The organism is Microvirga sp. 2YAF29 (assembly GCF_052114605.1).
Taxonomy (GTDB): Bacteria; Pseudomonadota; Alphaproteobacteria; order Rhizobiales; family Beijerinckiaceae; genus Microvirga.
This window is the reverse complement of sequence record NZ_JBFRFB010000001.1, coordinates 114431-229773: the sequence shown is the minus strand read 5'-3', so window position 1 is coordinate 229773 and position 115343 is coordinate 114431. Positions and strand designations below refer to the sequence as shown.

Below are 115343 nucleotides of genomic sequence, written 5' to 3'. Positions count from 1 at the left end.
CGCTCTTGTTACTTTGCTACATCAGCCGGCTTCCGGCTCCCCTTCGGGTAGGAATAGGCTTCGGCTCTTGGAGCTTATTTAGGGCGCTCCCCTTGGAGCCAAGCTGACGAATACAGCGGAAAAATACTTTTAAGCGGTTTTAAAGAAGAAATTTTCCCTCATTTCCCAAAGCCCTAAGCTGTCTTTTAGAATGCCTCTGATTTTACCCTAAGGCCTTGATTCACCTGCATTCTTTCAGATAATTCCTGAGCGTCGCCGCTTGGGTGCTCCATTGCATGGGCGACTGATCGAACCTGCCGATGACTTCCGCGACAGGCGTCTCTTTTCAAACGCGACGAGCCTGCACAGCTTGCCGCGCAACGTCGACGCTTGTCTGCATAAGGAGAACGAGTTCATGCGCTTGGACAAGCAGATTGCTGCCTGGACCCTGATGGGAGGCGCCACCATTCTGGCAGCCCTTACGAGCCCTGCCCTCGCCCAGGAGCATCCGCAATCCGTTGCACCTGTGCGCATCGAGCTGAACAAGGTTGAGGCTGCGGGCGAAAACTGCCGGACCTATTTTCTCATCGACAACAAGAGCGCCGAGGCCTGGCGCTCCCTGAAACTCGATCTCTTTGCCCTGGACACCGATGGTGTCGCTGCCAAGCGTCTTGCCGTCGAAGTCGGTCCGGTTCCCGGACGCAAGACCCTCATCAAGCTGTTCGACTTTCCTGGCCTGAGCTGCCAGCGCATCGGTCGTGTTCTCCTCAACGATGTCGTGTCCTGCGAGGGCGCGGCCTCATCCCGTGAGGAATGCCTGTCGGCTATCGAGACCGCCTCCAAGGCCGAGTCTGTGCCTTTCGCGAAGTGAGAATGGAACGATGAACGAAGTTGCCGCCGCTGCCCCACATCATGATCTTTCCTTCCTCAGCCTGTTCCTTCAGGCGGATCCCATCGTCAAGGGCGTGATGATCATGCTCGTCCTCGCCTCCCTCGGCTGCTGGACGATAATCTTCGACAAGCTCGTTCGCATCATGGCCCTGCGCAAACAGGCCCGTGGTTTCGAAGCTGCCGCCCGCGCCGGAGACAGGCTCACCCCGCAGATGCCCGGCTCCGCGGGCCACATCGTTGCCGCCGGCCATGAGGCCTGGCGCGACCAGGATGCCTCGGAGAGCCGCGCCGAGCGGCGCGAGCGCATCGAGCGCGCCATGCGCGGAGCGCTGTCCGCCGATATGCGCCGTCTTCAGGTCGGCCTCGCGTTCCTTGCCACCACCGGCTCGGCGGCTCCTTTCATCGGTTTGTTCGGTACGGTGTGGGGAATCATGAACTCCTTCTCCGCGATTGCGGCAAGCCAGGACACCAGCCTCTCGGTCGTCGCTCCAGGCATCGCGGAAGCCCTGTTCGCAACCGCCATCGGCCTCGTGGCGGCCATTCCGGCGGTGGTCGCCTACAACAAGCTCACCACCGATCTCGGCAGGCTCCAACAATCCTTCATCGCAGGCATTGCCTCGCTGGGTGATCGCCTCGCCCGCGACCGCAAGCTCCATGTTCGGTCGGAGGCCGCCGAATAATGGGTATGGGATCGTTCCGCTCGCAGGACTCAGATGACGATTTCGGCGCAGCTCCTCTCTCCGAGATCAACGTCACACCGCTTGTCGACGTGATGCTGGTGCTGCTCATCATCTTTATGGTCGCAGCGCCGCTCATGACCGTCGGCGTGCCCGTGCAGCTGCCGAAAACGGCGGCGCCGAAAGTGTCGCAACCCAAGCAGCCTGTCGTCGTGACCATCGATGAGCGGGGCCAGCCCTTCCTCGACAAGGAGCCGCTCGCTCCCGAGGCCGTGATGCCGCGCCTTCGCGGACTCGCAAGCGCCAACCCGGCGCAGGTCGTCCTCGTGCGCGGCGACCGCGCTGTGCCTTACGGACGCATCATTGAGGTGATGGGCCAGATCAACGCCGCAGGCTTCAGCAAGGTATCCCTCGTCACGCAGGCCCCGAGCGGGCCGACACCATAAAGCGCCCGCAATCCCTATGTCCGTTCAGAGCATCAGATCAGCGCAGGAACCAGGCCGCATCGGAGCGGCCTTTCTCGTTGCGCTCGCTCTCCATGCCGTTGGCCTGCTGGCCTTGGCTTATTGGCAGTCGCAGGACGACATTAGCCCGGGTGAGCAGGAGATCACTATCGATCTGGCTCCGGCTATGCTGAACGTCGAGTCGGTCGCGCCGGCGGAAGTCTCCGCTCCCGACGTGCCTCCGACCGAGGTCGAGGCTACACCCCTAGAACCGCTCGAAGAGACCGCTGCTGTCGAGGAAGAGGTGGAAGCAGTCGAGCCGCAGATGATCGAGGCCCTCTCCATCGAAGCGTCGCCGGTTGAAAACGTCGTGACTGAAGACGCAGTAGTCATCCCGCCGCAGGAAACTGTCACGGCCCAGACCGTACCGGAGAAACCTGCTCCCAAGCCCGTGAAGCCGCCTCCGCCGAAGCCGGTGGAACGCAAGCCGAACCCCACGCCTCGCCGTGAACCCCGAGAGCAGCAACCGCCTGCCGCGGATGCACGTCAAGGACAAGCATCCGCATCGCGCGAAAATCTAGGCGGCGCGGCAGCGTCGGGCGATCCCAACTTGATGAGCCGGTACAGAGCTGCCGTTGGAGCAGCCGTACGCCGACGCCTTCGATTCCCTAGCGGAGCAGGGAGCCTAGGCACTTCAGGAATTGCGAAAGTTCGGTTCAGCATTGACCCCTCAGGCACGATTATCAGCGTGACTCTGATTCAAAGCGCTGGACATCCCGCTCTCGACGCGGCTGCGCTTGCAGCGACACGCGCAGGCTCGTCGGTGCCACCTATACCGGCTGGCCTTCCATCGCGGCTGCCTCCCTTCGAGATTCCGCTGAACTTCAACTTCACACGCTGAGAGGGACCGCACGCTCGCAAAAGGCTTGGCATGCCGAGGCAACAGCACACGGAGAGTTCAAATCTCTCCACATAATGCAGCAACGGGCGGGGCCTTTAACCTCTCCGGTCAGGATAAGAAATGACAAAAATTCAGGTAACAGGCAGCTCGCTCCGGCGGGTTGGGCTTAAGGGGCTCCTTGCAACGACGGCACTCGGCGGCCTCGTTTTCGCGGCGCAGGTCGGGCATGCACAAACTGCTGCGCAACCTTCTGGCGTAATCCAGCTCGAGACCGTCACGGTGACGGGACAGGGCGAAAGCGGCACCGGTCCGGTCAACGGCTATGTCGCCACGCGCACCACGAGCGGCAGCAAGACCGACACACCGATCATCGAGACGCCACAGGCTATTTCGGTTATCGGTCGCGAGCAGATCGTCGATCAAGGCGCGCAGACGGTGGTGGAAGCCACACGCTATTCTCCAGGCATCCGCTCCGAGAGCTTCGGCGGCGATCCGCGTAACGACTGGTTCCTGATCCGTGGCTTCGCTGCGCAGGACACCGGCTATTATCTCGACTCCCTGCAGCTGTTCTCGACCGCATTCGCGACCTTCAAGCTCGAGCCTTACGGCCTAGAGCGCATCGAGGTTCTGCGTGGTCCCACTTCGGTCCTCTACGGCGGCAACAATCCTGGCGGCATGCTCAACGCCATCAGCAAAAAGCCTCCGATGACCCCGTCCCGCGAGGTTACCTTCGGTATTAATAATTACGGCAACGCCTATGGCGCATTCGACCTCGGTGGCCCTGTCGCGCTTGATGGCAACTCCAACGGCAACCAGTTCTATTACCGCATTGTCGGCCTCGGCCGCATCGGTGACACGCAGGTCGACTACACGGACGATGATCGTGCCTTCATCGCTCCGAGCCTGACCTGGAAGCCCAACGACGATACGACGCTGACCATTCTCGGCTCGTATCAGCGCGACAAGACGAATGGCCAGAACTTCCTTCCCTATGTGGGAACCGTGGTTCCGGCTCCGTATGGCCGCATTTCCACCAAGCTGTTCACCAGCAACCCCGGATACGACTCGTTCGAACGCGAGCAGGCGATGATCGGCTATCAGTTCGAGCATCGGTTCAACGATTCTTGGACCGTCCGCCAGAACCTTCGCTACAATCACCTGACGATCGACTTCCAGACTCTCTACGGTCTTGGCTATGCGGCACCGCCGACAGCAACCGAAGCTCTCCTGTCCCGAGGCAACTTCATCACGACGCCGCGCGTCGATCTGTTCACCGTCGATAATCAGGCCGAGACGAAGTTCGTCACCGGCCCGCTCGCACATACCCTGCTGTTCGGCCTGGACTACAAGCGCTACAGCATCGACGACAACCAGGGCTTCGAGATGGGCCCGTCGCTCAACATGCTGAACCCGGTCTATACTCCGGTTTCCGCCCCTACCTCGCGTTACACGCTGAACAACATCGTGCAGTCGCAGGTCGGTGCCTATGTTCAGGACCAGATCAAGATCGACCGCTTCACCCTCGTGCTCAGCGGGCGCCATGACTGGGTGAACACGGATACGACGAACTACCTGTTCCCGGGCGCCAGCACGGATGGCGACGATCACAAGTTCAGCGGCCGCGCCGGTCTTATCTACAACACCGACTTCGGCATTGCGCCGTATCTGACCTACTCGCGCTCCTTCAACCCGCTGATCGGCACCAACAGCGCGACCCAACGTCCGCTGGATCCGGAAACCGGCGAGCAGATTGAAGTCGGCGTGAAATATCAGCCGGTCGGCATGAACAGCTTCGTGGGTGTCTCGCTCTTCGATATCAAGCGCCAGAACGTGCTCACCACCGATCCTGACAACATCCTAAACCAGGTGCAGACCGGTGAAGTGCGGTCGCGGGGTGTGGAGTTCGAGGTGAATGCCAATCTCATGGAAGGCCTCAACCTCATCGGCGCCTACACCTTCTATGACCTGGAGACGACGAGGGATCTCAACCCGGCAAATGTCGGCCTCGTTCCGGTCGGTGTACCGGAGACCTTCGGCTCCCTGTGGCTCGACTACACTGTGCAGTCAGGCACATTCCAGGGCTTCGGCGTCGGCGCGGGCGTTCGCTTTGTCGGCGAATCCTATGCGGATCAGGCTAACACCCTGAAGGTACCGAGCTACACGGTGGCCGATGCCGCCATTCACTACGAGAAGGACAACTGGCGCGTTGCCCTCAACGTCTCCAATCTGTTCGACGACGTGTATGTCGGCTCCTGCTCCTCGGAGAATGCCTGCTTCTACGGCGACCGCCGCCGGGCCACTTTGAGCGCGAGCTACAAGTGGTAATTCAGGCCGTGCTTCGGCAGAACGAAACTGCAGCCAGCTCCGATCTCTCGGGGCTGGCAGATCCCGTTTTCACGATGGAGAGCGCGACGCTTTCCATCGATGGGCACACATTGCTTGCGCCGACATCTCTGTCCCTCGAGCGCGGTCGTGTCTACGGGATCATCGGCCATAATGGATCGGGCAAGTCCACGCTGATGAAGCTGCTCGCCCGCCAGATGCAGCCGAGCGGCGGCAGGATCGTCTATGCCGGAACGCCTATCGACAAATTCGGCGCGCGAGCCTTCGCGCGTCATGTTGCCTACCTCCCTCAGCAGGCCCCGATGAGTACAGGCCTCACCGTGCGCGAGATCGTGCGGTTCGGTCGTTATCCCTGGCATGGCCCGCTCGGACGCGTGACGCCGGAGGATCACTTGCGGGTGGCGGAGGCCCTTGAGCTGACGCAGCTGAACGATTTTGCCGACCGCCTCATCGACACCCTGTCCGGCGGCGAGCGTCAGCGGGCGTGGATCGCCATGCTGGTGGCGCAGGACAGCGGCTTCATCCTTCTCGACGAGCCTACCTCCGCCCTCGACCTTGCCCATCAGATCGAGGTGCTGCGCCTTCTCAACAGCCTCAGTCGCAGCCGAAATCTCGGCGTGGTGGCGATCCTCCACGACATCAATTTGGCCGCCCGCTTCTGCGACGAGCTGATCGCGCTCCAGAAGGGCAGAACCCTGACACAGGGAACGCCGCAGGAACTTATGCAGGCCGATGTCCTGGAGAAGGTCTACGGCGTACCCATGGAGGTCATCCGGCATCCCGCCTTCGACACGCCTGTGGGTTTCGCGCGATGATGAAGGGCGTCAGCAGACGTGAATGCCTTGCTGCTCTGCTCCTCGCCCCGCAGATGACGCCCGCATGGGCGCAAGTCTCGTCGCCTCGTGTCGCCATTCTCGACTGGGGCCTGACGACCTCGGTCCTCTCGCTCGGAATCGTGCCCGCAGGCATTGCCGAAATCGAATTGTATCGTCGCTGGGCCAATGACTTTCCGATTCCCGCCGTCGTTCAGGATGTGGGCCTGCGCACGGAACCCAATCTCGAAGTTCTCGCAACGCTCAAGCCAGATGTGATCCTCACCACGCCATTCAGCGAAGGCGTGCGCCCGATGATCGAGCGCATCGCGCCGACCCGCTCCTATGCGACTTACACCCCAGAAGGGCAGCCGCTTAACCGCTCCATTCAGGTTCTGCGAGAGGTCGCAGCTGTTCTAAAGGCAGAGAAGCAGGCGGAGGACGTCATTACGCGTGCGGAGGAAACCTTCGCCTCTTTGCGCCGCGCGCTGGATGGCCGGCCCGTAGCACCTCTCCTGCTCGCGGGATTCATGGACAGCCGCCACACGCGCATCTATGGGCAGGAAAGCCTGTTCGGAAATGTGCTGGACCGCCTCGGTTTACAGAACGCCTGGAAGAGCCCCACGAATTTCTGGGGCTTTTCCCTCGTCGGCACTCATGAATTGGCGCCCTTCACCGACGCGCAGCTCTTCGCCATCGAACCCGTTCCAGCCGATGCACCCTTGACCCGTTCCGGCTCCGGTCTATGGCAAAGCCTGCCCTTCGTTCGCGCCGGCCGTGTTGCAACGCTCCCGACCTGCTGGGCCTTCGGCGATGTTTCGACAGCTGTGCGCTTCGCCCGAAGCCTGACGAAAGCTATTCTGGGCCCTGAGGGCAGTCATGCAAGCTAGCCATCCTCAACGCGCCGTGCTCCTCGGCACCGGGCTCATGGTGCTTGCTCTCGCCTGGGCTCTATTGCGCTTGGGCAACCAGTTGCCGCTCGCGCTCTGGTTCGATGCTGCATTGCAGCCTTCCATCCAAGATACGCGCCAGCTCCTGTTCCACTATGCCGCTCTGCCGCGTCTCGTGACGGCGACGCTCTGCGGTGCAGCGCTCGGGCTTGCAGGCGTCATCTTCCAGCATGTGCTGCGCAACCCGCTTGCCTCGCCGACGACGCTTGGTGTGGAGACCGGAGCGCAGCTCGCGCTCGTGATCGCGACGATCTGGGCTCCGTTCCTCCTCGGCGTGGGCCGTGAGTTCGTTGCCGTATTCGGCGCGCTGACCGTCACGGCTGTGATCTTCGCCGTCTCCTCGGCACGCGGTTTCTCTGCCCTCACCCTCATTCTGACCGGGCTTGTCACAAGCCTGTTCTGCGGCTCCCTGATCGTCGCCCTGAAGCTCCTGAACCATGAATATATCTCGGCCCTGTTCATCTGGGGCGCCGGCTCCGTCATCCAGCAGGATTGGTCCGTCGTCACCTATCTCCTGCCGCGCTTTATCGTCTGCGCCGTTCTGACGGCGTTGCTCGCCCGCCCTTTGATCGTCCTGACGCTTGACGACGAGAGCGCCAATGCGCTCGGCGTTTCCCTTCGTCTTCTTCGATTAGCGGCTTTGCTCGTCGCCGTTCTGCTGACGTCTTTTGTGACCTCGGCAGTGGGGATCATCGGCTTCATCGGCCTTGCCTCTCCTCACATCGCCCGGTTTGCGGGCGCGCGCCGTCTTCAGGAGCGCCTCCTTCTTGCGCCGCTCATCGGTGCGGGCCTTTTGGTTTTTGTCGATCAGGCGGTTCAGACATTCAGCGGCAGCTTCTCGGATTTTCTGCCCACGGGCGCGGTGACCGCGCTCTTCGGCGCTCCCCTCCTGCTGTGGCTTCTGCCGCAACTCTGCACAACGGGCAACGATCTGTCAGCGAGTGTTGCCCTGCAAAGCAAGAACTACGATCCCGCACGACTTTTCCCGATCCTCATCGCCGCGCTCGTCGGGATGACTGTCGTCGCGATCTTCCTGGGCCGGACGGCGAGCGGCTGGTCGATTGCGAATGGCGCCACTCTTGCCGCCCTGTCGGAATGGCGGGTGCCGCGCATCGGCGTCGCTCTCCTGGCGGGTGGGATGCTCGGGATGGCGGGCGTTCTGTTACAGCGATTGACGCGCAACTCCATCGCGAGCCCGGAAGTTCTCGGCATCGGAACCGGCGTCGCCATCGGCGTGCTGATCAGCATGATCGTGAGCACCGCGCCGGGCCGCGGCATGCAGACAGCCTTCAGCTTCGCGGGTGCGCTTGCCGTTCTCGCCATCCTGCTCTGGCGCGGCGCGAAATCGCGCATGGCGCCCGATCAGCTCCTGCTCACCGGTATCGCGCTCAGCGCCTTCCTCGATGCCATCATCATTAGCTTTCTCGCATGGGGCGACCCACGGGCATCGCAACTCCTCTCGTGGCTCGCCGGCTCGACTTACAAGGCCGATTACGCAACCCTGTGGACCACCTTGGCCGTCGCCGTGATGCTGCTGCCGATGGCTCCCCTTGTCTCCCGCTGGCTCGACATTCTCCCTCTGGGCGAGGAAACCTCGCGGGAATTAGGCATCGGCCTCGGGCGGGCACGTCTCACGATCATGGTTCTCGCATCCCTGCTGACGGCCGCATCCGTGCTCGCTATCGGCCCCCTCACCTTTGCCGGGCTTGTCGGTCCTCATCTGGCACGCGCCCTCGGCTTGCGGCGCGTGCTGGAGCAGGTGATCGGCGCGGTTTTGATCGGGGCACTCATCATGGTAACGGCCGACTGGCTCGGTCGCATCGTCATCTTCCCATTCCAATTGCCTGCCGGTCTCGTGGCAGGCCTGATCGGGGTTCCGTACCTGATCTGGCATCTCACGAGGCGCGAAGGATGAGCATTCTCACCATAGGATCGACCACATGTCGGCATTGACCAAGGCTGTGCCCCGCGACGAGCCGAAGCTGCAGCTCTGCATGCTTCATGTCGTGCGCGCCTATGACCTGACGCCTCTCATGCGACGGATCGTTCTGGGCGGGAAGGATCTCGAAACCTTCGACGTGCCGAGCAATGCGTTGGGTCCCTATATCAAGCTGCTCATCCCGCCGCAGGGCGTGGAGCCGGAATGGCCCACCTTGTCGCCTGAAGGTCGTCTGGTATGGCCACCGGTCGAAAGGCGGCCCGTCATGCGCACCTACAGCGTCCGGCGGTTCGATAAGACGGCAGGGGAGATGCATGTCGATTTCGTCATGCATGGAGACCGCGGCATCGCGTCGGCCTGGGCCGCGCGGGCACAAGCCGGCGATACTGTGGGCTTGTGGGGACCGGGCTGCCCGACCAGCCAGAACATCGACTGGTATCTTCTGGCAGGCGACCATACCGCCCTGCCCGCCATAGCCTTCATTTTGGAAAATCTGCCCGAGACAGCCAAGGGGCAGGCCATCATCGAGATCCCGGATGAATCCGAGATGCAGGTGTTCACCAAGCCCTCGGGCGTGGATGTCCGCTGGCTCTGCGGGACGCACAGATCGGAGACACTACAGGACGCCGTCAAGGCCACCGCATGGCCCTCCGACAGCCGCGTTTTGGTATGGGCGGGTGCCGAGAGCGTATGCGCGCGCTCGATCCGAAACTACATGAAAACAAAGCCCGGGCTCGACCGCGACAGGATCCACGTGCTGAACCACTGGAAGCGCGGCCTTGCTGAAGGCGGGTTCGCGTATCTGGACTGAACCTCACTGGCGCCTGTGCCACCGATCGAATTTCGGTATCCAGCGCTGCGGCCAGAAAGCTACGATGGCGACAAACAGCGTGAGAAGCCCGATTGCGAGGGGCGTTTGCACGACCCCGTATAAGGGAGCATCCTTCGCCATGAAGATGGCTGTGATAACACCGGCACCGATCATCAAGCCTCGAACGATCCAGCCCAACATGGCGACCTCCTGTCCTCCGAGCGAGTATAAGGTCGGCTGCGTGGCAATTGCTTGATCGTCATCAATCCGGCAAATGCAGGCCATAGGCCTCCCTGGCATAGGCCTGCATCATGCGGCGTGTGTTGAAGACCGGACCGATCTGCCCGATGGCCTGCTTCATCATCCAGATCCAGCGGGGCCGATCATGCGCAAAGAGAGGCAGCACGACGCCTTCCAGCTTTTCGTACAGAGCCCGGGCGTGTTCGTCAGGATTTTCCTGCTGGCCGATGCCCCAGCCCGTCACCGCCTCCTCGCAGCCTTCCAGCCACCAGCCGTCGAGAGTGCTCAGGTTGAGAACGCCGTTGACGGCAGCCTTCATGCCGCTGGTGCCGGAAGCCTCCAAAGGCGGTATGGGATTGTTCAGCCAAACATCGCTGCCTGCGACGAGCGTGCGGGCGATTTCCATCTGGTAATTCGGCACGAATGCCACCGGAATGCGGGCATCCTGTGCCTGACTCGTGATCTCGCGGATCATGGCCTTGCCGCCTTCATCGCGCGGGTGTGCTTTTCCTGAGAACACGATCTGAAACGGAAAGCGGCGGTGAATGTCGAGAAGGCGCGCCCAATCGCTGAAGATCAGGCTTGGACGCTTGTAGCTCGTCATGCGGCGCGCGAAGCTGACGATCGGTATAGTCGGATCGAGCGTCGCGCCTGTTCTCTCGCGCACGAGATCGACAAGCTCACGCTTGGCGCTTTCGTGCGCGCCCCAAATCTCTTCATCTCCGATCTGTTCGATATCGGACAAGACTTCCGGCCTGTCCTCCCAATCCGCCGCGATCTTACTGAACAACCGTGCGAAAAGCGGATGCGTCCACTGTCCGAGATGCACGCCGTTGGTGATCCCGTGAATGCGGTGACCGGGAAACATATGCCGCGTCACCTCCGCGTGACGAAGAGAGACACCGTTCACGTATCCGCTCAGACTCAGCGCCAATGTCGTCATGTTGAGATTTTCGTGCCCACCCAGCGCCTTCAGGTGATCGAGGGGAACGAAGTCGCCGAGAACGCGCGTGGCATCGCCGTACCCGAACCGGTCATGTCCAGCTTCGACCGGCGTGTGGGTGGTGAAGACGCATTGCTTCCTCACCGCCTCCACATCGTAGGGCAGCACTCCGGAAGCAGCGTTCTCGGGGCGTGGATGATGGCGCAGGAGTGCGAGCGGCAGGAGCGCGGCATGCCCCTCGTTGAGGTGATAGGTTTCGATCCGGAAGCCAAGCGCCAGCAGAACGCGTTCCGCCCCGACGCCGAGGATAATCTCCTGCTTGAGGCGATATTCGTTATCGCCGCCATAGAGCCAATCGGTGATGGTGCGGTCCTGCGGATCGTTCTGCTCCACATTCGTGTCGAGGAGCAGGACAGGCACCTTGTTGCCATGGGAGGATGTGAGTTCGTAGAGCCAGGGACGCACCCAGACAGGACGGCCTTCGATCATCGCCGCCTGGACGGGAGACAAGGGCGTGGCCCATTCCGTCACATCCCACGGATCGGAGCGGTCGACCTGCCGTCCATCCTCGTCGATTTCCTGTCGTAGATAGCCCTGGCGGCTCACCAACGTGACGAAGACCATGGGAAGCGCCAGATCCGCCGCAGAGCGCACCGTGTCGCCAGCCAGAACGCCCAGTCCGCCCGAATAGGTGTGCATCTCGGACCGGATCGCGATCTCCATCGAAAGATAGGCAATCCGTGCTTTAGGCAGGTAGGTCTCGATGGATGACACGGCATTCTCCAATCATTAAAAACCTGAACCCGCAATGTGAGACAATGAGCCGGCGATTTTCCAGCCTTTTCAGGTCTCCGGCCTGCCTGCGGCATCACGTTGCCGCAGGCAGGCCGGGCACGAGGAAGGCCAGTGTTGTAAAGGAACACAGGGTGTTGTAAGCGTTTCCCGCGTTTCAGTCGCGCGCTTCTCAGCGCGGAGCGCGGCATCGACCAGAGGGCAGTTCTTGCCATGCTTTTTTCGGCGATGCGGCGCCATTCGGGGCGCCAACCGGATGTCAGAATAGTTTCTAGATTGGATTTGGCGGATGAATGCTCCCGCACCCAAAGTCTCGTTCGTGTCCCTGGGCTGCCCCAAAGCCCTGGTCGATTCTGAGCGCATCATCACCCAGCTTCGCGCCCAAGGTTACCAGCTGACCAAGGAGCATGACGGAGCCGACGTGGTCATCGTCAACACCTGCGGCTTCCTCGACAGCGCCAAGGCCGAGTCCCTGGAAGCTATCGGCGAGGCCATGGCCGAGAACGGCAAGGTCATCGTCACCGGTTGCATGGGCGCCGAGCCCGAGCAGATCCGCGAGCAGTTCCCGAACGTCCTGGCGATCACGGGCCCCCAGGCCTATGAATCTGTGGTCTCGGCCGTTCACAAAGCCGTCCCGCCGGCCCACAATCCGTTCCTCGATCTCGTGCCGCCCCAAGGCGTGAAGCTGACGCCGCGACACTACGCTTACTTAAAGATTTCAGAAGGTTGCAACAATCGCTGCACCTTCTGCATCATCCCCAAGCTGCGCGGCGACCTCGTCAGCCGCCCCATTGGGGATGTGCTGCGCGAGGCCGAGAAGCTTGCGAAAGCCGGCGTCAAGGAAGTCCTGGTCATCTCTCAGGATACCAGCGCCTACGGCCTCGATATCAAGTATCAGCCGAGCATGTGGAAGGACCGGGAGGTCCGTACCCGCTTCTATGAACTCGCCAAAGAGCTGGGCGAGCTCGGCATGTGGGTGCGCATGCACTATGTCTACCCTTATCCGCATGTGGACGAAGTCATCCCGCTCATGGCAGAGGGCAAGATCCTGCCCTACCTCGACATTCCCTTCCAGCATGCTTCGCCGAGCGTGCTCAAGCTCATGCGCCGCCCCGGCAACCAGGAGAAGACCCTGGAGCGCATCAAGAAATGGCGCGAGATCTGCCCGGATCTCGCCATCCGCTCCACCTTCATCGTCGGGTTCCCCGGCGAGACGGAGCAGGATGTGGACCTGCTGATGCAATGGCTGAGGGAAGCCAAGATCGACCGCGCCGGCTGCTTCCAGTACGAGCCGGTCCAGGGCGCTCCCGCCAACGACATCCCCGGCGCCGTGCCGGACGAGGCGAAGGAGGAGCGCTGGCACCGCTTCATGCAAACCCAGCAGGAAGTCAGTGCCGGGCTTCTGAAAGGCCGTGTCGGCAAGACCTTGCCCGTCATCATCGACGAACATGGCGCGACGGTCTCCACGGGCCGCACCAAGTACGACGCGCCTGAGATCGACGGCGTGGTCTATGTGGCTTCGAAGACGCCGCTCAAGCCGGGCGAGATCGTGAATGTGAAGATCGAAAGCTCGGACGAATACGACCTTCACGGGACGATTGTTTAAGGCACGGTGCCTTGTCATTCACCTCGGACGTCATCACCGGCCTCGTGCCGGTGATCCCGATCGATTGAAATGGCGCACTTTTCGGATCGGGATGGCCGGGACAAGCCCGGCCATGACGGCGGTGATCTAGACCTAGATCTGCTCGCTGCGGATGAGCCTCACTCCAGCCGCGCTCAAATCGGCCTTCGCCTTGGCGAGTGAGCCGTCTGCATCGATGGCCCGCGAGGCGTCTTCAATGAGGTAGGTCTCGAACCCTGCCTCGGCCGCATCGAGGGCTGTCCAGGCGACGCAGAAATCGAGCGCAAGGCCGGCGCAGAACACCCGTCGAAAACCACGCTCCTTCAGATACCCCGCCAGCCCGGTCGAGGTCTCGCGGTCGGCCTCTTTGAAACCCGAATAGCTGTCGATCCGCGCATTGTAACCTTTGCGGATGACCATCTGCGCATGCGGAATCTCAAGGTCGCGGGAAATCTCCGCGCCCGTTGTGCCCTGAATGCAGTGATCCGGCCAAAGCACCTGCGTGCCGTAGTGCAGCTCGGTCGTGTCGAAGGGCTGCTTGGCATGGCTGGAGGCGAAGGAGGCATGGCCCTCCGGGTGCCAGTCCTGCGTGAGGACCACATGGCGGAAGGCCTTCGCCACCCGGTTGATGGGCGCGATCACCGCATCGCCATCAGGCACGGCCAGAGCGCCGCCGGGCAGGAAATCGTACTGCACATCGACGACGATCAGGATGTCGTCTTCTCCCGGCCTGATCTTATTCTGCTGCGCCATCGTGCACCTTCCTGAACCTGTCGGTGGAGATAGTCCCCGAAACGAAAAAGGCAGCCGATCGCTCGGCTGCCTTCGTATTCAATCGGAGAAACCGCCTTATTGCGGGATCTTGTCCTCGATGCCCTGCACGTAAAAATTCATGCCGAGCACCTGCTCGTCCGAGAGAGCGCCGCTGCCCTTGCACTCGATCTCCTTGCCGTCCTGGCCGATGATGGGGCACTTGAAGGGGTTGAGCTGGCCTGACTTGATGGCGGCTTCGGTCTCTTCGGCCAGCTTCTTCACGTCGTCGGGCATGTTCTTGTAGGGCGACATGACGACCATGTGGGCATTGATGCCGCCCCAGGTGTCTTCCGACTTCCAGGTGCCATCGAGAACGGCCTTGGCGCGGGCGACGTAATAGTCGGACCAGTTGTCGACGATGGCGGTCAGCTGGGCCTTGGGAGCGAAGCGCTCCATGTCGGAGGCCTGACCGAAGCCGAACTTGCCGCGCGCCTCGGCTGCCTGAATCGGAGCCGGGCTGTCCGTGTGCTGGGCCAGCATGTCTACGCCCTGGTCGAGCAGAGCCTTGGCGGCATCGCCTTCCTTCGCGGGGTCATACCAGGTGTTGGCGAACACGATCTTGATCTTGACGTCCGGGTTCACGGACTTGGCGCCAAGGTAGAAAGCATTGATACCGGCGACCACTTCCGGGATCGGGAAAGCGCCTACATAGCCGATGGTGTTCGACTTGGTCATCTTGCCGGCGATCTTGCCGATGATGTAGCGGCCCTCATGGAACTTCGCCGCATAGGTCGAGAGGTTCGGGTTCCGCTTGAAGCCGGTGGCGTGCTCGAACTTGATGTTCGGATACTTCTTCGCGACCTTGAGAGTCGGCTCCATGAAGCCAAACGAGGTCGTGAAGATCAGGTCGTGGCCGGTACGGGCCAGCTGCTCGATGGCACGCTCGGAATCGGCCTCCGGCACGCTTTCCACGAAGGTGGTGGTCACCTTGCCTGGAAAGGCCTTCTCGATGGCCTGGCGGCCCTGGTCGTGCTGGTAGCTCCAGCCGTGGTCGCCCACCGGACCCACATAAATGAAGCCGACCTTGATCTTGTCCTTCGCCTGCGCGAATGCGCCGGTGGCAGACAGAGCCAGAACCGCAGCCCCCGCAACGGCTCCAAAGACTTTCCCTGAAAACATGCTCGTTCCCTCGAGTTTAGAATTCAACCATTCCGTCGCAGGTCTTAAGGCTTCTGGCAAGAATTCCTCTGCCTGCAATTTGATCAGATTAACACCACTTTGCCTAACGGTCAGGCACGAACGGCGTACCCAGAGAACCAGGCGCTCCAATAGCTCGGCCATGCCGTAGCGACAGGAGCAGCAGGGCGATGATCGTGGCGAGATAAGGCACCGCCGAGAGCAGTTGCGAGGGCACGCCGAACTGCGCCGCCTGGGCATGGAGCTGGAGCACGGTCGCGGCCCCGAAGATATAGGCTCCAACCAGCAGCCAGCCGGGCCGCCAGGCCGCGAAAACCACGAGCGCAAGCGCAATCCAGCCTCGGCCCGCCGTCATGCCGGGCGACCAGAAACGGGTATAGACAAGTGCGAGATAAGCCCCGGCTAAGCCAGCGCAGGCGCCGCCGAACACAATGGCCCAGAAGCGCACCCGCCAGACAGGCAGCCCCAGCGCATTGGCCGAGGTATGGTTCTCGCCAATGGAACGCAGGGTCAGGCCGGATCGTGTCCGGGTGAGATAGATCGCGACCAGGATCGTCAGGGCGAAGGATGCGTAAACGAAAAGATCCTGCTCAAAAAACAGGCGGCCAACGACAGGGATATCGCTCAGGAAGGGAACGTCCACGGGCGATACGGGATCGCGGCGTGCGCCGACGAAGGGAGCGCCGATCAGACCGGATAGGCCGAGCCCGAATATAGTCAGCGCCAAGCCCGAACCGACCTGGTTCGCGGCAAAACCCAGAACGACCAGGGCGAACAGAGCCGCCATGAGGGCTCCGGCGAGCATCCCGACACTAACGCCGAGCAGCGTCGAGTTGAAAGTGACGGCAGCGGCGAAGCTACACGCGGCCCCCATCGCCATCATACCCTCGACGCCGAGGTTCAGAACGCCGGAGCGCTCGGACACGAGTTCCCCGAGAGCGGCAATCAGGAGCGGCGTGGATGCGGTGACGATGGTGAGGAGAATGGCCTCAAAGATGGTCACTTGGCCCCTCCCCGTGTGACGAAACGAATGCGGTAGCTCACCAGGGCGTCTGCCGCGAGCACACAGAGGAGCAGGATGCCCTGGAAGGCCTGCGTCAGGTCGAGCGGCAACTTCAGCATGATCTGCGCGCTCTCGCCGCCGATGAATGTCAGCGCCACGACGAGCGCTGCGATAAGAATACCGATGGGGTTAAGCCTGCCCAGGAATGCGACCGTGATGGCCGTGAACCCGTATCCCGGCGAGATCGAGGGCTGGAGCTGCCCAATCTGGCCCGATACCTCGGCGATGCCGGCAAGACCCGCCAGTCCGCCCGAAATCGCGAAGACCGCCATGGTCGTCGCCTTGGAGCTGAAGCCCGCGAACCGCGCGGCACGGGGCGCATCCCCGGTCAGCTTGAGACGATAACCGAACAGGGTCCGCCCCAGGACTACCGCGGTGACAAGCACTGCGACGAGGGCAAAAACCGTACCGAGATGTACCCGGCTCGCCTCGATCACGGGCGGTAAGGTCGCGGACGGATCAAAGGTGACCGATTGCGGAAAGTTAAATCCCTTCGGATCACGCCAGGGGCCGCGCACGAGGTAGTCGAGGATGAGCTGGGCCACATAAACCAGCATCAGGCTGGTGAGGATTTCATTGACCCCGAACCGGGTCTTCAGGAAAGCCGGGATCAGGCCATAGAGAGCGCCGCCGATGATGCCCAGCAGCAGCATGAGCGGCAGTACCCAGAAGCCCGCATCGGTGCCATGGGTCTTCAGGGCAAGCCAGCTGCCGAGAACGGCGCCGATGACATATTGCCCCTCCGCGCCGATGTTCCAGAGATTGGCACGAAAGCAGTACGACAGGCCGATGGCGATGAGCGCGAGCGGCGTCGCCTTCACGAGCAGTTCCTGCAGCGACCAGGGGTCGCTGAGCGGCTGCAGCACATAGACATCGAAGGCCGCGATAGGCGAGCGGCCCATGAGCCAGATGACGAAACCTGCGATCAGGAAAGCCGTAATGAACGCGGCGACCGGGGCGAGCGCCCGCATCACCGGAGACACGGTGGTCCGGGGCGTCAGCTCAAACCGCATGAGCATCCCCGTGAGTTCGAGCAACGCCTAGCATTTCAAGGCCGACCGCCTCCTTGGTCCATTCACCGATGGGCTTCAACGGGCTTAAAGCGCCCTGGTGGATCACCGCCATCTGGTCCGCGACTTCAAACAATTCATCCAAGTCCTGACTCACGACCACGACGGCGCTGCCATCGCGGGCGAGATCCACAAGCGACTGCCGGATCAGCCGGGCCGCGCCCGCATCCACGCCCCAGGTGGGCTGATCGACGATCAGCAGCTTGGGCTTGCGGATGATCTCGCGGCCGATCACGAATTTCTGCAGGTTGCCGCCGGAGAGTTTTCGCGCCTGCGGATCGCCCTCGGGGGTACGAACGTCAAAGGCCCTAATGATGCTGCTGGCGAGGCGCTTCGCGGCATTGAGCAGAATGAAACCGGTGCTGCTGACTTCCGTCGCCGCGTGCGAGATCAGGGTGTTCTCACTGAGCTTATGCGTGGGTGCTGCTGCGTGCCCTAACCGCTCTTCGGGAACGAAGGCCGCGGCGAGCTTGCGCCGCCCATCGATACCGGTCGCGCCACAGGGCCGGCCTGCAATCGTGATTGCATCGTTTCGTTCGGCGAGGCGCTCGCCGGACAGGGCGGCGAACAGTTCGCTCTGGCCGTTGCCCGCCACACCTGCGATGCCGACGACCTCGCCTGCCCGCGCCACGAGGTTGATGTCCTTCAGGGCTTGCCCGTGCAATCCCGCTGGAGGCATGGAGAGGCGATCCACCGCCAGGACCGAGCCTTGCGGCTTATGCGGCGCATCCGTTCGAACTTCGCCGACCTCGTTGCCGACCATGAGGGCCGCGATCTCGCGCGCGCTGCTGGCACGAGGATCGATGCTCGCCACAACACGCCCCGCCCGCAGGATCGTCGCGCTGCGGCAGAGACGGCGCACTTCCTCGAGCTTATGGGAAATGTAGAGGATGGAGCAGCCATCGGCGGAGAGCTTGTCGAGCGTCACGAACAGATGCTTCGCCTCCTGCGGCGTCAGCACGGAGGTGGGCTCGTCCAGGATGAGCAGGCGCGGGTTCTGCAGGAGGCAACGCACGATCTCGATGCGCTGGCGTTCGCCGGCCGAGAGGGTCCACACCGCGCGGTCGGCATCGAGCGCAAGGCCGTAGGTGCGGCTGATCTCGCTCAAGCGGCTGCGGACCGTAGCGAGGCTCCATTCGTTGGAGAGCGCGACTGCGATGTTCTCAGCGACGGTCATCTCGTCGAAGAGCGAGAAATGCTGGAACACCATGCCGAGGCCCAACGCCCTCGCCTCTACCGGAGAAGCGATGGTGACGGGCTTGCCCTCCCAGCGGATCTCGCCCGCGGTCGGCTCAATGACGCCGTAGAGGATTTTGACCAGCGTGGATTTGCCCGCGCCGTTCTCACCGAGAAGCGCATGGATCTCGCCCGGCTCGATGGCCAGGTCGATGCCATCATTGGCCAGGAGTTCGCCGTAACGCTTGCTGATGCCTTTAAGCTCGACGAGGGGCGTTCGGGGTGGTGATGCGTCTGCCTTCACGCAAGCGTCTCTGACTTAAATGTTGAAGCGGGTTTCGAAGGAACCATTGATCCAGATCATAGGGATGCGGCACATGGATCGGCAATGGCGAATCCATGGTTTATGGTGAGTCGGCAAGCCGTCCACAGGCAGATGGCGGGAGAAGAGCGTGAACGAGACATCCTATAACATTGCTGTCGTGGGCGCGGGAGCGGCTGGTTTGAGCGCCGCAATCGCCTTCGCACAGGATGGATTCAAGACCGTTCTCATCGGTGCCCTGGATACCCGGCGCGATGGCCGCACCGTGGCACTGCTCAACGGCTCGGTCCGGTTTCTGGAGGCGCTGGGCGTCTGGCCTTCTCTCCGACCGGAAGCCGCCCCGCTCGAGACCATGCGTATCATCGACGATACGGGCAGCCTGTTCCGCCCGCCGACGGCCTCGTTCGTCGCAGGCGAAATCGGACTCGATGCCTTCGGCTGGAACATCGAGAACGCAACCCTCGTGGAAAAGATGGCTGAGGCAGCGAAGGCCCATGAAGACCTGACCTTGGTGCCGCATTTCGCGACGGCCTTTCATGCTGGTCCAGAACACGCCTCGATCACACTGGCCGATGGATCGGAGATCCAGGCCAGCCTCGTTGTCGCAGCCGACGGACGTAATTCACGCTTACGCCAGATAGCCGGGATCGAGACACAGACCTGGTCATACCCCCAATCGGCAGTCACGACGATTTTGGCGCATGACCGCGAGCATCGCGAGACCTCGACCGAATTTCACACGCGCCATGGGCCTTTCACGCTCGTCCCTCTGCCCGGTAAACGCTCCAGCCTCGTCTGGGTGACGAGCCAGAAGCAGGCCGAGCAGCTTTCGAAACTGGACGACAAGGCTCTGGCCGCCGAGATCGAGCGGCAGGCCCATTACATTCTCGGTACCATGCGGATCGATGGTCCGCGCGGGCTCGTGCCCATGAGCGGCCTCTCGGTCTCCCGATACGGCGTTCCGCGCCTCGCTTTGGTCGGCGAAGCAGCGCATGTGTTCCCGCCGATTGGCGCGCAGGGTCTCAACCTCGGTTTCAGGGACGTTGCTTCATTGAGGGATGCCGTTCTCGACGCCTTCGAGGAGGGCGAGGAACCCGGCTCCGCAGAGACAATACGGATCTATCAACGCAGCCGCGATCTCGATGTGCGCCTGCGGACAGCTGCTGTCGATGGCCTAAACCGCACTCTCCTCGCCGGCATGATCCCGGCTGACTTTTTGCGCGGCGCAGGCCTGCTGGTGCTGAGCCATATCGGGCCGCTGCGGAGGATCGTCATGCGTGAAGGCGTTCTTCCTCGCGTGGGAGCACCTCGCCTGATGCAGTATGCCTCCGCCGCTTAAGGAAAAAGATCGTAAGGCAGAATGCCGGTTCTCGTGGTGAGGTAGAGCACGGCTGTCAGCGTCACCATAGAAACCAGCGTTCCGATGAGGACGCAGGCCGAGGCGCGTTCGACGCCCACATTGTACTGGGTCGAGATGACGAAGATGTTCAGAGCCGGCGGCAGCGCCGCCATGACAATGGCCGCATAAGTCCAATCCTGCCCGAAATCGCCGATAGCTGAAAGAACGACCCAGACAAGAAGCGGATGAAGCACCAGCTTGATCAGCACGAGGACGGGCACCTCGCCTGGAATTCGCTTCAGCGGCCGCATAGCCACCGTGACGCCGAGCAGGAAGAGTGCGCAGGGCGCGGCCGCTCCCCAGAGCCAAGTCACCATCTGGTCGATAGGACCGGGCAATTTGAGGTGGAGGTAGCTCGCCATGATGCCGGCGGCGGTGGCGATGTTGAACGGATGGGTGACGACCCGCCAAACGATCTTACGGATCGTGGCTCCAAGGGTGAGCTTGTCGATACCGGCCAGCGACATCAGCAGCGGCACGATGGAAAACAGGAAAAGCGTATCGAAGACGAAGATCAGCACGACCGGCGCACTCGCCGATGAGCCGATGGCAGCCAGGATCAACGGCGGCCCCATATAGCCGATATTGGAATAGGAACCGGCGACGCCCTGCATCACCGATTGCGGCAACTCCCGCGTGTAACGCCAGCCCGCGGCGAAGGACAGGGCGAAGGCGCAAGCTGTCGAGAATGTCGTAGCCGCGATGAAGGGCCAGTTCGCCAGTTCATCCAGCGGCTTGTCGGCGATGAGCCGGAAGAACAGGCAGGGCAGCGCCACATAGATCAGGAAGAACTGCATCCAGGCGAGCCCGCCTTCGGGCTGCTTGACCACCTTGCCGCAGAAAAATCCGAGCGCAATCAAGCCGAAAAACGGCGCAAGCAGATTGAAAAGCCCGATCAACTCGGACATCGCGGACTCCTCAGACAACGCAAGGAAAGGACAGTCGGATGGTCACGTCTTCTGGCAAGGTTCCAACCTTGCAGCAATCCCATCTTTCGACAGGCCGTCAGTCCTGAAACGCAAAGCTCGCAAGGGGCGACTTGGGGTTGACCTGCTTCTTGCTATGACTGCTGGGAAGCCTTTGTCCCGCTCTCCTGATTGTGAGAGGGGCGGATTTGGAGATTCCCGCTTGCGTGTCTATATGCAAGATCAAGGAGTTAAGACCCATGCCCATGAAAGCGAGTTCAGCCAAATTCGCGATCGGCCAGGTGGTCAGGCATCGCCTGTTCGATTTCAGAGGACTTATTTTCGACGTCGACCCCGAATTCGACAACACGGAAGAGTGGCTGATGTCGATTCCGGAAGAGGTGCGGCCCCACAAGGACCAGCCCTTCTACCATCTCTTCGCCGAGAACGCGGAAACCGAGTATATCGCCTACGTATCAGAGCAGAACTTGCTGCCGGACCATTCGGTAGAGCCCCTGCGCAACCCGATGATCGAGGAAATGTTCATCCGGGACAAGAACGGGGCCTACAAGGCCAAGCCCATCCTCGCCAACTAAAGCGGGGGTCAGAAATAAAAACGCCGGGCAATTGAGCCCGGCGTTTTTATTTTGTCTTTTGGTCCAAAGCTTACGGCTTGGGAGCGGCCGGCGCACCCGGGGCCGGAGCAGCGGCGCCACCCTGGCTCTGGAGCATCTTCTGACGCATCTCTTCGCTCTTCTTCTGGAGCTCTTCCTGAAGCTTACGCTGCTGCTCTTCGAGTACCTTCGGGTCGATCGGAGCACCATCGAAGGACTTGGCGAAGCCGGCAGCCGGAACGGCGAAGGTGATCTCGCGGCCAGCCTGGTTCTGAACGCTGACGTTGAGGTTCGCGCCCTTCTTGAGGGAAGCGATGAAGTCGTCCTTCACCTGTGCCTCGGCGAAGCAGCCGTTGGGCAGGCACATCACGTAGCGGCCGGCAACAGCCTGGCCCTGATCCACCGTGAAGCGCAGGCCAGGTGCAAGCAGCAGGCCGAGCGGCATCACGAAGCGGACAACCTTCTGGGGCTGCTGGCCCTTGATGTCGTAGACGGCGAGCGCGAGAACCGGCTGGCCCTGGTCGGATACGAAATCACGGGTGGTGTAGCAGATCTCGGTGTTGGTGTTCTGGTCCTTACCGCAGACCTTGGTCCATTCCGGCTGCGAAGGCTCAGCCTTCACCTGGACGACCGTGGGGCCGCTCTGCTGCTGAGCCGGCTGGCCAGCGGCGGGAGCTGCCGGACGGGCAGGCTGCGCGGCGGGAGCTGCCGGGCGCGGCTGCGCCGGGGCGGTCTGAGCAAAAGCGGGTGCGCTCACCAGAAGAGCCAGGGCGGTTGCCAGGCCACGGGTACCCCCCAGGCTCGCGATACGTGCCGCGAATGACATGTCGTTGATCCTCTTCAGTCGAAAGGTCGGCTTTTGAGTGAGCCGTTTGAATTCGGTGTTCTTAAACCTGTAACGGGACGGTGAATCTTTGCCGATTGCGGCGAAGACATGACGTGTGGCGCTCCTTTAACCTTTCATGTGCTAGGTTTCCAGTCACTCGGAACAACTTTCTGTACAATATTGCCCGGGAGCCTTGTCTCGCCCGGCGAAAGCACCATGGCACGAAAGATCATAAGGCTTTTACCGTTGCTTGTGGCCTGCATCTGGGCCGTTCTCACGCTCTTCGGCGCCGCAAGGGCCGAGGAAGCAGTGCGTCATGGTATCGCCATGCATGGCGAGCCCGCCCTCCCGCCAGGTTTCGAGCACTTGCCCTATGCGGATCCGGAAGCCAAGAAAGGCGGACGAATCACGCTTGCCCTCGAAGGCAATTTCGACAGCCTCAATCCCATGATTGTGATCGGCGTAGCGCCGGATGTGGTGCCGCGCTACGTCCTTCAGAGCCTCATGATGCGCTCGGCCGACGAGCCGTTTACAGTCTATGGCCTCGTCGCGCGCTCAGTCGAAATGCCAGAGGACAGATCCTCCGTGACCTTCAACCTGGACCCGAGAGCTCGCTTCTCGGACGGCCATCCACTGACGACAGAGGATGTCCGGTTTACCTTCGAGGTCCTGAAGAAGAATGGGAAGCCCTTCCACCGCTCCAGCTTCGGGCAGGTGAAGGCTGTGGAGATCGTCGATCCGCACCGCATCCGGTTCGATCTCTCGGGCGCCAATGACCGTGAGCTGCCGTTGATCATCGCCACGATGCCGATCTTCGCGGCCCACACCACCAATGCCGATACTTTCGACCGCACCACCCTCACCCCACCCATCGGCTCCGGTCCCTACGAGATCACCGAGGTCCGCCCCGGTGAGCGGGTCACGCTGAAGCGGCGCAAGGATTTCTGGGCGAAGGACCTGCCGCTGCTGCGCGGGCTCTATAACTTCGACGAGATCCGCTACGACTTCTACCGGGACGCCAACACCCTCTTCGAAGCCTTCCGGGCTGGTCTTTATGATTACCGGCTCGAAGGCGAGCCGGGCCGCTGGGCTACGGGCTATGACTTTCCCGGCATCCATAATGGGCGGATCGTGCGGGAACAGGTGCGAATCCAGGTTCCTAAGGGTATGAACGGGCTGGTTTTCAACACCCGTCGCCCAATTTTCAAGGATCCGAAAGTCCGCGAAGCTCTGGGCTATCTCTTTGACTTCGATTGGCTGAACCGCAATCTCTATTACGGCCTTCTGACGAGGGCAGACAGCTACTTCGCCGATTCGGAGTTGTCATCCATCGGGCGGCCCGCCGACGAGCGCGAGCGCGGGCTACTCGCTCCATTCCCTAATGCCGTTCGATCCGACATCATGGAAGGACAATGGGCTCCGCCCTCCTCAGACGGTTCGGGCCGTGACCGCACGGCGGCTCGCCATGCTCTCGCGCTGCTGGAACAAGCTGGCTGGATTTTAAAGAATAATGTGCTGCGCCGGAAGGACACCGGAGAGTCTTTTGTCTTCGAAATGCTGGTCAATTCAAGCGCGCAGGAGCGTCTAGCACTTAACTTCACCCAAGGTCTCCAGCGAGTTGGAATCCGGGCTAACGTGCGCAACGTCGACAATGTACAATACTGGCGCCGCTTGGCCCGATTCGAATTCGATATGGTGCAATGGGTATGGCCGGCCTCGGCCTCTCCCGGTAACGAGCAGCGCAACCGATGGAGCTCATCCGCAGCCGAAAGGGGCGGTTCTCTCAACCACTCCGGATCAGCCTCTCCTGCGATAGACCGCCTAATCGATGCACTACTGGAGGCAAAAAGCCGAGAGGATTTTATTTCGAGTGTGCGAGCCCTCGACCGAGCGCTTCTTTCCGGATTTTATGTCGTGCCCTTATTTTACGTGGGAGAGCAATGGCTTGCTTACGATAGCCGACTAAGGCACCCGAAACATATTCCTTTGACTGGCTTTAACCCTTTATCTGGGGTCAATATCGACAGCTGGTGGCGTGTCCCAGATTGATGGATTTCGAAACAAAACAACACCAACTGTTGAGCTTCCATTCATGCAGCCGATGCAACTAATCTGGGCCCCGGACGTTTATCGGGGTGTTTCCCGTCTCAGCTGTCGCGTCTAAACAGGGTGTTGCCATGAATGGAATGCAGAAGGTTCTCGTCGTGGATAGCGGCGAGCGCGCTCCTGACAGCGCTCTATCGGCAGAACTCGCCGGTATGGGTTACGCCAGCGTCACGGCTCCTTTTGAAGCCGCCGATGACGTGCTTGCGTTGATTCCTAGCCCAGCCGCCGTTGTCGTGCAGATGCCTTATCAGGCTGATTGGTCCGAGCGGAAACGTTTCCTCGAACTCGCTTCTCGCTTGCGCAAAACGTTGTCCGCAAACAGCACGCCCGTAATTATCACAGGTGGCGTTAGCGGTGCCGCGACCATGCTCCAGAACGAGTTGAGGACGCGCGCGGTTGCAGCTGCCGAAATGTAAGCACTGAGTTTTAGAGAAGCTCGAAGGCCCTCGCCTCCGTGGCGGAAGCATCCTCGCCAGAGGTGAACACGGCGCTCGTTCTGCCTGCCTGCACAGCGTCAAGCGATCGATAGACCGCAACCGTACTTCCAGGCCCGCCGCCTGTATGTCCGGCAACAGTTTTTCCCGTCGTCGTCTCGCCCTTCATCATGCCCAGCCCGTAACCCGGCACTTGCCAGGGCCGCCCTTCGATAGGTCCGCCGAGGACATGCGCAGATAGCATCTCTTGCAAAATCCTACGAGGCAGCAACACACCCTTCATGAGCCGATGAAGCAGGAGAGCGGCATCACCAATGCTGCCAACGAGCAGACCATGATACACCCAGCCGGGGTGATAGCCCTGTGCCGATCCCATCATGACATCGTCGAGATCATCCGGCTCTACCGCGACCCTTGCACTATGTATGTCGAGCGGGTCGAACACCAGTTCGCGAAGAGCGACGTCGAGCTTTCGTCCTGTCAGATCCTCGATGATCTGCCGAACGAAGAGATAGCCGATATTTGAATATTCCCAGCCCTCTCCCGTGACATAGCGCAGACGCCCCGCGTCGGTTTCGTCAAGAAGCTTCGAGACGGACCAAGGCTCGTCGTCGCGTGCCACGGCCTCATGATAGGAACGGAACGAGCCGTAATCCGCGAGGCCGGAACGATGCTGGATGAGATGGCGCAGTGTATAGGGCTTTCCGTTCAGTGGCTCATCGAGGCCAATGGAGCCTTTCTCCACGAGCACCAAGGCAGCAGTAGCCAAAACGGTCTTGGTGAAGCTCCACCACGGCACGCGGCGATCCGCGTGATGCGCCTCCACGACCTCGCCATTCTCAACGACAGCCCAGGCTTGGATACTCACCTCAAGCTGCCTTCTTCTCCGCAATGCGGACAAGGCTGCGCAGGATCGTGGTCGAGGCCTTGATACGTTCATCCGGCGTTTCGACATCGCGCACGAACACGACCTTCATATCCGGGCGGACCTTCGCGAAGGAGGCCTGCTCGGTCACGTAGGAAATGAGACCGGCTGGATTGGCGAAGGAATTGTCCCGGAACGAGACGATGATGCCCTTCGGACCGCCATCGACCTTTTCCACATTGGCACGGCGGCACAGAACCTTGATCGCCATGATCTTGAGAAGCTGGTCAACTTCCGACGGCACCGGCCCGAAACGGTCGATGAGTTCGGCGCGGAATGCATCGATCTCGCCATCCGTCTCGAAGGTCGAGAGGCGGCGATAGAGTCCGAGCCGCAGTTGAAGATCGGAAATGTAGCTCTCGGGAATCATCACCGGCGCTCCTACAGCAATCGACGGCGACCATTGATCCTCCGTCGGCTCCTCGATGCCGGCTTTCAGCTGCGCCACGGCTTCCTCCAGCATCTGCTGATACAGCTCGTAGCCGACTTCCTTGATATGGCCCGATTGCTCGTCGCCGAGCAGGTTGCCCGCGCCGCGAATATCGAGATCGTGCGTGGCGAGTTGGAAGCCTGCTCCCAGCGTGTCCAGGCCTTGGAGCACTTTGAGGCGGCGCTCCGCCTGCACCGTCAGCGGTTTGTTGGCGGGCACGGCGAATAGCGCATAGGCACGCGTCTTCGAGCGGCCCACGCGGCCGCGCAACTGATAGAGCTGCGCCAGGCCGAACATATCCGCACGGTGCACGATGAGCGTGTTGGCGGTCGGAATATCGAGGCCCGATTCCACAATCGTGGTGGAGAGCAGAATGTCGTATTTGCCTTCGTAGAAGGCCGTCATGACGTCCTCGAGCTGTCCCGCCGCCATCTGGCCGTGTGCCACTGCCACCTTCGCCTCCGGCACTTCCCGTTCCAGGAAGGCCTTCACCTCGCCGAGATGATCGAGGCGCGGCACGACGTAGAACGCCTGCCCGCCTCTATAGCGCTCGCGTAGAAGCGCCTCGCGGATCAGCAGCGGATCGAAGGGCGTGATGAAAGTTCGCACCGCGAGGCGATCCACCGGCGGGGTCGTGATCAGCGACAATTCACGAACGCCTGTCAGCGCAAGCTGCAAGGTGCGCGGGATCGGCGTCGCCGAGAGCGTCAGCACGTGCACCTCGGCGCGAAGCTCTTTCAAGCGCTCCTTGTGGGTCACGCCGAAATGCTGCTCCTCGTCCACGATGATAAGACCGACATCCTTGAACGCAATCGACTTGCCGAGCAGCGCGTGGGTGCCGATGACGATATCGATGGACCCGTCTTTCAAGCCTTCCTTGGTCTTCTTCATCTCTGCTGCGGGCACAAAGCGGGAAGCCTGCCCGATATTGAGGGGCAGGCCACGGAAGCGCTCGCAGAAGGTCTTGTAATGCTGGCGCGACAGCAGCGTGGTCGGCACGACCACGGCCACCTGCTTGCCGCTCATCGCCGTGACGAAGGCTGCACGCAACGCCACTTCAGTCTTGCCGAACCCGACGTCGCCGCAGACGAGGCGATCCATCGGGCGACCCGATGCCAGATCGTCCAGCACCGCCTCGATGGCGTTGAGCTGATCCTCGGTCTCGTCATAAGGGAAGCGCGCGGCGAACTCGTCGTAGAGCCCGTCCGGCGGGATGAGACGCGGCGCATCCTTGAGGATGCGGGCAGCGGCGATCTTCATGAGCGCGCCCGCCATCTCGCGGATGCGCTGCTTCATGCGGGCCTTACGCGCCTGCCACGCACCGCCACCGAGCTTGTCGAGCTGGACTTCCGTCTCTTCCGAGCCGTAGCGGGTCAGAAGCTCTATATTCTCCACCGGCAGGAACAGGCGGTCGCCACCGGCATAATGCAGCTCAAGGCAATCATGCGGCGCGCCCGCAGCCTCGATGGTTTTCAATCCTTCAAAGCGCCCGATGCCGTGATCCACGTGCACCACGAGATCACCGGGCGTGAGCGCAGCAACCTCCGTGAGGAAATCCTGCGGACGCTTGGACTTACGCTTCTGCCGCACGAGACGGTCGCCGAGAATGTCCTGCTCGCTGATGACGGCAAGGTCCGCCGTCTCGAATCCATGCTCCAGCGGCCAGATGCCGACCGGCACTTCATTACGCGGATAGGCCATCGCCTCAGAGAAGCGCCCGATCGGCTTGGTCTGGCGAAGGTCGTGGTCCTGCAGCACATGGCACAGACGCTCTCGCGAGCCTTCAGTCCATGCGCCAAGAATGACGCGACGCCCATTGGATTGCTGCTCGCGGATATGGCGGATCACAGCCTCGAATACATTTGCGCTCTCGTCGGCCCGCTCCGCGATGAAGTTGCGGCCTTGGCGCGCGCCGCAATCGACCGAGATGCGCGGTGCTCCCGATTCAGGTGCTGCAAACGGCGTCAGGCGTGCAAGAGGCAGTTTGGCGGTGCGCTCGGCCCATTCATCCGGCTTGAAGTAGAGCATGTCCGGCGGCAGCGGCCGGTATGGCGCGACGCCCGGCTGGTTCTGGCCCATGCCTTCGCGGCGGGCGTCATAGTAATCCTTTACCTGGGATAGGCGCTCGCCGGCAGCATCATCGGCCAGGGCATCGAACACGACAGGGATGTCGGGGAGATAATCCAGCAGCGTGTCGAGGCGGTCGTGGAACAGCGGCATCCAGTGCTCAAGGCCAGGGTATCGCCGCCCCTCGCTGATCGCCTCATAAAGCCGGTCGTCACGCGTCGGTGCACCGAAGGCGGCCACATAGGCCTGACGGAAACGCTTGATGCTCTCGGTGGTGAGTTGCACCTCGCTCATGGGCACAAGGTCAAGGGAGCGGAGCGTGCCGACGGTGCGCTGAGTCTCGGGATCGAAGGAGCGGATCGATTCAAGCGCGTCGCCGAAGAAGTCGAGCCGCACGGGATTGGGGAGCCCCGCCGGATAAAGATCGATGATGCCTCCGCGAACCGCGTATTCGCCGGTGTCCCGCACTGTGCCAGTGCGCAGGAAGCCGTTCGCCTCCAGCCAGTTGATGAGCAGGTTCGTATCGACCACGTTGCCGGGGGCGGCGGAAAACGTCTCCGCCGCGATGCGGGCCCTCGGCGGGACGCGCTGGACCAGTGCGTTCACGGTGGTCGAGAGAATGCGCGGCTTCTCTTCAGAAGTTTTGGAGCGAGCGAGCCGCGCCAGCGTCGTCATGCGCTGCGCCGTGATCGCGGCATTGGGCGACACGCGGTCGTAAGGCTGGCAATCCCAGGCCGGGAAGGTGAGAATTTCGATTTCCGGCGCGATGAAGGCGAGGCTGCTGGCGAAGTTCTGCTGCCGCTGTCCATCGCGGGACACGTGCACCAGCACGGCAGGGCCTTCCACGTGGCCCGACAAGCCCCGCGCGAGATCGGCTACGGCGAGCGCATCGAAGCCGTCCGGCACGCTGGACAGCGTCAGGCCTTGGCCTTTTTTCAGGGCATCGAGAGCGCGGGCGAGTGCGGATTTCATGGCGGCTTGTCAGGTCAATGGAAGGAGAATGCGGGCATGAAGGCCCGATTCAGTCGGCTGAAGCGCTCAAAAACGGCTCAGCTATGAATGGGCGATGAATGCGTGTGGAAGGCTTTCAGGCGGCGGAACAGGGGCGTGTCATAGTTGGAGGGTGTTTCCAACTCGCCCGTGACCCAGCCCAGGAGGTCCCTGTCCGTCACCTCGATCAGGCGCTCGAACTCGGTCAAGTCCTCTACCGAGAGGTCGCTGATCTCGGCATCCGCGAACTGGCCCATGATCAGGTCCATCTCCCGCATGCCCCGGTGCCAGGACCGGTAGAGGATCTGCTTGCGGCGGACATCGAGGTCGGCGCTGCTGCGTGTCGTTCCGCTCATGAAATGCTCCGATCGGGTGAAAGATACCGTCGCCTCCGGGCGCCTTGGCCGCTATATAAACATCTCCCTCCGACTTACTACCCGTTTGATGTCCTTGCGTCCTTCGATTCTCGATCCCCTCTTCGCCCCAGCCGCCACCCTCCCCGGCGTCGGTCCGAAGATCGCTCCGCTCCTGGACCGCCTCCTCGGCGAGCCGGGCAAGCCCGCGCGCGTCATGGACCTGCTCTTCCATCTGCCGAACAGCGGCATTTCCCGCGAAATGAAGGGCGCCATCGCCGATGCGCCCGTGGGCGAGCCGGTCACGCTCTCCGTCACCGTTGCAGCCCACCGCGCACCCCTGCCAGGCCGCCGGGGGCCATACCGGATCCTGGTCGAGGACGAGACCGGGGACGTGACGCTGGTCTTCTTTAACGGCAATAAGGGCCGCCTGGAAAAGCTCCTGCCGGTCGGCGAGCAGCGTTATGTGTCGGGCAAGATCGAACTCTGGGAAGGCCGCCGCCAGATGGTCCACCCGGATCGGATCCTGGACGACAAGGGCCTGGAAAGCCTTCCCGCCGTCGAGGCGGTTTACGGCCTGACTGAGGGCCTCTCCTCGCGGATGGTCGGCAAGTATATGGGAGCTGCCATCGAGAAGGTGCCGCTTCTGCCCGAATGGCAGGATGCCGCCTGGCTCGACCGCAACAGCCTGCCCGATTTCCGCACCGCCCTTTTCGCGCTCCACCGCCCCGACAATGCGGCACAGCTTTCCGAGGAGGCACTCGCCAAATCCACGCCCCGCCGACGCTTGGCCTATGACGAGCTGCTGGCCTCCCAGCTGGCGCTAGCCCTCGTCAGAAGCCGGATGCGGCGGCTGCCGGGACGTGTGAATGCAGGCGACGGGCACCTCGTCGAGAAGCTGCGGAACGCCCTGCCCTTCGGGCTCACGAACGCGCAGGCGAAAGCGATGGAGGATATCCGCCACGATCTCGTCTCCGACAAGAAGATGCTGCGCCTGCTCCAGGGCGATGTGGGCTCGGGCAAGACCGTGGTCGGCCTGCTCACCATGGCGAGCGCCATCGAGGCTGGCCGACAGGCCGCCATGATGGCCCCGACTGAAATCCTCGCCCGTCAGCATTACGAACGTTTGGCGCCCATGGCCGAAGAAGCGGGCCTTACCATTGCTCTCCTGACCGGACGTGAGAAAGGCGTTGCCCGCCGGAACGTACTGGAGGGGCTGGCGAATGGCGCGATCCAGATTGCCGTCGGCACTCATGCGCTATTTCAGGAAGGCGTGGTGTTCCACGATCTCGGGGTGGCTGTTGTCGATGAGCAGCATCGCTTCGGTGTGCATCAACGCCTCGCGCTCGGCTCCAAAGGCGAGGCCGTGGACATCCTCGTCATGACGGCGACCCCGATCCCGCGAACCCTGGCCCTCACCTATTTCGGTGACATGGACGTCTCCGTGCTGGACGAGAAGCCTGCTGGCCGCAAGCCCATCGGGACCAAGCTCATTTCCATCGACCGCCTGGATGAGGTGATCGGCGGCATCGGGCGGGCCATCGCCAATGGCGATCAGGTCTATTGGGTCTGCCCGCTAGTCGGTGAATCCGAGTCCATCGACCTCGCAGCCGCCGAGGAGCGCTTCGAGATGCTGCAAGGCTTCTTCGGCGACAAGGTCGGCCTCGTCCACGGCAAGATGGCCGGCAAGGATAAGGATGCCGCCATGGAGCGGTTCTCCAGCGGCGAAACCAAGGTTCTCGTTTCCACCACCGTGATCGAGGTAGGCGTCGATGTGCCCAATGCCACGATCATGGTGATCGAGCATGCCGAGCGCTTCGGCTTGGCGCAGCTTCATCAGCTCCGGGGCCGCATCGGCCGAGGCTCAAAATCCTCCACCTGCCTGCTGGTCTACAAGGGCCCTCTCGGTCAAGTGGCCCAGGCGCGCCTCGAAATGATGCGCCAGACCGAGGACGGCTTCCGGATCGCCGAGGAGGATCTGCGCCTGCGTGGCGAGGGTGAGGTTCTGGGAACGCGCCAGTCGGGAACGCCCGGCTTCAAGCTGGCGAGGCTTGAGGTGGATGGCGATTTGCTGGGTGCGGCCCGGGACGACGCCCGGCTGATCGTGGACAAGGATCCCGAACTGCTCAGTGAGCGCGGGCAAGCCCTGAGGGTGATGCTCTATATGTTCGAGCGGGACTCGGCGATCAAGCTCTTGCGGGCTGGCTAGCCATCGGATCCAAGCACTTCACGTCATGGCCGGGCTTGTCCCGGCCATCCCGATCCGAAAAGCGCTGTGCTTCAAACAGTCGGGATCACCGGCACAAGGCCGGTGATGACGTGGGAGAGTGTCATTCCCGGCCGGAGCGCAGCTAAAGGGAGGGGAATCCATAGCGCTGCGCCTGCGGGTGGATCCTCTTCTCTCGCTCCGCTCGCCGGGGATGAGATCGTATCCTGAGCCTCGTCATGCACTCAACGGCCACCTGCCATGAGATCAAATTCACCTGAATGGGCCCATCTGCGACCGCTTTCCCTTTTTTAGAGCAATTTAAATGTGCTAACCCTCTGCCAGCCGCCGGCGCATCGAAGCCGGTGTCGGATGAGGATTATGTCGAAGCTGTCGCCGTTCCCCCGCCCCTCCGCTCAAGAATCCCAGTCGCAGTCGCTAAATCTGAGCCACCGCCCGCGCCGCAACCGCAAGGCTGAGTGGTCGCGGCGGTTGGTGCGGGAGAACGTCCTGACCACGAACGACCTGATCTGGCCGATCTTCGTCGTGGAAGGCACGAGCGGGCGCGAGGCCGTGGCTTCGATGCCGGGCGTCGAGCGCCTGACCATCGGCGAGGCTGTCCGCGAAGCCGAGCGCGCCGCCGCTCTCGACATTCCCGCCATCGCCCTTTTTCCCTATACGGACCCGGCCCTTCGCGATCCGACCGGCTCCGAGTCCCTGAACAGCCGCAATCTGGTCTGCCGCACTGTACGCGAGATCAAGCGCGCTGTTCCCCATATCGGCATCATCTGCGACGTGGCGCTCGATCCCTATACCAGCCACGGCCATGACGGCGTGATGGATGGTGAGCAGATTCTCAACGACGAGACCGTCGCCCTTCTCGTTCGTCAGGCCATGCTCCAGGCTGAAGCTGGTGCTGATGTCATCGCTCCGTCTGACATGATGGACGGACGTGTAGCCGCCATTCGCGCAGGTCTCGACGAGGCAGGCTTCTTTGATGTGCAGATCATGGCCTATGCGGCGAAATACGCGTCCGCCTTCTACGGACCGTTCCGCGACGCCATCGGCACCTCGGCAACGCTCATCGGCGACAAACGGACCTACCAGATGGACCCGGCCAATACGGACGAGGCCATCCGCGAGGTTGCGCTCGATCTCGAAGAGGGCGCGGACATGATCATGGTCAAGCCGGGCATGCCCTATCTCGATATCGTGCATCGCGTGAAGGAGACCTTCGCGGTTCCAACCTTCGCCTATCAGGTCTCCGGCGAGTATGCGATGATCCAGGCCGCTGCCAATAACGGCTGGATCGATGGTGAACGCGCCATGATGGAAAGTCTCCTCGCCTTCAAACGTGCCGGTGCCGACGGCATCCTCACGTATTTCGCGCCTCGCGTCGCGGAGAAGCTGAAGACCCAGGCCTGACCGTTTTATAGAGTCCCCGCGTGACAAGTTCAGGCCTCCTTCGGGTCGGGCGGTTCGCCGCCTGCCTTCTTGGCCTTTGCTTTCTCGCAGCATGCGGGTTTTCCATCGATGCGGAGCAAGCCCGGGTTTGCCGATCCACTCTTCCGGCGCTCAATTCCGGCTCGACGATCACCGTCGAGCGCATGCAGGCCGGCCCTGTCCCGCGCAGCCTTCGCGTTATCTACCTGGCTCAATATCCCGACCGTCCGCCGCTGGAGCGTTTCGCGATCTGCCAGTTCGCGGCAGAAGGCTTGTCGATCAATAAGGCCGAACTCATTGGACTGGAGACGGAGGAAGGCCCGGTCTCGGGCGCCAGCCTCTACCTGCTGAAGCGCTATTATCTTGAAACTCCAGAAGGCGTGTCCGCCGATCCGGGCAGCCGGCCCGATGTGGACGTGATCGGGGTGCCATCCGCTGTCGCCTATTGGCTGCAGCAGCTCCTCGTCAGCATGCCGCGTACGGCAATCTATGCCCTGCTATCGGTGGCCTATGCCCTGGTTTTCGGCATGAGCGGGCGCATCAATCTCGCATTTGGCGAATTGGCGGCCGTTGGCTCGGCGGCGACGATTGCCGGCGCTTCCATCCTTCTCGCATCAGGTATCACTTCGCCAATTCTCGGCCTCGCCGCCGGATTGGCTGCGGCTCTCTTTGCAGCTGCCCTGCACAGCGCCGTAGGCGGCCACCTTACGATTGGGATGATCACCACCAAAAGCTCACAGCCCAGCCTGATCGCGACTGTCGGACTGTCGCTTGCACTCATGGAATACTTACGCCTCGTGCAGAGCCCCGTCACCGTCTGGCTGCCACCGATCTGGTCTGATGCCTGGGCGCTGGCGAGGTCCGGCGATTTTCTCGTGAGTCTGACACCGATCAGCGCGGTCACCGCGGGAATCGGCCTGGCTGCGGGCCTCGCCCTGCTCTGGATCATGAAATTCACCGGCTTCGGCCGGGCGTGGCGGGCTTATGCCGACGATTCCCGTGCCGCCTCCCTACTGGGCGTGAACGGACCTCGGCTTTTCATCCAAACATTCGCGCTGGCGGGAGCCATGGCTGGGCTCTCCGGTCTTCTGATTGTGGCCCAATATGGCGGATTGGGCTTCGCGGGCGGCTTCCAATATGGCCTCAAGGCTCTCATCGGAGCCATCATCGGCGGAATCGGCTCTATCCCAGGCGCTATGTTAGGAGGTTTCATTGTGGGATTGTTCGAAACCCTCTGGTCGGCTTATCTACCCATTGAAGGACGCGATATAGCCCTCTATGCCGCGCTCGTGGTCTTTCTGATCTTCAGGCCCGGCGGCCTGCTGGGCTTTCAGGATCCAACACCAAGGCCCGTTTAAGGGCTATAATGAACGACGACCGGAGGAAGACCTTGGCCAATTACGCCATCACCGTAGAGGACGTGGAGCGTGCCGCCACCGTGATTCAGGGGCAGGTTCTGCGCACGCCGCTGGTCCCCGCGCCCCGCCTGTCCCAGCTCACCGGCGCGACTGTCTGCGTGAAGCACGAGAATATGCAGCCCACAGGCTCCTTCAAGGAGCGCGGCGCGGTGACGAAGCTGGAGAGCCTGACCGATGAGGAGCGCAAGCGCGGCGTGATCGCCATGTCCGCCGGAAATCATGCTCAGGCCGTCGCCTATCACGCCCGCCGCCTCGGCATTCCGGCCACCATCATCATGCCGGAAAGCGCCCCTCTGGTGAAGGCAGAGAACACCCGATCCTATGGCGCGAAGGTGATCCTGTTCGGCGAAACTCTCTACGAATCCGCCGCGAAGGCCAATGAGATCGCCTCCGCAGAAGGGCTCGTCTTCGTTCATCCTTATGACGACCCCAAGGTCATGGCGGGTCAGGGCACTATCGCGCTTGAAATGCTGGCCGATGCGCCAGATCTCGACCAGATCGTCGTTCCCATCGGCGGCGGCGGGCTGATCTCCGGCATCACGATTGCCGCCAAGGCGATCAAGCCCTCCATCGAGATCATCGGCGTGGAGGCTGCCCTCTACCCGTCGTTCCGCAATGCGATCCGGGGCGAGAACCAGCCCATCGGCGGCGCGACTTTGGCCGAGGGTATCGCCGTAAAGACGGTGGGGCAGCTGCCGCTGCCTATCGTGCGCGATCTGGTGTCCGAGATCATTGCCGTGGACGAGCCTCTGATCGAGCGCGCCGTGAACGCCTATGCCACCCTCCAGCGCACCATGGCGGAAGGCGCCGGCGCGGCAGGTCTCGCCGCCATGCTCGCGCAGCCCGAGCGCTTCGAGGGCAAGCGCGTGGGCCTTGTGCTGTGCGGCGGCAATATCGACGCCCGCATCCTGGCCTCGGTCATGGTGCGAGAGCTGGAACGGGACGACCGCATCGCCTCCTTCCGCATCACCTCCAATGACAGGCCTGGCCTGCTCGGCCGCGTAGCGACCCTGCTCGGAGCCTTGGGCGCCAATATTCTGGAGGTTTCCCACGGGCGGCTCTACCTCGATGTGCCCGCCAAGGGCGTTTCCATCGACATCACTATCGAAACTCGCGACAGACAACATACATTGGAGGTGTTCGAGGCCCTGGCGGCGGAAGGACTCGAGCCTAAGCGGGTCGATTCCCGAGGCCTGTCCGAAGCCGCCTATTGAGGATGAAACGATGGTCAACCAGCCCTACCCGCCCACCATGGGATACCGCCCGTATCCCCTGGATACCCGCGCCACGGAAGGTGTCATCGCACGGCGCTTCTGGGCCTATCTCATCGACCTCCTCGTCATCGCCCTGTGGGTGTCGCTAGTTTGCATCGGGATTCTTCTTCTGGGCTTCGTCACTTTCGGCTTGGGCTGGGGTCTATTCGCTTTCCTCCCCCTCACCGCCCTGGTCTTCATCGTCTACAACGCGGTGACCATCGGCGGCGCCTCGCAGGCGACCGTCGGCATGCGGACCATGGGCCTCAAGGTCATCGATCCGCAGACGGGCCGCGGCGCCTCGATGCTCTCGGCTGCGGTCCATGCGCTCTTCTTCTATGTGGCGATCTCGACCTTCCTACTCTGGGCCTGCGATGTGGTCGTCGGCTTCGTGCGGGACGATAGGCGTTTTATCCGCGATCTTTTGACCGGCATGATGATCGTGCGGGCCTAGAGCATCGTGCGCAAAAGTGGCCCCGGCTTTGCGTGAAAACGATGCTCTGACTCAGAGAAAAGGCATCGGATTGATCCAAAAAGTGCAGATCCACTTTTTGGTCCGATGCTGTAAAGCACAAAGACGCGATGTCCTGTCACTTGCTCTGGACGCGGCGGGCACCAATGTTATCCTTGAGCGTTGATTCAGTGCTCAAGGTTTCTCCACAGGGCTTGCCGGCTTGACGAGTCACTCCCGCGACGCACCGCAATTCTACCTGACCTCGCCGTCCGCCTGCCCGTACCTGCCGGGCAAGGAGGAGCGAAAAGTCTTCACGCATATCGTGGGACGAAGGGGCCGGGAGTTGAACGAGATCCTGACCCAGGGCGGCTTCCGCCGCTCGCAGACCATCGCCTATCGGCCCGCCTGCGATACCTGCCGCGCCTGCGTCTCCGTGCGTGTTCTCGTGAACGAGTTCGAGCCCTCGGGCAATCTGCGTCGGGTCTTGAAGAACAATGCCGATCTCATCGGCAGCGACATTCCCAACCGTCCAACCTCCGATCAATACTCGCTCTTCCGCCGCTATGTGGATTCCCGGCATGCGGATGGCGGCATGGCCGACATGACCGTGCTCGACTATTCCATGATGGTCGAAGACAGCCACGTGGACACCCTGATGATCGAGTATCGCCGCCGCGGGATCGACAGCGGGATCACAGGCAAAGGCGAAGGTGATCTGATTGCTGTCAGCCTCACCGACGTGATGAGCGACGGCCTCTCGATGGTCTATTCCTTCTACGATCCCGAGCACCAGGACCGCAGCCTCGGCACCTTCATGATCCTCGACCACATCCGCCGCGCAAGGGCGATGGGCCTGCCCTATCTCTATCTCGGCTATTGGGTCGAGGGCTCGAAGAAGATGGGCTACAAGGCCCGTTTCACGCCGCAGGAGCGGTTGGCACCGACCGGCTGGGTGCGTTTCGAATAAGGCAGCCGCGTATCGTCCATACGAGCTGTGTTCTTCAATTTCGTCCTATGCCAATCTCCACTCGTAACCTGCCGCGACTCGGCAGCGCTCAGGACAAGGAGCAAAGCATATGCGCCTCATCGGCATGCCCGATTCACCCTTCGTGCGACGCGTCGCGATTTCGATGAAGGTCATGGACCTGCCGTTCAAGCATGAGGCCGTCTCGGTTTTCCGCCATTACGACACGTTCGCCGCGATCAATCCGGTAGTGAAGGCGCCGAGCCTCGTGCTCAATGACGGCACCGTGCTGATGGATTCACAGCTGATCCTTGAATATATCGAGCGTCTGGCGCCGCCCGAACGTCTCTTCACGCCCGGGAACGACAGAGACTATGCTCGACACCAGCGCATCATCGGCCTCGCCCTGGTCGCTGCCGAGAAGACCGTTCACGCTCATTACGAGGACGTCCAGCGACCTGCCGACAAGAAGCACCAGCCCTGGCTCGACCGGATCGAAGGCCAGCTCCGCACAGCCTATGATCTTCTGGAGAACGAGATCGACTCCACGCAGGAATGGATTTTCGGCAGCCGCTTCTCGCAAGCCGACATCACGACGGCCGTCGCATGGCGTTTCACGCAATATGTGCTGAAAGGTTTTTTATCCGCAGAGAATTATCCTGCTCTTACCGCCTTATCGGAGCGCGCCGAGGCGTTGCCCGAATTCATCTCGACGCCGCTTGATTAGCGTCTGCTGACAGGCCCACTCGGAGCAACGGGTAGAACGGAACAAATCCCTTAAAAGGTGTCATCCCGAACAAAATGCAGCGCCGATCTGGGATCTTTATCAGAAAAGAGAGCTGTCATCCGGGGCCGCGCCGTAGGCGTGGAAACCCATAATCACAACGCTGCCAGAAAGAGCGCAACGGAACCCGCTCGTTTCGTTCTGTAACTGCAGTGGGTATGGGTTCCGGGCTCTCGCTATCGCTCGCCCCGGAATGACAGAGGGGTAGCTCCATCCGGCACCCGATCCCGGATCGGCTTACGCCGTCCGGGATGACTGCTTATTGCTGATTACTCGCCGAACTTGTTGGACTTCGGGAAGCCCTTCGGCGGCAGGCGGCCTGCTTCGGTACGGTCGCCCATCCAGTCACGCAGGTCTTCCTTCGCGACGGTCCAGGTGCGGCCAGCCGTGTCCTTCCAAGTCAGGCCTTCCTTCAGCTTGAAGACCTTGGCATCGGAGATACCACCGTCCTTGTAGCGCTGGAGGCGCACGCCCTTGCCTCGGGTCATCTTCGGCACCTGCTTCGCGGGGAAGATCAGGAGTTTGCGGTTCTCCCCGATGATGGCGACGTGATCGCCTTCGGCATCGGCGCAGACGACCATCAACGAGGGCGCGTCGAGATTCAGAATCTGCTTGCCCTTGCGGGTGTTCGCGACGGTCTCGTCGGCAGGCACGATGAAGCCTCGCCCATCGGTGCCTACCACGAGCAGCTTCGTGCCCGCTTTGTACGGGAAGGCGGAGATGAAATCGGCGCCCTCCTCAAGATCGACCATCAGGCGGATCGGATCGCCGAAGCCGCGACCGCCCGGGAGTTTCGACGCGTCGAGCGTGAAGAAGCGGCCATTGTTCGCCGCCACGATGATCTTGGAGGTCGTCTCGGCGAAGAACGAGGTCTTGAGCTTGTCGTCGCCCTTGAATTGCACCGAGGAGATATCCTCCTGATGCCCCTTCATGGCGCGGATCCAGCCTCTCTCGGAGACGATGACCGTGATCGGCTCGCGCTCGATCATGGCCTCCGCGAAGTCGATGTCGGAGGTGTCCGGCGCTTCGGCGAAGGTGGTGCGACGCTTGCCCAGGGCCGTATCCGGTCCGAAGGTCTTGCGCACCTCCTTGATGTCGGCGGCGACGGCCTTCCACTGGATCTTCTCGGAATCGAGAAGCTCTTCGATCTTGGCCTTCTCGTCCTGTAGGGTCTTCTGCTCGCGCTTCAGCTCCATTTCCTCGAGCTTGCGAAGCGAGCGCAGGCGCGTGTCGAGGATGGCGTTGGCCTGGACCTCAGTGAGCTGGAAGAAGCGCATCAGCTCCTGCTTCGGCTCATCCTCTTCGCGGATGATTTTGATCACCCGGTCGAGGTCGAGATAGACGATGAGCAGGCCACCCAGGATTTCCAAGCGCCGGTCGATGGCGGCCAGACGGAACTTAGAGCGGCGGATCAGCACCTCGCGGCGATGATCGATCCATTCGCGCAGGCACTCGCCAAGGCTCAGCACCTTCGGCACCTTGCCGCCGGCGAGCACGTTCACGTTCATGGGGATGCGGCTTTCAAGCTCGGTAAGCTTGAACAGCGATTCCATAAGGATGATCGGATCGACGGTTTTCGCGCGCGGCTCCAGAACCACGCGGATATCTTCCGCCGATTCATCGCGCACGTCGGCGAGCAGCGGCAGTTTCTTTTCCTGCAGAAGCTCCGCGATCTTTTCGATCAGGCGGGACTTCGGCACGGAATACGGAATCTCAGTGACGACGATCTGCCAGTTTCCGCGTCCCAGTTCTTCCTTGTTCCAGCGCGCACGCACGCGGAACGAGCCGCGGCCCGTGTTGTAGGTCTCGATCATCGAGGCCGGCGTATCGACGATGATGCCGCCGGTCGGAAGATCCGGACCCTGCACATATTGCATCAGCTGTTCGGTCGTCGCACTGGGCTTCGTGATGAGATGCAAAGCCGCATCGCACAGCTCCGCCGCATTGTGCGGCGGGATCGAGGTCGCCATACCAACCGCGATGCCCTGGGAACCGTTGGCGAGCAGGTTCGGGAAGGCGGCGGGCAGAACCACCGGCTCTTCGTTGGCCTGATCGTAGGTCTCGCGGAAATCGACGGAATCCTCGTCGATGCCTTCCAGAAGAAGCCGCGCCACTTCCGTCAGCTTCGCCTCGGTGTAGCGCATGGCGGCGGCGTTATCGCCGTCGATATTGCCGAAATTGCCCTGCCCGTCCGCCAGCGGATAGCGCTGGGCGAAATCCTGCGCCATGCGCACGAGCGCGTCATAGATCGATTGGTCGCCGTGCGGGTGGTACTGACCCATCACGTCGCCGACGATGCGGGCGCATTTCTTCGGTGCGGATTTGGGGTCGAGCTTCAAGAGCCGCATAGCATGCAGGATGCGGCGGTGGACGGGCTTCAACCCGTCTCGCGCGTCCGGCAGCGCACGGTGCATGATGGTGGAGAGAGCGTATGCGAGATAGCGCTCTTCCAACGCATCCTTGAGATTGATGTTCTCGATCTCGCCGCCAGACGGTGGATTGACCGGCTTACCCATGAATTGAAATCCTCAACTGCGAATCGCTTCTTTATCACCTGAAATGAGAACATAACAGAAACATTAGGATGTTTGTTGTTAGTTATTGTTTTTGGCTGTTTCGCCGGGTACCCGGCGCCATCCTTAAAAGCCAAAACCTACCAGCCTCTTGCCTCTCCAGCAGTCGCAAGTGCGACGAAACGCGCCCGCTCCTCTGGAGCCCTCTGCCCCTGGGGATCGAACACGTTCTGATGCAGGAAGAAATCGGTGAGCGCAAATCCGGCCCTGATCTCCTCGTCTCCGGGCCGGTTGGACCGGGACTGGCCGATCAGGAAACCCGGAAGCCTGAGAAGACGGTCCTTGTAAGGCTCTCCGGCATCCGCACTCACCGCCCGCCCGCTTTTTGGCGAGACGTAGGTGAGGTCCCGCTCGGTGCCCGTGGCGGCGCAGGAGGACAGGTCCAGCCCGAAGCCAAGCTCGGCAAGCATGGCAAGCTCGAAGCGTACGAAAAGCGCGGGCGCCAGATCAGGATCGTCCAAATGATCCACCAGAACCGTCAGGGTTTCGTAGAGGGCGAAATGCGGGTCTCGCTCAGGCACGTAGCGCAACAGATGGGCCAGGGCGGCAAGGCCATAGAGCGCCATGGACGAGTTCATGAGGCGCGCGGCCCGTGAAGTCGTGCCCTCCACCTGGAATGCTCCAAGGTGCTCGTCGAGCCGCGCCCGCCATGTCGCCTGCACGGTATTCCCAGGCTGTAGGACCGGCTGGAGAGTCTTGGAGCGCCCACCATGGACAAGCCCCGAATGGCGGCCATGCTCGCGCGTCATCAACTCGAGGATGACGCTCGTTTCGCCATGTTTACGGACGCCGAGAACGACGCCTTCATCGGTCCATTGCATGTGCTGAGAATGCTCTCACGGGCGGTTTTCGAATGCTCCCGGAATGTAAGCATTTGAACGGCATTTTTCCATATTTTCCAAGAGCATCAGGCAAATTTCTTAAAGAACCGTCCAACATCGAATTTCCCGAAAATTGGAACCATCGGGACACCTTGGCATTCACGAACATCTTATTCTTCCACGAGTGAAATTGAGGATCATGAAGATTTCCAACCTGTTCCTTGCCAGTACCGCACTTCCTCTCATGCTGCTGACGGCGAATGCCTCCCCGCTTCCGACACAGGCCTCCAATTCCATTCCGGTCGCCCAGGCAGAGCCCGCGGAGCCGGGCCAGCTGCCGCCTCGCGCCCGCCCTGGCCAAGGTGGCGATGACGATTCACGCCCCCAGCGCAGGCAGGGACGCCCTGGCGCGAATGAGGAAGGCGGCCCACGTGGTCAGCGCGGGGGCGGCGGACAGGACGGTGCCCGCGAAGCTCCCCGGGCTCCTCGCGCCACCAGCCCCGAGGATGGCTCGGCCGCGCCACGCCCCAGTCGGGAGCAGAGGCCGCCGGCCGAGCGGCCGGCGACGCCTGAAGCCCCGTCCGAAGCTCCGTCCAAGCCGAGCCCCGCACCCACTGAACGGGCGCAGCCGCCGGCGGATTCTCCTGCCCGGCCTCAGCGTCCCTCCACTCAGGAGCGTGAGCAGGCTCCCCGTGAGCGTCCTCCTGCCGAGCGTCCACGTCCGCAGCAGACGCCGGACACACCGGCTCGCCCGGCGGGGCCTGCCCCTAGTCCGACGGCGCCTCCAGCAGCAACGCAGGAACAGCGCCCCTCGCCGGGCGCGCCGCGTCCTGCAGAGACCGGTCGACCGGGCCGGGACGACCGGCGAACACCCGATCAACAGCGCACCCCGCCGGCACCGCCTGCCGCCACTGAGCCCCCGGCCCCGTCACGCCCGGCTCCTCCGGCACCCGCTGCGCCGCAAACGCAGCCTGGCACGCTGCCCGCACCGACTCCGCCCGCACTTGCCGCACCACAGACACGGCCAGGCGCAGCGGCGCCCACCGCTCCTCAGGCGGCGCCAGGTACGGCACAGCCGCTCGATCCCGCCCGTGTGCGGATCGACGATCTGCGCAACCAGCGCCGGGAACGTCGTGAAGGCGATCGCGTGATCATCGAGGAGCCCGGCAATCGAACCATTATCCGCCAGGGCAATGATGTCATCATCCGCCACGACGAGAGCGAGCGCTTCCGCCGCATTTACGGCGCGGATGATGTCCGCGTGGAGCGTCGCGGAAACAACGAGCAAGTCACCATCGTGCGCCGTCCTGACGGTTCGGAAATCGTCTCGGTGCGTGACGACGACGGCAACCTCATCCGCCGTATCCGCCGCGAACCCGCCGGTCGCGAGGTGGTGCTGATCGAGAACCGCCGCAGCGGTATCGGCGTGCGTCCTGGTTACGGCTATGTCGAGGAAGAGGTTCTTCGCCTGCCACCGCCAACCGTCCGCATTCCGCGTGAAGAGTACATCGTTGAGACCGAGCGTGCCTCCGAGGCCGATATCGTGAGAGCTTTCACCGCGCCGCCGGTGGAGCGTATCGAGCGGGCCTACACCCTCGACGAAGTCCGCCGCAGCGAGCCCTTGCGCGAGCGCATGCGGCGCGTCGATGTGGACACGATCAACTTCGACTTCGGCTCGTGGGAGCTTCCGCGCGATCAGGTGAACTCGCTCGGAGCCATCGCGGAAGGATTACGTCAGGCAATCTCGCGCAATCCGAACGAGATCTTCCTCGTCGAGGGTCATACGGATGCGGTGGGTTCGAACGAGGATAACCTCACGCTTTCCGACCGGCGCGCGGAAACCGTCGCAACGATCCTGTCGCAGCAATTCCAGATTCCGGCGGAAAACCTGACCACACAAGGTTACGGCGAGGAATACCTGAAGGTGAACACGCAAGGTCCGGAGCAAGCGAACCGCCGCGTTACGCTTCGCCGCATCACCCCGCTGCTGCAGGGGCAGAACCAGCAATAAAGACAAAAGCCGCGAGAGGGCGAAACCTCTCGCGGCTTTTCCTTATTCCGGGAGCGGCGCAATCAGCCGCGCGGGAATTCCAGACCCATCTCGCGATAGCGCTCCGGATCGTCGCTCCAGTTTTCGCGCACCTTCACGAAGATGAAGAGGTGCACAGGCGCCTCCGCGACCTCGGAAATTTCTTTACGGGCAGCCTGTCCAATAGCCTTGATCGTCTGGCCGCCCTTGCCGAGGACGATCTTGCGCTGGCTGTCGCGCTCCACGAAAACCGTTTGCTCTATCCGCACGGAGCCATCCGGGCGCTGCTGCCACTGGTCCGTCTCGACGGTGGACTGATAGGGTAGCTCTTCGTGCAGGCGCTCGTAGATTTTCTCGCGGGTGATCTCGGCGGCAAGCATGCGTAGCGGCGCATCCGAAATCTGGTCCTCCGGATAGAGCCAATGGCCTTCAGGCATCAGCTCGGCAAGCTGACGCTTAAGTTTCTCGATGCCGTCGCCTTTGAGCGCCGAGATCATGAAGGTGTGTAGGAACGGTACCTTCTCGTTAAGCTTGGCCGCGATGTCCAAAAGCTTCGAGCGCTCGATCAGGTCGATCTTGTTGAGGATCAGCACCTTAGGTTGCTTCAGATCAGGCAGCTTCTCAAGAATGGCCTCGGCTTCCTCGTCGACGCCTTTGCGGACGTCGAGGAGCAGCGCGATCACATCCGCGTCCCCTGCTCCGCCCCAGGCCGATGTCACCATGGCCCGGTCGAGGCGGCGCTTCGGCTTGAAGATGCCGGGGGTGTCCACGAAGACGATCTGCGCATCGCCTTCGATGGCGATTCCGCGCACCAGGGCGCGGGTGGTCTGAACCTTGCGCGAGACGATGGAGACCTTCGAGCCCACCAGCGAATTCAGCAGGGTCGACTTGCCCGCATTGGGTGCGCCGATGAGGGCAACGAAACCCGCTTTCATGTTGGTGGCTTCAGGCTGCTCCATGCTCTTCTTCCTTCCAGACGCCCTCTCTTAAGAGAAGGCTTCGCGCGGCGGCCTGTTCCGCGATGCGCTTCGATGTGCCGTGGCCGAATGCCGTTTCCGCGCCCTTCACCGCCACCATGATCCGGAATTTCGGTGCGTGGTCCGGCCCGATCTGTTCGGCGATCGTATAGGTCGGCGGGGGCAGCCCCCGTCCTTGCGCCCATTCCTGCAGGACGCTCTTGGGATCGCGCAAGGGGCGCCGGGGCGAGTCCAGCATGTCCTTGAAGGCGCGCTCTACCAAGTCCCTGGCGGCCTCGTAGCCTCCGTCCATGAACACGGCACCGATGATCGCCTCGCAGACATCCGCCAGGATCGTCTGGTTGCGGCGCTCGCCGGAATGCACTTCACCTGCGCCAAGCTTGAGATAGGGGCCGACATCCCAAGTGATGGCGATCTCGGCGCAGCTTTCGCGACGCACCAGCTCGGCGAGGCGGCGGGACATTTCGCCCTCGGGAGCCTTGGGAAAGGTCTTGTACAGGATCTCGGCGATGGCGAGACCAAGGACACGGTCACCGAGAAACTCCAGCCGCTGATAGCTCTTACCGCCGGATTTCGGAGCGCTCACATGGGTGAGCGCTTCCTCCAGGAGTTCATCATTCCGGAATTTGTATTCGAGCTTGTTGACCAGCTCAGCGAGGTTCGATTTGCGACGGGCCACGGGCTACTTAATCCGCTCGAAGATCCTGTTCCAGCGGATCAGCTGGGGCCATTCCCAGGGCCGCCACAGGGATGCGTTCTCGTCGATGGAGAAGAAGATGATCTCGGCGCGGCCCACGAGGTTCTCGGCCGGAACCTGCCCGACGCTCGCCTCGTCACGCGAGTCGGTGGAATTGTCCCGGTTGTCGCCCATCATAAAGTAATGATTGGGCTTCACCGTGTAGACATCGGTATTGTCCCAATAGGCGCGGTCGCCCTTCAGCTCGATGACGAAGTGGCTGGAGCCGTCCGGGAACGTTTCTTTGTAGCGCGGCACGGCCGTCTGGCGGCCGAAATCGTCCACCGTCTGGTAATCCTCCACTCGCTCGCGCTGCACCGGCTGGCCGTTGATGTGCAGCACGCCGCCGAGAACCTGGATCCGGTCGCCCGGCAGGCCCACCACTCGCTTGATGTAGTCGGTGGAGTTGTCCTTCGGCAGCTTAAAGACCGCGATGTCGCCCCGCTTCGGCTCAGAGCCAAAGATGCGGCCTGAGAAGACCGGTGGGCTGAACGGAATCGAGTGCTTCGAATAGCCGTAGGCGTATTTCGAGACGAAGAGATAGTCGCCGATCAGCAGGGTCGGGATCAGCGATCCCGATGGGATGTTGAAGGGCTGGAACAGCACGGTGCGGACGACGACCGCGATCAAGAGAGCCTGGATGATGACCTTGATGGTCTCCCAGAGGCCTTCTTCTTCCTTTTTCTTCACGGTGCTACCCATGGTTTGCTTGACGTTGTCGCTCACTGTGATCGACCCTTGATTGAGGGATGCGATGGCTTGAACCACCGTCTATTGTCACGGCAGCCGAGAGCGGTTTGCACTTCTTGCGCAGGAGTGCAAACCGCTCTCGGAGATGTCGAGCCGCGTGGCTTGGTGCCGGGCAGGCCCGCTCCACGGGCACAGCTCTAGCCTATGGCGGGTCGTGCCGCAACGCAGCCTTCTCCTTTATGGGGAGTGCTTCGATGATCACAAACGCTTGCGCCAGCGGCGGATCGTCCGTCAGTGAGACATGGACCACCGCCTCATGGTCCTCGGGCGTCATGGCGCGCAGGCGCTCCAGCGCACCGCCCGTCAGGCGCATCGTGGGCCGCCCGGTGGGCAGGTTGACCACTTCCATGTCCCGCCAGAACACGCCATGGCTCAAGCCTGTGCCCAAAGCCTTCGAACAGGCCTCCTTGGCGGCGAAGCGCCTCGCATAGGACGGCGCGCGCGCGGCCCGGCGGTCGCTGCGGGCCCGTTCGCCCTCCGTATAGATCCGGTGAGTGAAACGATCCCCGAACCGTTCGAGGGAGCGCTCGATGCGGCGGATGTCGCAGAGGTCGGACCCGATACCCAGAATCATGCACCCACCCGTGCCCGGCCCTCGTCCATGGCGGCGCGCATGGAGCGCACAGCCTCGTCGAGCCCCACGAAAATGGCCTCTCCGATGAGGGAATGGCCGATATTCAGCTCCACGATCTGCGGAATGGCCGCCACGGGCCTAACCGAATCCAGGGCAAGCCCATGGCCGGCATGGATTTCGAGGCCGATGCGGGCACCATGCTCCGCCGCCCGGCGCAGGCGCTCCAGCTCGCGGTCGATCCTGGCCTGATCCCCTTCGACCACAGCCTCGCAATAGGTGCCCGTGTGGAGCTCGACGACGGGAGCACCGAGGTCGCAGGCGGCATCCATCACCGCGACTTCCGGCTCCACGAAGAGGGACACGCGAATGCCCTCGCCTTTCAGCTGCTGAATCATCGGCCGCAGATGGGAAGCGCCGCCGATAATGTCGAGGCCCCCTTCGGTGGTCCGCTCCTCGCGCTTTTCCGGCACGAGACAGCAGGCATGGGGGTGGATGCGCAAGGCGATGCCGATCATCTCCGGCGTCGCTGCCATCTCGAAATTGAGCGGCACGAAAAGCTGCCTTTTCAGGCGCTCCATGTCCTGATCCCGGATATGCCGCCGGTCTTCCCGCAAATGGGCCGTAATGCCGTCGGCCCCGGCCAGCACGGCCATATGGGCCGCCCGGATCGGATCGGGTTGATGCCCGCCGCGGGCGTTCCGGACGGTTGCGACGTGGTCGATATTGACGCCGAGGCGAAGAGGAGGAGCTTTCATACGATTGTTTTAGCCTAGACGGAGTAGTTGACCATAGACCTGTTTCTTGGCTGGCATGGCTATCAACGGTAAAGACAGCCCCTTGCCGTCATGGCGGGCTTGTCCCGGGCATCCCGATTGGAAAAGCACGGCACTTCAAGCCGTCGGGATCACCGGCACGAGTCCGGTAATGACGGGCGGCGGGATGAACTAGGCGTTTGCTCCACGTCAACGCATTTGCATTTTGCAAACAAATCGCCTATAGCCCCCGCTTCGCGTTCGCTCCGGCCGGGGGCTGAACGGACGGTATGGCTTGGCCATGCAGGGTTCTCAAAGACCCGTCGTCCCGTGTCTCCGCCTTCGACAACCGCTCGGGCCTTGCAGGCTCGAAGGGCTTGGCGCCGATCGGACGCGCGAAACCGGCCTGATCGCTTCGATAAGCAGTGCTTAGGCCTAACCTCAAACCTGAGAAAGGCCCACTATGCCTCTCTATGAGCATATCTTCATGGCTCGCCAGGATGTCACCCCGCAGCAGGTCGAAGCAATGGTCGACCAGTACAAGGGCGTCATCGAACAGAATGGCGGCACCATCGACAAGACCGAGATGTGGGGCATCAAGTCCCTGGCCTACCGCATCAAGAAGAACCGCAAGGCGCATTTCACGCTGTTCAACGTCAACGCTCCCGCCCCGGCGGTTGCCGAGATGGAACGCCAGATGCGCATCAACGAAGACATCCTTCGCTTCATGACCATCCGCGTGGAAGAGCTCGAGACCGAGCCGTCCGTGATGATGCAGAAGCGCGACCGCGATGAGCGCAAGGACCGTGAGCGCCGTGAGCGCGACGGCGGCGGCTTTGAAGGCGGCAGCGAAGGCGAGGAGGCTTAATCATGGCATTTGGTGCTACTGGTGGCGCAGCCGGCGGCGGTCGCCGTCCGTTCTTCCGTCGTCGCAAGACCTGCCCGTTCTCCGGCCCGAACGCGCCGAAGATCGACTACAAGGACACGAAGCTCCTGTCCCGCTACATTTCCGAGCGCGGCAAGATCGTTCCTTCCCGCATCACGGCCGTGTCGGCCAAGAAGCAGCGTGAACTCGCCCAGGCGATCAAGCGCGCCCGCTTCCTGGGCCTGCTGCCCTACGTGATCCGCTAAGACTACCGGGCGGGCCGCTACACGCGGCCCGCCTTTCCACCTTTCGCCCAGTGGTGAAAACCCGCCGGGTCAGTTGGGGCAGACGCCCCTAACCCTGCCGATGAGCAGCGGGACAGCGAGAACCATGAACTTTATCGCGACAGGCATAGGCGCGGGCCTCGTATCGGCCCTTTTGACAATGGTGGTCGTCAAAGCGACTCCGCTTGCCTTCATGCTCTATTTTCTCGCGCCCATTCCCGTATTGATCGTCGCCCTTGGCTGGAATCATCGCTCCGGCCTGATTGCCTCCCTGATCGGCGGCATCACAATTGCTATTGTACTTTCTCCGTTGAGCGGTCTCGCTTTCGCACTCGCGACCGGGATCCCCGCGTGGTGGCTATCTTACTTGGCCCTGCTCGGACGGACTGAACCCGATGGCATTACCGAATGGTATCCGCTCGGGCGCCTCATGACTTGGGTTGCTCTCACGGCTGCAATATCGTTTGTCGCGGTGATCTCTCTTGCCGTAAGTGGCGACTTTGACGCCTTTCATCAACTATCCCTCAAGGAAACCAGTCAAACCGTCGGTATGATCGAGACTTGGCGTGTGCAGAACGGCATGGAGCCTTCCGCCGAGAGCGACCTGCAGCGCCAGTCGGTTCGGATGGCTAAACTCCTGCCGTTCGCATTTTCCTCCCTCTATACAATTCTCTTGACGATATATCTGTATTTGGCGGGACGAGTCGTCCTGATGTCAGGCCGACTCGCTCGTCCCTGGCCTAACGTTGCAAGTTTCAGGATGCCCCTCACCGTCGGAATCCTTGGATTTGCGGCTTTCGCTGGGACGCAGATCTTTACCCCCGACACATTGATCGGGGTCTTGACGTATAGCGTCGCAGGAGCCCTCTTCATGGCTTTCGCGCTCCAGGGCCTCGCCGCGATCCACGACCGCACGCAAGGGAGGCCAAGCCGTGGCTTCCTGCTGGCAGGTCTTTATGTGCTGCTGTTTCTGACCCAGGGCATCATGATCTTCGCCCTGTTCCTATTCGGCCTTGCCGATACTGCCTTTGGCCTGCGCCGCCGCATCAGCGGCGACCGGCCGAAACAACCCCCAACCCCTTCAATCTGATATCAAAGGAGAATACCCATGGAAGTGATCCTTCTCGAGCGCGTCGCAAAGCTCGGCCAGATGGGCGAAACCGTGAAGGTTCGCTCGGGCTACGCCCGCAACTTCCTCCTGCCGCGCGGCAAGGCTCTGCGCGCCAACGAGGCCAACAAGAAGCACTTCGAAGCTCAGCGTGCCCAGCTCGAGACCCGCAACCTCGAGCGCCGCAAGGAAGCCGAAGCCGTTGCCGAGAAGCTGAATGGTCAGAGCTTCATCCTTCTGCGCCAGTCCGGCGAGACCGGCGTGCTCTACGGTTCGGTTTCGACTCGCGACCTCGCCGACGTGATGACTGAGGGCGGCTTCACGGTCGACCGCAACCAGATCGTTCTCAACGCCCCGATCAAGACCCTCGGCCTGCACAGCGTGCCGGTCTCCCTCCACCCGGAGGTCGAGGTGACGGTGACGGCGAACATCGCCCGCAGCCCCGAGGAAGCCGAGCGTCAGGCTCGCGGTGAAGCAGTCACCACCCGCGAAGAGACCAACCTCGACGATCTCGGTCTCGAGGTCGGCGCGGCTCTCGCCGAGGCTGGCGACGTCGAGCTCTAAGTTTATCCTAGTGTCGGTTCCGGCCTAAGTCGGGACCGATTGAGAGCTAAGCTGGAACTTGTATCGGTTCTTGCTTTGTTCTAAGATAGGCGCCCTCTGTCGATTCGATGGAGGGCGCCTTTTTCGTTGCCGCTTCCGAGTCTTGCAGAGTCAAGCGGGAAGACTGGGCGAAACATCGGGCGTGTGAGTATTGAGGACAATGAGGACAGCGCTACTCAAGTCTCCATTCTGTGTCCGAGCGGCAACCTTTCGGACACGAGTTGGGGTCTAAAGAACCTTTCCCCTATCCTCGTTTTCGGAGCGCCCGATGGCTACCGCCAATGCCCTGATTGCCCGCCTCGAAAGCGCCGAGCCTCAGTTTCGCATGCCCCCCAGCAACATCGAGGCCGAGCAGGCGCTGCTGGGTGCGATTCTGGTCAACAATGACGCTTATTACCGCGTCTCCGACTTCCTTGAGGCCGAGCATTTCATCGAGGATCTGCACCGCCGCATCTATGAGGTCGCCACGAGCCTCATCAAGGCCGGCAAGGTCGCGACCCCGATCACCATGAAGACCTTCCTCGGCGATCAGGATCTCGGCGGCGTCACGGTCTCGCAATACCTCGCCCGCCTCGCGGCCGAAGCGACCACCGTCATCAATGCCGAGGATTACGGCCGCACCATCCACGATCTCGCCGTCCGCCGCAGCCTGATCAATATCGGCGAGGACCTGGTGAACGTGGCCTTCGACGCGCCAGTCGAGAGCTCGCCCCGCGATCAGATCGAAGAGGCCGAGCGCCGCCTCTACTCCATTGCCGAGACGGGCCGCACCGATGGCGGCTTCCAGCGCTTCTCCGATGCGCTGACCTCTGCCATCGACATGGCGGCTGCTGCCTATAAGCGCGAAGGCGCGCTGTCGGGTGTCTCGACGGGGCTTATCGATCTCGACAAGTCGCTGGGCGGCCTTCAGCCGTCCGATCTGGTCATCCTCGCGGGCCGACCGGCGATGGGTAAGACCTCGCTCGTCACGAACATCGCCTTCAACATCGCCAAGGCCTATCGGGCCGAGAAGCAGCAGGACGGTAACTTAAAGACCGTCAATGGCGGCATTGTCGGCTTCTTCTCTCTCGAAATGTCGGCGGAACAGCTCGCCACCCGTATCATCGCCGAGCAATCGGGCGTGCCCTCCTACAAGATCCGCCGCGGCGATATGCGCGAGGACGATTTCTACAAGATCACGGAAGCCGCCCGTGAAATGCAGTCGATCCCTTTCTATATCGACCAGACCGGCGGCATCTCGATTGCGCAGCTCACGGCCCGCGCGCGGCGCCTCAAGCGCCAGCGCGGCCTCGATGTCCTCATCGTCGACTACCTTCAGCTGCTCTCAGGCTCGTCGAAGAAGGGCGAGAACCGCGTGCAGGAGCTGACCGAGATCACCACCGGCCTCAAGGCGCTCGCCAAGGAACTCTCGGTGCCCTTGATCGCGCTCTCCCAGCTCTCCCGTCAGGTGGAATCGCGCGACGACAAGCGTCCGCAGCTCTCCGACCTTCGTGAATCGGGCTCGATCGAGCAGGACGCCGACGTGGTCATGTTCGTTTACCGCGAAGAGTACTATTTGAAGAACAAGGAGCCTAAGCCGGGCACCGAGGAATATTTCAAATGGCAGACGGAAATGGATCAGGTTCACGGTAAAGCCGAGGTGATCATCGGCAAGCAGCGTCACGGTCCCACCGGCACCGTGCAGCTCGCCTTCCAGGCCGACATTACCCGCTTCACCAACCTCGCAGACGAAGACAAGCTACCCGAACGGATCGGCGATTGACCAAGACCGAACAGACCAGCACCGCCAACCGCATTTCCCCGGAGATGGCTGGCGGCCTTCTCCAGATCGACCTCGTAACGCTCGCCTCCAACTGGCGGACGTTGCGCGACAACGCGGGCGGCGCGGAAGCATCCGCCGTCGTCAAGGCGGATGCTTACGGCACCGGCATCGAACAGGCCGTTCCTGCTCTGGCGAACGCCGGATGCCGCACGTTCTTCGTGGCGCATTTGAGCGAGGCGATCCGCGTCCGCGCGGTTGCGCCCGAAGCTACGGTCTATGTTTTGAACGGCCTCTTCTCGGGCACCTGCCCGATCTACGCAGAATACGATCTGCGCCCTGTCCTCGGCTCCTTCGAGGAGATCGAGGAGTGGGCTTCGTACTGCCGTTCTCAAGGGAAGAAGCGCGAAGCCGCGATCCATGTGGATACCGGCATGAACCGCCTCGGCCTCACGGTCGAACAAGGCCTCACGTTGAAGGATCGCGCGGAGCTGGAGGATTTCGGGACGGCTCTTCTCATGAGCCATTTCGTCAGTGCGGAAGAAAGCGATAACCCGCTCAACATCCAGCAGATCGACGCCTTCAATGCCGTTCGTGCGACGCTTCCGGGGGTGCGCGCATCGCTCGCCAATTCTTCCGGCATTTTCCTAAAAGAAAAGCCGCATTTCGATCTCGTGCGTCCGGGCTATGCGCTCTATGGCGGCAACCCGACGCCGGATCGCGACAACCCCATGAGCGCCGTCGTCGATCTTGAAGCGCGGATCGTGCAGCTTCGTTGGGTCGAGACCGACGATACGGTCGGCTATAACGGGCGCTGGCTCGCATTGGGCCGCCGCCGCATCGCGACGCTTTCCATCGGCTATGCGGATGGCTATCCGCGTTCCGCCAGCGCGCGAGGCAAGAGCGGCGAGGAATTGCTTGCGGGAACGGCTCTCGTCACAGGTCGCCCCTGCCCGTTCGCCGGCAATGTCTCGATGGACCTGATCACCATCGACGTAACCGACATTCCCGCGCACGAGATCAAGCGCGGCGACACGGTGACTTTGATCGGCGGTTCCCACACCATCGATGAAGTCGGCCGCCTCGCCGGCACCATCGGCTATGAAATTCTGACCAGTCTGGGCCGACGTTATGCGCGCAGCTATCGCGGAGTACAGGGCTGATGGCAAAGCAGCGTCACCCGTCCTTCGTGTGCCAGGAATGCGGCGCGGTCTATAACCGCTGGAAAGGCAAGTGCGAGGCCTGCGGCGGCTGGAACACCATCGCCGAGGAAGCCGGCTCCGCGAGCCCGATGGCGGGCCCCGTTTCCACGCGTCCTTCGCGGGCGAAGGGGCGCATCTTCCCGCTCGAAGGCCTCTCAGGCGAAACCAAGGAAGCACCACGCACGCCATCCGGCATCGCGGAACTCGACCGCGTCACCGGCGGCGGCTTCGTACACGGCTCAATCATCCTGCTCGGCGGTGATCCCGGCATCGGCAAGTCGACGCTTCTCATGCAGGCGACCGCAGCATTGGCCAATCGCGGCGAGCGCGTCGCTTATATCTCGGGCGAGGAGGCAGTGGCGCAGGTGCGTCTTCGCGCAGAACGTCTTGGGTTGGGTCAATCCCCTGTCGAGCTCGCCTCCGAGACCAATGTGGAAGACATCATCGCGACCCTGAGCCAGGGCCGCCCGCCCGCGCTCGCGATCATCGATTCCATCCAGACCATGTGGACCGAGACGGTGGAATCCGCGCCGGGCACCGTGACACAGGTGCGCGGTTCGGCGCAGGCGCTCATCCGTTTCGCGAAGACGACGGGCACTGCCGTCATTCTCGTCGGCCACGTGACCAAGGACGGCCAGATCGCAGGTCCCCGCGTCGTCGAGCACATGGTCGATGCGGTGGTGTCGTTCGAGGGCGATACCGGTCATCATTTCCGAATCCTGCGCGCCGTGAAGAACCGCTTCGGACCCACCGACGAAATCGGCGTGTTCGAGATGTCGGACCAAGGCCTTCGCGAAGTGCCCAATCCATCCGAACTCTTCCTCGCCGGACGCGATCTCGCGACACCCGGTACTGCTGTGTTCGCCGGCATGGAAGGCACGCGCCCGCTGCTCGTGGAAATCCAGGCGCTCGTCGCGCCCTCATCCCTCGGCACGCCGCGCCGCGCCGTTGTCGGATGGGACCAGAGCCGCCTCTCCATGGTGCTGGCCGTGCTTGAGGCGCATGGCGGCCTCAAGCTCGGCATGCATGATGTTTACCTGAACGTGGCCGGTGGCCTACGGATCACGGAGCCGGCCGCCGATCTCGCCGCAGCCGCCGCCCTCGTCTCGTCGCTGTCCGGCAATGCGCTGCCGCCCGACACAGTCTATTTCGGCGAAATGGGATTGTCCGGTGCGATCCGGCCAGTCGCCCAGGAGCAGGCAAGATTGAAGGAAGCCGCGAAGCTCGGCTTTTCCAGCGCCGTCGCGCCCGCGCCCCGCGTGGAAAAAGGCAAACCGGAGCGGCTACCTTTGGCCGCGTCATCCATCGGCCACATTACCGATCTCGTGGCTGGAATCGCGGCCCGAAGACGAAAGGCTTCCTAACCGCTGCGATTGCAGCTCTAGCAGTTGTTAGCCTGAGTTTTTCACGGGGTGACGAAACCCTTTCTTAAGGGTATACAGCCGGGCTTCATGCCGCGAATGCGGCCCGTTTCCCGTTTCTGCGTAGGCTCGGCTCATGCCCTTTTCTGTTCTGGACCTCGTCGTCGTCGGAATCGTCCTGATCTCGGCCCTTCTTGCCGCCGTGCGTGGCTTCACCCGCGAGGTTCTGGCCATCGTGGCCTGGGTCGTGGCCGCCGCCGCCGCCTGGTATCTTCATCCCACCGCCCTGCCGATAGCTCAGCAGTACATCAGCAGCGGCACCGTCGCGCTCGTTGCCGCCATCGGCGGCATCTTCGTGATCACCCTGATCATCGTCTCCATCATCACGGTCCAGATTTCGGACCTGATCCTCGATTCCCGCATCGGCGCCCTTGATCGTACGCTGGGCCTGTTCTTCGGCGCGGCCCGCGGATTTCTGATCTGCGTCATCGGCTGGGCTTTCCTGAGCTGGCTGCTCCAGGGCAAGGAGCCTGAATGGGCTACGGCCTCGCGGACCCGCCCGGCCATGGAGAACACCCGCGACAGCATCATCGCCATGCTGCCGGAGAACGCCGAAGCCCTGATCCAGCGCCTGCGCAACCGCGAAGGGCCGGATGCCGAGCCCGCTGAACCGGCCGAGCCCGATCCGCAGCGCACCACGCCGGCACCGGGAGCGCCTGCCGCCCCTGCCCCGGCTACGCCCCAGACGCCGCCGCGTCGGGGCTGACAAGCAAAGCACACCATCGGCCGCAAACGTGCAAATCCACCTTTGCGGCCGATGCATCCCTCCCGTCTGTTCATACATATGGGGGCGACAGGAAAACCCATTGGCGTTTGCGTTTTGGCCGACTACATAAGGGCAGCGCCGGTGGGGGCGCGTGTCCCAAGGAAATGATGATGTCTTCCAGGTCAGAGACGTGGCAGGTCACTCCTAAACAGGTGGACCTCGACCTCGACGGCGATACCCTGCGTGAAGAATGCGGTGTTTTCGGCATCTACGGCCATCCAGATGCCGCGGCGATCACCGCTCTTGGCCTCCACGCCCTGCAGCACCGCGGCCAAGAAGCGGCAGGCATCGTCTCCTTCAACGGTGATTTCTTCCATTCCGAGCGCAAGCTGGGCCTTGTGGGCGACAGCTTCTCCGACCGGGCGACCATCGAGCGCCTGGAAGGCCTCTCCGCCATCGGCCATGTGCGCTATTCCACCACCGGCGCGACCGTGCTGCGCAATGTGCAGCCTCTCTTCGCCGAGCTGGACGGCGGCGGCTTCGCGGTGGCCCATAACGGCAACCTCACCAATGGCCTGACCCTTCGCCGCAATCTGATCCGCGATGGCGCGATCTGCCAGTCCACGACGGATACCGAGGTGATCGTCCACCTCGTCGCCCGCAGCCGCAAGGACAAGGTTGTGGACCGCTTCGTCGAGGCGATCCAGAAGATCGAGGGCGCTTATGCCCTCGTAGCCCTCACCAACAAGAAGCTCATCGGCGCCCGCGATCCCATGGGCATTCGCCCGCTGGTGCTGGGCGAGCTGGACGGCCGCTACATCCTGACATCCGAGACCTGTGCTCTCGACATCATCGGCGCGCGCTTCATCCGCGACGTCGAGAATGGCGAATGCGTGGTGATCTCGGACGAGGGCGTCGAATCCTTCCGCTTCGTCGACAAGGTCACGCCGCGCCCCTGCATCTTCGAATATATCTACTTCGCCCGTCCCGATTCCATCGTGAATGGCCGCAGCGTCTATGAAGTCCGCAAGGGCATGGGCCGCGAGCTCGCCAGTGAAGCGCCCGCCAATGCGGACGTGGTGATTCCGGTGCCGGATTCCGGCGTGCCGGCGGCACTCGGCTTCGCGCAGAGCTGCGGCCTTCCTTACGAGCTTGGCATCATCCGTAACCATTACGTGGGCCGTACCTTCATTCAGCCGACGCAGTCCGTGCGTGAGCTCGGCGTGCGGATGAAGCACTCGGCCAACCGCGCGGCCATTGAGGGCAAGCGCATTGTGCTCGTTGACGACAGCCTGGTCCGCGGCACCACCTCGGTGAAGATCGTCCGCATGATGCGCGAGGCCGGCGCTAAAGAAGTGCATTTCCGCATCGCCAGCCCGCCGATCACGCATCCCGACTTCTACGGCATCGACACGCCGGAGAAGGAGAAGCTGCTCGCCGCTACCCACAATCTGGAGCAGATGCGCGAGTATATCGGCGCGGACAGCCTCGCCTTCCTGTCCATCGAGGGCATCTACCGCGCCATGGGCGAGAAGGGCCGCAACCCGGCTCTGCCTCAGTTCACCGACCACTGCTTCACGGGCGATTACCCGACGCCGCTGACGGACCTTGCCGTCGCCACGCCGCGTCGCCTCGCCCTGCTTGCCGAAGCCGACTAGAGGTGCTTTCACTGTCGTGAAATCACCTCTCTTCTTGGTTTGACGCATTTTATTCGGCAAACCGGGACCACTTTGCCGAAAAATGCCCTGGGAATCTCATGACCAAGCCTCTCGAAAACCGCATCGCGGTCGTCACTGGCGCATCGCGCGGCATCGGCCGCGCGGCGGCCCTGGCCCTTGCCGAAGCCGGCGCGCATATCATCGCGCTCGCCCGCACCCAGGGCGCTCTGGAAAGCCTGGACGACGAGATCCGCGCCAAGGGTGGCTCGGCTACCCTGGTCCCGGTGAACCTCAAGGATTTCGAGGCCATCGACCGCCTCGGTGCCGCCATCTATGAGCGCTGGGGCAAGCTCGACATTCTCCTCGGCAATGCGGGCCAGCTCGGTGAGCTCGCTCCCATCACCCATGTCGACCAACCGGTCTGGGACGAGGTGATGGCCGTGAACGTGACGGCGAATTACCGTCTGCTGCGCTCATTCGACCCGCTGCTGCGCAAGTCGGATGCGGGGCGCGCGATCTTCGTGACCTCGGGCGCCGCCCACAAGCACAAGGCCTATTGGGGCGTCTACTCGATCTCCAAGGCCGCTCTTGAGGCTCTGGTGCGCACCTATGCCGCCGAGACGGTGACGACACCTGTCAAGGCGATGCTTCTGAACCCCGGCCCGTTGCGCACCGCAATGCGCAAGACCGCGATGCCCGGCGAAGACCCGATGACCCTGAAGACGCCTGAGGATCTGGCGCCGCACATTCTGAAACTCGCCCTGCCCTCATGGGATCAGACGGGCAAGATCTATGACTTCACGCAGGACGGAAAAGTCATCGAGCCGCAACCGCCTGCGTAAAACACCAAAGCCGCCTCTTAAGGCGGCTTTTTTGTTGGACGAGTCAGGGTTCTGAACATCCTACAACCCTCTCCACGTCATCACCGGCCTTGTGCCGGTGATCCCGGTGGGTAGAGAGCAACGCTGTTCGGATCGGGATGGCCGGGACGGGCCCGGCCATGACGGACGCGTGTGGGCGTACTCGGCCCTCCCATAAGCACGAGAAGAACAGACGACTCTGATCCGCCCTGCGATACGAAAACTCCGTCACGGAGCCCGATAACACCTATCATGCAAGGCTTCGAAAAAGCCCGAGCTTCAGGGAAACTCGGGCTTCGATCAGATACCGTCTCAGATCGTGCGCTAACGGCGTTCCTTGTCGAAAGGATTCTGACCCATCCGCAGCAACACGCGGATCGGTACGCCGGGGAGCTTGAAGGCTTCGCGAATGCTGTTGACGAGGTAGCGCGTGTAGCTCTTCGGCAGAGCGTCGAGCTGGTTTCCGAAGATGGAGAACGTCGGCGGGCGTGACTTCACCTGCGTCATGTAGCGGATCTTGATGCGCCGGCCGGACACGGCGGGTGGCGGGTTGGCCTCCATCGCTTCCTCAAGCCATTGATTGAGCTTCGCTGTCGAGATACGCCGATTCCAGGTCTCGTAGACCTCCAGTACGCCCTTCATGAGCTGATCGATGCCGTTTCCGGCAAGGCCCGATAAGGGAATCACGGGCGCGCCCTTGACCTGCGGCAGCAGACGCGTGGCCTTCTCCTTCAAGTCCTTCAGAAGGCCCTGCTGGTCGGCCACGAGGTCCCACTTATTGAGGCCGATGACGAGGGCGCGGCCCTCCTGCTCCACCAGATCGACGATGGAGAGATCCTGCTTTTCGAATGGGATCGTCGCATCGAGCAGCACCACGACCACTTCGGCGAAGCGTACAGCGCGCAGGGCATCGGCGACGGAGAGCTTTTCGAGCTTGTCCTCGACACGGGCGCGCTTGCGCAAGCCCGCCGTATCGAACAGCCTGATCGTGCGACCGCGCCATTCCCAATCGAGGGAGATGGAATCGCGCGTGATGCCGGCTTCAGGCCCCGTCAGCAGACGATCCTCGCCGACCATGCGGTTGATGAGCGTGGACTTGCCGGCATTCGGGCGGCCGACGATGGCGACCTGCAGCGGCTTCTTGCTGTCTTCCTCGTCCTGCTCTTCGTCAGGGTGCGGGAAATAAGGCATCAAAGCCTCGAAGAGATCGGCCATGCCCTCGCCGTGCTCGGCGGAAAGAGGCACGGGATCGCCGAGGCCGAGCGAAAAGGCGTCGTAGGCGCCAGCCATGCCGGCACCGCCCTCGGCCTTGTTGGCGATGAGGATCACCGGCTTGCCCGAGCGGCGCACCATCTCGGCGAAAGGCCGGTCCGCCGGCAGAATACCTACGCGGGCATCGATGACGAACAAGATGACGCCGGCGTCCTCGATGGCCGCTTCCGTCTGAGCGCGCATGCGGCCCAGCAGCGATTCCTCGGTGGCCTCTTCCAGGCCCGCCGTGTCGATGATGCGGAATTCGAGATCGCCGAGGCGAGCTTCGCCCTCGCGGCGGTCACGGGTCACCCCCGGACGATCGTCCACGAGCGCCAGCTTCTTGCCGACGAGACGGTTGAAAAGGGTCGACTTGCCGACATTCGGCCGCCCGACAATGGCGACGGTAGGCGTCATGTCCTGTGTCCTGCCTCTTTACTGTGTGACTTGAACCGGGCCGCCTGCGACGAGCGCCGTGTAGATGGCGAGGCGCTGCCGCAGGGCGGAAGGCGTCTCGCGATCGGCGGCGATCTGGTCGAACCAGCGTCCGGCATATTCCATGTCGCCTGCCTTAAGGCCGGACAGGCCCAAGAGTTCCCGGGCCGAGTGGCGCCAGGCATTCGAGGGTGCGGCCATGGGCTCCAGCGTCTGACGAATGCTGGCGGCCTCGGCTGTGTCGAGGCGCAGCCACGCGGCGCGCAGACGGGCCAGATCCTTCCAGATCGGCGCGATATTAGCGTCATTGGCAAGCGCGTCATAGGCGGCAGCGCCGGCCTCGGCGTTCTGCTGGCCACGCTCGGCCGCGAGACGGAAACGGGCGAGAAGGCCATAACCCTTATCACCCTCCTTTGCGAGAGCATCGAGGGCAGCGTCGGCTTCCTGGCTCTTGCCTTCATTCGAGAGCTTCAGGGCATCCTCGAAGCGGACGGCGGAGGCCTGGGCGCGGCTTTCCTGCATGTGCTCCCAGTAGCGGTACCCGCCGATACCGCCGACGACCAGGACGACCACGGCAATGATAATACCGTTGTAGCGCGCCCAGATCTTGGCAAGCTGGTCGCGGCGATATTCTTCGTCGACTTCGCGAATGAACTCGTCGTTCTGGGCCATGCGTCTTCCTGCGGCCTGGGCCGCCTCCTTCAATCGAAGTGGGTCGCCTAGCATAGAGCCTCGCTCAAGGCGAGGGGTTTCAGGCCCGTCCGGGCAGGACCGGCACCCCAATCAGCATGGGATGGAGCCAGAAAAGGAATGCGAGATAGACCACCGTACCGATTCCGATAGCCAGGACGTCGTTGCGAATCCCTGCGGGGGCAGCCGTTCCGCCATGCTGGTCCGCCACGTCTCGCCGCTTCACGCTGATCCGCGCCGCCACCGCCCAGAGCAGGAAGGATCCGAACAGCAGGATCGACCCGAGATCGCCGTTCGCGATGAGATGGGCGAAAGCCCAGATCTTCACACCCGCGAGCATGGGATGCTTCAGGCTCCGCTTGATCCGCCCAGGCAGATAGGCGGCGGCAAAGCAGACGAAAGCGACCCAGACCAGCGGGAGCGCCAGATGGCGCGTCCAGACCGGCGGGTCCCAAACCGGGATGTAGCCCGAGGCCCGGTAGTGCCCATAGCCGATGGCGATCAGGACAATACCGGCCAGGGAGATCAGGGAATAGAGCCCCTTGTAGGGTCCCTCACCAATACTTGAAATCAGAGTCGCCCGGCTGGTGCGGGCCATGCTGAAAGCATGCATCCCAAGAAATACGATCAGGCCTAAAACCAGAAGCGTCACGCTCGCCCTCTCCGTTTACTAGCGATTCCCTAGGAAACTATAGCTTCTCCCGCTCGACGCGACCATTAAGAGGACAAGAGCGGCTTTGTTCATCGAGCCATCCACACGCAAGTTTGTGATGGAGCACAAGCATTTCACTGCCTAAACTTTTAACATCGGAGTACCTTGCAGCACGAATGTTTCCTCGCTACTGAGCCGCAACCGTCGCTTTAGACTAATGCGGAACTGGCGGATGAGGCTCAATTCAAGTAGCAAATCGCCAGATTTAACCAAGAAGTTCAGGGGGAAGACAGGTGGAAGCGCTCCTTAAGCTATCCCGCGTCATCGACTCGATTAACGTAAGGGTCGGCAAAATTGCCGCCTGGGCAATCGTGGTGGCCGTTCTGGTCTCGGCCATCAACGCCATCATCCGCCGTATCTTCGGCGTCTCATCCAATGCCTGGCTGGAGCTGCAATGGTACCTGTTCGGCGCCGTGTTCATGCTCTGCGCCGCCTGGACACTGAAGGCCAACGAGCACATCCGCATCGACATCGTCTCCAGCCGCCTGTCTAAGCGCGGGCGCGACAGCATCGATGTCTTCGGCCACGTGTTCTTCCTTTTCCCCTTCGTGACGCTGATGCTCTATCTCTGCATCCCCTATTTCATCAGCTCCTTCCGCTCCGGCGAGGTTTCCTCGAATGCGGGCGGCCTGCTGATCTGGCCCGCCAAGGGCCTGATCCTGCTGGGCTTCATCTCGATGTTCTTCCAGTGGATGAGCGAGCTCATCAAGCGCGTCGCGATCATGAACGGCTCGCTCGAGGATGAAGAGGCCGGCGGCCACAGCGTGGAAGCCGAGGCTGAGCGCCTCATTCAAGAAATCGGCACGGTCAATACCCCGGGCACCGGCGGCACCCCGCCCGGCGACGGCATCAGCTGATCGTCAGACGCGCCCTGCCTGAAGTTTTCCGGAGTTTGCACCCATGGCTGCATTGATTGCCCAGAACCTCGCGCCGATCATGTTCGCGGCGCTCGTGGTTTTTCTTCTTCTCGGCTACCCCGTCGCCTTCGCGCTGGCGGCAAATGGCCTTCTCTTCTTCTTCGTGGCGGTGGAGCTTGCTCCCTACGCGCCCGAAACCATCACCCTGTCCTGGCCCCTCCTCCAGGCCCTGCCGGACCGCATCTTCGGCACTATGTCGAACGAGGTGCTGCTGGCGATCCCGTTCTTCACGTTCATGGGATTGGTGCTGGAGCGCTCGGGCATGGCGGAAGACCTGCTCGACACCATCGGCCAGCTCTTCGGCCCCGTGCGCGGCGGCCTTGCTTATGCGGTGATCTTCGTCGGCGCGCTGCTTGCCGCCACCACCGGCGTCGTCGCGGCCTCCGTGATCTCCATGGGCCTGATCTCGCTGCCGATCATGCTGCGCTACGGCTATGACCGCCGTCTCGCTTCGGGCGTGATCGCGGCCTCGGGTACGCTCGCCCAGATCATCCCGCCCTCGCTCGTTCTCATCGTCATGGCCGACCAGCTCGGCCGCTCGGTGGGCGACATGTACGAAGGCGCGTTCCTGCCCGGCCTGATCCTCACCGGCCTCTATGCCGGCTACATCATGCTGATGTCGATCTTCTATCCGAAAACAGCCCCCGGCCTCCCGCCGGAAGCCATCGGCTACCGCGAGCCCGATGGCGCACGCGGCGTGTGGCAGCTCGGCATCCTCGTCTTGTTCTCCGGCTTCGTCGGCTACTACGTGCTGTCACAGACGAACACGAAAGCCGGTGCGGATTTCGTCATTCTGACGATCTGCGTCGCGACCGTGGTGGCGCTTATCTGCGCTCTCATGAACAAGATGCTGGGAGCCAAGCGCATCGCGATCTCCGCCGTTCTGGTTGCTGCTCTCGTGGGGCTCTACGTTTACTTCCACAACCAAGGCCGTGAAGCTCTCGCCCTGACGATGGAGATGATCCTTGCAGGCGCGATTTATGCTCTGATCGTCGGCCTCGTGGAACGCTTCAGCGGCCTTCGCCTCATGTCGAACATGGCGCAGCAGGTCACCTTCGTCATGGTGCCCCCGCTCCTGCTGATCTTCCTTGTGCTCGGCACCATCTTCATCGGCCTTGCCACGCCGACGGAAGGCGGCGCCATGGGCGCGCTGGGATCGGTGATCCTGGCAGCCATCAAGCGCAAGCTCGACAACAATCCGGCCCGCTTCAACTGGACCCTGGTTCGCCAGGCCACGGAAGCGACCGCGAAGCTGTCAGCCTTCGTGCTGTTCATCCTGATCGGTGCGCGCGTATTCTCGCTCACCTTCTACGGCGTGAACGGCCATATCTGGGTCGAGCACCTGCTCACCTCTCTGCCAGGTGGCCAAGTCGGCTTCCTGGTCTTCGTGAACATCCTGGTGTTCTTCCTGGCCTTCTTCCTCGACTACTTCGAGCTGGCCTTCATCATCATCCCGCTCCTCGGGCCCGCTGCAGACAAGCTCGGCATCGATCTGATCTGGTTCGGCGTAATCCTGGCCGTGAACATGCAGACCTCGTTCATGCACCCACCCTTCGGCTTCGCGCTCTTCTTCCTGCGCTCGGTGGCTCCCAAGGTGCCGTATATCGACCGGGTGACGGGCAAGCGCATGGAGCCGGTGACCACGGGCCAGATCTATTGGGGTGCTGTGCCCTTCGTGGTGATCCAGCTCATCATGGTCGGCATCGTGATCATGTTCCCGCAGATCGTGATGCACTACAAAGCCGCCGGCCCCGTGGTCGATCCAGCCGCGGTCCAGCAGAAGCTAGATCAGCTCCTCGTGCCTGGCCTTGGAGGCCCCGGCAGCGAACCGGGCGGCCTCCCCGGCCTCAACTTCGACGAACCGCCGAAGATTCAGTAAGGCGGCTAACGCGAGATACGAAAAAGGCGGGCTTTGAAGCCCGCCTTTTTGTTTATCCCGACAATCCTTAATCGGAGAGCTTCTGTTCAGCGAAGAGCCATCTCGTATTGCTCCGGTTTGAAGCCGATAACGAGCCGGCCTCCCAAGTCGAGCACAGGACGCTTGATCATGGAGGGCTGATCGAGCATCAGCGCCAGTGCTTTTCGCTCATCGATCCCGGCCTTCTCCGCATCCGGTAGCTTGCGGAACGTCATGCCCGCGCGATTGAGAAGCGTCTCCCAGCCCGCATCCCGCGCCCAGCCCTCAAGCCGAGCACGGTCGATGCCCGCGGCCTTGTAGTCGTGAAAGGCGTAAGACACACCCTTGGCGTCCAGCCAGGCGCGCGCCTTCTTCATCGTGTCGCAGTTCTTGATGCCGTAGATCGTGATCGACAACGCTTGTTCCCACTCACTTGAATGAACGTAGACACCGGCGTCCAGGCGGGAGCCGCGTATGCTTACACCCCTTCGATGATCCGAATGTCGCGCTCCGCCCCGTCGCCGAGGGCGGCCAAGGCCTCCTGATACGCTGGACTATCATGCGCAGCCATAGCCTGCTCCAAGGAGTCGAACTCGATGACGACCGTGCGCTGCTGAAGCCCCGCCTCATAGAGGTGAGCAGGCAATCCCCGCGCAAGGATGCGACCGCCTGCGGCGGTGATCGCAGGGCCACTGAGCTTGGCATAGGCAGCCAGGGCGTCAGGATTGCTGACTGATCGATAAGCGGCAACCCAATACGCTTTCGGCATCGTCTTCAACTCCTCAGCTTGCACTCGCCACTATACTGAAGTTCCGCTGAAGCGCCAAAGTCGGGACGATCGCAGCTTCGGGCGCAAGCCGATAGTTACTCCCACTCAATCGTACCGGGCGGCTTCGAGGTGATGTCATAGGTCACGCGGTTGATACCCTTGACCTCGTTGATGATGCGGGTCGCAACGCGGCCGAGGAAGGCCATGTCGAAGGGGTAGAAATCAGCCGTCATGCCGTCGATGGAGGTGACGGCGCGCAGTGCGCAGACATGGTCGTAGGTGCGCGCATCGCCCATGACGCCCACGGTCTTCACCGGCAGCAGCACGGCGAAGGCCTGCCAGATTTCATCGTAGAGGCCGGCATTGCGGATCTCTTCGAGATAGATCGCATCGGCCTTGCGCAGGATGTCGAGCTTTTCGCGGGTGATCGTGCCGGGAACGCGGATCGCGAGGCCCGGACCGGGGAATGGGTGGCGTCCGACGAAGGCATCCGGCAGGCCGAGCTCGCGGCCGAGCACGCGTACTTCGTCCTTGAACAGTTCACGAAGCGGCTCCACGAGCTTCATCTTCATGCGCTCGGGCAGGCCGCCCACGTTGTGGTGACTTTTGATGGTGACGGAGGGACCGCCGGTGAAGGACACGCTCTCGATCACGTCGGGATAGAGCGTCCCTTGAGCCAGGAAGTCTGCGCCGCCGATCTTCTTCGCTTCCTCGTCGAACACATCGATGAAGAGCTTGCCGATGGTTTTGCGCTTCACCTCCGGGTCGGACACGCCCTCTAACGCGCCGATGAAGAGATCCTGCGCCTGAACATGCACGAGCGGGATGTTGTAGTGGTCGCGGAAGAGCGTCACCACCTGCTCGGCTTCCGATGAGCGCAGCAGGCCGTGATCCACGAACACGCAGGTGAGCTGGTCGCCGATAGCCTCGTGGATCAGCACCGCCGCCACAGCCGAGTCCACACCGCCGGACAGGCCGCAGATCACGCGTCCTGTGCCGACCTGGGCGCGGATGCGCTCGATGGCCTCCTCGCGGAAAGCCTTCATGGTCCAATCGCCCCGGCAACCGGCAATATCTCGCACGAAGTTGCGGATCAGCTGCGCGCCTTGCGGCGTATGCACCACTTCGGGGTGGAACTGGACGGCATAGAATTTGCGCGCTTCGTCCGCGACCGCGGCGAAGGGAGCGTTCTCGGAAATGGCCAGCACCTCGAAGCCCTCAGGCAGGTCGGTCACCCGGTCGCCATGGCTCATCCACACAGGATACTTCTTGCCGACCTGCCACACGCCCTGGAAGAGCGGGCTCTCGGTCAAGACCTCAACCTCAGACCGGCCGAATTCCGAATGGTGCCCGCCCTCGACCTGGCCGCCGAGCTGGGCCGCCATGGTCTGCTGGCCGTAGCAGATGCCGAAGATCGGCAGGCCCGTCTCGAACAGCTCTTGGGGCGCACGGGGCGAAGCGTCGGCCGTGACCGATTCAGGGCCGCCGGAGAGGATCACGCCCTTGGGCTTCATGATCCGGATGGCTTCAGCCGCCTTCTGGAACGGCACGACCTCGGAATACACGCCGTCCTCACGTACGCGGCGCGCAATGAGCTGGGTTACCTGGGAGCCGAAATCGACGATGAGAATCTTGTCGTGGGTCTGGGTCATGGTCTCTCGCGTGAGCAAGGTGCGGAAGTACGGGAGCCCCCGTGCTTTACCCTCATACTTGTCGGCCTGTCATGCCTTTTGAGTCTCGATGATGCGGCACCCGGCGTTTTAACGCCTTTCTGCCGCACCTTAAGCTTTCGTCAGAACGGAGAAGAAGAAACCGTCCGTGCCGGTCTTCAGCGGCGTCAGCTGAAGACCATAGGTCGTCGGCCTGACGAGCTTCTTCAAGCTCTCAAGCCCCACTGACGCAAGCACGTCCGACGCCTTCACAGGCTTGAAGCCCTGGTGCCGCGCCATGAAGGCGGAAAGTGCGTCATCGTTCTCCTCAGGCAGGATCGAGCAGGTGATGTAGACGATCCGCCCGCCCTGCTTCACGAGAGCGGCGGCGCGGTCGAGAACTGTCGCCTGCTCCTTGAGGCGAACCTCCAGGCTGCCGGGCCGCAGGCGCCATTTGGCATCCGGGTTGCGCCGCCATGTGCCGATGCCCGTGCAGGGCGCATCCACGAGCACGCAATCGATCTTGCCGTCGAGATCCGTCACCGCATCGGCCCCGCCCCTCGGGGTGCGGACCTGGACGTTGCGGACCCCTGCCCTGGCCAGCCGGTCATGGATCGGCGCAAGACGCCGATTGTCACTGTCGGTGGCGTAGATCTGTCCATGGTTCGCCATCATGGCGGCGAGTTCCAGCGTCTTGCCGCCGCCGCCAGCGCAGAGATCGACCACCTGCTCGCCGGGCTTCACGCCGGACAGAATGCCTACCAGCTGTGAGCCTTCGTCCTGAATCTCGATCCAGCCCTTGATGAACTCCGGCTCCGACTGCACGGCGGGGCCGCGTCCGTCCTCACTCGGCAGCACTCGCAGGCCCAGAGGCGACAGCGGCGTCTCGACGGCGCCCAGATGCGGGAGAGCATCGTGCGCCTCCTCGCGGGAGGAGACCTTCAGGGTGTTGACCCGCATATCGAGAGGCGCGCGCGTGGTGAGCGCCTGCATCTCGGCTACCAAGTCATCGCCGAAGAGCCTCGTTAGCGAGGGCTCGATCCAGTCCGGGAAATCGCCAGCCACGGGAGCCGGAGCCCCATCGAGGTTCGCGGCTTGCAGCCGCTCCCGCTCTTGGGCAGAGAGAGGTTCGGGCGCGAAACGCTCGCCGGAGCATAGGGCCGCAATTGCATCGACCGTCAGGCCGCGCTGGAGCTTAAGCATGCCGAGCACGACGGCGCGGGGTGTCGCCTCACCCATGATCCAGGCGGCGGAGGATTTCCGGCGCAGGGCATCGTAGACGAGGCTTGCGATGGCAGCCCGGTCCTTGGACCCGGCGAAGCGGTGCGACAGACCCCAATCCTTGAGAGCGTCGGTCGCCGGACGGCGGCGGGCTTCGATATCGCCAAGCACTTCGATGGCGGCGGAGATGCGAGCAGCAGGTGTCATTGAAAAAGCACACTTAACCTTGGCCGTATAAACGACACATTGTTTCCTATTTTCCGACCCGATCAGTAGTGGATTTAGTAACCGTGCATTCCGCACGATTCTCTATCGGAGCTTCTGACTATGTCGATCCTGTCCCGCATCGCCGCCCTCGGCCTGACCCTTGCCATCGCGGCCTGCGCCACTGCCCCCGCCGCCGACTTCACCCCGCCCCCGCGCAAGGCGACGGACGCGAAGACCCAGCTCGAGAGCGGCAAGCGCTTCTGACGTCTATCACAGTCTCCGCACGTCATCACCGGCCTTGTGCCGGTGATCAACGCCTTCGCCTCCACCTCACCGACCTCATCCTGAGGAGCCTGCAGAGCAGGCGTCTCGAAGGATCATCCAGTGATATCTGGAGACGCCCTCGTCCTTCGAGACGATCGCTGGCGCGATCCCTCAGGATGAGGGCTATGGGGATCGAAAGACGTGGATGGCCGGGACAGGCCCGGCCATGACGTTGAAATATAGGCTTAAACGCCAGCCTCGGCCGCAAAGATGCGGACGGCGAAGATCACCCACATGATGGCGAGGATCAGAACGCCGACCGCAAAGGCCTGGAAGCGCCACATGATCTTGTTCGAGGTCGTGTGAATGAACGCGTGAACCAGACGGCTTGCCACGAACATCCACGACATTATCACGAAGAGCATGTCCGCCTTGCGGGTGATGAGCGCGAACGCCACCAGCAGGTAGAACAGCACCGGCATTTCGAACTGATTGTGAAACGCGTTCTGAAGCTGCAGAACGCGTTTAGGCCAGTTGCGCTCGCCCAGCGCGATGTCCCCCACCTTCACCTCGCCGGAACGAAGGCTCGCGAACCTCCTGTTCCCCGTCATGAGAAGCAGGATGAAGGTCAGCCCGACAAGGACAAAGACGGGCAGAAGAATGGCGGTGATGCTCATGGGTAAAAACTCGACTGAAGCTTAGCTGCGAGTCGGGTAATTAGGGCTCTCCCTGGTGATCGTCACGTCATGGACGTGACTTTCGCGCAGGCCCGCGCTCGTGATGCGGATGAACTGGGCCTTTTCGCTGAATTCCTGCAGGGTCGCCGCGCCCACATAACCCATGGAGGCACGAAGGCCGCCGGTGAGCTGGTGCAGCACGCCCGAGACCGGACCCTTGTAGGCCACCTGCCCCTCGATGCCTTCCGGCACGAGCTTGAGCGTGTCGCGGACTTCCGCCTGGAAGTAGCGGTCGGCCGAACCGCGGGCCATGGCGCCCACGGAACCCATGCCGCGATAGGACTTGTAGGAACGGCCCTGGTAGAGGAACACCTCGCCGGGGGTCTCGTCCGTACCCGCGAGCAGCGAGCCCACCATGGCGCAGGAGGCGCCCGCCGCGAGCGCCTTCGCGAGATCGCCCGAGAACTTGATGCCGCCATCCGCAATTACCGGCACATCGGCCTGCGAGGCTGCCTCGACGGCTTCCATGATGGCAGTGAGCTGAGGCACACCGACGCCCGCAACGATGCGGGTGGTGCAGATGGAGCCGGGGCCGATGCCGACCTTGATCGCGTCTGCACCGGCATCGATGAGCGCCTGCGCACCCTCGCGAGTGGCGACGTTACCCGCGATCACCTGCACGGCATTGGAAAGCTTCTTCACACGGGTGACGCTCTCCAGAACCTTCACGGAATGGCCGTGAGCCGTATCGACGACAACCACGTCGCAACCGGCATCGATGAGGCGCTCGGCGCGCTCGAAGCCCTGCTCGCCCGTGGTGGTGGCGGCGGCGACGAGAAGACGGCCTTGAGAATCCTTGGCGGCGTTCGGATAGGCCACCTGCTTCTCGATGTCCTTCACCGTGATCAGGCCGATGCAGCGATAATGGTCATCGACGACCAGCAGCTTCTCGATGCGGAATTGGTGCAGCAGGCGGCGGGCCTCGTCCTGGCTCACGCCCTCGCGCACCGTGATGAGCCGGTCCTTCGTCATCAGCTCAGAGACGGGCTGGCCGGGGTTGCTGGCAAAGCGCACATCGCGGTTGGTGAGGATGCCGACCAGCTTGCCCTTGGTTCCGCTGGGGCCGCGCTCCACCACCGGAATGCCGGAAATCCCATGATGCTTCATGGTTGCCAGCGCATCGGCCAGGGTCTCGTCGGGATAGCTCGTGATGGGGTTCATCACCATGCCCGACTCGTAGCGCTTCACGAGACGCACCTGCTCGGCCTGGACCTCGGGCTCTAGGTTGCGGTGGATCACGCCGAGGCCGCCGTTCTGGGCCATGGCGATGGCCATGCGGGCTTCCGTCACCGTATCCATGGCGGAGGCGACGATGGGCATGTTCAGGCGGATGGTGCGGGTCAGCCGCGTGCCGACATTCACGTCGGCGGGCAGAACCTCAGAGCGGCCGGGCCTGAGCAAAACGTCATCGAAGGTCAGTCCTTCGATGATCTTATCGGCAAATACGGAGGCCATGGCCAACTCCTTCGGGTGCGCGGTGAGGCAAGCGATATCGCTTTGTCGAGTTGGCACGGGTCCGTAGCATGGTGTTTCGCTTTCGCAAAGAGCTAAGGACGCATTTCCCAGCAGACCTGCCTTGCATCAAATGGCTATGCAATGCGTTGTTCGGAAGTTAAGTGCCAAAGGTCATGCGCCAAGTCCGCCTCCTTCCCCTCATCATCGCCACCGCGCTTTTCATGGAAAACATGGATTCGACGGTGATTTCGACCTCGCTCCCCATGATCGCGCAGGATCTGGGGACCGACCCGATTGCGCTGAAGCTTGCTCTCACATCCTATCTCATCAGCTTGGCCATCTTCATCCCGATCTCCGGCTGGGTGGCGGACAAGTACGGTTCGCGCACCATCTTCACCATCGCCATCGGCGTGTTCATGGCGGGCTCGCTCGCCTGCGCCGGAGCGCAGTCCCTCGAAGGGTTCGTGATCGCCCGGTTCGTCCAGGGCATGGGCGGGGCCATGATGGTGCCGGTCGGGCGTCTCGTGCTGCTGCGGAGCGTGCCCCGCAACGAGGTGGTGCAGGCCCTGGCCACGCTCACCATCCCTGCCCTCATCGGCCCCGTGGTCGGTCCGCCGTTGGGCGGCTTCATCACCACTTATTTCCACTGGCGCTGGATCTTCTTCATCAACATTCCGATCGGCATCCTCGGGATCGTGCTCGCCACGATCTTCATTCCGAATATCCGGGAAGAGGACACGCCGCCTCTCGACATCCTTGGCTTCCTTTTGTCAGGCATGGGGCTTGCTCTCCTCATGCTGGGCTTTGCCTCGGGCGGGCGGCATCTCATTCCGGAAGAGGTTTCCCTGGGCTGCATCATCATCGGCGCACTGTGCGTGGCGGCTTACGTCTGGCACGCAAGACGGACCCCGCATCCGGTGCTTCAGCTCAAGCTCCTCAAGGTCCCGACCTTCCGTATCAGCGTTCTCGGCGGTTCGCTTTTCCGGATCGGGATCGGCGCCATCCCCTTTCTCCTGCCGCTGATGCTCCAGGTCGGATTCGGCCTGAGCCCGGTCGCCTCGGGATCTCTCACCTTCATTGCGGCGGTCGGCGCGCTGTTCATGAAGACCATGGCCAGGCGCATCCTGGAGCGCGTCGGCTTCCGTAGTGTGCTGGTGATCAATGCCTTCATCGGGGCGGCTTTCGTGGCCTTCAACGGGTTCTTCACGCCTTCGACGCCTCATTGGTTGATCATGGCCATCCTCTTCATCGGCGGCTGTTTCCGCTCGCTGCAATTCACGAGCCTCAACGCCATCGGCTACGCGGAAATCTCCAAGCGCGACATGAGCTATGCCACGAGCCTGTCGAGCGCGGCGCAGCAGGTGGCGCTCAGCATCGGCGTGGCCTTCGGCGCCTATGTGGTGGAAGCGGCCGCCCATTGGCAGGGCAGGACAGCCATCGCGGCCGAGGATTTCGGCCCCGCCTTCTGGGCCGTAGCGACGGTTTCCGCGCTTGCCGGCTTCATCTTCATGGGCCTTCATCCAACGGCTGGCGCGGAGATGTCAGGCCATCGGGCCGTCGAGAGGAAGCCCCCCGCTACAGGCATGGGCGACGGCACAACAAATCTCGGTGAGGAGGTGGAACGGCGATAGAAGCGCGTTACTATCGCCTGAGGTAACCAGGAGGCGACCTTGGACAAACGTATCATCGACCTCTACGACGACTTCACCCATGGCGGCATGAACCGCCGCAACTTCCTCGACAAGCTCGCGGCGCTCGCCGGCAGCACGGCTGCAGCAACAGCCCTGCTTCCGATCCTGCAGAACAACTACGCGCAAGCGCAGACCGTGCCGGAAGGCGACCCGAGGATCACTGCGGAGATCGTGGACATTCCTGGCGCGCAGGGCCTCAAAGGCTATCTCGTGAAACCCAAGGGCGCCTCCGGCAAGCTGCCGACCGTGATCGTTATCCACGAGAACCGGGGCCTCAACCCGCATATCAAGGATGTCACCCGGCGCATGGCGACTGAAGGTTTCATCGCGCTCGGCCTCGATTACCTCTCGCCCATGGGCGGCACGCCCGCCGACGAGGAGAAGGGCCGCGAGATGATCGGGCAGTTGAAGCAGCCGGATGTCATCGCCAACGGCAAGGCGGCGGTGGCCTACCTTAAGGGACGGCCCGACAGCAACGGCAAGGTCGGCGCCATCGGCTTCTGCTGGGGCGGCGGCGCGGTGAACAATCTCGCCGTGAACGAGCCGAACCTCAATGCAGGCGTCGCCTATTATGGCGGCCAGCCGAAGGCCGAGGATGTGCCGAAGATCCAGGCGGCCATGATGCTGCACTATGGCGGACTGGATGAACGCATCAATGCAGGCATTCCCGCCTATGAAGCGGCACTCAAGCAGGCCGGGAAGACCTACGAGATTTATGTCTACGAGGGCGCCAACCACGCCTTCAACAACGACACCAACGCTGCCCGTTACGATAAGGAAACAGCCGATCTCGCCTGGAGCCGGACGGTCGGATTCTTGAAGAAGAATTTGGCTTAACACCTCGCTCGTCATTCCAGAGGCGTGACGGGGCCTGGAATGACGAGCGGTTGAACGGCTCTCCTCAGCCTTTCAGATGGGCGTTGCACTGCGAATAGTAGCCGCCGCCCTTCTCAATCCATTTCAAGCCGCCATTGCTTGTTCCGCCGGCTGCCTGATTGGCTTTGTATTGATCGAGGCAGGTATGCATCCGGGCTTTCCCAACGGATTCAGTCGAGTATTTCGACGAGACGGTCGTCGGGAAGACCACATTGCCTCGCACCAGCGGCGCATTGGGCTGCCCCGTCGATGGCTTTGCCTGGGTCTGAGGTGTCACAGCCCCGGTTGTCGCTGGAGCCGCTGTCATTCCACATTCCGCCTTGCGGAAATCGTTCCACTTCATCGCCCCGAGGGTCCCGCCTGCTTGGGCAGCCTTATACTTGTCGCTACATTCCTTCATCGTCAGGGCAGAAGCCGGCAATGAGCTGACCAGGATCAGTCCTGCCGTACCGGCCATGATCGCAGATAAAATCAAGTGCCGTTGCATGATCAAACCTCCACGCTTGCGTGCGCTCTCGATCCAGCAAAAGCGTTTTGCGTCGCTACGAAGCGGACGCCCTCTCCCTCACCGGGGAGCGCTCATTACGATCATGCCTGAACAGCGAAATGGTTCCCTACAGGCTTTGTTATTCCACGAATGGATCCACCTGCACCCTTTTCCCGATCATGAACGCGTCCGCCACCAATCGGAACGGCGTGTCGTCCACCTCCGACCGGTTGAGGGTGAGGAGTGCGTCGAAGCGGCGATAGATGCCCTGATATTCCTGGGGCTGCTCCTGCACCACGAGACGCCCGTCGATTTCGAGGCAGCTGCCGCCTTGCGAGAGCTTCAATGTGAAACCGGCGTCGGTTTCCACCTCGATGTCCCAGCTCTGCGGGCCGGTCTGGCGCCAGTCGAAGACGGCCTGGAGATTGCCGTCGGTGTGGCCGGTCTGGAACTCCAGATTAGCTGCGATCGGCGCATCCCTGTTGGAGGGAAACTGCAGCGTCGACGTCTTGATGAAGATCGGCTCGGGCATGATGCGGGTCACGATGGACAGCGCGTTGATGCCGGGATCGAAGATGCCGAAGCCGCCCGCCTGCCAGATCCATTCCTGACCGGGATGCCAATGGCGCACATCTTCCTTCCAGGTCACCAGGAGCCGCTTGATGGACCAGCCGGCGAGCGCCTTCTTCGCCTCGTCGACGGCCTTGTTGTACTGGGAATGCCAGGTGGTGAAGATCGTCTTGCCGGCCCTCTCGGCCAGCACCCGCAGGTCTTCCAGCTCGCTTAAAGTCGCGGCGGGCGGCTTTTCCAGAAGCACGCTCTTTCCCGCCAGCAGCGCATCCCGCGCGATCTGATGGCGGACCTGCGGCGGCGTGCAGATCGCAACAACGTCGAGTTCAGGAACCTTCAGCAGTTCATGGTAATCCTGGAACGTATACTTCGCGTCCTCATGCGACAGGCCGCGCGTGCTCGACACGGCCAGGAGCTCGAAATCCGGATTGGATTTGATGACCGGCAGGTGCTGATCCTGCGCGATCTTGCCGAGGCCGATGATGCCGATCTTATGGACGGTCATATGCGTGGTCCTTCTGTTATGGCGACCACGCAAGCGGGCCGTCAGCCCTCAAGTTCCCGGTCGGTCGTACCCCGAAAACCGGTCGCCAGCACGTAGAGTTCCGCCGAGTCGGCGCGGCTTGCCGCAGGCTTGACGTGCCGGACCACGGCAAAATCCCGCTTTAGGTCCGTGAGGAGTTGCGATTCCGTGCCGCCCTGGAACACCTTGGCGACGAAGGCACCGCCCGGCGCCAGGATCTCGCGGGCGAAATAGATCGCGGCTTCGGCAAGGCCGATGATCCGCAGGTGATCGGTCTTCTTATGGCCGGTCGTGTTCGCCGCCATATCGGACATGACCACATCGGCCTGACCACCGAGAAGCTCGATGAGCCTGCCGGGAGCGCTCTCGTCCAGGAAGTCCAACTCGATGAAATCCACGCCCGCCATGGGGTCGATGGGCAGGAGATCGATGCCGACGACCTTGCCCTTCGGCCCCACCTTCCTGGCGGCGATCTGCGACCAGCCGCCGGGCGCGGCGCCCAGGTCCACGATGCGCTGGCCGGGTTTGAGTAGGTGGTACTTCTCGTCGATCTCCAAAAGCTTGAAGGCCGCGCGCGAGCGGTAGCCTTCACGCTTGGCGCGCGCCACATAAGGATCGTTGAGCTGGCGCTCCAGCCATTTCTGGGACGAGAGGGACCGCTTGTTCGCCGTTTTCACGCGCTGCTTGAGATTGCGGACACCCGAGCCTGACTTGCTAGCCGTCACCGCTGCGAGCCTCCCCGCCAGACGCTGTCCTCACGCATCATATTCATCAAAATTCCTTCGCGCAGACCACGGTCTGCAATACGTAAGCGATCCGAGGGGAATGCCCGGCGGATCGCTTCGAGAATGGCGCAGCCGGCGAGAACCAGATCGGCGCGTTCCCTGCCGATGCAAGGGTTTTCAGCCCGCTGCTGGAAATCGGAATGCAGCAGGCGGGTCATGACTGTCGAGATGTCGGCATTGCACATCCACATCCCATCGACCTTGCGCCGGTCATAGCGCTCCAGCCCCAGGTGAATGCCGCCGACCGTGGTGACGGTTCCCGACGTGCCGAGCAGATGGAAGTTAGGAGCACGGCCCGCTGCCGCTGCAATGAGCGCGAAATCGAGGAGGAGTTCGGATACCTCTTCGACCATGCCCTCGAAGCTCTCGGGCGTCACATCGATGCCGCCATAGCGTTCGGCAAGGGTCACGACGCCGACGGGCAGCGAATCCCACGCGCGGATGCGCTTGCAGGGATCGGCGAAGGCATGAGGCGGCGGGCCGTCGACCCAGGCGATCTCCGTGGAGCCGCCACCGATATCGAACACGATGACCGATTGCGCCTTGGGATCGGCCAAAGCCGCGCAGCCGGTCACCGCGAGATAGGCCTCCGTCTTGCGGTCTACGATCTCCAGTTCGAGTTCGAGGTCGTTGCGCACACGCTCGATGAAGGACGCGCCGTTATCGGCAAGGCGGCATGCCTCCGTCGCGACGAGGCGCGCCCGCGATACATCCTTGGCGGCCATCTTGTCTCGGCAGATGCGCAGGGCATCTATCGTGCGCTCGATAGCGTCGTCGCTGAGCATATTGCCGAGCCCCAAGCCTTCGCCGAGCCGGACGATCCGCGAGAACGCATCGACGACGCGAAACCCATAATGCGCGGGCTCCGCGATCAGCAGGCGGCAATTGTTGGTGCCGAGGTCGAGCGCCGCGTAGCTGCGCGTGGAGCGACGCTTCTGGTGCCGTCGTGACGACGAGGCTGCCTGCGCGATCCATGACGAGCCGCCCTCGGCCCCGGGAGACGGGTCCGCGCGTCGATCGTCAAATTCGTTCGTCGCATCGGCTTTAACGGTCAACTCAGAATCCTTGGGCATCCACACGAGGGATGCTGCTTGGAATCCAGAGTAACAACCGCATCGCACTCCTGCCAAGGGCAGCCGCACAGATTATCCGGACAGCCCTGGTGACGAATCAGAGTGTTAGACCATCCATCCGAGCGGTCAGCCTTTCGAGAATTGCCGCGCTTACATTGGCGATTGCAATGCGTAGATACCTTTCCTGGCCCGGTCCGAAATAGCTTCCGGGAAGGCAGAGAACACCCCGCTCGGTCGCCAGCTTTTCGGCTACGACCTGGGCCTTGGTGCCCTCGAAGGGGTGCCGGACATAGGCGAAATAGGCACCGACCGATTCGATTTGCCACTCCGGTAGAGGGGCGAGAGCCGCCTGGAACACGGCGGCGCGCTGGTTGATCTCGGCCCGGTTGGCCTCCCGCCAGTCGCGCAACCCATCGATGGCCCAAGGCAGAACGGCCTGAGCGGTTCGGGGCGGGCAGATCTGGATGCAGTCCAGAATCTTGGCGATCTGCTCGATAAGGCCGGCATCCGCCGTTATCGCCCCCATCCGGTGACCGGGAATGGCGTAGGATTTCGAGAACGAGTAGAGCTGGATCACCGTATCACGCCAGGCCTCGGCCGTGAAAAGGCTGTGTGGATTCTTCATGTCCTGCGGCAGAAAGTCCCGGTAAGTCTCGTCGATCACGAGGTAAATGCCGCGGCGGCGGCACAGCTCGGCGAAGCTTTCGATGACATGCGCGGGATAGACGGCCCCGGTCGGGTTGTTGGGCGTGACGAGGACGATGGTGCGCACCTTGTCGTCGATCAGCGCCTCCGCATCCTCAGGCCTCGGCACGAACCCGTTTTCCGGGCGGCACGGCAGCGGGCGGGGCTCGATACCCAGCATATCGAGGGTCATCTGGTGGTTGAAGTACCAAGGCGTCGGCACCAGCACAGCCTCGCCGCGATGGGCCAGCAGCATCATGGCGGCGAAAAAGGCCATGTTGCAGCCTGCCGTGACCGCGATGTCCTGCGCTTCGATTCGGCCCTCGTAGAGCCGTGACATCTCGGCAGCGTAGGTAGCCCGCAGCTCGTTGCCCCCGTTGATCGGGCCATATTGGGCGCTCGTCGCCAAGCCTGCGGCGGCGGACAGGCGCTCCAGGAAGCTTTCATGCGGCGGATTGCCCGGCACGGCCTGGGAGAGGTTCATCAGCGGGCCATAGGCACCGTCATAGCGCTTCAGCCAGCTCTGTGCTTCCGGGATTGGAGGGCTGCCCACATCCGCGACCAGGGGATTGATGGGGTTGAACGCAAGGCTCGCCATGAAGGGCTTGGCTCCTCGAAAACGAAAGGGCAGAAAACCCGGTGAACCTCCACCGAAATCTCCTGCCCTTCAAGGGTTATCGTAAGCAGATCGATACTTCGACGTCATGGCCGGGCTTGTCCCGGCCACCCCGATTAGAAAAGCGCGGCGCTTCAGACAATCGGGATCACCGGCACAAGGCCGATGATGACGCGGAGCGTAACGGAAGAACCTCAGTCCTTCGCGCGCTCCACGTAGGAGCCGTCTTCCGTCATGATCACGACGCGGGTTCCCGTCTGGATATGCGGGGGCACCAGGGTGCGCACGCCGTTCGACAGAATGGCGGGCTTGTAGGAGGAAGAAGCTGTCTGGCCCTTCACGACCGGCTCGGTCTCGGTGATCTCGAGGGTCACGCGGGCGGGCAGCTCAAGCGAGATCGGCACGCCGTTATGGGTGGACAGCATGACGGCCATGTTTTCCTGAAGGTAGGGCTTCAGGTCGCCGATGATGTCTTGCGGCACGACCAGCTGATCGTAGGATTCGGGGTTCATGAAGTGGAAGCCCTCACCGTCCTCATAGAGGTAGGTGTGTTCACGGTCTTCCACGAAGGCGCGCTCGACCTGCTCAGTGGTGCGGTAACGCTCGGAGACCTTCACGCCGTCGGAGATGCGGCGCATGTCGAGCTGGGTCACCGGGGTGCCCTTGCCGGGGTGGATATTCTGAGCAGTGAGCACGACATAGAGTTTGCCGTCCATATCGACGACATTGCCTTTGCGGAGCGTAGAGGCGATGACCTTCACGGGGAGCTTTCCTTGTGACAGATAGGGTGCGTCGGTGGAGCCGGGCGGCCCTGCCCCAGCGACGATGAAAATCGGTTTCGCTGCCGCAACTAGCCTATCTTGGCGCAAATCGCCAGTCTGACCTTATGGAAGCCCTCTGTGATGGAAAACGCCATGCCCGCCCCCTCGCCCTGGTGGACGCCGCATGTCCACGCGGACAGGCGCCCGTTTCTCCTGGGGAGGAACCGGATTCAGGCGGCTTTCCGAGGTTTCTTCGCCGCCTGTGACTTCGTGGAGGTCGATACCGCAACGCTCCAGGTTTCTCCCGGAAACGAGGCCCATCTCCATGCTTTCGCCACCGAGGCCATCGGTCACGGTGGATCGAGGACCCCGCTCTACCTGCACACTTCGCCCGAATTCGCCTGCAAGAAGCTGCTGGCGGCGGGCGAGGCAAGGATAGCCTGCTTCGCCCATGTCTACCGCAACCGGGAACGTGGGCCCCTGCACCACCCGGAATTCACCATGCTCGAATGGTATCGGGCCGGTGAGGGATACGAGACCCTGATGCGGGATTGCGCCGAGTTGCTGCCGCTCGCAGCCGAGACAGCCGGCACCCGGACCCTCACCTATCGTGGCCGTACCACCGACCCGTTTCAGGAGCCTGAGCGCTTGAGCGTGGCGGAAGCCTTCCACAGGTTTGCCGGGATCGACCTTCTCGCATCTATCGACGTAGACGGCACGACCGATCGCGGCCATCTTGCCGCCAGCCTGCGCCAGGCCGGGTTGCGGGTGGCCGAAGACGACACCTGGTCCGATCTGTTCAGCCGAGTCATCGTGGAGCGGGTCGAACCCAATCTCGGCCTCGGCCGCGCCACGATCCTCGATGAATACCCGGTTGCCGAGGCGGCGCTCGCTCGGCCTACCGCGCGCGACCCGCGCGTTGCGGAGCGGTTCGAGCTTTATGCCTGCGGCGTCGAGCTTGCCAATGCCTTCGGGGAACTCACCGATGCCCGAGAGCAGCGACGCCGGTTCGAGGCGGAGATGGCGGAGAAGATGCGGGTCTATGGCGAGAGCTATCCCGTCGATGAGGATTTCCTGGCGGCGCTTGCGCATATGCCTGAGGCCAGCGGCATCGCGCTCGGCTTCGATCGTCTCGTGATGCTTGCTACCGGCGCCTCCCGCATCGACCAGGTGATCTGGGCGCCCGTACCGGAGACGGACCATTGAGGACCATCCGCACCCCCGCCGAGCTTCTAGAGGCCGAACTCATTTCGCCCGAGCGCCTGCGTGAGGCCGAGGCGGTGGCGGAGCGCTATGCCATCGCCATCAGCCCGGCCATTGCGGACCTGATCGACCGCACCGATCCGAACGATCCGATTGCCCGGCAGTTCGTGCCTCACAGTGCGGAGCTGGAGGTGACGCCGGAAGAGCGTGAGGATCCCATCGGCGACCTCACTCATTCTCCGGTCGAAGGCATCGTGCATCGCTATCCCGACCGCGTGCTGCTCAAGGCCGTGCATGTGTGCCCGGTTTATTGCCGCTTCTGCTTCCGCCGCGAAATGGTAGGTCCACAAGGCTTCGGCACGCTCTCGCCGGAGGCGATGGACAAGGCTTTCGCCTATATCGCCGAACACCGTGAAATCTGGGAGGTCATCCTCACCGGAGGCGATCCACTGGTGCTCTCCCCACGCCGCCTGTCCGAAATCATGCAGCGGTTGGCCGAAATCGATCACGTGAAGATCGTCCGCTTCCATACCCGTGTGCCTGTGGTCGAGCCGGACCGTGTCGATGCCGAGCTGATCGCGGCCTTGAAGGCAAGCGGCAAGACCACCTACTTGGCGCTCCACGCCAACCATCCGCGCGAACTCACGGACGAGGCGCGCTCTGCATGCGGGAGGCTCGTGGATGCGGGCATCGCCATGCTCAGCCAATCGGTTCTCTTGAAGGGCATCAACGACGATCCGGACGTTCTCGCCCGTCTCATGCGGGCCTTCGTGGAAACGCGGATCAAGCCCTATTACCTCCATCACCCCGATCTCGCGCCCGGCACGAGCCATTTCAGGCTCTCCATCGAGGAAGGTCAGGCGCTTGTCGCGAGCCTGCGCGGCCGCGTCTCGGGACTGTGCCAGCCGACCTATATTCTTGATATTCCCGGCGGATACGGCAAAGCGGTCATCGCCCCCGGCACTATTACGAACACCGGTGACGGCTGCTACGCGATCAGCGATTTTCGCGGCGACAGCCACGCTTATCCGCCTGAGGCCTGAACGATCCTCGAAAGAGTTCTTCGCGGCTCGAACTCTGCCTCATTCGCAACCGAGAATGCCGGCTCGTTCATCGAGGCGGCCCATTCATGGACGACGACGCAAGAGAACCTGTCGAGAACAAGATCGACTCCACGTTCCGCAACGGCTCGATCACAGCGATCGGCGTCGTCGTCGGCTTTTCCTTAGGCTTTCTGAGCCGCTGGTCCGCTCTGCCAGGCGATTGGACCAAATCGGATCTCATATCCGTAGCCCTCATCACGCTCGGACTTGCCCTCCAGGTGAAAGCCCTGGCCGATCTGCTGTTGATTTCGTCTCTGCATCTCAAGAAATACAATCGCTCCGTCCGGATTTTCCTGACAGGGCTGATCCTCGTCAGTCTCGGCGTCATTTTCGCGGTCTTCGCCGACATCATGGGCTTCAGCGGGATCGTGCTGGAGGGCTAGAGCTGGCCGCAATTTTTGACGGCGAACCGGAGTCCCTTCGCCGAAAAATGCTCTAATCGAACCCGCCGCCCTTGCCGCGTCCTTTCTTGATCTCGGAGCGGCGACCCTTCGCTTCCAGACGGCGTTTCTTCGAGGCCAGCGTTGGCCTCGTGGGCCGGCGCGGCTTGGGCCGCTCGGTCGCCTGCCGGATCAGTTCGACCAGGCGGTTCACCGCGTCCTCGCGGTTGCGCTCCTGCATGCGGAAGCGCTGGGCGGTGATGATGAGCACGCCGTCATTGGTCAGGCGCTTGCCCGCGATCCGCTCCAGCCTTTCCTTCACATCTTCAGGCAGCGAGGGCGAGTTGCGCACGTCGAAGCGCAGCTGCACGGCGGATTCCACCTTGTTGACGTTCTGGCCGCCGGGACCCGAGGCGCGGATGAAGCTCTCCTGGAGTTCGTCCTCATCGAGCGAGATGCTGTTGGTCACCTTGATCATGGGGCCTCGGGTGGAATGGCGGAGAGGGACACCGGCGTGCCTCTTTCATCTGTCCAATGCCGTCTTTGGGCGTGCTTGTCGACAGGTGCATTTAGGTCTAAGCGCCTTGTGCCCCCTCTCTTTTGTCGGACATCGCGTTCCGCCCACAGAGCCTTCCATGTCCGCCGTCTTCGCCAGCCTGATTCCGACCTTCCTCATCATCGCCACCGGCTGGCTCTGCCGGGTCACTAATTTCGTGAGCGAGCAACAATGGGCGGGGCTTGAGCGCGCCACTTACGTCATCTTCTTTCCGGCCCTCATCATCGACACGCTCGCGCGCGCCGACCTGTCATCGGTGCCGGTCCTCGGCGTGGGCGGAGCATTGATGGGCTCGATCCTCATCATGGCCGGGATCGTTCTGGGGCTCCGGCCCATTCTGGAGCGCCATGCAGGCATCGACGGCCCGAGCTTCACCTCGGTCTTTCAGGGCGCGACGCGCTGGAACACCTTCGTGGGCCTTGCCGTCTCGGGCAGTCTCTTCGGCCAGCGCGGCATTGCCCTCATTGCGGTCGCCATCGCCGCGATGGTGCCGCTGCTCAATCTGCTGGCCTTCTACGTATTCATCCGCTTTGCCGGTCGCCCTCGGCAGAGCCCACGGGAGATCCTGCGGTCCCTCGCGGCCAATCCATTCATCTGGTCCTGCGCCATCGGATTGACGTTGAACCTGATCCTGCCGCCTCTTCCGAAGCCGATCACGGGCTACATCGATCTCTTGGGACGGGCCGCACTCGCAGCCGGTCTTCTGATCGTCGGCGCGGGGCTCGATATCCGCCGCCTCGCCAAGCCGGGCCTGCCCCATTGGCTGACCGTAGGGCTCAAGCTTCTCGTCCTGCCCGCCATGGCGATCACGCTGGCCGGCTGGGCCGGCGTGACAGGCCATGACCTGATCGTGATCATCATCGCAGCCTCCGTCCCCACCGCATCGGCCGGCTATGTGCTCGCCCGTCAGATGGGAGGCAATGCGCCTCTCATGGCCGAAATCCTGACATTGCAGACGCTTCTGGCGCTCGTCACGATGCCCCTGCTCATCACCCTCGCGGGTTGAAGCTTTTTTACATCAATACAACCATTGGTTATTAAGAAGAACTTGTATGATCAGTGGTTGTGCTGATACTAGGCTCGAGTGAAACAGAGACACAGCTCAGCCTTCATGTCCAAGCTTCCGACTTACGCCCTCAAGGCGCCCTCGCCTCATGACGAACCGGATGCCGCCGATGTCGGAAAAGATCCCGGCGGTTCGGTCATGAGCACCGCCGAGACGGCTCAATACATTGCGGAATTCACCGCCGAGCTGTCCTATCTCGCACGCCAATCCAAGCTGGATCTGCTTGCCTATCTGCTCGACATGGCAAGGCTGGAGGCGGGACGCGCCATCCAGGCCGGTAAACGGGGCAAGTAGGGTTCAGCGCCCTGCGATCAGCGAGACGGCGTTGCCGCCGTGGCGCTCCAGGCGTCCCGCGATCTCCAGTTCGAGCAGGGTCATCTGAACGGAGCGGATCGACAGGCCCGACTGGCGGACGAGATCGTCGATGGAGATCGGCGAGGGTCCAAGCATTTGAATGAGATCGGCATTCCCCTCGCCTGCTTCCTCGGGAAACCCGCTGTCCGGCATGAATGTGCCCTTGGGCGCACGCGGAACATCCGGTAGATCGAGCTCATCCCAAAGCTCCTCCGTGCCCACAAGCCGCTGCGGTTCCTCGGCGCTCACGTCGAGGCGCGAGCCCGTGGCAATCAGAGGTTCCAGCACGCTGGTCACATGGTCGATCTCAGCACAGAGATTGGCCCCATCGCGGATAAGATCGTTGGTGCCCTCGGCGCGCGGATCGAGCGGCGAGCCTGGCACGGCGAAGACCTCGCGCCCCTGCTCCAAGGCGAAGCGCGCGGTAATCAGCGAACCGGACCGACGCGCGGCCTCCACCACGACGACGCCATAGGAAAGCCCGGAGACAATACGATTGCGACGTGGGAAGTCGCGCCCGCGCGATTCCCAGCCTATCGGCATTTCCGAGACGATTGCGCCGCCGTTCTCGATGATGGAGCGCAGCAGCGGCTCATTCTCGGACGGATAGATCTTGTCCTGCCCACCCGCGAGCACGGCGACCGTTCCCGTCGCCAGCGTCGCGCGATGGGCACGCGTATCGATGCCGCGCGCAAGGCCCGACACCACGACGTAACCGGCCTCGCCCAATTGGCGGGACAGGCGCTCGGTGAATGTCAGGCCTGAAGCGGAAGCATTGCGTGAACCGACCATGGCCACGCAGGGCCGCGACAACACCTCCGTCGAACCACGCACCGCGATCAGCGGCGGCGCGGTATCGATGGCCTTCAGCGTCTTCGGATAATCCGGCTCGCCCATGGCGACGAAGCGCACGCCGAGCCGTGCGGCAGCCGCCATCTCCTTCTCGGCCTCGGCCCGGCTCGTGACCTTCAGCAGCAGGCGCCCGCCCTTGCGCGCGAGATCCGGCAGGGCTTCGAGTGCTGCGGACGCTCCTCCGAACTGGTTGATGAGCGCCCGGAAGGTGCGCGGCCCCACATTCTCAGAGCGGATGAGGCGGAGCCAGTCGAGACGCTGCTCGTCGGTCAGATGCACGGGCTCAACCCTTCTGCCCGATCTTGCCCTCGGTGCCGTCGAGAAGGCGGGTGATGTTGGGGCTGTGCTTCCACCAGAGAAGCGCCACGAGAATGATTGTCGCGGCGGCCATGCCGGGTTCACCGAGAAGCCACAGCACCACTGGGGTCGCGCCGCTGGCGACCAGGGCGGACAGGGACGAATAGCGGGAGGCAAAAGCCACGCCCAGCCAGATGACGCCAAAGATCACCGCAGCGACCCAGTTCAACCCTATCAGCACGCCGATGAAGGTAGCGACGCCTTTGCCACCCTTGAACTTCAGCCACACGGGGAAGAGATGCCCCAGGAACGCCCCCAATGCGGCGATGGTGGCGAATTGCGGGCCCCATTGCGCGGCGATCAGCACGGCGGCGGTGCCTTTGAGGGCATCGCCGATAAGGGTCGCGGCGGCGAGCCCCTTGCGACCGGTCCTTAAGACATTAGTGGCGCCGATATTGCCCGAACCCACATTGCGGATATCCCCTAAGCCCGCCATGCGGGTGAAGATGACGCCGAAGGGGATGGAGCCCAGAAGGTAGCCCAGGAGCAGCGCACCCAGGAGATAGAGCGTATTGGCTTCGTCAGACATTCCGATCTCTTCACGTCTCTTGCTGTGAGCGGCGGTCGAACAAGATCCTGCCTGCAACTATCGTGATCGTCACCTGTCCTTCCAGACGGGCTTCGTCGAAAGGCGTGTTCTTGGACAGGGATTTGAGCTGGTTTCGGTCGAGCACGTAAGGCGCTTCCGCGTCGAACACGATGAGGTCGGCGGGAGCCCCAACCTTCAGACGTCCGGCCTCCAACCCTAGGATTTCCGCCGGTTTCGTGGAGAGTGCGCGCAGCAGCCTGGGGAGCGAGATACGGTCGGAATGGACCAGGCGCAGGGCCGCCGAGAGCAGGGTTTCGAGGCCGACGGCGCCATCGGCGGCCTCGGCGAAAGGCAGCCGCTTGTTCTCTACATCCTGTGGATTGTGGTCCGAGACGATCACGTCGATGGTCCCGTCCGCCAGCGCCTCGATCATCGCCTGCCGGTCATCCTCGTGCCGCAGGGGCGGCGAGAGCTTGAAGAAGGTGCGGTAATCGCCGATGTCGTTCTCGTTGAGGGCCAGGTGGTTGATCGATACGCCGCAGGTCACCGGCAGGCCATTCGCCTTTGCGTTCCGCACGATCTCCGCCGAATCGGCGCAGGAGATCATGGCGGCATGGTAGCGGGCGCCCGTGAGACGAACGAGGCGCATGTCCCGCTCCAGCACGATGGTCTCGGCCTCACGCGGAATGCCGGGCAGCCCAAGGCGTGAGGCGAACTCACCCTCGTTCATGACGCCGGGACCAACGAGGTTCGGGTCTTCCACATGGTGGACGATGAGCGCATCGAAGTCGCGGGCATAGGTCAGCGCGCGGCGCATGACCTGGGCATTCGTGACCGAGCGCGCGCCATCGGTGAACATGATGGCGCCGGCTTCCTTGAGCCGTCCGATCTCGGCCATCTCCTCGCCCTTCAGCCCCTTCGTGAGGGCAGCAGCCGGAAGAATATTCACGATGGAAGTATCGCGGGCGCGGCGGACGATGAAGTCGATCACCGCCGGATCGTCGAGAGCCGGGCTGGTATCGGGCATGGATACCACGGTCGTCACGCCTCCAGCCGCCGCAGCCTCACCGGCGCTCTTGAGCGTCTCCCGATAAGGCCCGCCGGGCTCGCCGATGAAGGCGCGCATGTCGATGAGGCCGGGAGCAAGGACTTGTCCGCCGCAATCGATGACATCCGCATCCGACGCGACGGCAACGTGAGGGCCGACCTCGGCGATGAGGCCATCACGGATCAAAACGCTGCCGGTCTGCTCGCGCTCGGTTTCAGGGTCGATCAGGCGAGCGTTGTTAAGGAGAATTGGCTTGGTGCTCATCACGTCCTCACCCGTTCGGAAGATGGCTCGCGAGAGCCTCGAGCACCGCCATGCGGACGGCGACGCCCATTTCGACCTGTTCGCGGATGAGCGACTGCGCGCCGTCCGCCACGTCGGATGAAATCTCGACGCCGCGGTTCATGGGGCCGGGATGCATCACGAGAGCATCCGGCTTGGCGAAGGACAGCTTTTCCTGATCGAGCCCGTAGAACCGGAAATACTCCTTCACGGACGGGATGAAGGAACCGCTCATGCGCTCGCGCTGCACGCGCAACATCATCACGATGTCGGCGTCCTCAAGGCCTTTGCGCATGTCGGTAAAGGTCGGGAAGCCGAGGCGGGCGATGCCGGGGGGCTGCAGGTTCGTGGGCGCGACGAGGCGCACCTGTGCGCCCATCGCGGCGAGCAGGATCATGTTGGAGCGCGCCACACGCGAATGAACGATGTCGCCGCAGATCGCGACGACAAGGCCTTCGATGCGCCCTTTGTTGCGGCGGATGGTGAGGGCGTCGAGAAGGGCCTGGGTCGGGTGCTCGTGGGCGCCGTCGCCGGCGTTTACCACGGCGCAATCGACCTTCTGCGCCAGCAGATGCACCGCGCCCGCCGCGTGATGGCGCACGACGATGATGTCGGGGCGCATGGCGTTCAGCGTCGCCGCCGTGTCGATCAGCGTCTCGCCCTTCTTCACCGAGGAGGACGCCACCGCCATGTTCATCACGTCCGCGCCAAGGCGTTTACCCGCGATCTCGAACGAGGATTGCGTGCGCGTCGAGGGCTCGAAGAACAGGTTGATCTGAGTGCGGCCCCGAAGACTGGTCTTCCGCTTCTCGATCTGGCGGCTCACATCCACCTGCGCGTCGGCGAGATCGAGGAGGGCCTGAATGTCCAAAGGAGACAGCCCCTCGATTCCGAGGAGATGCCGGTGGGGGAAAGAGGATCGGGGCGCGTCTGTCATCTTAAAGCAATCGCTATAGGCGCTCCAGGCAATGCCAGCAAGCAAGGCTTTCGAGGCGGTGCAAAGATTCTGCGATCTCGCGCCCGGCTTCTCCATGGAACCTGTGGCGAACACTGAAGCGCCCTACATCCTCATGAAGCCTCTCGGAGGGAATCGCAGCCATGTGGGACCGCCATGATACGCGTGACGTCTTCAACCAGACGCCGCCCTTTGGAAATGTGGATCTCATCGCCACGGACCGGCCGCTGCTGGATGCACTCGACGCGAACGATGCCGATCCGAAGGCCGAAGGCCTGACCGCGTTCGGCCAAGCTTGGGGCACGACAGAGCGGCTCGACCTCGGGCGTCTCGCCAACGAGAACCCGCCGAAGCTTCATACTCACGATGCGCGTGGTTATCGGATCGACGCCATCGAGTTTCACCCGGCCTATCACGCGCTCATGCGCGCCAGCATGGCAGATGGTCTCCATTGCTCGACCTGGGACGCCCCCGAGAACGGGCATGAGCATGTGGCGCGGGCGGCACGGCTTTATACGATTGCGGGCGTCGAAAGCGACCATGTATGTCCCATGACGATGACCCATGCTTCCGTGGCGGCCCTTGCCGCCGCGCCGGAGCGGCTGGCGGCTTGGCTTCCGAAGATCTGCTCCCGCGAGTACGATTCCCGCTTCATTCCCTTCTGGGAGAAGAGCGCCGTCACCCTCGGGATGGGCATGACCGAGAGGCAGGGCGGCACCGATGTTCGCGCCAACACGACGCGGGCGGTCCAGGCCAGCGGGGACGAGTATCGGCTGACAGGCCATAAATGGTTCATGTCCGCTCCCATGTGCGACGCCTTCCTGGTGCTGGCCCAGGCGCCGGGCGGGCTCACCTGCTTCCTGCTGCCCCGGTTCAGGCCGGACGGCTCGCTGAACGCCATCTATCTGCAACGCCTCAAAGACAAGCTCGGCAACCGCTCCAATGCCTCGTCCGAAGTCGAGTTCGACGATGCCTTCGCCTGGCGGATCGGCGAGGAGGGCCACGGGGTGCGCACCATCATCAACATGGTCCAGCTGACCCGGCTCGATTGCGCCGTCGCCTCGGCGGGTTTGGTTCGGATGGGGCTGGCTCAGGCCATGCATCACGCCAGGCATCGCAGCGTGTTTCAAAAGAAGCTCAGCGATCAGCCGGCCATGCAGGCGGTGCTTGCCGATCTCGCGCTTGAGAACGAAGCCATGACCGCGCTGGCCATGCGTGCGGCGCACAGCTTCGACCTTGCCGCCAGCGACGAGCACGAGGCGGCCTATGCCCGGCTCGTCACGCCTGCCGCCAAGTTCGGTATCTGCAAGGCCGCGCCCCGACTGATTTATGAGGCAATGGAGTGCCTTGGAGGCAATGGTTATGTAGAGGAGAGCGCCCTGCCCCGGCTCTATCGGGAGGCTCCGGTCAACGCCATCTGGGAGGGCTCGGGCAATGTGATCGCCCTCGACATCCTGCGGGCCGAGAATCGCGAGCCCGAGGTGGCAGCCTCGGTCCTGGAGCGCCTGATGTCCGATGCGGGTGACTTGCCGGGCGCCTCAGACACCGCCCACGATATCGTGCTGGCCCTGCAGTCGTCCGAAGCCGAAGCCAGGGCGCGGTTCATCGCGGACAGGCTCTATACTCTGGCCGCGGCAGCCGCGCTTGCCCGTTCGGCGCCCACGCAAATCACTGAAGCGTTTGCCCTCACCCGGCTCGCCCAACCGGCCCGGATGCCGGGGGGCAACAACCTCGGCGAGGCCCTCAAACCCTTGCTGGAGAGAGCTTTCGTCACCAAATAACGACGGCGTCGCAAGGGTCGATTTGACTTGTTGGCCACGATCCACCACTTATCGCGCCTCGGCGGCCAGGGGCTGGCAGCCGTCTTCTATCTATAAATTTTGAGCATCCGCTCGCGGCCATCTACGGGAAGTCGCATATGAAAGTCGTCGTCGTCGAGTCGCCCGCTAAGGCCAAGACGATCAATAAGTATCTCGGCAAGGATTACGAGGTCCTGGCCTCCTTCGGGCATATCCGCGATCTGCCCGCCAAGGACGGTTCGGTCGACCCGGATGCCGATTTCCGCATGATCTGGACGCTGGAGGACAGAGGCTCCAAGCGCGTCTCCGATATCGCCAAGGCGATCAAGGGAGCCGAGAAGCTGATTCTCGCGACCGACCCTGATCGCGAAGGCGAGGCCATTTCCTGGCACGTCCTCGAGGCGCTGCGCGAAAAGCGCGTGCTGAAGGACATTCCGGTCGAACGCGTGACCTTCAACGCCATCACCAAGGACGCTGTGCAGACAGCCCTGCGCAATCCGCGTGAGATCGATCAGGCGCTGGTCGATGCCTATCTGGCCCGCCGCGCCCTCGACTATCTCGTGGGCTTTACCCTCTCTCCCGTTCTGTGGCGCAAGCTGCCGGGAGCGCGCTCGGCCGGCCGCGTGCAGTCGGTGGCGCTGCGCCTCGTCTGCGACCGCGAGCTTGAGATCGAGACCTTCAAGGCGCGGGAATACTGGTCGCTGATCGCGACGCTCGCCACGAAGGACGGCGCGGTGTTCGACGCGCGCCTCGTGGGCGCCGACGGCAAGAAGATCACGCGCCTCGACATCGGCAACGGCAAGGACGCCGAGGCTTTCAAGAAGGACCTGGAGCTCGCGACCTTCTCGGTGGCGAATATCGAGGCCAAGCCCGCCAAGCGCCATCCCTACCCGCCCTTCACCACCTCGACCCTGCAGCAGGAGGCCTCGCGCAAGCTCGGCCTTGCCCCGGCTCAGACCATGCGCATCGCGCAGCGGCTCTATGAGGGCGTCGATATCGGCGGCGAGACGGTCGGTCTCATCACCTATATGCGTACGGACGGCGTCGACATGGCACCGGAGGCCGTGCAGGCCGCCCGCCGGGTGATCGGCAAGGAATACGGCGACCGCTATGTGCCCGGCGTGCCGCGCAAGTATTCTACCAAGGCAAAGAATGCTCAGGAGGCCCACGAGGCCATCCGCCCGACCGACATGGGCCGCCTGCCGAAATACGTATCCAAGTATCTGGAGCCCGAGCAGGCCAAGCTTTACGACCTCATCTGGACCCGCACCATCGCGAGCCAGATGGAATCGGCGGAGCTGGAGCGCACCACGGCCGACATTCTGGCCCAAGTCGGCCCGCGTAAGCTCGACCTTCGCGCTACAGGCCAGGTCATCAAGTTCGACGGCTTCCTCACGCTCTATAACGAGAGCAAGGACGATGAAGCGGATGAGGATGAAGGCCGCCTGCCACCCATGAAGACAGGCGACGGCCTTGAGCGCCGACGCATCAACGCGACCCAGCACTTCACCGAGCCGCCGCCGCGCTATTCAGAGGCCTCGCTTGTGAAGCGCATGGAAGAGCTCGGCATCGGGCGCCCTTCCACCTATGCCGCCGTGCTGCAGACGCTCCGCGACCGCGAATACGTGAAGATCGAGAAGAAGCGCCTCGTCCCCGAGGACAAGGGCCGCATCGTCACGGCCTTCCTGGAGAGCTTCTTCCGCCGCTACGTGGAATACGATTTCACGGCAGATCTCGAAGAGCAGCTCGATCGTGTCTCGAACAACGAGATCGATTGGAAGCAGGTGATGCGCGAGTTCTGGAAAGATTTCTCCGCCGCCATCGGCGAGACGAAAGAACTCCGCATGACGGAGGTGCTCGATGCGTTGAACGAGCTCCTCGGCCCTCACATCTTCCCGGACAAGGGCGACGGCTCCAACCCGCGCACCTGCCCGACCTGCGGCACCGGCCAGCTCTCGCTCAAGCTCGGCAAGTTCGGCTCCTTCATCGGCTGCTCGAATTACCCTGAGTGCAAATTCACCCGCCAGCTCGCCGCGACCGGCGTGGACGGCGATGGCGACGGCTCGTCTGAGAACGGCGGCCAGCCCGGCGTGAAGGTTCTGGGTGCGGATCCCGATACGGGCGAGCAGGTCACCCTGCGCGATGGCCGCTTCGGCCCCTTCGTGCAGTTGGGCGAAGGCGAGAAGCCGAAGCGCTCGTCACTGCCCAAGGGTCTTACGCCTTCGCAGGTGGATCTGGAAAAGGCGCTCAAGCTCCTGGCCCTGCCCCGTCAGGTCGCGACGCACCCTGAATCCGGCGAGCCGATCCTCGCAAGCATCGGGCGCTACGGGCCTTATGTTCAGCACGGCAAGACCTACGCCAATCTCGGCGCCGGCGACGACGTGCTGGAGATCGGCGCGAACCGCGCCATTGACCTGATCGTCACCAAGGAAAGCGGTGGCGGTGGTGCCCGTCGCGGCGCTGCCGATCCAGGCCGTCCGCTGGGCGGCAACGATCCGGAATCGGGCAAGCCCATCGTGGTGAAGGCCGGACGCTTTGGTCCTTACGTGACCGACGGCGAGACCAACGCCACCCTGCCACGCAGCATGGCGGCGGAAGCGGTGACGCTGGAAGAGGCCATCGAGCTTCTGAAGGTCCGCCGCGCGGCTGGCCCGTCGAAGAAGTCGGCGCGTGGCCGCAAGGCTCCGGCAAAGAAAGCTGCCGCCAAGAAAGCTCCTACCAAAAAGGCTCCGGCCAAGACGGCGACCAAGAGTGCCGCCAAGAAGCCGGCTGCGAAAAAGGCAGCTGCAAAAAAACCTGCCGCCAAGAAATCTGCGAAAGCAGCCGAGTAAGATGGCGGGGTGGTTGTCCTGGCTTGAGGCCAACTACACCAATGAAGTCGAGATCACGCTGCGCCTTTGCGCAGCGGCTCTCGCTGGCATGGTTGTCGGGCTGAACCGCGATATCCACGATAAGCCGATCGGCATGAGGACCTTGGGCCTCGTTTCGCTGGCCTCGGCGACTGTCATATTGTCGGGTTCGGTCTACGACGATCTGCACTTCGCACAGGATGCGGTCAGCCGCGTGATCCAGGGCATCATGACCGGCATCGGATTTCTAGGAGCGGGTGCCATCCTGCGTGCAAAGGATGGAATGGAAGTTCGCGGGCTGACGACAGCGGCCACAGTCTGGATTGCTGCCTCGCTTGGTGTCACGGCGGGCCTGGGCGCTTGGTTCATGACGCTCGCAGGCACGCTGATGACGCTGTTTCTGCTCACGTTCTGCAAGCCAATAGAGGAATGGCTGACGCGCCTGTTTACCGGCGGCGAAAAATCCCCCAAGGACGATGATTAGAAGGCGTAGCTGAGCGCAAGCACGGCAACGACTGCGATGGCGAGCCACAAGAGGCTCGAGCCATAGGCACTTCTGGTCACTGGCGTGGTATCCGGCTCCTCAAAGGCAAAGGCCTCTCCGGCCGTGCGCGCTGCACGATCTAGATGAAGCTTCTGTGCCGGTCCCATTGTGGTGCGCATCGTTGCCCTCGCTCTCAATAAAGCCATGCTTACCTGCCCAACGTGAACCAGAACTAAACAGTTCCTGATGTCAGTTGAAAGACATCCTTTAGAGGCACCTCCTATCCTCATGGCAACAGGGTCGCATGCCTTGGATTTATGGCCTCTGACCACAGGACACCCTTTCCGTTTCCGTTTTGTTCACGTATACATTCGGACATGGGATATAGTGTAAAGAAAACCGAATCATCGAAACGGACCAAGGTCCCAATGACCGATAATGACGATCTCTTCGGGGGCGCTGCCGCCAAACGCGCGGCACCGGCCTCGGCCCGAAATGCAGCCGTGAAGGTTTCCCGCTCCGCGCCCCAAACCGGTACGCCGGGAGAAGCCGACTATGACGCTTCCACCATCGAGGTCCTGGAAGGGCTTGAGCCTGTCCGCCGCCGTCCTGGCATGTATATCGGCGGCACGGACGAGAAGGCCCTGCACCATCTCTTCGCCGAGGTGATCGACAACTCCATGGACGAGGCGGTCGCGGGCCATGCGACCTTCATCGAGGTGGAGCTGGAGGAAGGCGGCTGGCTCTCCGTGACCGACAACGGACGCGGCATCCCGGTCGACCCGCACCCGAAATTCCCGAAGAAGTCGGCGCTCGAAGTCATCATGACCACGCTCCACGCGGGCGGTAAGTTCGATTCGAAGGTTTATGAGACTTCCGGAGGCCTGCACGGCGTCGGCGTCTCCGTGGTGAACGCGCTCTCCGAAATTCTCGAAGTCGAGGTTGCGCGCGGCCAGCAGCTCTATCGCCAGATTTTCTCGCGCGGCCTTCCACAGGGCAAGCTCGAGTCGGTTGGCCGTATCCTCAATCGGCGCGGCACCAAGGTGCGCTTCAAGCCCGATTGGCAGATCTTCGGCAAGGACGCCCATTTCTTGCCGCGCCGCTTGTTCAAGATGGCGCGTTCGAAGGCCTACCTCTTCGGCGGTGTCGAGATCCGCTGGAAATGCGCGCCCTCGCTGCTGGAAGGAGCCGACAACGTTCCGCCGGAAGCCGTCTTCAAGTTCCCGAACGGCCTGAAGGACTATTTGCTTCACGACATCGAGGGGAAGGACCTGGTCACCGACCAGATCTTCGCCGGCAAGATCACCAAGCCCGGCAGCCACGGCTCGCTGGAATGGGCGGTCGCCTGGATGACGAACGAAGACGGGTTCTCCACCTCGTACTGCAACACCGTGCCGACCCCTGAAGGCGGCACGCATGAGAACGGCCTGCGCATTGCGCTGCTGCGGGCGCTGCGCGACCACGCCGAACGCGTGGGCCAGCAGAAGCGTATGGCGGCGGTGACCACCGACGACGTGATGGCGACCTGCGCCTCCATGCTCTCGGTCTTCATCCGCGAGCCGGAGTTCCAGGGTCAGACCAAGGACAAACTGGCGACCGTGGAAGCGGGCCGCATCGTCGAAAACGCGATCCGCGACACCTTCGATCATTGGCTCGCGATGGCTCCGCAGCAGGCCAACAAGCTGCTCGACTGGGTCATCGACCGCGCCGAGGAGCGCCTCCGCCGCCGCCAGGAAAAGGAAGTCGCCCGCAAGACCGCGACCCGCAAGCTGCGCCTGCCCGGCAAGCTGGCGGATTGCTCCAATGCCGGAGCGAAAGGCTCGGAACTCTTCATCGTCGAGGGCGACTCGGCAGGCGGCTCCGCCAAGCAGGCGCGCGACCGCGCCTCTCAAGCCATCCTGCCGCTGCGTGGAAAAATCCTCAACGTTGCCTCGGCGGGCAAGGACAAGCTGCACCAGAACCAGCAGCTCTCCGATCTCGTCCAGGCGCTCGGCGCCGGCACCGGTTCCGGGTATCGGGATGCGGATCTCCGCTACGAGAAGGTCATTATCATGACCGACGCGGACGTGGACGGCGCGCATATCGCCTCGCTGCTCATCACCTTCTTCTACCGGCAGATGCCCCGCCTCATCGACGGCGGGCACCTCTACCTCGCCGTGCCGCCGCTCTACCGCCTGAGCCAGGGCGCCAAGTCGGCCTATGCCCGCGACGACGCGGACCGGGACAGGCTGATGAAGTCCGTGTTCAAGGGCAGCGGCAAGGTAGAGATCGGCCGCTTCAAGGGCCTCGGCGAGATGCTGCCCGCGCAGCTGAAGGAAACCACCATGGACCCGAGGAAGCGCCTGCTCCTGAAGGTCGTCGTGGAAGCCGACGACAAGCCCGAGGCCAACGACGCGGTCGAGCGCCTGATGGGCAACAAGCCCGAAGCCCGCTTCGCCTTCATCCAGGAACGCGCGGTGTTCGCGGACGAGGCCGATCTGGATATTTAAGCCTGTTATCAATAAAGCCCCAGCGCAGAACCATCGCAAATGGCATGGGGATGCGCTGGGTGTCTGGATCACCAATGCCTGCTGTTGTGTCTGATAGGGGGCAATTGTGAAGCAGAGCATCGCGCATATCGCGCTTGTCGTTCGCGACTACGACGAAGCCATTGATTTTTACGTCAACAAGCTGCGGTTCAAGCTGGTGGAGGACACGTACCAGCCTGAGCAGGACAAGCGCTGGGTCATCGTCCGCCCTCCCGGAGACGGGCAAACGTCCCTGCTTCTGGCTCGCGCATCTAATTCCCATCAGGAAACCTTCATCGGCAATCAATCTGGCGGGCGTGTCTTCCTCTTCCTGCAGACCGATGATTTCCGGCGGGATTACACCGCCATGACCGAGGCCGGAATCAAATTCATTCGGGAGCCGAAAGAAGCTCCTTACGGTACCGTGGCGGTATTCGAAGATCTCTACGGAAATCTATGGGATCTCGTGCAGGTTACAGATGGCCGCGCATAACGGCTACTTCTTCAGTTTTTTTCGCCCTCATTTCCTTGCAAAACAAGGATTCTGAAAAAACTCGCCAAAAATAATCCAAAAAAATCTTCGAATCCGCTGGAACCAACTCTGAAATTCGTCGTTTATAGGCATCACCGGCCCATTCTGCCCCCACGGGCCGGTCCCTCAAAGGCTCCTCACGGGGCCTTTTTTTTTGCCTTGAGCGTCGCTTAAGCCCCTCATGGATCCGATGCTGCCGCTTGCGCGTCTTGCTTCCAAGCCCCGGGCTAGCCGTGGCCAAACTTGCATGCGACAAGATCAGACGAACCTTAACGAGCTTTCCCTTGGCCAAACGTCCCAAATCCTCTTTATCCTCCGCTCTTCCTTCCCGGGAGGAGCTGGTTTCCTTCATCGCTGACGCGCCGGGCAAGGTGGGCAAGCGCGAGATCGCGCAGGCCTTCAATATCCGTGGCGCCGACAAGATCTGGCTCAAGCAGATGCTGAAGGACCTCGAGGCCTCGGGTGCCGTGGACCGACGCGGCAAGCAGGTCCACAAGGCGGGCCAGCTGCCTTCCATGGTGATGGCCGACATCATCAAGCGCGACCGGGACGGCGAGCTGATCGCGGTGCCGACCGAGTGGGACGAGGAGGAGCACGGCTCGATCCCGACGATCATCATCGTGACGCCTCGCAAGCCCAAGCCCGGCATGCCCTTGGCGGGCGTTGGTGACCGGGCGCTGCTGCGGGTCGATCCTCTTAAAAAAGGCGACACCCATCGCTATGCGGGCCGGGTCACCAAGATCATTGCCAAGAAGCAGGCGCAGGTGCTCGGCATCTTCCGCTCCCTGCCCGAGGGCGGCGGGCGCCTCGTTCCCGTGGAAAAGAAATCTCGCGGCGAAGAACTCCAGATCAATCCCGGCGACGAGAGCGGCGCACAGGATGGGGATCTCATCGCCGTGTCCGTGGTCAAGCACGGGCGCTTCGGCCTGCCGACCGCGAAGGTGAAGGAGCGCCTGGGCTCGGTCAAATCCGAGAAGGCCGTGAGCCTGATCGCGATCTTTGCCCACAATATTCCCAACGAATTCCCGAAAGCGGTCATCGACGAAGCCGAGGCCGTAAAGCCCGCGACGCTTTCCGGACGCGAGGATTGGCGCGAACTGCCGCTCATCACCATCGACCCCGCCGATGCCAAGGACCATGACGACGCGGTTCATGCCACGCCGGACACGGACCCGAACAACGTTGGCGGCTATGTGGTCACGGTCGCGATCGCCGACGTGTCGGCCTATGTGCGCCCCGRCTCCGCCATGGACCGCGAAGCCCAGGAGCGCGGCAACTCGGTCTATTTCCCCGACCGCGTCGTGCCGATGCTGCCGGAGCGGATTTCCAACAATCTCTGCTCGCTGCGGCCGCGAGAGGATCGCCCTGCCCTGGCGGTCCGCATGATCATCGGCCCCGATGGACGAAAAATTCGCCACTCCTTCCACCGTGTCATGATGCGCTCGGCGGAAAAGCTCTCTTACAGCCAAGCTCAGGCGGCCATCGACGGAAGGCCGGACGATGTGACGAAGCCTATCCTAGACTCGATCCTTAAGCCGCTCTGGGAAGGCTATGCCCTGGTGAAGAAGGCGCGCGATATCCGCGAGCCGCTTTATCTCGATCTGCCCGAGCGCAAGATCGTGCTCAAACCCGACGGCACCGTGGACCGCATCTTCGTTCCCGAGCGGTTGGAGGCGCATAAGCTCATCGAGGAATTCATGATCCTCGCCAATGTGGCGGCGGCGGAATCCCTGGAGAAAGCGCAGGCGGATCTCGTTTACCGCGTCCACGACGAGCCTTCGCTGGAGAAGATGCGGTCGCTCAGTGAGGTGCTGGCCTCGGTGGGGCTGAAGATCCCGACGCAAGGCGCGCTGAAGCCCGAATTGTTCAACCGCATCCTGCGCAGCGTCGAAGGCTCCGAGCATCAGCTCTTCATCAACGAGGTGGTCCTGCGCTCGCAATCACAGGCGGAATACGCGGCGGAGAATTACGGCCATTTCGGCCTCAACCTGAAGCGCTATGCCCACTTCACCTCGCCCATCCGCCGCTATGCGGATCTGATCGTGCACCGGGCGCTGATCACCGCGCTCAAGCTCGGCAAGGATGGTTTGTCGCCCGACACCACCCGCGCGGAGCTGATCGAGATCAGCGCTAAGATTTCGGCGGCGGAGCGCCGGGCCATGGCGGCGGAGCGTGAGACAATCGACCGCCTCATCGCGCACTTCCTCGCGGACCGGATCGGGGCCGCATTCAATGGACAGATCTCGGGCGTGACCAAAGCGGGTCTTTTCATCAAGCTGAGCGAGACCGGCGCGGACGGCTTCGTCCCGGCGGCGACCATCGGCGACGATTACTATCGTTACGATGAGAGAACCCATTCCATGCGCGGCCAACATACGGGCGAGACCTACCGCCTCGGCGACAAGGTGGAGGTGAAGCTGGTAGAAGCCGCTCCGGTCGCCGGCGCTTTGCGGTTCGAACTGCTCACCAAGGGCAAGCTCACCGGCAAGATCGGCGGCGGCTCCAAGAAGGGCCCGAAGCGGCCTCCTCACGGAGCCAAGCCCGCGAAAGCCGCCGGTGGACGCCGCAGCGCTGCTACCCGGGTCAAGGTGAAGAAGCGCGGACGCGCCTGACAGGAACAGATGATGCCTTTGACGATCGACACCGCCCCAACGCCCAGCGCCGACATCACGGCGGTCCAGGCTATGAAGCGCGGGTTTCTGGGCCACTGCCCGGCCTGCGACAAGGGCCGGCTTTTCGGGCGGTTCCTCAAAGTGGCGGATAGCTGCGATTCCTGCGGAACGGAGCTGCATCATCATCGTGCGGACGACCTGCCGCCCTATCTGGTCATCTTCCTCGTCGGCCATCTCATCGGCTATGGCATCCTCATGACCGAGACCAAGATGGAGATGCCGCTCTGGGCGCATCTGGCGATCTGGCCTCTTCTGACGGTGATTTTGTGCCTCGCCCTGCTTCAGCCGGTGAAAGGCGCTGTCGTAGGGCTGCAATTCGCGTTAGGAATGCACGGTTTCGGCGTCAGCCGGACCAAGGAAAAAACGAGCATGGAGGTCGCGGGTGACGGACGCACAGACATTGGCCAGGATGGATTCGCTGGTCGCCCAGGAGCGTAAGCCGACCGCTCCTACCCTTCGTCCCGTCGACGCCGCGACCCTCATCATCATCGACCGCAAAGGCAAGCACCCGAAGGTGCTGATGGGCAAGCGCCATGCGGGCCATAAATTCATGCCGAGCAAGTTCGTGTTTCCGGGCGGGCGGATCGAGGCGAGCGACCGCTCCATGACGGTCACCGGCGCCCTGCATCCCCGGGCGGAGCAGGCCCTGATGGCCAGGGTCGTCCGTCCTTCCACCCAGCGCAGCCGCGCCCTGGCGCTCGCCGCCATCCGAGAAACCTTCGAGGAGACCGGCCTCCTGCTCGGCACCAGGGATTATGTCTCTCCGGACCGCGTGCCTGTCGGCACGACCTGGGCAGCGTTCCAGGAGCACGGGGTTTTTCCCGATCTTGAATGCCTTCATTTCATCGGGCGAGCCATCACCCCGCCCAAGCGGGTGAAGCGGTTCGATACCCGATTCTTCGCTGTGGACCGCACAGCCATCGGCCATGAGGTCGGGGGCGTGGTCAGCCCCGATTCCGAATTGGTGGAGTTGACCTGGGTCACTCTGGCAGACGCCCGCAAGCTCGACCTTCCGGCAATCACAGGAATCATCCTGGGCGAGCTTGAAGCCCGCATCGCCGGCGGTTTCAGCCACCAGATCCCCGTTCCGTTCTTCCACCAGAGACGTGGGCAATTCGTGAAAGAACTGCTCTAAACCATTGTCATTAAATGTCATTTCTGGCCGGAGCGAGGCGCAGGGGAAGTGTATCCATAGCGCCGTGCTCGACCGTGGATCCCGTTTCCTTGCCTCCACCTCGCCGAGGATGACACGGATAGGAAATCGCATGGTCCCGTTACCGGAACCCTTGACGGAACCGGCATAATCGGGCATGGGAACGGCATGAATTTCCGGCCGGGCTCGCCCGGCCTTTGCGTTTCGGCCACGCCACGGGCCAACCGAACGCTTGTTAACCGAACAAGAGGTCTAGACCCATGGCCAAAGCCGCAACGATCAAAGTGAAGCTCGTCTCCACCGCCGACACGGGCTATTTCTACGTCACCAAGAAGAACTCCCGCACGATGACCGACAAGCTCGCACTCAAGAAGTACGATCCGGTCGCGAAGAAGCACGTCGAGTTCAAGGAAGCCAAGATCAAGTAATCTGGCTTTCAGCTCGTTGGCTGAAATTTAAACAAAACCGCCTCCCCGAGGCGGTTTTTTTGTGCCTACCACGCCCGCAGGACCAGGTTCTCGACCCAGATGCAGTTGGAGAGATGATCGGGGCGGATGCATGTGCGGCGGTCGAGATATTGCTCGCGGGAGGCGCGGGTCTTGTCGGGAAGGATGAGGCACTCGCTTCTCGCGAGCGCGTTCAGCAGAAGGCTCTGGGCTGCGCGCCTCTCTCCCGATTGGAACAGCTCGTCATAGCGATGCATGACATCCACCCGGTAGCAGCCGATCGACCTTACCACCACAACCGCATCCGGCTCGATGGCAAATGTCGCATTCGCTATCGACGACATCATCAGAAGAGCGAGCCCAACCCGCTTCATCGCTTTCACTCACCCTGCCCCTGACGACGCCGCCGCCCCTATTCGGGCTTTCGGCCATCGCGCCGACGTCCACGCTTTCTCTCCGCAGGATGTATCGAGGCATCCTGAATGCTGAGCTAGATAGGAAAGTGATAGTGGAACCGCTGAGCACGGCGAGGGTAATTGCGGGCTACCTCCAGCTTGGGAGAGCATTCCCACTGAAGAGTGAGTGCCTGGCGTGCGGCGAGCTCTAATCAGAGCTGTTCTGAGATGACGGCGAAAAGCGTCCGACGAGGCTGTGGCGATCTCCCGGATAGGTGATCCGCGCTTCCGTCACGAAGGCTCCTGCCTGCCATGTCCGGCGCTCGAGCATCAGGCACGCCGCACCGGCATCGATCTTGAGAAGTTTGGCCAAGCGCGCATCGGCGTTGACGGCACGCACCACATGCTCGGCATCGGTCCAGGGTACGCGCCTGAGAAGCCATGTCCCCGGCGGATCATCCGTGAACCGCTCCTGCGCAACCTCCGGCACCGTCGCCAGATTGATCAGGCGCTGCTCGTATGCCTCCGGAACGTCGTTGACGGTGTGCAGCGTCACGACGTTGAGAACATTCGCTCCAACCTCAAGCCCGGTCCGCTGCGCAGCTGATGAGTCGATACTCTCCATCGCGTGGTGGAGGATATCGAAGCGGTAGACCGTGCCTGCGCGGGCGGCTTCGAGTGCGAAATCCTGGATCGCCAATACGGCGCGCTCCTGGCTCGGCTCGGCGACGACCGAACCCGCGCGCCTGCGACGGATGATGAGGCCGTTGGCGGCGAGCGCGGAGAGCACCTTGCTCACAGTCATACGCGAGCAGCCGTATTCCGCCATCAACTCATGCTCGAACGGCACGCGATGTCCGGGCTGCCATTCGCCGGACATGATGCGCGCTTCGATGTCGTCCCGGATGCGTTGATAGATCGGCTTCATATGCGGGATCAGCTTTCATGCACGCCGAAGCATACGTCAACCGACGATGCGCGTTATAGCGTTCTTATACCGCGCGGTAATCGCATCCCTGTTCCGATGCCGTCCCTGGCTGACGACGCTCTTTCCACCAACGATCACCGTGTCGATGGCGGCTTTGCCCGCCACGAAGATGTACGAATCGAGCCAACGATCCGCGGAGAGTGAGGCAAGATCCGGATGGTTCTGATCGAGGATCACGAAATCGGCGCGGTGTCCAACCTCGATGGCTCCGATTGCCCGCCCGAGCGCACGGGCTCCGCCCTGGAGCGCGCCGTCATAAAGGCTGCGGCCCGTCGATTGCCCCTCGCTTTGAGCCAGCACGTTGCGCGCCTTGTGCTTGAGACGCTGGCTGTATTCGAAAATCTTAAGTTCGGCGGGGGCGCTGATCTCGATATTGGAATCGGAACCGACGCCGAAAGCTCCGCCTGCCGCCAGATACTCGAGACCGTTAAAGATGCCGTCGCCCAGATTGGCCTCGGTGATCGGGCATAGCCCCGCGACCGCGCCGATTTCTGCCATGACGCGAGTCTCGTTCGCGTCGAGATGGGTGGCATGGATGAGACACCAGCGCTCATCGACAGGCGCGTGATCGAGAAGCCATGCGACCGGGCGTTGGCCCGACCATGCGATGCAATCCTCGACCTCCTTCACCTGCTCGGCCACGTGAATATGAATCGGGCCTGAGGGGTGTAGCGCCTGAATCTCACGCAAGCTCTCCGGAGTCACTGCGCGCAGGCTGTGCGGGGCGATCCCGACAATGGCGTCGTCCAGCGCTGTGACTGCTTTGCGAGCACCTTCCACGAGACGCGCGAAGCCTGACACGTCGTTGATGAAGCGCCGTTGCCCCTCTCTGGGCGCGGCAGCGCCGAATCCGCCCTGCGCGTAGAAGACCGGCAGGAGGGTGAGGCCCATGCCGGTTTCATGGGACGCCGAGGCAATGCGCGCGGCAAGTTCGGCAATGTCACCATAGGGGCGACCGTCGATGTCGTGATGCAGATAGTGGAACTCGGCCAGCGCGGTGAATCCGCCCTCCAGCATTTCCATCATGGCGAAGGCGGCAATGGCCTCCACGTCATCAGGCGTGAGCTGGCCGAGGAAGCGGTACATGACCTGACGCCAGGTCCAGAAACTGTCACCGACAGGTCCGCGCGTTTCCGCAAGGCCAGCCATGCCACGCTGGAATGTATGGCTGTGAAGGTTCGGAAGCCCCGGCAGGGCGATGCCGGCGATCCGCTCGCGGCCCTTGGGCGCGGCATCCCGATAAACGGCGCGGATCACGCCACCTTCGACATCGATACCGACATTCTTGGCCCAGCCGTCCGGCAGCAGGGCATGATCGAGAACGAGTTTCTGCATCACCGGCAATCCCTCCGCCCTGGCCTTTCCGCCGCCACCTTCGCGCTATCTTCTCGGAAGAATGCCGGGAGCCGAGCCATACGTCAAATTATGTATAGACATTAATGCTGCCCGGTGCATATGTATAGACATTATTGAACGGCCACCGGAGTGAGCCCATGCGCTTCGACAGGATCTGGCTCAACGCCCGCCTCGCCACACTGGCAGGCGATGAAGGCCTCGGCATCGTTGAGAACGGCGCCGTCGCTTCCATTGATGGCCGCATCGCTTTTGCGGGCTCCATGGACGATCTACCGAGTGGTTGGGATGCTGGGGAGCGCATCGATTGCGAGGGACGCTGGATCACGCCGGGTCTCGTCGATTGCCATACCCATCTCGTTTTCGGCGGCGACCGTGCTCATGAATTCGAGTTGCGCCTCAATGGCGCAAGCTATGAAGAAATCGCCCGCGCAGGCGGCGGCATCATCTCGACGGTGAAGGCAACGCGAGCGGCAAGCGAGGACGATCTCGTCGCAAGCGCCCTGCCCCGTCTCGATCATCTAATCCGCGAAGGCGTGACGACGATCGAGATCAAATCCGGTTATGGTCTCGATCTGGAAACGGAAATACGGATGCTGCGCGCAGCACTACGCCTCAGCGAAGTCCGCCCTGTTGCTGTCACCACCACCTTCCTCGGCGCGCATGCGCTCCCGCCTGAAGCGGAAGGCGACAAGGATGCGTTCATCACCTGCGTCTGCGATGAAATGCTGCCCGCAGTCGCGCGCGAAGGTCTAGCCGACTCCGTGGATGTCTTCTGCGAGGGCATCGCTTTTTCGCCTGAGCAAACCTCGCGCGTATTCGATGCGGCGAAGAGCTTGGGGCTGTCTATCAAGCTCCACGCGGATCAGCTCTCCAATCTGCACGGTGCGAAGCTTGCGGCGGATCACGGCGCGCGCTCGGCAGACCATCTTGAGTACACGGACGAAGACGGCGCTGCCGCCATGGCGAAAGCTGGCACCGTCGCGGTGCTTTTGCCCGGCGCGTTCTACATGCTACGCGAGACGAAGCTTCCGCCGATTGCCGCCTTCCGCGCCCACGGCACGCGCATGGCGCTTGCGACGGATTGCAACCCCGGCACCTCGCCGCTCACCTCTCTTTTGCTCACCATGAACATGGGCGCGACCCTGTTCCGCATGACCGTCGATGAGTGCATTGCCGGCGTGACCCGCGAGGCGGCGCGCGCGCTGGGCCGTCTCGATGAATGCGGCACGCTTGAGGTCGGCAAATCCTGCGATCTCGCGATCTGGAACATCGAGCGCCCGGCGGAGCTTGTCTACCGCATCGGGTTCAACCCCCTTCACGCCCGCATCTGGAGAGGCCAGTGACAAAGACCCTCACACTCATTCCCGGCTCGGTAGCTCTCAGCGATTGGCGACGGGTCTATCGCGGCACTGAGGTCGAACTCGACCAGGGCTGCCGCTCGCGCATCGAGGCTGCGGCCAGCACAATCGACGCTATCGTCGCGAAGGGCGAGCCGGTTTACGGGATCAATACGGGGTTCGGAAAGCTCGCGAGCGTGCGCATCAACACCGCCGATCTCGCGACGCTCCAACGCAATATCGTGCTTTCGCACGCAGCCGGTGTGGGCGAGCCACTTCCCGTTTCCGTCGTGCGTCTGGTGATGGCGCTGAAGCTTGCAAGCCTCGCGCAGGGCGCGTCCGGCGTGCGCTGGTCCACCATCGAGCATCTGACGGCATGCCTGAAGGCAGGACTTGTTCCTGTCATTCCCGGCCAGGGGTCGGTCGGCGCATCGGGCGATCTCGCGCCGCTTTCTCACATGACGGCCGCGCTCATGGGCGTCGGCGATTTCTTCGTCGATGGAACGCGGATGCCTGCGGAAGCAGCCCTCTCCCGCGCCGGTCTCGCGCCGCTCGTGCTGGGGCCGAAGGAAGGGCTTGCCCTTCTCAACGGCACGCAGGTCTCCACGGCGCTCGCGCTCGCTGGTCTCTTCGAGGCCGAGCGTGTGTTTCAGGCGGGTCTCGTCACGGGTGCTCTCGCGACCGATGCGGCGAAAGGCTCCGACGGCCCCTTCGATGCGCGCATCCAGATGCTGCGCCGCCATCGCGGTCAGATCGAGGTGGCGGCCTCGCTTCGCACTCTGATGCAGGGCAGCGCCATTCGCGCCTCGCACCTCACCAACGACGACCGCGTGCAGGACCCTTATTGCCTGCGCTGTCAGCCGCAGGTGATGGGTGCCGTGCTCGACCTGCTGCGGCAGGCGGGCGAGACGTTGGGCACGGAAGCCAACGGCGTTTCCGACAATCCGCTCGTGTTCTCGGATACGGGCGAGGTCATCTCCGGCGGCAACTTTCATGCCGAGCCCGTCGCTTTTGCTGCCGACATGATCGCCATGACCATATGCGAGATCGGTTCGCTCGCGGAGCGCCGCATTGCCATGCTGGTGGATCCAAGCCTGTCGGGACTGCCCGCCTTCCTCACGCCGAAGCCGGGCCTGAATTCCGGCTTCATGATCCCCCAGGTGACGGCGGCCGCGCTCGTGTCGGAAAACAAGCAGCGTGCCTATCCGGCGAGTGTGGATTCCATTCCCACCTCCGCCAACCAGGAAGACCATGTGTCCATGGCCACCCATGGCGCGCGCAGGCTTCTTCCCATGGCGGCCAACACCGCGAACGTGATCGGCATCGAGCTTCTTGCCGCGGCGCAAGGCTGCGACTTCCATGCGCCCATGCAGTCGAGCGAGCGGCTGGAGCGTGCCCGCTCCCTGCTGCGCTCGAGGGTCGCCCATCTCGACGACGACCGTCACATGGCGCCCGACATGGAACTGGCGACCGATCTCGTTGCTTCCGGAGCGCTCGCAGAAACCGCCGGTGAAGACGTGCTTCCGCTGGTTACCGAAGGGGCTCATCGATGAGCGAACCGGACACTTCGTGGCTGTCCGTTAAACGCGGCGATGCGCCACTTGTGGTGAGCCTTCCCCATATTGGCACCGATATTCCCGACGCCTACGACAGGGGTCTCGTGTCGCCCTGGCTTGCCCGCAAGGATGCGGATTGGTGGATCGAACGTCTGTATGATTTCGCCGCCGATCTCGGCGCGACCGTGATCCGCACCTCGATCTCGCGCACCGTGATCGATGTGAACCGCGATCCGAGCGGCGTGTCGCTTTACCCGGGTCAAGCCACTACGGAGCTTTGCCCCACCACGACCTTTGACGGTGAACCGCTCTACGAGCCGGGCGCGGCACCGGATTTGGATGCCGTAAGTGAGCGCCGTACGCGCTTCTTCGATCCGTACCACGCAATCTTGAGAACCGAGGTCGAGCGCCTTCGCTCACGGCATTCTCATGTGGTCGTCTACGACTGTCACTCGATCCGCTCGGTCATCCCGCGCCTCTTCGAAGGCACCCTGCCCCATTTCAACATCGGCACGAATGGCGGCACGACCTGCGCGCCGGAGCTTGCCGCCTCCATCGAGGCGCTCTGCACCGGCAGCGGTTTCAGCCACGTTGTGAATGGACGCTTCAAGGGCGGCTACATCACCCGCAGCCTCGGCGAACCCGGCAAAGGCGTTCACGCAATTCAGATGGAGCTTGCCTGTCGCGGCTACATGAACGAACCGCTCGGCCCCGTCACCGAGGGACATTGGCCGACGCCTTATGACGAGAGCTATGCCGCGCCCATGCGCGATGTTCTCACGCAGATTCTGAACACCTGTCTCACCTTCGCTCATTCAAAAGCCTGACCGAGGATATGTCTATGACCCGCATCGACAATGCCCGCGTGATCCGCGCCGCCCACGGCACCGAATTGTCCGCCAAGAGCTGGCTGACGGAAGCGCCCCTGCGCATGCTGATGAACAATCTCGATCCGAATGTCGCCGAAAAGCCCGGTGAGCTCGTCGTCTATGGCGGCATCGGCCGTGCCGCGCGCGACTGGGACAGCTTCGACCGCATCGTTGCCGCGCTGAAAGATCTCGAAGACGATCAGACGCTGCTGGTTCAATCCGGCAAGCCGGTCGGCGTTTTCCGCACGCATGCGGATGCCCCGCGCGTGCTGATCGCCAACTCCAATCTCGTGCCGCATTGGGCTAATTGGGACAAGTTCCACGAACTCGACCGCAAGGGCCTCATGATGTACGGCCAGATGACGGCCGGATCATGGATCTATATCGGCACCCAAGGCATCGTGCAGGGCACCTACGAGACCTTCGTGGAAGTGGGCCGCCAGCACTATAACGGCGATCTCGCGGGCCGCTGGATCCTCACCGGCGGCCTCGGCGGCATGGGCGGCGCGCAGCCGCTTGCCGCGACCATGGCGGGCGCATCCTGCCTTGCGGTCGAATGCCAGCCGAGCCGCATCGAAATGCGCCTGCGCACGGGCTATCTCGATCAGCGCGCCGATACGCTCGATGAGGCCATGGCGATCATCGAACAATCCTGCCGCGACAAGAAGCCTGTTTCCGTCGGCCTTCTCGGCAACGCCGCCGAAGTCTTCCCCGAGATCTACCGTCGCGGTATCCGCCCCGATGCGGTGACCGACCAGACCTCAGCGCATGATCCGATCAACGGCTACCTGCCGAAAGGCTGGACGCTTAGCGAGTGGGAGACCAAGCGCGAGAGCGATCCGAAGGCCGTGGAACATGCCGCCAAGGAATCCATGGCCGAGCACGTGCGCGCGATGCTGGACTTCCACAAGGCCGGCGTGCCGACACTCGATTACGGCAACAACATCCGCCAGATGGCGAAGGAGGAAGGCGTCGAGAATGCCTTCGACTTCCCCGGCTTCGTGCCGGCCTATATCCGCCCGCTCTTCTGCCGCGGCATCGGCCCGTTCCGCTGGGCCGCTTTGTCGGGCGATCCGGAGGACATCTACAAGACCGATGCCAAGGTGAAGGAGCTGTTGCCGGACAACAAGCATCTCCATAACTGGCTCGACATGGCGAAAGAGCGCATCAAGTTCCAGGGCCTTCCCGCGCGCATCTGCTGGGTGGGTCTGGGCGACCGTCATCGCCTCGGCCTCGCCTTCAACGAGATGGTGGCGAAGGGCGAGTTGAAGGCACCCATCGTGATCGGCCGCGATCATCTCGATTCAGGCTCGGTCGCCAGCCCGAACCGCGAGACGGAAGCCATGAAGGACGGCTCGGATGCGGTGTCCGACTGGCCGCTGCTCAACGCCCTTCTCAACTGCGCCTCGGGCGCAACCTGGGTGTCTCTCCACCATGGGGGCGGCGTCGGCATGGGTTTCTCGCAGCATTCCGGCATGGTCATCGTGTGCGACGGCACTCCGGAAGCGGCCAAGCGCGTCGAGCGCGTGCTCTGGAACGATCCGGCAACGGGGGTGATGCGCCATGCGGATGCAGGCTATGATATCGCCATCGACTGCGCCCACGAGTTCGGACTGAATCTGCCGAGCTTGCGCTGAGGATCTTGCCATGGCTCCGCGTCTCATCCGCAACCAGGATCTCATCCGCGTTCCGTGGAAGAATGGCGGCGGGACGACGGCGCAGGTGGCAAGCTTTCCCGAAGGCTCGACGCTGGACACGTTCGGATGGCGCATCAGCATGGCCGATGTGGCGTCCGACGGGCCGTTCTCGAGCTTTCCCGAGATCGACCGCACGCTGATCGTGGTCGAGGGAGCCGGAATCGAAATCGAGATGGCGGGAATATCCCATCGCCTCGATCCGGCATCGCCTCTGCTCTCGTTTCCTGGCGATGTGCCGACGCAAGCCCGATTGCTGGCTGGCCCGATCCGCGATCTGAACGTCATGACGCGACGCGGACAATTCAGTCATCGCACGGCGTTCGTGCAGGCGGGCGACATCACTCCCTCCAAGGATTGCCGAGCAGCTTTCCTCTTTGGACTGGACGCAGCATTGGGAATGTCGGCAGGAACAGCGAAATATGTCCTTCAGCCGTTGGATGCGCTCGTGCTGGACACGGCCAAGGACAGTGTCGTGCTGTCGGGTCCAGGCCGTGCCATTCTCATCGAGATCACGGAGTCCGAGAGCGGCGCTTGAGCCCGCTCTCGGACGTCCCGTCATTTCAAAGCTGGTCGAGGGACGGCATGGTCGTCCCGAACCAGTTCTTGCCGACCAGCGCCTGAGCCTCTTCCGCAGCCTGCTTGTCGCCCATGGCTTCAGCAGCCTTGAGCAATCCGGTTGCCGCCCAGCCATTGTTGGGTGAGCGTTTCAGCGCCTCATGGAATGCAGCTGCCGCCTCCTGCGGCTTGCCCTGCTCCATGAGGGCGGCGCCGAGGGACTGATGCACCGGGTAGTACCAGAACGGCGGCTCCATATAGGGCAGCTGATCCTGAATCGCGGCGGCCTCGGCGAAGAGCGTAGCGGCCTTCGCAGGATCGCCCGCATGTTGCGCAATGCGCGCATCGATTTCCTTCACGCCGATTTCCATCACTGCAGGTCCAGGCACGCCTGCATCCGGCATCGCCTGCACATCTGGAAGCTTGGCGAGGGCCGAGATCGCATCAGCTTCCTTGCGAGCCTCATCCGCCCGCCCGAGCTTCGCCAGGGCAACGCCGCGCGCATAATGCCAAGCTGCCCCTACGAACGGGAACGCGGCATCGGGCTCTTTCACGGCAAGCACATCCTCCGGCTTCGAGAACATCGCATGCGCATAATATTGCGAGGCGACGATGGGTTGGGTCCACGGCACCTCGCGCTGGGTCCGGTCGGACACGATGCCTGCAAGTTTCTGCGCGGCATCGATGGATGTCTGACCATCGCCGCCGGTCAGGGCGGAGACCATCACGAAATGGACGTTGTGAGCGTAATAGCCTTCCGAGTAGAGAAGGCTCGCCCCGCCCCGCCCGAGAAGCGCCTCGTCGGCAGCTGCCGCCTTCACATTGGCATCGAGGCTGTCATGCCAGCGCCCCAGCCGATACCAGATATGGCTCGGCATATGCACTAGATGCCCAGCACCCGGCATGAGTGCCGCGAGCTTCTCGGCGTAAGGCGCAGCCCTTTCAGGGTGGTCGGATGACTCAACGGCATGAATGTAGAGATGAATGGCGCCGGGATGATCGGGCTTCGCCACGAGAGGACCATACGAGCGTTCACCGATCACGCCTTCGATCAGCGCGACCATCTTTTCCGTCTTGCCCTTCGGTGTTCGGCCGCCATCGGCCCAATAGTCCCAGGGCGTCAGGTTCATGAGCGCGTCGGCTGTGAGCAACGCGATATGCGGATCTTCAGGATATCGAGCCTGCAACGCCTCCATGGCATCCGCGTAAGCTTGGTTCAACGCTGCACGATCAGCATTAGGATCGGGCGAGTAGCGCTTCGAGAGTGCATCAACAAGCGCCACCTGCATCTCGCCACTGGTGGCAGCAACTTTCCTAGCCTGTTCGAGAACGTCGATGGCTCGCTTGTTGGCATCCTCAGCCATCGGATAGTTGATGTGCGGTCCCAGAACCCAGGCTTCGCCCCAAAGGCACATGGCGCAACTGGAATCGGCTGCCTGCGCGGCCCTGAAAGCTCGCGCCGCTTCCGCATGGTTGAAGCCCCAACCCAGGCGATAGCCCTGGTCGAAATAGGCCTGCGCCTCGGTGCTCGCCTTACTGGCGACCGGCCAACTCAAAGTACCGAAATTATCCATCAAGGGTGGCTTGGTATCGGTCGAGGGTGCTGCTGCTCCATGCGGGAGATCTCGGCCATAACCGCTGAGTTCGGTCTTGGCGACCGGTGACTGCGCCGGAGATTGGAGTTGAGCCATGACATCGTGATGGCCGGAGGCGTGCTGGCCCGAGACCTGCTCACCAAACTGCAACGCATGCAGCAGCTTCACTCTCGGACTGTCGTGATTGCCAAGCGGGCAGCCGAGCGCGGGACTCGCTGCAAGCGTCAGCATGGCGGCCGAGGAAAGGAGCAGGAAGCGTGCGAAGGGGCTCGCACCAAAGACGTGCTGACTGGTCATGAGAGCATTCCTCATTTCGGTTAGGAATGACGCCCCGAAGATGGATCGACGTTTTCAGATCATGGGTCTCGGCGTTGTGACCCATATCGGGCCATAGACTGCCCAGGGGCCTCCGAAGTCGAGGTCTTAGTGTCTCAATGCCGTCGATCATGGGCTGTACCCTCTCGCATTGCGACGAGTGCAGAATGGCGCAAATGCCAGGCCCGGTAAGTGCGCTTCATCACAGTACCGACGCCGAAAAGAAAGCCGCCTCCTCACGGAGACGGCTTCTGGCTTGCCCAGAAGTTCTCTACCGCGCTTTTCAGTGATCGGAGCGGCCTGGACGATGCCGTACGATTGTGCCGGTTGTCACGACGTCACGTCGCGGAGCAACGCGTACGACTGTCTGACGGTGGATCGCTTGCGTGCGATAGCGCGGCTGTTGGTAGACCGTGCGTGTGCGGTAATACGGCTCACGATAAACTACGCGGTCCCTGTAGACGGGCACGTTTCGATAGACGACACGGGTCGCTACCGGGCGTCGATAATATCTGTACGGATACGGATTATAGGCATACCTGTAACCATAGGCCGGGTAACCGTAATTATAACTGTAGGCAGGGTAATAGTTCGTCGGATAGCCGTTGTAACCGTAATTATATCCGTATCCACGATAACCGTAATAACCCGGATATCCATAGCCATAGCCCGGTGTCGCGGCGGCCGTGGCGAGACCACCGATCAGGGCGCCGCCGATCAGGCCGGCGGCAAGAGCGCCGCCATTGTTCCAGCCACCACCGTGCCAACCGCCACCGTGCCAGCCGCCGCCACGCCAACCACCGCCATTCCAGCCGCCACCATGCCAACCACCGCCATGCCATCCACCGCCGCGGAAACCCTGGGCGTCAGCCGTGCCGATGCTTGCGAAAGTTATGAGAGCGGCACTCGAGAGCAAAAGAAACCTCTTCATCGCCATACTCCTGCGAAGGAACAGATAATTCCCGTCACAGAATAATTCAGAGCAGCCCGAAAGTTTCCAAGCGTAGCAATCAGCTGAGACAATTGGCCTGACCCAAGTATTCAGTGACCGAACACTGTGCGACGACTTGGGAGACAGTTTCAGGATTTAAAGACTTTGGAATAGCCGGATTGAAAAGGGGACGTGACGGATTTGGCGGTCACCGTGGCGATCTTGTCCCCGCCCCAGACCGAGGATTCGATGGGTTTGGCGTAATCAGTATCCTCGTTGCAGATCAGCCGCGAACTTGCTCCACCACATCGGGCTCACCCTTCCGCACATAGGATCCGTTGTCGAACACGCTGTCGCCGAGAAGGACTACGTGGCTCATTACGCGCGCCTTAAGGGTCCAGCTGAAAGAAGGGCCTGAAATTCTCAAGCCATTGCGTCAGCCATGTCTCGAAGGCTGCCTTGGCTGCTTCTTCCGTCGTGCCGTAACCCCAGGCATCTTCCTGAAGGGGTGTGGACCAGATCCAGAATCTGTTGCTGCCATCATAATCGACGCTGCCCACTTCCACTGTTCCGACGACACCGACATAGCGATTAAGCGGCACGCCGGCCACGCGGTCCTGCCGCCATTGAATTTTGCTCATCCTCACGACTTAGCGCAACAGATTAACCACTCAAGCCGAAGCACCCAGTTATTCGGAACAGCGGCGACATCCAACGTTGTTGATGCAATCGTGAAACTGACTACCTCTGAATCTGGAATTGACGGTCTTTACCGGCAGGCGCAGCATCATGGACCTCATGGGAGGCGTCCATGTTCGAGCAAGCCGTCCTCGTCAGCGAAGCATTACGCAAGAGCGCGCCACAGATGCAGGGAATATTGCACATGGCGATGAAGGGGTGCCCGCATTGCGGCACCCGACAGATGATCGCCGAACCTGCTCTAGGCACATGCGCGGAATGCGGCGATCAACTGAAGGTCATTGAGGAATAAAAGCGAGCGTTCTTAATCCTCGTAAAGCGATATGAGCTCCATCTCGGGCACGAGGACCAGCCCCTTGTCGGTGATGCGGATTTCCGGGATCACGGAAAGCGGGATCAGGTTGAAGCCCATATAGGGAATCCTGCAGCCGGCCTTGTCCCATGCGGCCTTCAGCGTGCGCGTCTCCTCGGCGACATCGGTCACACGCTTGTCGGAGAGAAGCCCCGCGATGGGCAGCGCCACCATGGCGATGACCATGCCCTGATCCACCACGCAGACACCACCCTGCGCCTCGATGATGGTGTCGAGCGCGAGCTGCATGTCGGCCTCGTTGGTACCGGCAACGATCAAGTTATGCGAGTCATGTCCGACACTGCTCGCAACCGCGCCGCTTTTCAGGCCGAAATCCTTGAGCAGACCATGCGCCACGCCGGCGCCGTTCGTGTTGCCATGGCGTTCGATCACGGTGACGAAGGTCAGATCGTTCTTGGACAACAGCGCATCCCAGCTGTCTTCCTTCTGCAATTCCACCTTGTCGTGGAACAGCACGATGCCGGGCAACGCAACGCGGATGACATTGGCCGTGATAGCGGCAGTCGGCAGCTCGGGGATCAGCTTCGGCTTCTGCGAGACATGCACCGTGCGATAGGCCTCCGCCGGATAGCGATAGCGGTTCGAGAGCGCCTGATCGAGCACCGGTGTGATCTTCCTCTGCTCGACGACGAGCTCGCCGCCATACCATGTGTTCTGCACTTCGAGATCGTCGTTGAGCAGAACGAGGTCGGCGCGGCGTCCGCCGCCGAGACCGCCAATCTCGCCTTCCATACCGAAACGGGTCGCCGGATGAAGCGAGCCCATGCTCCAGGCCTGTTCGCGGCTCATCCCCGCGCGGCGCGCTTCCCGCGTCACCCAGTCCATGCCGAACATCATGAGATCGTCCGCATCGCGGTCATCTGTGCAGACGCAGATGCGCTTGTGCGAGGAGCCAAGTTCCGTGATCGTCTTGATCGCCTCTGGCAGCGAGTGCCACGGCGTCGTGGGCGGGCCGCCACGCAGGAAAATCCACACGCCCGCATCGAGCAAGTCGTCCGCAATATCGCGGTCGATGGCTTCGTGCGTGTCGGTGACGCCGCTTGCGGCATAAGCGGCCACGAACTCTCGTCCATAGATATGGCCCGATACGGGCTTGCCGCGTTCCAGCGCCGCCGCGAGGATCGCGTGGCTTCTCTCATCGCCCATGGTGACGGGCACGAAATCCATCTTCTCGCCCAAAGCAGCTGCTTCCGGCCAACGGTCGAAGATCGCCGCGATCTTGTCCGGCGTCAGGTCGCCGCCCGCCGTTTCCAATTCAGGCGATGTGGCCGGCACAGTGCTCGGAACGGTGAGGAAAATGGAGAGCGGCGCGTGGCGCGCATCTTCCAGCATCATCTCGATACCGGCAGCATCCATGACGTTGCCGATCTCGTGGCTGTCGCAAAAGATCGTGGTGGTTCCATTGAGAAGCGCGGCCTCCGCATAAGCGCAGGCCGTGATCATGCTGCTCTCGATATGGATATGCGGATCGACGAGACCGGGCGCGATGATGCCGCCCTTGGCATCATAGAGCAGGCCAGGCGCTCCCTTGATCTGCTTGTAGGCACCGGCGGGCTTCACGGCGGCGATACGACCGCCTGCGATCCACACCTCCCGCTCGGGCGCGATCCGCTCGCTATAGGTGGAGAGCACCCGCGCACCCGTGATCACCAGATCGGCGGGCGCCCGCCCCGAAGCCACATCCGCCAGCCGCCGGGTCACGGTGGAGAGCGGCGCCACGGAAAAGCGCGTCAGCGCCGATTTCGGAGGAAGCGAGGGCTTGCGTTGATCCATGGTCCGATCCTCTTTTGTGCGCACGATGCCGCCGAAAACTTGCCCTAGCGGCATCGGCCATCTGGCTTAATAGTCCCGGCCAAGCTTAAGCTGCAAGCTGAAGCGCGTGAACATTCTCGATTCGTGGCTTGGGATTGCCAAGCCCGACGGAGCTGAAAGGAAAGCTAGAGCCTTGGCAGTTCCGCGACAGGGCCGTGTGGGGAAACGGGCAATAAAAAAGCGCCTCAAGGGCGCTGTCGGGAGATGAGGTGGCCAGCTGGAGAGCAGCGTTGAGGAGGCAACGATCCGCTTCCAACTGGCCGAGCCCACGAAGTCCCAGGAGATGCGGCGGACCTGAGCATCCGTAGGGCATTTCTACCGCCGAGGCGGATAAGATAGCTTGAACATATTGGAAACATGCGCCGATGCAAGCGCATATGTGGCGGAAAAACAGCATTTTCCCAAAAAAGTTAACCCCCACTTGCCAAGGGCTTAGAGGCTACTTGAGAGCTACCCCTTCCCTCTACCTCGAAAGGGTGATTCTCTTATGAGGTAGCGCCGTCCGCTTCGAGATAAGTCTTTACCGTCGCGATGAATTTCGCCACCGAGATCGGCTTGGACATATAGGCCTCGCAGCCCCCTTCCCGGATTCGTTCCTCGTCGCCTTTCATGGCGAAAGCCGTGATCGCGATGACGGGGATGGACTTCAGGTCTTCGTCCGCCTTCAGCCACCGGGTCACCTCGAGGCCCGAGACCTCTGGCAACTGGATATCCATGAGGATCAGGTCGGGCTTGTGGGCGCGGGCGAGCTCCATCGCCTCGATGCCATGGCTGGTTTTCAGCGTGGCATAGCCATGGGCCTCAAGCAGATCGTTGAAGAGCTTCATGTTGAGCTCGTTATCCTCAACGATGAGCACGGTCTTCTTCATTGTGGCTATCCCAGGGCCCAAAGCACTTCACCGGCCCACCTCTTCAGATGATATATGTAGGGTCCAACCTATTGATGAAATGCAAACCGACAGAATGAACACTCCATTAAAAAGACTGACGAGGGATGAGGCGGAAAATGTCGCACTCGGCGCTTTCGCCTTCATCACGAGCGACGAGGAACGCATGGGACGCTTTTTGGCCATCTCCGGCCTTCAGGCGGATAATATCCGCTCCGCCGCGGCCCAACCCGGATTCTTCGCCGCCATTCTCGACTATGTGGCCGCCGACGAGCCGCTGCTGATCGCGCTGGCGAAGGAACTCGACACCAAGCCCGAGCACATCATGCTCGCCCATTGGACGCTCTCGCCCTCCGAATTCGATTAGGCGACCCACCCATGAGCGACGCCCCGTTCTGCCGTGACT

107 protein-coding genes (1 of these 107 cut by a window edge) are annotated in these 115343 nt (G+C 62.4%); 59 read left to right on the top strand and 48 right to left on the bottom strand.

The genetic code is table 11. From position 1 onward, the window contains the following. Positions 1-394 precede the first annotated feature (394 nt). The 9 genes from AB4Y85_RS01050 (at position 395) to AB4Y85_RS01010 (ending at position 9746) form a co-directional block, all read left to right on the top strand. Positions 395-850: a Tat pathway signal protein gene (locus AB4Y85_RS01050; protein ID WP_441982989.1), complete on the top strand. Its 456-nt coding sequence runs from the start codon at positions 395-397 to the stop codon at positions 848-850. A 10-nt stretch (positions 851-860) separates the two neighbouring features. Then, a complete protein-coding gene (locus AB4Y85_RS01045; RefSeq protein WP_441982988.1) occupies positions 861-1550 on the top strand; it encodes a MotA/TolQ/ExbB proton channel family protein in 690 nt (229 codons plus the stop codon). Continuing rightward, positions 1550-1993, top strand: coding sequence for a protein TolR (gene tolR, locus AB4Y85_RS01040; protein ID WP_441982987.1), 444 nt, complete (start codon positions 1550-1552; stop codon positions 1991-1993). Before AB4Y85_RS01045 ends, tolR begins: the two co-directional genes overlap by 1 nt. Before the next feature lie 16 nt (positions 1994-2009). Then, positions 2010-2891 carry an energy transducer TonB family protein gene (locus AB4Y85_RS01035; RefSeq protein ID WP_441982986.1) on the top strand — a complete coding sequence of 294 codons (882 nt, stop codon included), beginning with the start codon at positions 2010-2012 and terminating at the stop codon, positions 2889-2891. A gap of 120 nt (positions 2892-3011) precedes the next feature. After that, entirely contained in the window at positions 3012-5216 is a 2205-nt protein-coding gene (locus AB4Y85_RS01030) for a TonB-dependent siderophore receptor (protein WP_441982985.1), read from the top strand. A gap of 74 nt (positions 5217-5290) precedes the next feature. Further along, a complete protein-coding gene (locus AB4Y85_RS01025; protein ID WP_441983229.1) occupies positions 5291-6049 on the top strand; it encodes an ABC transporter ATP-binding protein in 759 nt (252 codons plus the stop codon). Further along, complete coding sequence (locus AB4Y85_RS01020) at positions 6046-6936, top strand: ABC transporter substrate-binding protein (RefSeq protein WP_441982984.1); 891 nt, start codon at positions 6046-6048, stop codon at positions 6934-6936. The genes AB4Y85_RS01025 and AB4Y85_RS01020 overlap by 4 nt, the downstream gene beginning before the upstream one ends. After that, positions 6926-8911, top strand: a complete 1986-nt coding sequence (fhuB, locus tag AB4Y85_RS01015) for a Fe(3+)-hydroxamate ABC transporter permease FhuB (protein WP_441982983.1) — start codon at positions 6926-6928, stop codon at positions 8909-8911. The genes AB4Y85_RS01020 and fhuB overlap by 11 nt, the downstream gene beginning before the upstream one ends. Positions 8912-8936: 25 nt before the next feature. After that, entirely contained in the window at positions 8937-9746 is an 810-nt protein-coding gene (locus AB4Y85_RS01010; RefSeq protein ID WP_441982982.1) for a siderophore-interacting protein, read from the top strand. A gap of 3 nt (positions 9747-9749) precedes the next feature. Here the strand turns inward: AB4Y85_RS01010 and AB4Y85_RS01005 are convergent, their stop codons facing one another. Further along, positions 9750-9947, bottom strand: coding sequence for a hypothetical protein (locus tag AB4Y85_RS01005; protein WP_441982981.1), 198 nt, complete (start codon positions 9945-9947; stop codon positions 9750-9752). A 61-nt stretch (positions 9948-10008) separates the two neighbouring features. Beyond that, positions 10009-11703: an alpha-glucan family phosphorylase gene (gene glgP, locus AB4Y85_RS01000; RefSeq protein WP_441982980.1), complete on the bottom strand. Its 1695-nt coding sequence runs from the start codon at positions 11701-11703 to the stop codon at positions 10009-10011. A 307-nt stretch (positions 11704-12010) separates the two neighbouring features. Between glgP and rimO the strand changes: the two genes are divergently transcribed. Next, complete coding sequence (gene rimO / locus AB4Y85_RS00995) at positions 12011-13327, top strand: 30S ribosomal protein S12 methylthiotransferase RimO (RefSeq protein ID WP_441982979.1); 1317 nt, start codon at positions 12011-12013, stop codon at positions 13325-13327. A gap of 132 nt (positions 13328-13459) precedes the next feature. Here rimO and pncA read toward each other — a convergent pair whose 3' ends face one another. From pncA to AB4Y85_RS00970, 5 genes are all read right to left on the bottom strand, one after another. After that, positions 13460-14098 carry a bifunctional nicotinamidase/pyrazinamidase gene (gene pncA, locus AB4Y85_RS00990; protein WP_441982978.1) on the bottom strand — a complete coding sequence of 213 codons (639 nt, stop codon included), beginning with the start codon at positions 14096-14098 and terminating at the stop codon, positions 13460-13462. Positions 14099-14194: 96 nt separating this feature from the next. Further along, positions 14195-15277, bottom strand: a complete 1083-nt coding sequence (locus AB4Y85_RS00985) for a BMP family ABC transporter substrate-binding protein (RefSeq protein WP_441982977.1) — start codon at positions 15275-15277, stop codon at positions 14195-14197. Positions 15278-15380: 103 nt separating this feature from the next. Then, entirely contained in the window at positions 15381-16298 is a 918-nt protein-coding gene (locus tag AB4Y85_RS00980; protein ID WP_441982976.1) for an ABC transporter permease, read from the bottom strand. Beyond that, a complete protein-coding gene (locus tag AB4Y85_RS00975; RefSeq protein ID WP_441982975.1) occupies positions 16295-17371 on the bottom strand; it encodes an ABC transporter permease in 1077 nt (358 codons plus the stop codon). The genes AB4Y85_RS00980 and AB4Y85_RS00975 overlap by 4 nt, the downstream gene beginning before the upstream one ends. Continuing rightward, positions 17361-18908, bottom strand: coding sequence for an ABC transporter ATP-binding protein (locus AB4Y85_RS00970; protein WP_441982974.1), 1548 nt, complete (start codon positions 18906-18908; stop codon positions 17361-17363). The genes AB4Y85_RS00975 and AB4Y85_RS00970 overlap by 11 nt, the downstream gene beginning before the upstream one ends. A 148-nt stretch (positions 18909-19056) precedes the next feature. On the opposite strand from AB4Y85_RS00970, the gene AB4Y85_RS00965 reads away from it, so the two are divergent. Then, positions 19057-20265 (top strand): UbiH/UbiF family hydroxylase, encoded by a 1209-nt coding sequence (locus AB4Y85_RS00965; protein ID WP_441982973.1) that lies wholly within the window; start codon positions 19057-19059, stop codon positions 20263-20265. On the opposite strand, the gene AB4Y85_RS00960 is transcribed toward AB4Y85_RS00965, so the two are convergent. Next, the gene (locus AB4Y85_RS00960; protein WP_441982972.1) at positions 20262-21233 is read right to left on the bottom strand and encodes an AEC family transporter; all 972 of its coding nucleotides are present in this window, start codon (positions 21231-21233) and stop codon (positions 20262-20264) included. The two genes, AB4Y85_RS00965 and AB4Y85_RS00960, sit on opposite strands and share 4 nt — an antisense overlap. Before the next feature lie 263 nt (positions 21234-21496). Between AB4Y85_RS00960 and hspQ the strand changes: the two genes are divergently transcribed. Further along, positions 21497-21826, top strand: coding sequence for a heat shock protein HspQ (gene hspQ / locus AB4Y85_RS00955; RefSeq protein ID WP_441983228.1), 330 nt, complete (start codon positions 21497-21499; stop codon positions 21824-21826). A 70-nt stretch (positions 21827-21896) separates the two neighbouring features. On the opposite strand, the gene AB4Y85_RS00950 is transcribed toward hspQ, so the two are convergent. Next, positions 21897-22670, bottom strand: coding sequence for an invasion associated locus B family protein (locus AB4Y85_RS00950; protein ID WP_441982971.1), 774 nt, complete (start codon positions 22668-22670; stop codon positions 21897-21899). A gap of 216 nt (positions 22671-22886) precedes the next feature. On the opposite strand from AB4Y85_RS00950, the gene AB4Y85_RS00945 reads away from it, so the two are divergent. Further along, the gene (locus tag AB4Y85_RS00945) at positions 22887-24719 is read left to right on the top strand and encodes an extracellular solute-binding protein (protein ID WP_441982970.1); all 1833 of its coding nucleotides are present in this window, start codon (positions 22887-22889) and stop codon (positions 24717-24719) included. A 128-nt stretch (positions 24720-24847) separates the two neighbouring features. After that, the gene (locus tag AB4Y85_RS00940; protein WP_441982969.1) at positions 24848-25192 is read left to right on the top strand and encodes a hypothetical protein; all 345 of its coding nucleotides are present in this window, start codon (positions 24848-24850) and stop codon (positions 25190-25192) included. Between the two features lie 10 nt (positions 25193-25202). Here AB4Y85_RS00940 and AB4Y85_RS00935 read toward each other — a convergent pair whose 3' ends face one another. From AB4Y85_RS00935 to AB4Y85_RS00925, 3 genes are all read right to left on the bottom strand, one after another. Further along, positions 25203-26078, bottom strand: a complete 876-nt coding sequence (locus AB4Y85_RS00935; RefSeq protein ID WP_441982968.1) for a serine hydrolase domain-containing protein — start codon at positions 26076-26078, stop codon at positions 25203-25205. A 1-nt stretch (position 26079) separates the two neighbouring features. Then, the gene (gene mfd / locus AB4Y85_RS00930; RefSeq protein ID WP_441982967.1) at positions 26080-29604 is read right to left on the bottom strand and encodes a transcription-repair coupling factor; all 3525 of its coding nucleotides are present in this window, start codon (positions 29602-29604) and stop codon (positions 26080-26082) included. A 77-nt stretch (positions 29605-29681) separates the two neighbouring features. Next, a complete protein-coding gene (locus AB4Y85_RS00925; RefSeq protein ID WP_441982966.1) occupies positions 29682-29978 on the bottom strand; it encodes an FAD assembly factor SdhE in 297 nt (98 codons plus the stop codon). Between the two features lie 88 nt (positions 29979-30066). On the opposite strand from AB4Y85_RS00925, the gene recG reads away from it, so the two are divergent. From recG to AB4Y85_RS00890, 7 genes are all read left to right on the top strand, one after another. Continuing rightward, positions 30067-32184 (top strand): ATP-dependent DNA helicase RecG, encoded by a 2118-nt coding sequence (recG, locus tag AB4Y85_RS00920; protein WP_441982965.1) that lies wholly within the window; start codon positions 30067-30069, stop codon positions 32182-32184. 378 nt (positions 32185-32562) lie between these two features. Next, positions 32563-33606 carry a porphobilinogen synthase gene (gene hemB, locus AB4Y85_RS00915; RefSeq protein ID WP_441982964.1) on the top strand — a complete coding sequence of 348 codons (1044 nt, stop codon included), beginning with the start codon at positions 32563-32565 and terminating at the stop codon, positions 33604-33606. A gap of 20 nt (positions 33607-33626) precedes the next feature. Further along, positions 33627-34982: a branched-chain amino acid ABC transporter permease gene (locus AB4Y85_RS00910; protein WP_441982963.1), complete on the top strand. Its 1356-nt coding sequence runs from the start codon at positions 33627-33629 to the stop codon at positions 34980-34982. An 8-nt stretch (positions 34983-34990) separates the two neighbouring features. Further along, positions 34991-36256: a threonine ammonia-lyase gene (locus AB4Y85_RS00905; RefSeq protein WP_441982962.1), complete on the top strand. Its 1266-nt coding sequence runs from the start codon at positions 34991-34993 to the stop codon at positions 36254-36256. A 10-nt stretch (positions 36257-36266) separates the two neighbouring features. Then, on the top strand, positions 36267-36749 hold the full coding sequence (locus AB4Y85_RS00900) for an RDD family protein (protein ID WP_441982961.1): 483 nt from the start codon (positions 36267-36269) through the stop codon (positions 36747-36749). Between the two features lie 220 nt (positions 36750-36969). Beyond that, positions 36970-37716: an arginyltransferase gene (locus AB4Y85_RS00895; protein ID WP_441982960.1), complete on the top strand. Its 747-nt coding sequence runs from the start codon at positions 36970-36972 to the stop codon at positions 37714-37716. Positions 37717-37825: 109 nt separating this feature from the next. Beyond that, complete coding sequence (locus tag AB4Y85_RS00890) at positions 37826-38440, top strand: glutathione S-transferase family protein (RefSeq protein WP_441982959.1); 615 nt, start codon at positions 37826-37828, stop codon at positions 38438-38440. Between the two features lie 326 nt (positions 38441-38766). Here AB4Y85_RS00890 and parC read toward each other — a convergent pair whose 3' ends face one another. Both parC and recO read right to left on the bottom strand, forming a co-directional pair. Continuing rightward, on the bottom strand, positions 38767-41013 hold the full coding sequence (gene parC, locus AB4Y85_RS00885; protein WP_441982958.1) for a DNA topoisomerase IV subunit A: 2247 nt from the start codon (positions 41011-41013) through the stop codon (positions 38767-38769). Between the two features lie 137 nt (positions 41014-41150). Beyond that, positions 41151-41891, bottom strand: a complete 741-nt coding sequence (gene recO / locus AB4Y85_RS00880) for a DNA repair protein RecO (protein WP_441982957.1) — start codon at positions 41889-41891, stop codon at positions 41151-41153. Positions 41892-42090: 199 nt separating this feature from the next. On the opposite strand from recO, the gene AB4Y85_RS00875 reads away from it, so the two are divergent. Then, a complete protein-coding gene (locus AB4Y85_RS00875; protein WP_441982956.1) occupies positions 42091-43902 on the top strand; it encodes an OmpA family protein in 1812 nt (603 codons plus the stop codon). 62 nt (positions 43903-43964) lie between these two features. On the opposite strand, the gene era is transcribed toward AB4Y85_RS00875, so the two are convergent. The 5 genes from era to AB4Y85_RS00850 all read right to left on the bottom strand — a co-directional run bounded on the left by era (position 43965) and on the right by AB4Y85_RS00850 (position 47712). After that, positions 43965-44879, bottom strand: a complete 915-nt coding sequence (era, locus tag AB4Y85_RS00870; RefSeq protein ID WP_441982955.1) for a GTPase Era — start codon at positions 44877-44879, stop codon at positions 43965-43967. Then, complete coding sequence (gene rnc / locus AB4Y85_RS00865) at positions 44866-45576, bottom strand: ribonuclease III (protein WP_441982954.1); 711 nt, start codon at positions 45574-45576, stop codon at positions 44866-44868. Before rnc ends, era begins: the two co-directional genes overlap by 14 nt. Positions 45577-45579: 3 nt before the next feature. Further along, a complete protein-coding gene (gene lepB, locus AB4Y85_RS00860; protein WP_441983227.1) occupies positions 45580-46335 on the bottom strand; it encodes a signal peptidase I in 756 nt (251 codons plus the stop codon). Between the two features lie 190 nt (positions 46336-46525). Further along, a complete protein-coding gene (acpS, locus tag AB4Y85_RS00855) occupies positions 46526-46957 on the bottom strand; it encodes a holo-ACP synthase (RefSeq protein WP_441982953.1) in 432 nt (143 codons plus the stop codon). Beyond that, positions 46954-47712, bottom strand: a complete 759-nt coding sequence (locus AB4Y85_RS00850; protein ID WP_441982952.1) for a pyridoxine 5'-phosphate synthase — start codon at positions 47710-47712, stop codon at positions 46954-46956. Before AB4Y85_RS00850 ends, acpS begins: the two co-directional genes overlap by 4 nt. Before the next feature lie 460 nt (positions 47713-48172). Here AB4Y85_RS00850 and rpsF point away from each other — a divergent pair, with 460 nt between their 5' ends. The 10 genes from rpsF (at position 48173) to AB4Y85_RS00800 (ending at position 58157) form a co-directional block, all read left to right on the top strand. Continuing rightward, positions 48173-48577: a 30S ribosomal protein S6 gene (rpsF, locus tag AB4Y85_RS00845; protein WP_441982951.1), complete on the top strand. Its 405-nt coding sequence runs from the start codon at positions 48173-48175 to the stop codon at positions 48575-48577. Positions 48578-48579: 2 nt separating this feature from the next. Next, positions 48580-48840, top strand: a complete 261-nt coding sequence (rpsR, locus tag AB4Y85_RS00840) for a 30S ribosomal protein S18 (RefSeq protein ID WP_036353512.1) — start codon at positions 48580-48582, stop codon at positions 48838-48840. A 100-nt stretch (positions 48841-48940) separates the two neighbouring features. Beyond that, positions 48941-49948 carry a DUF2232 domain-containing protein gene (locus AB4Y85_RS00835; RefSeq protein WP_441983226.1) on the top strand — a complete coding sequence of 336 codons (1008 nt, stop codon included), beginning with the start codon at positions 48941-48943 and terminating at the stop codon, positions 49946-49948. Positions 49949-49966: 18 nt separating this feature from the next. Continuing rightward, positions 49967-50530 carry a 50S ribosomal protein L9 gene (rplI, locus tag AB4Y85_RS00830; RefSeq protein ID WP_441982950.1) on the top strand — a complete coding sequence of 188 codons (564 nt, stop codon included), beginning with the start codon at positions 49967-49969 and terminating at the stop codon, positions 50528-50530. Between the two features lie 307 nt (positions 50531-50837). Then, complete coding sequence (locus AB4Y85_RS00825; RefSeq protein WP_441982949.1) at positions 50838-52331, top strand: replicative DNA helicase; 1494 nt, start codon at positions 50838-50840, stop codon at positions 52329-52331. Next, positions 52328-53491: an alanine racemase gene (gene alr / locus AB4Y85_RS00820; RefSeq protein ID WP_441982948.1), complete on the top strand. Its 1164-nt coding sequence runs from the start codon at positions 52328-52330 to the stop codon at positions 53489-53491. Before AB4Y85_RS00825 ends, alr begins: the two co-directional genes overlap by 4 nt. Further along, a complete protein-coding gene (gene radA / locus AB4Y85_RS00815; protein ID WP_441982947.1) occupies positions 53491-54894 on the top strand; it encodes a DNA repair protein RadA in 1404 nt (467 codons plus the stop codon). The genes alr and radA overlap by 1 nt, the downstream gene beginning before the upstream one ends. Before the next feature lie 133 nt (positions 54895-55027). Then, positions 55028-55657 carry a CvpA family protein gene (locus AB4Y85_RS00810; protein ID WP_441982946.1) on the top strand — a complete coding sequence of 210 codons (630 nt, stop codon included), beginning with the start codon at positions 55028-55030 and terminating at the stop codon, positions 55655-55657. A 170-nt stretch (positions 55658-55827) separates the two neighbouring features. Next, positions 55828-57315 carry an amidophosphoribosyltransferase gene (gene purF, locus AB4Y85_RS00805; RefSeq protein WP_441982945.1) on the top strand — a complete coding sequence of 496 codons (1488 nt, stop codon included), beginning with the start codon at positions 55828-55830 and terminating at the stop codon, positions 57313-57315. Between the two features lie 98 nt (positions 57316-57413). Then, the gene (locus tag AB4Y85_RS00800; RefSeq protein WP_441982944.1) at positions 57414-58157 is read left to right on the top strand and encodes an SDR family NAD(P)-dependent oxidoreductase; all 744 of its coding nucleotides are present in this window, start codon (positions 57414-57416) and stop codon (positions 58155-58157) included. Positions 58158-58499: 342 nt separating this feature from the next. Here the strand turns inward: AB4Y85_RS00800 and der are convergent, their stop codons facing one another. The 3 genes from der to AB4Y85_RS00785 all read right to left on the bottom strand — a co-directional run bounded on the left by der (position 58500) and on the right by AB4Y85_RS00785 (position 61203). Then, positions 58500-59843 (bottom strand): ribosome biogenesis GTPase Der, encoded by a 1344-nt coding sequence (gene der, locus AB4Y85_RS00795; RefSeq protein ID WP_441982943.1) that lies wholly within the window; start codon positions 59841-59843, stop codon positions 58500-58502. 18 nt (positions 59844-59861) lie between these two features. Beyond that, a complete protein-coding gene (locus AB4Y85_RS00790) occupies positions 59862-60533 on the bottom strand; it encodes a tetratricopeptide repeat protein (protein WP_441982942.1) in 672 nt (223 codons plus the stop codon). Positions 60534-60612: 79 nt separating this feature from the next. Then, on the bottom strand, positions 60613-61203 hold the full coding sequence (locus AB4Y85_RS00785; protein ID WP_441982941.1) for an NnrU family protein: 591 nt from the start codon (positions 61201-61203) through the stop codon (positions 60613-60615). A gap of 293 nt (positions 61204-61496) precedes the next feature. On the opposite strand from AB4Y85_RS00785, the gene AB4Y85_RS00780 reads away from it, so the two are divergent. Then, the gene (locus AB4Y85_RS00780; protein ID WP_441982940.1) at positions 61497-62120 is read left to right on the top strand and encodes a TRAP transporter small permease subunit; all 624 of its coding nucleotides are present in this window, start codon (positions 61497-61499) and stop codon (positions 62118-62120) included. A gap of 43 nt (positions 62121-62163) precedes the next feature. Beyond that, positions 62164-64059, top strand: a complete 1896-nt coding sequence (locus tag AB4Y85_RS00775) for a TRAP transporter large permease (RefSeq protein WP_441982939.1) — start codon at positions 62164-62166, stop codon at positions 64057-64059. Between the two features lie 86 nt (positions 64060-64145). Here the strand turns inward: AB4Y85_RS00775 and AB4Y85_RS00770 are convergent, their stop codons facing one another. The 4 genes from AB4Y85_RS00770 to AB4Y85_RS00755 form a co-directional block, all read right to left on the bottom strand. After that, positions 64146-64493 (bottom strand): ArsC family reductase, encoded by a 348-nt coding sequence (locus tag AB4Y85_RS00770; protein ID WP_441982938.1) that lies wholly within the window; start codon positions 64491-64493, stop codon positions 64146-64148. Between the two features lie 62 nt (positions 64494-64555). Beyond that, a complete protein-coding gene (locus AB4Y85_RS00765) occupies positions 64556-64846 on the bottom strand; it encodes a DUF1330 domain-containing protein (RefSeq protein ID WP_441982937.1) in 291 nt (96 codons plus the stop codon). 95 nt (positions 64847-64941) lie between these two features. Continuing rightward, positions 64942-66498 (bottom strand): glutamine-hydrolyzing GMP synthase, encoded by a 1557-nt coding sequence (gene guaA / locus AB4Y85_RS00760; RefSeq protein ID WP_441982936.1) that lies wholly within the window; start codon positions 66496-66498, stop codon positions 64942-64944. A 129-nt stretch (positions 66499-66627) separates the two neighbouring features. Continuing rightward, positions 66628-67923 carry an RsmB/NOP family class I SAM-dependent RNA methyltransferase gene (locus AB4Y85_RS00755; protein WP_441982935.1) on the bottom strand — a complete coding sequence of 432 codons (1296 nt, stop codon included), beginning with the start codon at positions 67921-67923 and terminating at the stop codon, positions 66628-66630. A 120-nt stretch (positions 67924-68043) separates the two neighbouring features. Between AB4Y85_RS00755 and AB4Y85_RS00750 the strand changes: the two genes are divergently transcribed. Beyond that, the gene (locus AB4Y85_RS00750) at positions 68044-68187 is read left to right on the top strand and encodes a hypothetical protein (RefSeq protein WP_441982934.1); all 144 of its coding nucleotides are present in this window, start codon (positions 68044-68046) and stop codon (positions 68185-68187) included. Between the two features lie 245 nt (positions 68188-68432). Here AB4Y85_RS00750 and AB4Y85_RS00745 read toward each other — a convergent pair whose 3' ends face one another. Together AB4Y85_RS00745 and guaB are read right to left on the bottom strand one after the other, a co-directional pair. Further along, on the bottom strand, positions 68433-68864 hold the full coding sequence (locus AB4Y85_RS00745) for an MAPEG family protein (protein WP_441982933.1): 432 nt from the start codon (positions 68862-68864) through the stop codon (positions 68433-68435). A 21-nt stretch (positions 68865-68885) separates the two neighbouring features. Next, complete coding sequence (gene guaB, locus AB4Y85_RS00740) at positions 68886-70379, bottom strand: IMP dehydrogenase (protein ID WP_441982932.1); 1494 nt, start codon at positions 70377-70379, stop codon at positions 68886-68888. A gap of 173 nt (positions 70380-70552) precedes the next feature. On the opposite strand from guaB, the gene AB4Y85_RS00735 reads away from it, so the two are divergent. Together AB4Y85_RS00735 and AB4Y85_RS00730 are read left to right on the top strand one after the other, a co-directional pair. After that, positions 70553-72010, top strand: a complete 1458-nt coding sequence (locus AB4Y85_RS00735; RefSeq protein ID WP_441982931.1) for a DHA2 family efflux MFS transporter permease subunit — start codon at positions 70553-70555, stop codon at positions 72008-72010. 39 nt (positions 72011-72049) lie between these two features. Further along, positions 72050-72907, top strand: a complete 858-nt coding sequence (locus tag AB4Y85_RS00730) for a dienelactone hydrolase family protein (RefSeq protein ID WP_441982930.1) — start codon at positions 72050-72052, stop codon at positions 72905-72907. Between the two features lie 64 nt (positions 72908-72971). Here the strand turns inward: AB4Y85_RS00730 and AB4Y85_RS00725 are convergent, their stop codons facing one another. From AB4Y85_RS00725 to efp, 6 genes are all read right to left on the bottom strand, one after another. Beyond that, positions 72972-73433: a hypothetical protein gene (locus AB4Y85_RS00725; protein WP_441983225.1), complete on the bottom strand. Its 462-nt coding sequence runs from the start codon at positions 73431-73433 to the stop codon at positions 72972-72974. A gap of 139 nt (positions 73434-73572) precedes the next feature. Continuing rightward, the gene (locus tag AB4Y85_RS00720; protein ID WP_441982929.1) at positions 73573-74508 is read right to left on the bottom strand and encodes a Gfo/Idh/MocA family protein; all 936 of its coding nucleotides are present in this window, start codon (positions 74506-74508) and stop codon (positions 73573-73575) included. A gap of 41 nt (positions 74509-74549) precedes the next feature. Beyond that, on the bottom strand, positions 74550-75251 hold the full coding sequence (locus AB4Y85_RS00715; protein ID WP_441982928.1) for an RlmE family RNA methyltransferase: 702 nt from the start codon (positions 75249-75251) through the stop codon (positions 74550-74552). Further along, positions 75248-76282, bottom strand: a complete 1035-nt coding sequence (locus tag AB4Y85_RS00710; RefSeq protein ID WP_441983224.1) for a Ppx/GppA phosphatase family protein — start codon at positions 76280-76282, stop codon at positions 75248-75250. Before AB4Y85_RS00710 ends, AB4Y85_RS00715 begins: the two co-directional genes overlap by 4 nt. Before the next feature lie 199 nt (positions 76283-76481). Further along, the gene (locus AB4Y85_RS00705; protein WP_441982927.1) at positions 76482-77666 is read right to left on the bottom strand and encodes an aminotransferase; all 1185 of its coding nucleotides are present in this window, start codon (positions 77664-77666) and stop codon (positions 76482-76484) included. A 212-nt stretch (positions 77667-77878) separates the two neighbouring features. After that, positions 77879-78400: an elongation factor P gene (efp, locus tag AB4Y85_RS00700; protein WP_441983223.1), complete on the bottom strand. Its 522-nt coding sequence runs from the start codon at positions 78398-78400 to the stop codon at positions 77879-77881. A 198-nt stretch (positions 78401-78598) separates the two neighbouring features. On the opposite strand from efp, the gene epmA reads away from it, so the two are divergent. The 3 genes from epmA (at position 78599) to AB4Y85_RS00685 (ending at position 81134) form a co-directional block, all read left to right on the top strand. Next, the gene (gene epmA, locus AB4Y85_RS00695; protein WP_441982926.1) at positions 78599-79651 is read left to right on the top strand and encodes an EF-P lysine aminoacylase EpmA; all 1053 of its coding nucleotides are present in this window, start codon (positions 78599-78601) and stop codon (positions 79649-79651) included. Then, positions 79648-80691 carry a lysine-2,3-aminomutase-like protein gene (locus tag AB4Y85_RS00690; RefSeq protein WP_441982925.1) on the top strand — a complete coding sequence of 348 codons (1044 nt, stop codon included), beginning with the start codon at positions 79648-79650 and terminating at the stop codon, positions 80689-80691. Before epmA ends, AB4Y85_RS00690 begins: the two co-directional genes overlap by 4 nt. 86 nt (positions 80692-80777) lie before the next feature. After that, on the top strand, positions 80778-81134 hold the full coding sequence (locus AB4Y85_RS00685; RefSeq protein WP_441982924.1) for a hypothetical protein: 357 nt from the start codon (positions 80778-80780) through the stop codon (positions 81132-81134). A 52-nt stretch (positions 81135-81186) separates the two neighbouring features. Here the strand turns inward: AB4Y85_RS00685 and arfB are convergent, their stop codons facing one another. Continuing rightward, positions 81187-81609, bottom strand: a complete 423-nt coding sequence (gene arfB, locus AB4Y85_RS00680; RefSeq protein ID WP_441982923.1) for an alternative ribosome rescue aminoacyl-tRNA hydrolase ArfB — start codon at positions 81607-81609, stop codon at positions 81187-81189. 157 nt (positions 81610-81766) lie between these two features. On the opposite strand from arfB, the gene AB4Y85_RS00675 reads away from it, so the two are divergent. Together AB4Y85_RS00675 and AB4Y85_RS00670 are read left to right on the top strand one after the other, a co-directional pair. Then, on the top strand, positions 81767-82693 hold the full coding sequence (locus tag AB4Y85_RS00675) for an AEC family transporter (RefSeq protein ID WP_441982922.1): 927 nt from the start codon (positions 81767-81769) through the stop codon (positions 82691-82693). A gap of 105 nt (positions 82694-82798) precedes the next feature. Continuing rightward, positions 82799-83047 (top strand): hypothetical protein, encoded by a 249-nt coding sequence (locus tag AB4Y85_RS00670; RefSeq protein ID WP_441982921.1) that lies wholly within the window; start codon positions 82799-82801, stop codon positions 83045-83047. 3 nt (positions 83048-83050) lie between these two features. Here AB4Y85_RS00670 and dprA read toward each other — a convergent pair whose 3' ends face one another. The 4 genes from dprA to AB4Y85_RS00650 are packed head-to-tail and all read right to left on the bottom strand — an operon-like array spanning position 83051 to position 87112. Then, positions 83051-84238, bottom strand: a complete 1188-nt coding sequence (dprA, locus tag AB4Y85_RS00665; RefSeq protein ID WP_441982920.1) for a DNA-processing protein DprA — start codon at positions 84236-84238, stop codon at positions 83051-83053. 4 nt (positions 84239-84242) lie between these two features. Further along, positions 84243-84845 (bottom strand): glycerol-3-phosphate 1-O-acyltransferase PlsY, encoded by a 603-nt coding sequence (plsY, locus tag AB4Y85_RS00660; RefSeq protein ID WP_441982919.1) that lies wholly within the window; start codon positions 84843-84845, stop codon positions 84243-84245. A 10-nt stretch (positions 84846-84855) separates the two neighbouring features. After that, on the bottom strand, positions 84856-86157 hold the full coding sequence (locus tag AB4Y85_RS00655) for a dihydroorotase (RefSeq protein WP_441982918.1): 1302 nt from the start codon (positions 86155-86157) through the stop codon (positions 84856-84858). Positions 86158-86164: 7 nt separating this feature from the next. Beyond that, entirely contained in the window at positions 86165-87112 is a 948-nt protein-coding gene (locus tag AB4Y85_RS00650) for an aspartate carbamoyltransferase catalytic subunit (RefSeq protein ID WP_441982917.1), read from the bottom strand. A gap of 161 nt (positions 87113-87273) precedes the next feature. On the opposite strand from AB4Y85_RS00650, the gene AB4Y85_RS00645 reads away from it, so the two are divergent. The 3 genes from AB4Y85_RS00645 (at position 87274) to AB4Y85_RS00635 (ending at position 92262) form a co-directional block, all read left to right on the top strand. Further along, positions 87274-88911: an isovaleryl-CoA dehydrogenase gene (locus AB4Y85_RS00645; RefSeq protein ID WP_441982916.1), complete on the top strand. Its 1638-nt coding sequence runs from the start codon at positions 87274-87276 to the stop codon at positions 88909-88911. Positions 88912-89048: 137 nt separating this feature from the next. Beyond that, positions 89049-91760: a type I DNA topoisomerase gene (gene topA / locus AB4Y85_RS00640; protein WP_441982915.1), complete on the top strand. Its 2712-nt coding sequence runs from the start codon at positions 89049-89051 to the stop codon at positions 91758-91760. A 1-nt stretch (position 91761) separates the two neighbouring features. Further along, positions 91762-92262 carry an MgtC/SapB family protein gene (locus tag AB4Y85_RS00635; protein ID WP_441982914.1) on the top strand — a complete coding sequence of 167 codons (501 nt, stop codon included), beginning with the start codon at positions 91762-91764 and terminating at the stop codon, positions 92260-92262. Here AB4Y85_RS00635 and AB4Y85_RS00630 read toward each other — a convergent pair. Further along, entirely contained in the window at positions 92259-92441 is a 183-nt protein-coding gene (locus AB4Y85_RS00630) for a hypothetical protein (RefSeq protein WP_441982913.1), read from the bottom strand. The genes AB4Y85_RS00635 and AB4Y85_RS00630 overlap by 4 nt on opposite strands. A gap of 249 nt (positions 92442-92690) precedes the next feature. Between AB4Y85_RS00630 and parE the strand changes: the two genes are divergently transcribed. The 6 genes from parE (at position 92691) to rpmG (ending at position 99554) form a co-directional block, all read left to right on the top strand. Continuing rightward, positions 92691-94751, top strand: coding sequence for a DNA topoisomerase IV subunit B (parE, locus tag AB4Y85_RS00625; protein WP_441982912.1), 2061 nt, complete (start codon positions 92691-92693; stop codon positions 94749-94751). Positions 94752-94857: 106 nt separating this feature from the next. Continuing rightward, on the top strand, positions 94858-95262 hold the full coding sequence (locus AB4Y85_RS00620; RefSeq protein ID WP_441982911.1) for a VOC family protein: 405 nt from the start codon (positions 94858-94860) through the stop codon (positions 95260-95262). Positions 95263-95585: 323 nt separating this feature from the next. Beyond that, on the top strand, positions 95586-97913 hold the full coding sequence (gene rnr, locus AB4Y85_RS00615; protein ID WP_441982910.1) for a ribonuclease R: 2328 nt from the start codon (positions 95586-95588) through the stop codon (positions 97911-97913). A 12-nt stretch (positions 97914-97925) separates the two neighbouring features. After that, complete coding sequence (locus tag AB4Y85_RS00610) at positions 97926-98411, top strand: DUF983 domain-containing protein (RefSeq protein WP_441983222.1); 486 nt, start codon at positions 97926-97928, stop codon at positions 98409-98411. Continuing rightward, positions 98383-99108 carry an NUDIX hydrolase gene (locus tag AB4Y85_RS00605; protein WP_441983221.1) on the top strand — a complete coding sequence of 242 codons (726 nt, stop codon included), beginning with the start codon at positions 98383-98385 and terminating at the stop codon, positions 99106-99108. The genes AB4Y85_RS00610 and AB4Y85_RS00605 overlap by 29 nt, the downstream gene beginning before the upstream one ends. 278 nt (positions 99109-99386) lie before the next feature. Then, the gene (rpmG, locus tag AB4Y85_RS00600) at positions 99387-99554 is read left to right on the top strand and encodes a 50S ribosomal protein L33 (RefSeq protein WP_114185399.1); all 168 of its coding nucleotides are present in this window, start codon (positions 99387-99389) and stop codon (positions 99552-99554) included. 65 nt (positions 99555-99619) lie between these two features. Here rpmG and AB4Y85_RS00595 read toward each other — a convergent pair whose 3' ends face one another. From AB4Y85_RS00595 to AB4Y85_RS00585, 3 genes are all read right to left on the bottom strand, one after another. Then, positions 99620-99955 carry a hypothetical protein gene (locus AB4Y85_RS00595; protein ID WP_441982909.1) on the bottom strand — a complete coding sequence of 112 codons (336 nt, stop codon included), beginning with the start codon at positions 99953-99955 and terminating at the stop codon, positions 99620-99622. 220 nt (positions 99956-100175) lie between these two features. Further along, positions 100176-100895 (bottom strand): histidine utilization repressor, encoded by a 720-nt coding sequence (gene hutC / locus AB4Y85_RS00590; RefSeq protein ID WP_441982908.1) that lies wholly within the window; start codon positions 100893-100895, stop codon positions 100176-100178. A 36-nt stretch (positions 100896-100931) separates the two neighbouring features. Beyond that, positions 100932-102290 (bottom strand): formimidoylglutamate deiminase, encoded by a 1359-nt coding sequence (locus AB4Y85_RS00585; RefSeq protein WP_441982907.1) that lies wholly within the window; start codon positions 102288-102290, stop codon positions 100932-100934. A gap of 158 nt (positions 102291-102448) precedes the next feature. Here AB4Y85_RS00585 and hutI point away from each other — a divergent pair, with 158 nt between their 5' ends. The 5 genes from hutI to AB4Y85_RS00560 are packed head-to-tail and all read left to right on the top strand — an operon-like array spanning position 102449 to position 108305. Continuing rightward, the gene (hutI, locus tag AB4Y85_RS00580; protein WP_441982906.1) at positions 102449-103654 is read left to right on the top strand and encodes an imidazolonepropionase; all 1206 of its coding nucleotides are present in this window, start codon (positions 102449-102451) and stop codon (positions 103652-103654) included. Continuing rightward, complete coding sequence (hutH, locus tag AB4Y85_RS00575; RefSeq protein WP_441982905.1) at positions 103651-105201, top strand: histidine ammonia-lyase; 1551 nt, start codon at positions 103651-103653, stop codon at positions 105199-105201. Before hutI ends, hutH begins: the two co-directional genes overlap by 4 nt. After that, positions 105198-106031: an N-formylglutamate deformylase gene (gene hutG, locus AB4Y85_RS00570; RefSeq protein WP_441982904.1), complete on the top strand. Its 834-nt coding sequence runs from the start codon at positions 105198-105200 to the stop codon at positions 106029-106031. Before hutH ends, hutG begins: the two co-directional genes overlap by 4 nt. A gap of 14 nt (positions 106032-106045) precedes the next feature. Next, positions 106046-107710, top strand: coding sequence for a urocanate hydratase (hutU, locus tag AB4Y85_RS00565; RefSeq protein ID WP_441982903.1), 1665 nt, complete (start codon positions 106046-106048; stop codon positions 107708-107710). 10 nt (positions 107711-107720) lie between these two features. Next, positions 107721-108305 (top strand): HutD/Ves family protein, encoded by a 585-nt coding sequence (locus tag AB4Y85_RS00560; protein ID WP_441982902.1) that lies wholly within the window; start codon positions 107721-107723, stop codon positions 108303-108305. Between the two features lie 25 nt (positions 108306-108330). Here the strand turns inward: AB4Y85_RS00560 and AB4Y85_RS00555 are convergent, their stop codons facing one another. The 3 genes from AB4Y85_RS00555 to AB4Y85_RS00545 form a co-directional block, all read right to left on the bottom strand. Then, positions 108331-110217, bottom strand: a complete 1887-nt coding sequence (locus AB4Y85_RS00555) for a tetratricopeptide repeat protein (RefSeq protein ID WP_441982901.1) — start codon at positions 110215-110217, stop codon at positions 108331-108333. A gap of 301 nt (positions 110218-110518) precedes the next feature. Further along, positions 110519-111166, bottom strand: coding sequence for a hypothetical protein (locus tag AB4Y85_RS00550; RefSeq protein ID WP_441982900.1), 648 nt, complete (start codon positions 111164-111166; stop codon positions 110519-110521). A 389-nt stretch (positions 111167-111555) separates the two neighbouring features. Beyond that, on the bottom strand, positions 111556-111807 hold the full coding sequence (locus tag AB4Y85_RS00545; protein WP_441982899.1) for a hypothetical protein: 252 nt from the start codon (positions 111805-111807) through the stop codon (positions 111556-111558). 170 nt (positions 111808-111977) lie between these two features. Here AB4Y85_RS00545 and AB4Y85_RS00540 point away from each other — a divergent pair, with 170 nt between their 5' ends. After that, complete coding sequence (locus tag AB4Y85_RS00540) at positions 111978-112157, top strand: hypothetical protein (RefSeq protein ID WP_441982898.1); 180 nt, start codon at positions 111978-111980, stop codon at positions 112155-112157. Positions 112158-112169: 12 nt separating this feature from the next. Here the strand turns inward: AB4Y85_RS00540 and AB4Y85_RS00535 are convergent, their stop codons facing one another. Next, on the bottom strand, positions 112170-114011 hold the full coding sequence (locus AB4Y85_RS00535) for an adenine deaminase (RefSeq protein WP_441982897.1): 1842 nt from the start codon (positions 114009-114011) through the stop codon (positions 112170-112172). Between the two features lie 524 nt (positions 114012-114535). After that, positions 114536-114919, bottom strand: a complete 384-nt coding sequence (locus AB4Y85_RS00530; protein WP_441982896.1) for a response regulator — start codon at positions 114917-114919, stop codon at positions 114536-114538. Positions 114920-115013: 94 nt separating this feature from the next. Here AB4Y85_RS00530 and AB4Y85_RS00525 point away from each other — a divergent pair, with 94 nt between their 5' ends. Next, entirely contained in the window at positions 115014-115304 is a 291-nt protein-coding gene (locus AB4Y85_RS00525; protein ID WP_441982895.1) for a DUF3572 domain-containing protein, read from the top strand. Positions 115305-115315: 11 nt separating this feature from the next. Further along, on the top strand, positions 115316-115343 hold the 5' end (the start) of the coding sequence (locus AB4Y85_RS00520; protein WP_441982894.1) for a DNA polymerase IV. Its footprint extends 1247 nt past the window's final position; 28 of the gene's 1275 nt are visible here — the first part of the coding sequence; it begins with the start codon at positions 115316-115318; its stop codon lies beyond the right edge, outside the window.

Coding starts and splice junctions, on each gene's coding strand:
- AB4Y85_RS01050 (WP_441982989.1), top strand. CDS start 395: ATGCGCTTGGACAAGCAGATTGCTGCCTGGACCCTGATGGGAGGCGCC.
- AB4Y85_RS01045 (WP_441982988.1), top strand. CDS start 861: ATGAACGAAGTTGCCGCCGCTGCCCCACATCATGATCTTTCCTTCCTC.
- tolR (WP_441982987.1), top strand. CDS start 1,550: ATGGGTATGGGATCGTTCCGCTCGCAGGACTCAGATGACGATTTCGGC.
- AB4Y85_RS01035 (WP_441982986.1), top strand. CDS start 2,010: ATGTCCGTTCAGAGCATCAGATCAGCGCAGGAACCAGGCCGCATCGGA.
- AB4Y85_RS01030 (WP_441982985.1), top strand. CDS start 3,012: ATGACAAAAATTCAGGTAACAGGCAGCTCGCTCCGGCGGGTTGGGCTT.
- AB4Y85_RS01025 (WP_441983229.1), top strand. CDS start 5,291: ATGGAGAGCGCGACGCTTTCCATCGATGGGCACACATTGCTTGCGCCG.
- AB4Y85_RS01020 (WP_441982984.1), top strand. CDS start 6,046: ATGATGAAGGGCGTCAGCAGACGTGAATGCCTTGCTGCTCTGCTCCTC.
- fhuB (WP_441982983.1), top strand. CDS start 6,926: ATGCAAGCTAGCCATCCTCAACGCGCCGTGCTCCTCGGCACCGGGCTC.
- AB4Y85_RS01010 (WP_441982982.1), top strand. CDS start 8,937: ATGTCGGCATTGACCAAGGCTGTGCCCCGCGACGAGCCGAAGCTGCAG.
- AB4Y85_RS01005 (WP_441982981.1), bottom strand. CDS start 9,947: ATGTTGGGCTGGATCGTTCGAGGCTTGATGATCGGTGCCGGTGTTATC.
- rimO (WP_441982979.1), top strand. CDS start 12,011: ATGAATGCTCCCGCACCCAAAGTCTCGTTCGTGTCCCTGGGCTGCCCC.
- pncA (WP_441982978.1), bottom strand. CDS start 14,098: ATGGCGCAGCAGAATAAGATCAGGCCGGGAGAAGACGACATCCTGATC.
- AB4Y85_RS00985 (WP_441982977.1), bottom strand. CDS start 15,277: ATGTTTTCAGGGAAAGTCTTTGGAGCCGTTGCGGGGGCTGCGGTTCTG.
- AB4Y85_RS00975 (WP_441982975.1), bottom strand. CDS start 17,371: ATGCGGTTTGAGCTGACGCCCCGGACCACCGTGTCTCCGGTGATGCGG.
- AB4Y85_RS00960 (WP_441982972.1), bottom strand. CDS start 21,233: ATGTCCGAGTTGATCGGGCTTTTCAATCTGCTTGCGCCGTTTTTCGGC.
- hspQ (WP_441983228.1), top strand. CDS start 21,497: ATGAAAGCGAGTTCAGCCAAATTCGCGATCGGCCAGGTGGTCAGGCAT.
- AB4Y85_RS00950 (WP_441982971.1), bottom strand. CDS start 22,670: ATGTCATTCGCGGCACGTATCGCGAGCCTGGGGGGTACCCGTGGCCTG.
- AB4Y85_RS00945 (WP_441982970.1), top strand. CDS start 22,887: ATGGCACGAAAGATCATAAGGCTTTTACCGTTGCTTGTGGCCTGCATC.
- AB4Y85_RS00940 (WP_441982969.1), top strand. CDS start 24,848: ATGAATGGAATGCAGAAGGTTCTCGTCGTGGATAGCGGCGAGCGCGCT.
- mfd (WP_441982967.1), bottom strand. CDS start 29,604: ATGAAATCCGCACTCGCCCGCGCTCTCGATGCCCTGAAAAAAGGCCAA.
- AB4Y85_RS00925 (WP_441982966.1), bottom strand. CDS start 29,978: ATGAGCGGAACGACACGCAGCAGCGCCGACCTCGATGTCCGCCGCAAG.
- recG (WP_441982965.1), top strand. CDS start 30,067: ATGTCCTTGCGTCCTTCGATTCTCGATCCCCTCTTCGCCCCAGCCGCC.
- hemB (WP_441982964.1), top strand. CDS start 32,563: ATGTCGAAGCTGTCGCCGTTCCCCCGCCCCTCCGCTCAAGAATCCCAG.
- AB4Y85_RS00905 (WP_441982962.1), top strand. CDS start 34,991: ATGAACGACGACCGGAGGAAGACCTTGGCCAATTACGCCATCACCGTA.
- AB4Y85_RS00900 (WP_441982961.1), top strand. CDS start 36,267: ATGGTCAACCAGCCCTACCCGCCCACCATGGGATACCGCCCGTATCCC.
- AB4Y85_RS00890 (WP_441982959.1), top strand. CDS start 37,826: ATGCGCCTCATCGGCATGCCCGATTCACCCTTCGTGCGACGCGTCGCG.
- parC (WP_441982958.1), bottom strand. CDS start 41,013: ATGGGTAAGCCGGTCAATCCACCGTCTGGCGGCGAGATCGAGAACATC.
- recO (WP_441982957.1), bottom strand. CDS start 41,891: ATGCAATGGACCGATGAAGGCGTCGTTCTCGGCGTCCGTAAACATGGC.
- AB4Y85_RS00875 (WP_441982956.1), top strand. CDS start 42,091: ATGAAGATTTCCAACCTGTTCCTTGCCAGTACCGCACTTCCTCTCATG.
- era (WP_441982955.1), bottom strand. CDS start 44,879: ATGGAGCAGCCTGAAGCCACCAACATGAAAGCGGGTTTCGTTGCCCTC.
- lepB (WP_441983227.1), bottom strand. CDS start 46,335: ATGGGTAGCACCGTGAAGAAAAAGGAAGAAGAAGGCCTCTGGGAGACC.
- acpS (WP_441982953.1), bottom strand. CDS start 46,957: ATGATTCTGGGTATCGGGTCCGACCTCTGCGACATCCGCCGCATCGAG.
- AB4Y85_RS00850 (WP_441982952.1), bottom strand. CDS start 47,712: ATGAAAGCTCCTCCTCTTCGCCTCGGCGTCAATATCGACCACGTCGCA.
- rpsF (WP_441982951.1), top strand. CDS start 48,173: ATGCCTCTCTATGAGCATATCTTCATGGCTCGCCAGGATGTCACCCCG.
- rpsR (WP_036353512.1), top strand. CDS start 48,580: ATGGCATTTGGTGCTACTGGTGGCGCAGCCGGCGGCGGTCGCCGTCCG.
- AB4Y85_RS00835 (WP_441983226.1), top strand. CDS start 48,941: ATGAGCAGCGGGACAGCGAGAACCATGAACTTTATCGCGACAGGCATA.
- rplI (WP_441982950.1), top strand. CDS start 49,967: ATGGAAGTGATCCTTCTCGAGCGCGTCGCAAAGCTCGGCCAGATGGGC.
- AB4Y85_RS00825 (WP_441982949.1), top strand. CDS start 50,838: ATGGCTACCGCCAATGCCCTGATTGCCCGCCTCGAAAGCGCCGAGCCT.
- radA (WP_441982947.1), top strand. CDS start 53,491: ATGGCAAAGCAGCGTCACCCGTCCTTCGTGTGCCAGGAATGCGGCGCG.
- AB4Y85_RS00810 (WP_441982946.1), top strand. CDS start 55,028: ATGCCCTTTTCTGTTCTGGACCTCGTCGTCGTCGGAATCGTCCTGATC.
- purF (WP_441982945.1), top strand. CDS start 55,828: ATGTCTTCCAGGTCAGAGACGTGGCAGGTCACTCCTAAACAGGTGGAC.
- AB4Y85_RS00800 (WP_441982944.1), top strand. CDS start 57,414: ATGACCAAGCCTCTCGAAAACCGCATCGCGGTCGTCACTGGCGCATCG.
- der (WP_441982943.1), bottom strand. CDS start 59,843: ATGACGCCTACCGTCGCCATTGTCGGGCGGCCGAATGTCGGCAAGTCG.
- AB4Y85_RS00790 (WP_441982942.1), bottom strand. CDS start 60,533: ATGGCCCAGAACGACGAGTTCATTCGCGAAGTCGACGAAGAATATCGC.
- AB4Y85_RS00775 (WP_441982939.1), top strand. CDS start 62,164: ATGGCTGCATTGATTGCCCAGAACCTCGCGCCGATCATGTTCGCGGCG.
- AB4Y85_RS00765 (WP_441982937.1), bottom strand. CDS start 64,846: ATGCCGAAAGCGTATTGGGTTGCCGCTTATCGATCAGTCAGCAATCCT.
- guaA (WP_441982936.1), bottom strand. CDS start 66,498: ATGACCCAGACCCACGACAAGATTCTCATCGTCGATTTCGGCTCCCAG.
- AB4Y85_RS00755 (WP_441982935.1), bottom strand. CDS start 67,923: ATGACACCTGCTGCTCGCATCTCCGCCGCCATCGAAGTGCTTGGCGAT.
- AB4Y85_RS00750 (WP_441982934.1), top strand. CDS start 68,044: ATGTCGATCCTGTCCCGCATCGCCGCCCTCGGCCTGACCCTTGCCATC.
- AB4Y85_RS00745 (WP_441982933.1), bottom strand. CDS start 68,864: ATGAGCATCACCGCCATTCTTCTGCCCGTCTTTGTCCTTGTCGGGCTG.
- guaB (WP_441982932.1), bottom strand. CDS start 70,379: ATGGCCTCCGTATTTGCCGATAAGATCATCGAAGGACTGACCTTCGAT.
- AB4Y85_RS00735 (WP_441982931.1), top strand. CDS start 70,553: ATGCGCCAAGTCCGCCTCCTTCCCCTCATCATCGCCACCGCGCTTTTC.
- AB4Y85_RS00725 (WP_441983225.1), bottom strand. CDS start 73,433: ATGCAACGGCACTTGATTTTATCTGCGATCATGGCCGGTACGGCAGGA.
- AB4Y85_RS00720 (WP_441982929.1), bottom strand. CDS start 74,508: ATGACCGTCCATAAGATCGGCATCATCGGCCTCGGCAAGATCGCGCAG.
- AB4Y85_RS00705 (WP_441982927.1), bottom strand. CDS start 77,666: ATGGCGAGCCTTGCGTTCAACCCCATCAATCCCCTGGTCGCGGATGTG.
- efp (WP_441983223.1), bottom strand. CDS start 78,400: ATGGACGGCAAACTCTATGTCGTGCTCACTGCTCAGAATATCCACCCC.
- epmA (WP_441982926.1), top strand. CDS start 78,599: ATGCCCGCCCCCTCGCCCTGGTGGACGCCGCATGTCCACGCGGACAGG.
- AB4Y85_RS00685 (WP_441982924.1), top strand. CDS start 80,778: ATGGACGACGACGCAAGAGAACCTGTCGAGAACAAGATCGACTCCACG.
- arfB (WP_441982923.1), bottom strand. CDS start 81,609: ATGATCAAGGTGACCAACAGCATCTCGCTCGATGAGGACGAACTCCAG.
- AB4Y85_RS00675 (WP_441982922.1), top strand. CDS start 81,767: ATGTCCGCCGTCTTCGCCAGCCTGATTCCGACCTTCCTCATCATCGCC.
- AB4Y85_RS00670 (WP_441982921.1), top strand. CDS start 82,799: ATGTCCAAGCTTCCGACTTACGCCCTCAAGGCGCCCTCGCCTCATGAC.
- plsY (WP_441982919.1), bottom strand. CDS start 84,845: ATGTCTGACGAAGCCAATACGCTCTATCTCCTGGGTGCGCTGCTCCTG.
- AB4Y85_RS00655 (WP_441982918.1), bottom strand. CDS start 86,157: ATGAGCACCAAGCCAATTCTCCTTAACAACGCTCGCCTGATCGACCCT.
- AB4Y85_RS00650 (WP_441982917.1), bottom strand. CDS start 87,112: ATGACAGACGCGCCCCGATCCTCTTTCCCCCACCGGCATCTCCTCGGA.
- AB4Y85_RS00645 (WP_441982916.1), top strand. CDS start 87,274: ATGTGGGACCGCCATGATACGCGTGACGTCTTCAACCAGACGCCGCCC.
- topA (WP_441982915.1), top strand. CDS start 89,049: ATGAAAGTCGTCGTCGTCGAGTCGCCCGCTAAGGCCAAGACGATCAAT.
- AB4Y85_RS00635 (WP_441982914.1), top strand. CDS start 91,762: ATGGCGGGGTGGTTGTCCTGGCTTGAGGCCAACTACACCAATGAAGTC.
- AB4Y85_RS00630 (WP_441982913.1), bottom strand. CDS start 92,441: ATGCGCACCACAATGGGACCGGCACAGAAGCTTCATCTAGATCGTGCA.
- parE (WP_441982912.1), top strand. CDS start 92,691: ATGACCGATAATGACGATCTCTTCGGGGGCGCTGCCGCCAAACGCGCG.
- AB4Y85_RS00610 (WP_441983222.1), top strand. CDS start 97,926: ATGCCTTTGACGATCGACACCGCCCCAACGCCCAGCGCCGACATCACG.
- AB4Y85_RS00605 (WP_441983221.1), top strand. CDS start 98,383: ATGGATTCGCTGGTCGCCCAGGAGCGTAAGCCGACCGCTCCTACCCTT.
- rpmG (WP_114185399.1), top strand. CDS start 99,387: ATGGCCAAAGCCGCAACGATCAAAGTGAAGCTCGTCTCCACCGCCGAC.
- hutC (WP_441982908.1), bottom strand. CDS start 100,895: ATGAAGCCGATCTATCAACGCATCCGGGACGACATCGAAGCGCGCATC.
- AB4Y85_RS00585 (WP_441982907.1), bottom strand. CDS start 102,290: ATGCAGAAACTCGTTCTCGATCATGCCCTGCTGCCGGACGGCTGGGCC.
- hutI (WP_441982906.1), top strand. CDS start 102,449: ATGCGCTTCGACAGGATCTGGCTCAACGCCCGCCTCGCCACACTGGCA.
- hutG (WP_441982904.1), top strand. CDS start 105,198: ATGAGCGAACCGGACACTTCGTGGCTGTCCGTTAAACGCGGCGATGCG.
- hutU (WP_441982903.1), top strand. CDS start 106,046: ATGACCCGCATCGACAATGCCCGCGTGATCCGCGCCGCCCACGGCACC.
- AB4Y85_RS00560 (WP_441982902.1), top strand. CDS start 107,721: ATGGCTCCGCGTCTCATCCGCAACCAGGATCTCATCCGCGTTCCGTGG.
- AB4Y85_RS00555 (WP_441982901.1), bottom strand. CDS start 110,217: ATGACCAGTCAGCACGTCTTTGGTGCGAGCCCCTTCGCACGCTTCCTG.
- AB4Y85_RS00550 (WP_441982900.1), bottom strand. CDS start 111,166: ATGAAGAGGTTTCTTTTGCTCTCGAGTGCCGCTCTCATAACTTTCGCA.
- AB4Y85_RS00545 (WP_441982899.1), bottom strand. CDS start 111,807: ATGAGCAAAATTCAATGGCGGCAGGACCGCGTGGCCGGCGTGCCGCTT.
- AB4Y85_RS00540 (WP_441982898.1), top strand. CDS start 111,978: ATGTTCGAGCAAGCCGTCCTCGTCAGCGAAGCATTACGCAAGAGCGCG.
- AB4Y85_RS00535 (WP_441982897.1), bottom strand. CDS start 114,011: ATGGATCAACGCAAGCCCTCGCTTCCTCCGAAATCGGCGCTGACGCGC.
- AB4Y85_RS00530 (WP_441982896.1), bottom strand. CDS start 114,919: ATGAAGAAGACCGTGCTCATCGTTGAGGATAACGAGCTCAACATGAAG.
- AB4Y85_RS00525 (WP_441982895.1), top strand. CDS start 115,014: ATGAACACTCCATTAAAAAGACTGACGAGGGATGAGGCGGAAAATGTC.